Here is a 115,343-nt window from a genome sequence, read left to right as displayed (position 1 = left end):
CTGAGATTGCCACTCAAGCCGCCTTAATTACTAAAAAATTAGGGATCGCTCCCAAGGTAGCATTATTATCCTATTCTTCAGGGGATTCAGGGAAAGGTGAAAGCGTTGAAAAAGTAGCCAAGGCTCTGGAAATTGTGAGGCAATTAGAACCTGATTTGCTAGTTGAAGGCCCTATACAATACGATGCGGCGGTAGACCCTGGAGTTGCAGCAAAGAAATTGCCTAATTCAAAGTTACAAGGTGATGCTAATGTGCTCATCTTTCCTGATCTCAATACCGGTAATAATACTTATAAAGCTGTACAGAGAGAGAGTGGAGCACTGGCGATAGGCCCAGTTCTTTTAGGGTTAAACAAGCCTGTTAATGATCTCAGCAGAGGGTGTACCCCGCAGGATATTATTAATACAATTCTCGTGACAGCTATCCAGGCACAAGGGGATAAAAAATGAATGTACTAACAATTAATGCGGGTAGTTCTTCCATCAAATACAAAGCTTTAAAGGTTAATAATCAGCAAATTTTACCCTTAGTCTCTGGATTAATTGAAGGAATTGGGGAGGTTACAGGTCAATGGCATCATACAAACAATAAAGGAATCAAGGATTCTCAATCTTCAACATTTCCAAATCATGAAGAAGCGTTTAGTGCATTGGCAGCCAAACTTAAAATAGATTTGGAAAAGTATCCAATTCAAGGGGTTGGTCATCGTGTTGTTCATGGAGGAGATGAATACTTTCTACCAACAATTGTGACACCGGAAGTCTTGGAAAAAATACGTCAATTATCCCAACTCGCTCCTATTCATAACCCAGTGAACGCATTGGGGATTCAATTTGCCCAACAGCATTTTCGTCATGCGTTACATATTGCAGTGTTTGACAGTGGTTTCCACCACAGCCTGCCACCTCATATTCATCAATATGCCATTAATACAGAGGTTGCTGAAAAGTATAAAATAAAGCGCTATGGTTTTCATGGTATCAATCATGAATATGTCGCCAGAACTGCAGCGGCTTATCTTGGAAAGCCCTTGGAAAAATGTAATTTTATAAGTCTTCATTTAGGCAATGGAGCAAGTGCTTGTTTAATTAAACAAGGTCAATCGTTTGATACAACCATGGGAATGACTCCTCTTGCAGGTTTAATCATGGGAACACGCTGTGGGGATATCGACCCTGCAATACCACTCTACCTACAGTACCAGGGTATGAGTACGGAACAGGTGGATACTCTACTCAATAAGCAAAGTGGATTAAAGGGTGTTGCTAATGAAAATGACATGCGTCGTCTAATTGAGCGCGCCTTGACAGGAGATAAAGCTGCCAATCTTGCTATAGAGATGTATGTTTATTCATTGCAAAAGATAATAGGCGCTTATAACAGTCAAATAGCAAGGCTGGATGCTCTAATCTTTACTGGTGGCGTGGGCGAGAATGCGACATTGATTCGTGAAAAGATTTTACTCCCACTGAAACATTTAGGCTTTGACATCAATCTCGCCGCCAATAAGGAAAGGAGTGAAACCAACTGTCTGGATATTTCAAATGCTGGTAAACCGATATTGGTAATCCGTGGCGATGAAGAAGCGTTAATTGCTCAAAAAGTTGAGAGTATTGTCATTAACTTACTGTAGTTGGATAAGTTGGCTGTCGCTATGCGGCAACCAGCTTAAAAAGTTTAAACCATAGCTTCTATTTCATCGCGATGGCTATGGAAAGAATGAACAGGGGTTATACCATAGTGATTGGCAATAAATTCTTCTTTTATAGCTAAAACCTGCTCTTCTTTTAACCGTGCACCATATTGCCCTACAACTTCTGCCGCTGCTCTATTGGCTAGTACTGTTGCTAATTGCGGAGCATATCCATGTGTGATTGCATAGAGATAAGCCCCTGCGAACATATCCCCTGCTCCAACGCTATCTACGGCGTCCATAGGCATTGTGGGGACAGAGAGTATCTCACCATCTACAGCAACGATGGCACCAAGACTACCGCAAGTTACGATTAAATGTCTTGTTAAAGGTTGCAACAAAGCAATTGCCGCCTCCAAGTCATTTGTGTCTGTAAACAATAAGGCTTCTTCTTGATTACAAAATAGGAGATCAACATGCCCATCGATAACACTCAATAAATCATTCTTAAAATAGCGAACAATATTGGCATCAGATAAAGTTAATGCGACTTTGGTCCCGGAAGTTTTAGCATGGCGTTTAGCCACCAACAGTGCGTTACGAGCTGTTGGGGAAGTGACTAAGTAACCTTCGAGATAAAGATAGTCTGCTGCGGCTATCGCATCTAAATTCAGTACTTCAGTGCATAAACTTTCTGAAATCCCCAAATGGGTATTCATTGTACGCTGTGCATCATCAGTGACTAGAACAAGGCACTGCCCTGTGATACCTGGTGACAAGTTTTGTGAATTTAAATTGCAATCGATGCCTAAGGCGGATAACTCCTTAAGGAACAGGTGACCTTCTTCATCATCAGCGACTTTGCAGCTATAAAATCCTCGACCACCAAACTGACTTAGAGCAATCATGCTATTTGCTGCTGATCCACCGCAACCACTATGGCAAAATGTTCCGGTCAGAGCGGTTAGTAAACGTTGGTGAGTTGCTTCATCTGTTAAAGTCATCACTCCTTTTTCAATATTTAGGGCACTAAGGAGTGCCTCATCCACCTTTGCATCTCTATCCAGTAAAGCATTCCCTATTCCATAGACGTGATATTTTTTTATTTCTTTCATTAGGCATGAACCTTCATAATGGTTGCCAAAACTGATTCTGCAGCTTCCATTGTTAAACGAATTTCTTCTTGTTTGTGAGCGCTTGATACAAAACCTGCTTCATACATTGAAGGCGCAAAATAAACCCCTTTATTCAACATACCATGGAAGAATTGTTTGAATAATGGCTCATCAGAGGATGCAACGTCATGATAATCCGCAACTTGCTTTTTAGAATTAAAGCAAAAGCCGAACATACCCCCCAAAGACGCATAGCAAAAAGGAATCTTGAAAGACTCAACAACTTCAGCCAGGCCTTTGACCATAGCAGCAGTAGTCTCACTGAGTTTTTCATAAAAACCGGGTTTTTCTATTTCTGTTAGCGTTGCCAAACCCGCAGCCATGGCTAAGGGATTACCCGATAACGTTCCGGCTTGATAAACAGGTCCTTCAGGAGCCAGATGACTCATGATATCGGCTTTCCCACCAACAGCGCCAACTGGCATGCCTCCTCCGATGACTTTACCCAATGTGGTAAGATCAGGGGTTATATTAAATAAGGCCTGAGCCCCCCCTAAGGCTACTCGGAATCCAGTCATCACTTCATCAAAAATTAATAATGCGCTGTGGGCATCACACAAATCACGTAAACCTTGGAGAAACCCAGGTTGGGGCTGTACAAATCCCATATTTCCAGCCACAGGCTCTAAAATAATTGCTGCAATATCATTTGGATATTTAGCAAATAAGGCTGCTGTCTGTTCAAGGCTATTAAAATCTGCAGTTAAGGTATGTTCTGTAATGCTTGCAGGGATACCTGGTGTAGATGGAATACCTAACGTTAATAAACCTGAACCGGCTTTAACAAGGAGACTATCATTGTGGCCATGATAACAACCGTTAAATTTGATAATTTTATTTTTCCCAGTGAACCCTCGCGCTAGTCGTATAGCGGTCATCGTCGCCTCAGTACCCGAATTAACCATTCGAACTTTTTCAATGGCAGGCATAATATTGGTTATTTTTTGCGCAAGCCTTACTTCAAGCTCGGTCGGTGCACCAAAACTCATTCCACTATGCAAAACGTCACTGACAGCTTGAACTACGTGAGGGTGGCAGTGGCCGAGAATTAATGGTCCCCAGGAACCCACATAATCAATGTACGATTTATTATCAGCATCGATTAAATAAGCTCCTTTGCCCTGTTTAAAGAAGATTGGCTCACCACCAACTCCTTTAAATGCGCGTACAGGTGAATTAACGCCACCAGGAATTACTGTCTGCGCTTCTTCAAACAATTGTTGAGAATAAGTCATGACTACTCCATCGTCCTTAAATAGCCAGTATTCTACAGTTTTTTGATGACAATGACAAAAATTATGACAAGAGCAGCTTTACATTAAGAGGCGCAATCGCTAAATTAGCCCCTTTAAATTTTGAGTAAAAAAGTATGCAAGAGTATAAACGTTTTATCTGTGTTATTTGCGGTTTTATATATGATGAAGCTGAAGGCTGGCCTGAAGATGGAATTGAGCCGGGTACACGTTGGGAAGATGTGCCTGAAAATTGGTTTTGTCCTGACTGTGGCGCTGGAAAAGAAGACTTTGAAATGGTTGAAATCGACTAATTAGTCACTCCCAGAGTGATTAATTAGAAGGGCTTAACAACAACCAACAAAACGATAACTATCAGGAATAAAGTAGGTAACTCATTAAATATTCGATAGAAAGTTGCAGTTTTTGTATTTTTTCCTTTTACAAATTGTTGTCTGAAATGTCCGCAAGCAAGATGATAAATCCACAGTACAACGACCAATCCGAGTTTGGCATGCATCCATCCAGCCTTTAAATAATAGGAAGGGTTATACAAAAGCAGAGCCAAACCTAAAACAGTTGTAACTATTCCTGCAGGCCAGGTAATCCCATAATACAGCCGTCTCTCCATTATTTTAAAGCGCTCAAGGCTAATTCTATCACTCGTTTGAGCATGATAAACAAAAAGACGTGGTAGATAAAAAAGACCTGCAAACCAGGCCACCATAGCAATAATATGAAAAGCTTTTATTGTTAACATATACCAACCTAGTGTTTACGCTTATGTTGACGGGAACGTCTCAACAAATTAAGCGCCTCTACCCCTAAAGAAAAGCCCATCGCAAAATAAATATAGCCTCGCGGGATATGGAAAGAAAAACTATCTGCAACCAAAACCATACCAATCAGAATTAAAAAGCTTAATGCCAGCATTTTAATGGTGGGATGCTTATCGATAAATCGACTAACAGGCTCACTTGCATAAACCATAACCAGAATAGCGCAGGTAATCGCTGCTGCCATTACCCAGAAATGACTTGTTAAACCAACCGCAGTAAGGACACTGTCTAAGGAGAAGATAATGTCCATTAGGGCTACTTGAATTACAACCCCTTTGAACGTGATCGCTTTATTTCCATGTGGTTTGGTTAAATCTTCAATAGGACTTTCACCCACTTCATAATGAATTTCTTGAGTGGCTTTAGCAATTAAGAAAAGCCCACCTCCGAGGAGAAATAAATCACGACCTGATAAATGAAATTCCCCTATACTAAACAAGGGCGTCGTTAATTTTGCAAGCCATACCGCCGAAGCCAAAAGTATTAACCGGGTTATCCATGCAAATGCCAACCCCCACCTGCGAGCCTTCCTTCGTTGCTCTTTGGGAAGTTTTTCCGTTAAAATTGATAAAAAAACCAGATTGTCTATTCCTAAGACTATCTCTAGAATTGTCAGGGCTGAGAGACTTAAAACAATATCTAAAATATCCATTTTACTATTTTTACTTAATTCGAAAGATATATTGTCTACTGGAATTAACAAAAGGTAAATGATTCACTTTTTTTAAAATCTGAGCTATAATAATGCGGCGTTAGGAAGGCTATTTTCAGGGTGACCACAATAATTAAGTTAATCAAAAAGCTGTTACGTAAATCCAGAGCCCAGCATGAGCCTGTGGATGCTAGCTACATTATTCCGCGCACTCAACACAATGTTTCTAAAACTGACATTAGTATTAATGCACTTAAAGTTTTGAATCGTCTCAATAGTGCTGGTTTTCAAGCCTATTTAGTAGGTGGCAGCGTTCGCGATTTACTTCTAGGTAAAGCACCTAAAGATTTTGATATCGCTACGAATGCAACTCCAAATCAAATTAAAAAACTGTTTCGTAATGCACGAATTATCGGACGACGTTTTAAACTAGTTCATATTATTTTCCATCGCGACATTATTGAAGTTGCTACCTTTCGTGGAGCGAGTGAATCTGAATGTGAAACTGTTGAGGCTAATCAGTTAACTAATGAACGAGGAATGTTGGTTCGTGATAATGTCTACGGCACTCTTGATGAAGATGCCTGGCGCCGCGATTTCACCGTGAACTCTCTCTATTACAATATTGATGATTCTTCAATTGTCGACTTCACAGGTGGTGTAGCAGATGTTCAGCAACGTTTATTGCGTGTCATCGGTGATCCTGTAACGCGCTATCAGGAAGATCCTGTACGCATGTTGCGAGCTGTTCGTTTTAGTGCAAAATTGCACTTTGAATTAGCAGAAGACACTGCAGCACCCTTGCAAACGCTGAGTCATTTAATTAAACATGTTTCCGGCTCACGTTTATTTGATGAAATGACTAAGTTATATCAATGCGGTGAGGGTGAAACGGTTCAGCGTTTATTGGTAAAGCATGGTTTGTTCCCTCATCTTTTCGAGCAAACAGCAAATCTGCTGTCGAATGATGAGTACCCCGTAAATGCCTTACTTGGCATTGCTTTAGAGAATACTGATTCACGCATCCGCGACAATAAGCCAATCACACCAGCATTTCTTTTTGCAGTATTACTCTGGTTCCCTTTAAAAGCACGTACTATTTATTTGCAAGAAAAAGAAGGTATGGATCCGCTACCAGCTCTAGAAAAAGCGATGTCACAAGTCATTATGGAGCAAAATCGCGTGGTCACTATTCCAAAACGTTTCAGTCAAGTCATGCGAGAAATTTGGCTACTCCAATTCCGCTTTCCTAAACGATTTGGCGGACGAGCCTTTAATTTATTACAACACCCGCGTTTTCGAGCTGCTTATGATTTCTTGGCTTTACGGGCCTTGGCTGGCGATGAGGCTATTGAACTTGCACAATGGTGGACAACATTTCAAGAATCCGATGAAAAAGCTCAATTAGCGATGGTAAAAGCTCTTACACCTCAATCTTCATCACAAAAGCCCCGTAAACGGCGAAAACCTAAAACGACGACTACGACCTCTTCGCAATGAATCTCTGCTATTTAAGTCTTGGCAGTAACTTAAGCTCACCCGAACGTCAGCTCAGAACAGCTATTGAAACGCTGCGGCGCTTACCTGCAACCTCCTTATTGAAGGTTGCAACACTTTATCGCAGTAAAGCCTGGGGCAGAAAAAGCCAACCTGATTTTGTAAATACCGTTGTCATGCTCCAAACCACTCTTACTCCCCAACAATTATTAGCTGAATGTCAAAAGATAGAGAAACAACAGGGACGAGTAAGAAAGGTTAAATGGGGAAGCAGAACTCTAGATATAGATATTCTTTTATACGGTTCATTAACAAAGAAAACGAAACCGCTAATCCTCCCTCATCCGCGTATTCACTTAAGAGATTTTGTTTTTGTTCCATTGCTTGAAATTGCATCCCAACCAATCACACTGAATGGCAAAGAATTAACTAAACTCATTGAAAAAGATGAATATTGTTTGACCATCAAGTCAGAGCATCAAAAGTAAACTAAACTGATTATAGTTACAAATTTATTCGCTGAGGAGATGAATGCGTCTATTAGTGGATAATATTCTTCCTCCCTATGTTTTCTTAATTGTAGCAATCATTTTTTTGGCTACTAGCTGGTATATTTTTTCTTTAAAAAGAAGATTACCACCTCTACGGGATTCGCAAAGAATAAGCAGCCTTTTGGTGGGAATTCTTAGTGGTTTTTATAGTATTTTTTTAGGTTTTATTATTTACCTGCTTTGGAATGACTATCAAGATGCGCGAAAGCTTGTCGTTGAAGAAACCACTAAATTATACGTTCTTTCTGAGAGTACAAAAGACTTTCCCCCGCAAGTCTTTGCAACAATAGAAAAAGATCTTACTGATTATATTACACTTGTTAACAACGAAGAATGGTCCTCAATGAGAGATGGACGTGAACATTTAAAAGCCCAATTAGCAATTGATAAACTTTACAGTGACTTAATTAGCTATAGACCCAAAGATAGTATTACCCAACTTTATTACCAACAAGCTTTAATAGCATTAAACCAGGCAATTGAGTACCGCAATCACCGTATTAACTTGCTAAATCTAGCTATTCCTAATGCTTGGTATATGATGATTTTTATTGGTGCGTTTTCAATTTTAACCATGAGTATTTTTTTAATAAAAGATACCCTCATTAATACAATCATGCATATTTTTCTCTGTATCTTTCTTGCCTTTTATGTCACAGCGGTGACAGTGTTAAGCTATCCTTTTTCAGGTGTGGTCTCAATATCCAATGAACCCTTCGAAAAGCTGCTGCATCTTATTGAAAATCAATCCGAATCGAAGAGTAGTTATTTGCTACCTCAACAAGAAAAAATCAACTACACTTAAGCGTAATGGACTGTCGTTAAGCGAGGAAATCGTGTACACATCTATTTTGCTTGCAACCGATTTGAGCGATCAACATTTTGATATTTGTAAAAAGGCAGCTCAAATTGCACATAATTTTAATGCCAAGCTTCATTTGTTACATGTGATTGAACCACCTACAAGTTTGCAGTTAGCACAAAGCCTTGGATTTGCTGAACTTGCTAATCCAGTTAAAGATGATGCACAGACTGTGATGAGCCTACTAGGCGATGCTTTAAATATTCCGCTAGAGCAACAGCATATTGAAATAGGATCACTTAAAACACATATCCTGGAAAAAGTGAAGGCGCTGGGTTGTGGTTTAATTATTCTAGGAAGCCATACCCCTAGCGCTGTCCCCGCTTTCCTTGGTAGTACTGCTTATGCAATGCTTCATCATGCTCCCTGTGATGTATTAACTTTGAGGACATCTTCGATGGAAGAGTTATAAATTTTAGAGAACACGTGAGAACTATAGATAATCCTATTTTTTCTTCACGTGTTTCATTAATCGTCTTTTTCGTTGAATCTGTCGTTCTGTCAATTTATTTTTCTTATCTTTAAACGGATTAGTTCCACTTTTGAACTCTAATTTCAGTGGTGTACCGATAAGACCTAGTTGCTTTACAAAGGCATTATTAAGATATCGCTTGTAGCTATCAGGCAATGAATCCAATTGGTTACCATGAATAACAATAATGGGTGGATTATGTCCGCCGGCATGTGCATAACGCAATTTTATACGACGACCTTGTACTAAAGGAGGAGTATGTTGACTAACAAAATCTTGCAATAAACGAGTCAGTTTCGGGGTAGAAAATGCCTGCATTGCCGACCCGTAGGCTTGCTCAATGTCTTTGAACAATAAGCCTACTCCAGTACCGTGCAAGGCAGAAATAAATCGCATTTTGGCAAAATTTACAAAGTGAAGACGACGAGACAACTCTTGACGAACATGCTCTTTGTGTTCCTCAGTAAGGCCATCCCATTTATTCACTGCAATGACCAAGGCTTTACCTGTTTCAATAACGAAACCCAATAAATGCATATCTTGCTCAGTCAAACCTTCTTTTGCATCTAAAAGCATCATGCAAACATGCGATTCCTTAATCGATTGCAGAGTTTTGATGACAGAAAACTTTTCAATTTTTTCATCAACGCGCGCACGCCGTCTGACACCTGCGGTATCGATAAGCACATAGGGCTTCTCATCTCTTGTAAAAGGAATAGAGATACTATCGCGAGTCGTGCCGGGCATGTCATAAACAACAACACGTTCTTCACCCAGGATGCGATTAATTAATGTGGATTTTCCTACATTAGGGCGGCCCACAAAGGCAATTTTGATCGCTTTATTATCTGTTTCTTCTTCTACGGCAGGTTCAAAGGTTGCTGTTAACTGACTAAGCAACGTATGCATACCCCGACCATGGGTTGCAGAGATAGGATGTATTTCATCAAATCCCAATGATTGAAACTCAGCACAAGCTACATCTTCTTGAAGGCCATCTACCTTATTAACAATAAGGTAAACATGCTTATTAGATTTTCGAAGTTGTTGAGCAATATTCTCATCTATCCCTGTTAACCCAGCACGTCCATCAACCAAAAATAAAACATAGTCAGCCTCTTCCAAGGCAACAGTGGATTGTTTTGACATCAAGGCATCTACGGCCACATCATCGACACCTACTCCACCCGTATCAATAACAATAAATGGCTTCTCCTCGAAATGGGCTTCTCCATACTGTCTATCACGAGTGAGTCCAGGGAAATCTGCGACCAACGCGTCCTGAGTACGCGTTAGTCGATTGAATAAAGTTGATTTTCCTACATTTGGTCGACCAACAAGGGCAATAACAGGAATCATTAATTAACTCACAGAAAATCGATTTAGCTTGCCATTATTAGTCATGACATAGATATTATTACTAGATACTGAGGGGGCTGTTGTTATAGATCCACCAAGTTGTGCACGAGAAAGCAAATTACCATTATTTTTTGCGAGCACATGCAAGAGACCTGTTTTGTCCCCGACAACTAAGCGATTACCCATCAGAACAGGCTCAGTTAAACCACGAGCTTTTAAAGCCACTTGTTTCCAATTGACTTGCCCTGTTTGTCTGTTCAAAGCCCAAACAACATCGTCACTGTCTGTGATATACAATGTGGTATCATCAATCGCCATGTTTTTATAAACAGAGGCGGGTTTACGCCATAAAAATTGTCCATCAACAAGGGACAAGGCACCGACGTAGCCTTGATAGCTGGCAAGATAAACTACATTCCCACGAACTATAGGATCTGCATCGATATCAACTAGACGCTCAACATCACTTGATCCACTCGCGTAAGCAATACTGCGCTGCCAAACTAAATGGCCTGTGTCCAAATCAACAGCATCCATTTTACCGTCGGAATAGCCTACTAAAATAAGTTTATTAGCAACAATGACAGGTGACGAACTGGCTTTTAAAATTAAGCTTGGAGCACCATGTTCGGAAACCCAAAGCTGCTTTCCTGTCACGACATCGAAAGCATACAAATTACCATCGATCGTTTTTGCAATTATCTTGCTGTTGGTAATAATGGGTTTGGAAAGTACTTCACTAGAAACTTTTGCTGTCCATAATTCGCTACCATCCACTTGTTTTAGCAATACAATACTGGAGGAATCAGTACCTAGAGCAACTGAACCCGCCGATACGCTAGGACCACTTACTATTCCATTCGCTAATTTTTTAGTCCAGAGGGTTTTACCGTTTGACTTATCAACAGCCTCTATCGAACCGCTGGGATCAGCAGTATAGACAACATTACCTACGATGGCTGGCTTAAGCTTGAGATTAGCGTTAGATACTTTCGAGCTAACAGGAACTGACCATTTTTCCTGTAGAGCAACCTTCGGTTTGAGTGGTTCCAATTCAGTTGGCGTCGGTGTATTGTCTTTGCCAAGCATATAGTTATCAAGATGACTACAGGCGGGTAAAGCTATCGATAAAGCCAGAATTAATAGTTTCTTATTCATATACAATTTGACCTCTTAAGCAGCTTGGAGATTACCATCCTCTTTTCTCATAGATTGAGTCAGAGCGGCTAGTTCATTAGTTTTCATTTCTAGAAAAAGATTCCCCATTCCATTGGTGCGTGCTGCTGTAATCGCTTCCTTGTAAGAATTAAGTGCTTGCTGATATTTACCAGTAGCAGCATAAATATCACCTCTTAACTCATTAACAACAGGCATATACGTTTCATCATTCACTTGTGTTAATTCTGCTAATGCTTTGTCATAGGCTTTTTCAGCAGCAAAAAGACGAGCGATACGAATCTTTGCTACCTGCTTTAGCGACAGCATTTTTGAATGATTGGCTACATATTCTAAATTTTCTCGAGCCTTAGCATATTTATCATAGCCAACATAAAGTTTGGCTAATGTTAAACGTGCAGCATCTGCATAAACGGTTTGTCCATAATCATTAATTAATTGATTTGCATAAGCACGAACGCTCTTATTATCCTGGTTGGAAAAGGCAACCATCATATGCTCATAGGCACTTGAGGCTTGCATGCTTACTTTATATTGATGCCATGACCAATATTTATATCCCGCAACAATAAGCAACACAATAGAGAGTACTACCGTAATCACTGAGTTGTATTTCTGCCACCATTTTTTTATAGCTTCTAACTGTTCATCTTCTGTCATATATACTGACATATATCTATCTCCTACTGCCTTTCCAGAGAGCTCTGTATGTACTTGGCCAATTCCTGTTGTGGAATAGTTACTTGTTCTGCTTCTTTACGCAAGTTTTTTATACCTATTGTATGAGATTTTGCTTCATCTTCTCCAAGAATTAGCGCAAACTCGGCACCACTCTTATCTGCTTTTTTAAATTGGCTCTTGAATCCTCCACCGGCTGTATTAGTAATAACCTCCCAATCTGCACTAACATTTCTAAGCATTTCAGCAATTGCTAGAGCTTGTTGCATGGCTTCATCATTAGTTGCAATAATAAACAAAGAGGGGGATTTGGCAGCTTTTAGAGACAAATTTAATGTTTCCAGCAACAATAACAAACGTTCAATACCCATTGCAAAACCTATAGCCGGTGTTGGGTTACCACCTAATTGTTCTACAAGCACATCGTAACGTCCACCCGCACAAACGGTTGCCTGACTGCCTAATTTATCAGTAACCCACTCAAAAACAACATGGCCATAATAATCCAATCCCCTTACTAAAAAAGGATTAATCGTATATGAAATGCCTAATTTATTTAAACCCTCGCAAAGATCTGTAAAGCGCTTTTTACTATCCTCTCCCAGAGAATCAATGAGCTGAGGTGCGTCTTTGAGTAATGCCTGCATTTCTGGATTTTTACTGTCTAAAATTCTTAACGGGTTTCTATCCAAACGACGTTTACTATCTTCATCTAATTTATCAAAATGGGTTTTAAAATAATCGATAAGCTTATTACGATAATTTTGGCGTTCGCTTAGCTCTCCAAGTGTATTGATTTGCAATTGCACATGGTTTTCAATATTCAAGGCGTTCCAAATTCGACGACATAAGGCAATTAACTCAAGTTCGATTGCCACACCATTAATTCCTAAAGCTTCCACACCAAACTGGTGAAATTGTCTGTATCTACCCTTTTGTGGCTTTTCATGGCGAAACATCGCACCTATATACCAAAGTTTTTGCTGCTGGTTATGCAATAAGCCATGTTCGAGACATGCACGAAGACAACCTGCAGTTCCTTCTGGTCTTAGTGTCAGGCTATCTCCATTTAAATCAGTAAAAGTGTACATTTCCTTTTCAACTATATCAGTAACTTCACCAATTGATCGTTTGAATAGTTGAGTACTCTCTACTAACGGAAAACGAATTTCCTGATAACTATATTGCTTCATACATTGTATGAATACTGCTTCTAATGCTCTCCAAAAAGGGGTTTCCTGGGGCAACAGATCATTCATGCCCCTTACTGCCTGGATTTTTTCAGCCACCTTGATTCTCCAATGGTGTTAGCTGACCACTACTGCTTGTTGATGAAAACATCGATTGCATTTTAGAAAGATCAGTTAATCGAATATCTGGGTCACTATTTTTTGCTACAGTTTCATTTTGTGCACTTTTTGCAGTGTCTATTTGCTGAGTATCCCTAATCTTTTGCCACCATATCCCTACTGCAACTACAGCAGTAATAGCAATTAATCCTGTTAACCAACGAACAACACGCTCACCTTTATTAGACTCACGTTTGCTTTGCCATAACGCTTTTTCCAATTTCCTTTCAGAAGTATGCATACTATTAAAAGCAGCAAGTAACGGTTCAGCAGGAACACCTAATAATTTTGCATAGGCGCGTAGATATCCTTTAATAAACACAGGCTCAGGCATTTGTTGGTAATTGTCTGCTTCCAATAACTCAATAATTCTAACTCTTAGATGCAATTTACCAGCAACATATTCCTGGCTATAGCCTTTCTTCTCTCGCACTTGCGCCAACTGCACACCTGGCTTCTCATGGTTGTCCTTATGAACCTCATCCATTGCTGTTGTTGTATTCATTATTTGCTCCGGTATAGTCCGTAAAATTGCTTAACTGCTGTAAACGATTTCTATAACTTAATTCAATATTCTTCTTACCTGCCTGATGCGCAACATCGACTGCTAAAGCAAGAAGAGCTGGATCATGAGCAGAGGGCTGCGCATATTTCTGCAAATACATTAATGCTCTATTTGCATGTTTTTGTTTAAGCTCTATTGTTACTAACTGATACAGCGATTCACTACGCTTAGGATCTTGCTTTAGAGCCCTCTCAAAATACTGTTTAGCTTTCCCATAATCGGGGATAGCTTCAGCACAGAGTCCTGCATTTTCATAAGCAGCAGCGGTATGTACATAGCGAACGTCACTCACTGCTTTGAGAAAATAGCTTTCGGCCTCACGGTATTGGCCGAGACGACATAAAAAAGTGCCGTAGTTATTTAACTGTGCTCCACTTTTCGGTGCGAGCGATAAAGCTTTCTGATAATAAATTTTTGCGTCTTTGATGTCACCCGTTTTTTCCAGAAAATAGGCCATCGCAACATTAACATCCGCAGAATTTGGGGCTAAATCCAGTGCAGTTAATAATTTTCGTTTTGCTCGAGGCATATCACCCTGTTTTAAATAAGCTATACCTAACTGCGCATTATAAGCTGCGGCCTCTTGTGATTTGGCTTTATTGGAAGCAGTTTCCACTACTTTCTCTGCGACCTGGTGCTGGCATGCCGTCAAGAATAACACGATTAAAAAAGGTAAAACGCGCAATAAATTCAACACATTCTTCACATAGCGCAAAAAAGATGGACTATTATAACCGTGAACATAGAAATTTAAAAAGAATTATGTGCTTTTTCAGTGTTATTCAGTTTTTTTTGTATCGACAGTTTCGTTTGAAGGCACGAAATGCAATTTTTGCCAACGAGCTGAGCGGCTTGTCCGGTCTTTTACATCGCCTGCTAATTGTCCGCAAGCGGCATCAATGTCGTCACCGCGAGTTTTTCGCGTAATCGTATTAATGCCTTTTGCAACTAATCGATCACGGAATGCATCAATTGCTGCCTGTGAAGAACGTTCGTATTGTGTTAATGGAAAAGGATTAAATGGAATGAGGTTCACTTTAGAGGGAACGTCTCTTAGTAACTTAATGAGCTGGTCTGCATGCTCGGGCTGATCATTAACACCCTTTAACATGACATATTCAAAAGTAACCTTTCGCTTCGGTTCGTTTTTAAAGTAAGACTTACATATAGCCATCAATTCAGCTAAGGGATATTTCTTATTGATTGGTACCAGTTCATTACGCAATTTATCATTTGGGGCATGCAATGAAACGGCTAAGGCCACTGGACTTACCTCACGTAGTCGTTGCAAATCGGGCAATACACCTGAAGTGCTCAAGGTAACTCGACGTTTTGAAAGGCCGTAGGCAAAATCATCCATCATAATATCCATGGCAGCGACTACGTTGTCAAAATTAAGCAAGGGTTCTCCCATGCCCATCATGACGACATTAGTAATTCGCTTATCATGCGCACCGTGTTGTTGAGAGAGTTCTCTAGCAGCAAGCCATACTTGCCCGATAATTTCTGCTGTACTTAGGTTACGGTTAAAACCTTGCTTTGCAGTTGAACAAAAACTGCAATTTAATGCGCATCCAACTTGTGAGGAAACACATAATGTCCCTCTGTTTTTTTCAGGAATGAAAACAGTTTCGATGCAGTTACCACAATCTAGCTTAAGTAGCCATTTATGAGTTCCATCGCTAGATTTTTGGCAAGTTACAATTTCAGGCAATCGAATTTCTGACATCTGGGCAAGTTTTTCTCGAAGTGATTTGCCCAGATTGCTCATTTGTGAAAAGTCATGAAAACCAGCCTGATGAACCCATTGCATCACTTGTTGCGCACGATAAGGCTTTTCCCCCAAATCGCTAAAAAAACTGCGCATTTGCTGATAATTGAAATCCAATAGATTAATTTTCTGACTCATCACATTTTACCTCTACAACAAATTATTTTTTGCAAATTTCATGAGGCTCAAAGAAAAACGCAATTTCTTGTGCAGCAGTTTCTGCACTGTCTGAACCATGAACAGCATTTGCATCGATACTATCAGCAAAATCAGCACGGATTGTACCTGGAGCAGCTTCTTTAGGGTTAGTCGCACCCATCAATTCACGGTTTTTAGCAATGGCATTTTCACCATGTAAAACCTGAATCATCACTGGGCCAGAAATCATAAAAGATACCAAATCATTAAAGAAAGGTCGTGCTTTGTGTACTGCATAAAAACCTTCAGCTTCTTGACGTGTCAATTGCTTCATTTTAGCCGCAACAATATCCAATCCAGCATTTTCAAAACGCGAATAGATTTGTCCAATCACTGATTTAACAACCGCATCAGGTTTAATAATCGATAAAGTTAATTCTTTTGCCATAACGCCTCCAAATTACTGAGATTAAAAGCGCCATAGTATACACGATATGAGGGTTGGCTGGCTAATTAAATTAACTTTAGTGATTTAAACCCGTTACAATATGAACGAATCATTAACTTTGTTCGCCAATTGCGGTATCAAAATAAAGCGATTCGCGATTTTCTTCCGTTTGTACCGGGTCAACACGGTATTCAGGAAGTAGCCGAATTAATTCATTAGTCTTGAGAATTAAATTATAAAAATTAGTACGAAAATCTCTCAAAGAAGCGGTCATCGCGGCTATCTTATCGATAAAATCCTGCAGAGAAGTCTCAGATTCAGACATAAAGTTTCGTAAAGTTCCAATTTGTTCAATAAACACTTGCTTTGAGTCACTGGAAAGTTGTTGTTGAATGATTTTCTCAACTCGTTTCCAACCGTCAGCTTGAGTGTTTGCAACAGAAGTTTTTGAAAAATCTTGCATAATTAACAGGATATTAATGGACTGCAAAATGGCATTTTCATTAACGACAATCTGCTGTGATTGCAAAGCCGTTTTAATTTTCTTTGCAACTTGTTGCAAAATCTTATGCCATTCCTCAACCATTTTAATAAGACTTCGCTGACTGTCTGCAATTAAACGCGAGTGTGTTAATTCATGCTCATGAAACTCCTCACCCAATTTTATTAATGCCTGACGCTCTTTTTCAAGATCATCTCGAGTATATCCACCTGGAGAGTCTTCGGTTTTATTAGACTCACCTGACAACAAGTAATCAACGAACAATTTCTGTGCGTAAACCTGATAATCATGGGCTTGCTGCAAAATAATTCCATTTAAAACATTTTTTAACGGAACTCGCATTAATTGATGATAAAACGTATTGGGGCTTTTTATTGCACTGATTAAATCTTCTTGCTGTAAACGAATTTTATAACGTTCAAGGATCCGTTCAACTGTAACTAAACCATAAGTTGATAGCCATTGTGATAGCTCATTTTCTACTTCTACTTTTTCTACGCTCATTATTAGTCCAATATGATTTTTACAACAGTCTGTGATATAAACGCACTATTTTATGAGTATAGTGTAAATTATCATGCTAAGCCCAGTTGTTAGTGATTTGCAAATTTTAATTGATTTTCTTCGCATTTCTACCCCTGCGCAATGGTTAGAAGCTGCCATTCACAATTTACCTACTCTTTTAATTGATCATGCCCACTGTGAACGAAAAGCAGCCGCAACAGCAATAAACTTTATGAGCAAATACCCTGAACATGCCGACTTAGTGGCAGTCATGTCACCTCTAGCACGGGAAGAATTACTACATTTTGAGAAAGTGGTCGAATTCATGAAACAGCGCCAGATAGATTTCGGACCATTGCAATCCTGCAACTACGCGCAAAAGATCCATAAGTATGTGACTAAAGGTGGTTGTAAGGAGCGGTTAAGCGATCAGTTAATCGTTGGCGCGATTATCGAAGCGCGATCCTGCGAGCGTTTTCATTCTCTACTTTCAGTATTGCATGATCCACAGTTAGAAAAGTTCTATGCTTCCCTGGTGAAATCAGAGTCACGTCATTTTCAAGATTATTTGCGCCTTGCCAGGCTTTATGGTGGTGATATCGATAATCGAATAGATTTTTTGCTACAAATTGAAAATAAACTGATTTGTTCAGAAGATACGGTATTCCGCTTTCACAGTGGAATACCTCATGAATTTATGAATGCTTAATTTAAGGACCAGGTACTGTTGGCGTGTTTTCTTCTCGCTCTTCCAAAGCCATTGCAAAACGGTCCTTTAAGTAGCTATGAAGGCCATGCGCTTGATCTTGTTTTAAATTATCAAACACAGCTTTATCGGTCACCAAGTCCCCGGTAGTATCATTCTTTAAAGTAAAGCCTGAACTTGGATTAGCACGATCGACTTGTAAGGTATAACCTCGGTCTTTAGCCCAAGCAGATAATGCGGCATCGAAGAATTGTTTCTCTTGCGGGGTAATCGCTTGATTATCAGCAGTGATTGACGTTTTTATATGGCCAGTGTCATCCATGGCTACAGTATAATTAACCTCTGGCATATGGGCTTTATCACCTTTTATCGTCAACTTATCACTATTTGATTTATCCCAGGATATATTAGGCAACGCGTCATAGCCCATTGAAGCATGAAGATATTCAGCAAAAACTCTAAGATAAGACACTAAGCTGTTCATACCAGTAGCCCATTCCACGTATGCTTCAGATCGGCCATCAAGCATCTTTTTGATATTGTCTTCAACCTGTTCACGTAGCTTATCGCTGGCAGCCCCTTTTTGATTTTTACGCATCCCATTCAACTCATTTCTTGCTTCCTGAGTTGCTTGTGCATTTTCTTGGGCGGTTCTTTGTTCACCACGTTGTAGCATCGATTTAGTGAAAGGATCAGCCCCAGGTCCCTCCGGTTCTTTTTTTACTCGATTAAAAATATTCATTTCACTCTCCGCGGACAAATCGTACAAATTCAAAGCCGTTTGTCTTATCATAACACAGCAACTGGGGGCTGTCATCCCAATCGCTTAAGACATATTGACTATATATACTTTTATTATACTGATAATTTCTTAAGCCTGGCTTATGTGTGTGGCCATGGATTAAAATATTTATATTATGCTTTTGCATGTGCTTGAGCATAGGGGCAACAGCTACATCCATATCTTCCATTCGTTTATTTTTATTATTCTGACTGTGCTGCCGCACTTTATTCACTAATCCATTGCGTAGGTGCAACGGCAAATGCAGGAAAATTTGCGTAAACCAGCGGTTTCTCGTTAATCGTCGAAACCATTGATGCGCCCTATCTTTAGTACAATACCTGTCACCATGCACCAGCATAATATCATTACCTAATTTAATGATTGCTGGTTCTGCCAGTATTTCCATACCAGCGGCTTTAGCAAATTGCTGACCTAATAAAAAATCACGATTCCCATGCATATAGTAAATTTTTACCTGTTGCTGTGACAGCCAATGCAATCGTTCTGCAACCAGCTTACTCCAGGGCTCAAGGCCATCATCCCCAGCCCAGGCATGGAAAAAGTCTCCCAGAATATAAAGAGTTCGCGTATTGACAGCAGCCCATTCAATAAAAGTATTAAATCGAGCGGTGATTTGCTTTTCTTCTGGGTGCAAATGTAAATCGGAAATAAAAACAGCATCTAACATAAGGGTTCTATATGAATATGTTCATCCTGTAAATAAATTTGACAAGGTCCGGCATGCTGCTCAATAGCATCACTTAAGCGGTAAAAACCTGCAATGGAGACCAACTCCGCATCAAGAGAATGGCAAAATATACGGGCTTGTTTATCGCCCGAAATTCCTGCTAATGCTCGACCTCGCAAAGCACCATAAACATGAATATTACCATCAGCGAGCAATTCAGCACCATGACTAACTGATGCGGTAATGACCAAGTCCCCCCCCTTACTTACCACTTGTTGCCCGGAACGTACGGGTGTTGTTAACAATTTGCTCTTAAAAGGTTCACCTACTGTTACTTCCTGGGGTTCATCAACTAGAGGTTTATCATGTGATGAAGACGCATTTAACACAGCTAATCCCTGACATTGCGCTAATGTTGTCAAAAATGGATTCGCACCCTGGACAGCGACCGGCAACAAATGATGCTCACGCATACATTGACAAAATGATTGCAAATCAATTTCAGCATCTTCGAGTGCACTGCAATCCAGAACAACAGGCGTTCTATCAAAAAGACGCGGTGCTTTTGCAATAATTTCAATTAGTTGCTGCTCGAACAACGCACGATCACGGCTCATTAATTGTAATACAGTCAATGTATACAAGCGCCCTTTGAGCTTAAAAGCCTGTGATTTCAACAAATTATCAACCATAATCTCGATATCCATCACCTTGTTTTTTGTTTATACTACCATGAGGGGATTAATAACAGAAGGATATAAACGTGGAGAAAATTTGGTTACAACATTACCAAAAGGGCGTTCCTTATACGATTGATGTTAATGCGTACACTTCGATTGTCGCGTTATTCGAAGAATCTTGCCGCAAATATGCCTCTCAAGTTGCATATGTTAATTTGGGCAGCCCCATAACTTATGCAGAGCTCGATAAACAAAGCGCTCAGTTTGCCACTTATTTACAGCAATTAGGCTTAAAAAAAGGGGCACGTGTCGCCATTATGATGCCAAATGTGTTGCAATACCCTATTGCACTTTTTGGAGTATTAAGAGCCGGCTATATCGTTGTTAATACAAATCCACTTTACACCAGTGATGAAGTAGCTCACCAAATGGATGATTCAGGTGCAGAAGCAATCATTGTGCTGGCAAACTTTGCCAAAACAGTTGAGAAAGCCCTACCTCATACAAAAATCAAACATGTGGTCATTACCCAAATAGGCGATGTATTTCCCACTGTTAAAAAAGTTATCGTCAATGCTGTCGTTAAGTACATTAAAAAAATGGTTCCCGCTTATAACATCCCTCATGCCATTAGTTTTAACGACGCATTAAAGCAAGGAGAGACAGGTCATTTAGAACCCGTAGAGATAGATCATCAATCCATCGCTTTCCTTCAATATACAGGTGGAACCACTGGAGTATCCAAAGGCGCGATTTTAACGCACGGAAATATGGTGGCGAACGTGCTGCAAGCGTCTTCGTGGATAGCACCGCTTTTAACAGAAGGCCAGGATATCATCGTTACCGCGCTCCCTCTCTATCATATTTTTTCTCTGACAGCGAACTGCCTAACCTTTATAAGAGCTGGTGCCAAAAATATTTTAATTACCAATCCAAGAGATATTCCGCATTTTATTTCTGAAATTAAAAACAGTGGCTTTACAGCAATTACTGGCGTTAATACCTTGTTTAACGCCTTGTTAAATAATGCCAAATTGCATGAAATTGATTTCTCTAAAGTAAAACTTGCCCTTTCAGGAGGTATGGCTTTACAAAAAAGCGTTGCCTTGAAATGGAAAGAGAAAACAAAAACAAGAGTACTTGAGGCATACGGGTTAACAGAAACCAGTCCCGCTGTTACGATCAATCCAATGTATTTAGATGATTATAATGGCAGTATCGGTTTGCCTCTGCCTTCCACAGATATAGCCATTCGAGACGATAAGGGGGACGATGTTGCTCCAGGCGATGCAGGCGAATTATGCGTCAAAGGTCCACAAGTTATGGCAGGCTATTGGCAACGCCCTGATGAAACTGCCCTGGTTTTCACGCAAGATGGTTTCTTGAAAACCGGCGATATCGCTCGAATGGATGAAAATGGATACATTTATCTTGTCGATCGTAAGAAAGACATGATTGATGTGTCCGGCTTTAATGTCTACCCTAATGAAGTAGAGCAAGTCATTAGTATGCATCCAGGCGTACTCGAGGTTGGTGTTGTTGGCGTATCCGATAATGAGTCTGGAGAGCGTGTTAAAGCCTGTATCGTCAAACGAGACCCCTCTTTAACAGCTGAGGATGTGATTGCTCATTGCCGTGAACACCTTACTGGCTATAAAATTCCTAAAGTTGTTGAGTTTTATAATGAGTTGCCCAAGACTAATGTTGGTAAAATTTTAAGACGTGCATTAAAAACAGAAGAAGCCGCTTAGAAATTACACACAATCCCGCGTGTCACAGCGCGGGAAATAATTTAGTTCTCGCAAAGCTGTTTCATAATACGCGCAGTTGCCCCCCATATAAAATGATTACTCACCGTAAATTTCCAGGTCTTCACCTTAATTCCCCCACGACTCACTATCATTTCCTGATAATGACTACGTTTTTTTACATCCCGTAAAGGTAAATTCAGAACATCCAAGACCTCATTGGGATCGGGGGTGTAAGGTATTAATGATTCAATCTCGGCAAACCACGGATAAATAAGAAAACCGGTTAAAGTGAGTTCCGGCTTCATCATGCGGGGTGATTTTATTCGTGATGCAGCAATGTTTAACTCTTCTTGCAACTCACGTAGCGCTGTATCAAGAAGAGAACTATCCCCTTTCTGCCAGCGTCCTCCAGGGAAACAAATTTCACCAGGATGATGTTTTAAGTGTAGGCTTCGTTGAGTTAAAATTAATGAATTATTTGATAAGTCATGAAGCACCAAAACTGATGCTGCATTTTGCAACGAGGCTTTATCAAGATTCTCTAATTCCATCCAAGATTGCCGCAATTTTTGTGAAACATTCACAGTATTCATCTTCCCAATCAGAGTCAATAACTATTCCACCGCCGGCCGCTAGATGTAAGACGTCCTGACGAGCAATTACGGTACGTATCGCGATATTGCTATCGAAACGACCATGATTGGAAAAATAAGCGATGCTTCCACAATAAACTCCACGTGAATAGGGTTCGTTTTCAGCAATGACACGCATTGATTCCAATTTTGGAGCACCTGTAATTGATCCACCAGGAAAGCACGCTTTAAATGCTTGTAATGGAGAAACACTTTCCAAACGCTGTGCTTCAATATCACTTATTAAATGATGTATTGCTGAAAAACTTTGAATTTCGCACAGGGCTTTAACTCGAACCGAACCAGGACGAGCAACTTTACCTAAATCATTTCGCAAGAGATCAACGATCATGATATTTTCTGCACGATTTTTACTGCTTTCAAGCAACTTTTTGCGCAATAATTCATCAATTAAAGCATCGGTTGATCGTTTTTCAGATCCTTTAATAGGTGATGTCAGTAATAACTCATTATCATGCAACAAAAAACGCTCAGGAGAAAAACTAAGAATATCCCCTTCATTAGTGCGCAGAAACGCAGAATAAGGTACAGGATTTTTCATCCTTACTTGTTTATACATCTGCCAGGCATCGCCTGAATACGCCGCATTAAAGGGCTGAGTGTAATTAACTTGATAACATCGACCTTCTTCTAGATTTTTGTAAATAGCATTAAATGCATCGTGATACGAAGCTTTTGAGATTAGGGGTTTGAATGTCTCTTTTAGTTTAAAGTGGTTATTGCTAATGTCATTAGCTTGCCACAGCGATAGAATTTCTTTTGTAATCGCACTCGTTTGAGCTTGAGTATTTGCTGCAAATAGTGTGACCTTTTTTAATTGATGATCTGCAATAATTGCCCAATCGTATAAGCCAACATTCATTAAAGGCATATCTTTTAAGCTGGATTGAGACGGTGAAAGAATATTGGAAAGTCTTGCACCTAAATCATAAGACCAATAACCGATAGCACCACCTTGAAAAGGTAAATCAAGGGCCGATTTACTAGCCGGCAATAATTCTTCTATCTCCTCAAACGCTGAACCTGGAGAAGTGTGATGACTTAATTTTACTTGATTGTAAGGATAAGCACTCAAAATATCATATCGACCACGGGTAATATCGCTACTTTCAAGTAATACAAAGCCAGGTAAGGCGGCCAGTTTCTGGTAATTTACCAGTAAATTCTTGGAATAGCTCAAATCAATTATTGTAAAACTTGTCATTAAAAGCCTTTTTGTACAGTTTTTTTATAAAAATAGTCTTTACACATATGGGCGGATAATTGTACAGTTAGCGTTGTTTTTTTCAATCAGGTTAATTATGAAAATTTGTTTCCCGGATATTCTCCATGGCCAACACCCTTTTATTTGGGACTACGATAAAGACTCTAATCGAGCCACCTGTACTTTCAAGTTAGCAGGATCTTCCCATATATATGATAAATCAGCTCTCATTGAAAGCCTTAAACCGTTTAAAGGCATTACATTGATTGCTGAAGGGGCTGCTGTTATTGAAGATATGTCTACTTTTGTAAAATCATACTCCATGGTGCAGATTCATGAACTGGAAGAAAATAAAAAACTCACCGGATCACCCTCTAAATCCTCTCAAAATTTTTTTGGCACGCAGTTAAAGTCCTCTGTTGTTTCATCCCAGCACAATGCTTCGGCAGTCGCTACAACAAGTTCAGCTAAAAGCCATGGTATTCAAATCGATAACTTTATAAATATCGAATACTGGCCCACTGAATGGGGCAATACGCTAAGTTATCTATCGTATTTTAGTAACAAGAATGAAATCGACTCTCGCGACCGTCGCACAGATTTAGTTCTGTCACCCTACGATCTACCTAAAAATCTTCAATATAAAAAGAATGCAGTGCTTTATCCCATTAAGCAGAAGCAAATTGCAATTATTTGTCGTCTTTTTAATGATATCTTAGCGCCTTATTATGACGACATAACCAAGGAAGAGGAGCTGCCATCAAATTTAAGTGCTTTTTTTCGCACTATGGTCGAACAAATCATGCTCAACAAGCGTTTAAATTGCGGCCCTACTCCCACAGAACAGCTCAGTATTAAAGACAGAAATGAAAAATTTAGTGATTCACTAGAGTTTGAGTTTAGCGTTCAGCAGGACTATATTTCTCGTGTGAATACAATGCTCCGGGGACTATTGTTTTTCATCTCACCTAAAATGCCTGCAAATGCTCTTACCGAAGATAAAACCATCGCGAAAAAATTAGAATCACTTAGAAGCAAATTAAGTACCAAAGATACAACCGTGTTCATCGATGCACTTGAGTCTTTAAGAGATTTGACTATTGAAGCCGGAAAAGTTGAATACCATTATGAATTACTGATGCAAAAACTAAACGAACAACTCATGGAAAAAGCTTCTTGCATCGATAATGTCTTTTCTTGCTACCATCTTGTGTTGCAAACCCTTCACAAAAAATTTCATAAGGAGAAGGATACTGTACTCATTTCCATAGCAGAATCTACCCTTGCTTTGACTGTGATTGCAATCAGAGAAACTTATCATGGTAACTCAGCTGCAAAAGGACATATTGGAATACCAGCATCCTGTCATAATGACTTTTATTTATCCGCCGCTGTTGCTCATCATTTATCAAAAGAATTTGAAGCGCAATCAACAGAGATTTGTAAAGTGAAGAAAAAGGATTTACCAGAAATATTAAAAGATATCATTATGAGCACTATCAAGACAGAATTAAACGAGATCTACTCCACTCAACATAATTCGACACATGATGATGAGACAGCAAGCACAAGCCCGTTCAATTATGGAGTTTGACGATAGATTTGATGTAGTCCCTAGTTTTTAGGAAGAATTGTGAGTATGCTATGGCGGCGTTGTTAACAAGGAGACAGCCGTGACAACAGTCGCCAGTTTTGAAATACCATTCGTCCAGTTCATTAATGAACAAGGTCAGCCTACAGACAATTTACCGTCTTTTGCAGCGGATAAAAACGTTCTGAAGGAACTTTATAGTATTATGGTTCGCACAAGAACTTTTGATAAAAAAGCTATTGCGCTTCAGCGTACAGGAAAAATGGGTACCTATGCACCAATTAATGGCCAGGAAGCCATTTCCACCGCTATTGGGCACGCAATGAGGAAGGAAGATCTATTCGTTCCTTACTATCGCGATTATGCTGCACAGTTTCAGCGTGGCGTTAAAATGTCTGAGATTTTAGCGTATTGGGGCGGCGATGAGCGTGGTAGTCAATTTGCCTGTGACTCCGAAGATCTACCAATTTGTGTTCCCATTGCTTCCCAGTGTTTGCATGCAGCCGGTGTTGCTTTTGCTTTTAAATACCGTAAACAACCTCGTGTTGCTGTTGTTTGCATTGGTGAAGGCGGGACTTCTGAAGGTGATTTTTATGAAGCCATGAACGTTGCTGGCACGTGGAAATTGCCTGTAGTTTTCATTGTTAACAATAACAAATGGGCTATTTCCGTCCCCTTGTCAAAACAAACTGCAGCTGAAACGATTGCTCAAAAAGCTATAGCAGCGGGATTTGCTGGCATTCAAATCGATGGCAATGATGTTGTAGCCTGCCGTCAAGTAATTAGTGACGCCATAGAAAAGGCACGCAGAGGTGAAGGTCCTACTTTAATTGAGGCATTAACCTACAGACTGTGTGATCACACAACCGCTGACGATGCCACACGATATCAGCCCTGTGAAGAAGTAGACAGCGCCAAACTAAAAGAACCTATCAGCCGGTTCAAACATTATTTAGAACAGCAAAATATCTGGGACGCAAAACAAGAAACAGAATTGCTGGAACAAAGCAGTAAACTCGTAGAACAAGCCGTTAATGACTATTTGAATCGTGCACCGCAACCTATTAGCAGTATCTTTGATTATCACTACGCCGAGTTGCCCGATTATTTAATCGAGCAGCGTGCAATAGCCATGGAGGAAGCGGCTCATGCCTGATATAACCCTTGTTGAAGCAGTAACACAAGCGTTGGCTTATGAATTAGCTAATGATGAAAATGTTGTTGTTTTTGGTGAAGATGTTGGTAAAAACGGTGGTGTATTTCGTGCAACCGTAGGCTTACAAGATCGCTTTGGTGAGCACCGTGTCTTCGATTCTCCTCTTGCAGAGTCAATGATTGCAGGGCTTGCAGTAGGTATGTCTGTTCAAGGATTAAAGCCTGTTGCTGAGTTCCAGTTTATGGGATTTATTTATCCAGCAATGAACCAAATCATTTCTCATGCCGCACGTATGCGTAATAGAACCCGTGGAAGATTGCATTGTCCTTTGGTATTTCGTGCTCCATTTGGAGGCGGTATTCGGGCACCTGAGCATCATTCAGAAAGTACTGAAGCATTATTTGCTCATATTCCTGGTTTACAAGTTGTTATTCCTTCTTCCCCTAAACGCGCTTATGGTCTATTACTAGCAGCCATCCGCAATCCTGATCCTGTCATTTTTTTAGAACCAAAACGAATCTATCGTCTGGTCAAGCAGCCGGTTGAAGATAACGGTCAAGCATTGCCTTTAGGTAAATGTTTTACGCTTCAGGAAGGAGATGATGTTACCTTAGTCAGTTGGGGAGCAAGTATGCATGAAACATTGCAGGCTGCGAAACAACTTAACGAGGAAGGTATCACATGTGAAGTCATTGATGTCGCGACAATTAAACCGCTGGATATTGAAACTATTATTGCATCAGTTGAGAAAACCGGCCGCTGCGTCATAGTCCATGAAGGCGCCAAAACATGTGGCGTTGGAGCTGAAATCACCGCACAGTTAATGGAAAACTCATTATCTGATTTACTAGCCCCTGTTCAACGAGTAACGGGCTACGATACTGTAATGCCCTATTTCCAGTTAGAAAAGCATTACATACCGAGTGTTTCGCGCATCAAAAACAGTGTCATGAGCATAATGGAGTAACAATGAATATATTCAACTTACCTGATTTAGGCGAAGGCTTGCCTGATGCTGAAATTCATGAGTGGTTTGTCAAAGAAGGCGATACTGTTGTCGTTGACCAACCTTTAGTGTCTATGGAAACAGCAAAAGCGGTAGTCGATGTACCTTGCCCTCAAGCTGGGAAGATTATGAAATTATTTGGCAAGCCAGGTGATGTGATTAAAACTGGTGAGCCTTTAGTAGGTTTTGAAGCTGCTGAAGCCGCAGTCCGTTCAGACAAAGGAACAGTTGTTGGTAATCTTGAAGAAAGCAGCGACATTAGTGAAGACAATTTTACTATTGGCTCAAGCCAGTCAAGTTCGCAACGTGCTCGAGCAACCCCCGCCGTTCGTCTACTTGCTAAAAAATTAGGCGTTGATCTTAAATCATTAACGGGATCAGGTGAGCACGGTGTTATTACTCGAGAAGACGTGCAAAATGCTGCCAATAAAAAGACACAGCTTCCCGAAGGATTTGAAGCATTACGGGGCGTACGCCGTGCAATGCTCAGTAGTATGGTCCAATCTCATCAAGAAGTAGTCCCTGTCAGTATTTTTGATGAGGCAGATATTCAAGGCTGGAAACCTCAAACAGATATCACTGTTCGTCTGGTTCGGGCAATTGTTGAGGCATGCAAGAAAGAACCTGCTTTAAATGCATGGTTTAATACTGAGCACGGCGCACGTAAATTATTTGATGAAGTTAATTTAGGCCTCGCAATGGATAGCGCGGATGGTTTGTTCGTCCCCGTGATTCACAATGCTGCTAAACTTAGTGACACAGAAATGAGACAGCTTATCAATGATTATAAAACAGACGTTCAAAATCGAACGGTGGCAGCTGATAATTTAAAAGGTGCAACAATAACCCTGTCAAACTTCGGTAAATTTGCCGGACGCTTTGCCAGCCCTATTATTGTTCCACCGATGGTCGCTATTTTAGCTGTAGGCCGTTTATATGAAGGTGCTGTTGTTAATCAAGATAAAATTGAAAAACATCGCCTACTTCCCTTATCTTTAAGTTTTGATCATCGTGCTGTTACTGGTGGTGAGGCAACAAGATTTTTAGGTGCGGTCATTGAGTCTTTACAGAAACCTTAATTTTCAATTAACTAATTTTGATTTCGCCCTTCGCGAAATCAAAATTAGCCAAGAAACAATTTAAGCTGCTGGAGCAGTAACTTTTGATAGAGCCTCATCTAGATTTCCAAGATGCTTGAATCGTTTAGGTTCACCAAAGAACGACGCATGTCCGGTAAGTAACTTTGAGCCAATCAATTTCACACCTACGGCAATCCCTGCAGTGAACACCGCGGCAAGGATATTTAACAAAAAGGGCTTCCAAAACGATCGATGTCTGGACATCGTATCATCTTGACTATGCAAAAGCTCAGTAAAATCATCCTTGAATTCTTTAAACGCCATTTCATCTAACTTTTCTTCACCGTGGCGTATAACAAACAGGTCCACGTTTTCTCGCAATTGAGCAGCTAATTTGGTTGCTATATCCCCATCATGGCCACCAATTTTATTGCCATGTGCTTCAAGCTGTTCGATTTGAAAATATACAGTTGTAATAGACTTTTTGAACTCACCTTGAGCATTTGTTAAAACACTCAACGCTTTCTGATGAATGTTGTCGACTTCAGTATAAGCAGGATTAGTAGTCTTATGGAATGCTTTAATATCGACGAGTAATCGGTTAATTATGGGTAGCATAGTTACTCCAAAAAACTTACCCCGCTCGCTAGAAATATAGTCGAGAACGGGTTGATAATTTCCTGAGGAAGTGGACTCAGTTAGTCTTCTTGCTATTTCCTCAAGAAATTGCTCTCTATTTAATGCATCATCACTATTGAAAGAATCTTTAAGGTGATATTTTTCAGCGCGCTTTTTAATGTAATTTATGCATTCATCACGGAATTTGTTAGCTAATTCATATCTGAACCACTGAATCTGACTTTCCTTAAATTGCTTCTCAAAACTCTGGATCTCATGTTCTACCTGAGCTAAAGTACACAAAACAGGTTCACTTCTTAGCATTTCTAATTCTTTTCTCACTACTGATAAATCAGTAATCTTATTGTGAGCAATGTATTCTGCTGCCTCAGACAATAAATGCTGTGGGTTTGAATGGTCTGCTTGTTCCTTTTTAGTTAATTTTAGCTTCTCAGTATGGTTTATAATCTCAGCTTTATAAGAACTCAATAGAGCATTTACTTTGTCTAAAAACCGTGCTTCCTTCTCTGTGAAAGTGCGAATCAATAAGGATTCCACCTCTAAATTTTCATGCTCCTTGTCTCCATTAGCTACAAACAAAGATTTCAGTTTTTGGAGGTTAGCGGGTACAGAATCCTTTAATAAAATAAGCTGTTTAAATTGTTGACATAATAACAATAACTCATGAGCAATTGGCTCGGATGAGGTTGATGGTTGAAATATTGCATCAATTTTTTTAGTAACAATTTGAGCCTTAATCTGCGCGACCTGCTGTATATTGCGTTTCAACAAAGAACTAATTATTGCTACAGTAGCTAGATAAATGTCGTTTTGACTTAAACTAAGTACCAACTCTTTTAACTCACTCAGATTATCACTAAGAACCCCAAGTCTTTCTTCTCCCTCTGCGGATTTACTATCCAGGGCTTGGGCATCAGATGTAAGAAAGTCATTTAATTTTTTATTATCATCAAACAAAGCATTAATTCTGTAAAGCACATCAATTTCAGTTTCTAATGTTTTAATGTCTTGAAGTTTGTTCTTTTCAGCCTCAATTTTTTTATCTAATTCATGTTCTTCTTGCGCACGCTGTTCGAGAGCACTACGCACGGTAACTATCTGCGTAACTGATTGACTAAGTTGAATAAGTTGCGTTTTGCATTCCTTAAACACACCTATATTCTTTTGAATCTCGCTAAAAGCGTTAAGTTCTTGAGTAGTGCTAATGAGTTGTCTTTTAATTTGTGGTATTAATACCTGTGGTTCACAGGTAAACTGTTTTTGGGATTCAACGACTGAAACTTCCCCTAATAATAGGAATAACACTCCCATCGCTGAGAGGCTTCCATATTTTTCTTTTAAGGATTCTAGTTCTTTTAGTTTTTCAATTTGTTCAACGTAAGATTTGTTAAAAAACTTTTTGGTGTCAAGGACTTTATGGGCGGCAGTAAGAGCATTATGTTTTACGAGACATTCGTCAATTTTTGAGGCAAATATAGATTCTTTTTCAACTAGTTTATCCTCGTTAAAAATTACAGATTTGATCCAGAGATCTATTATCGCTGGATCCGATTTCAGTTGATGTTCCGAAAACATAGTATCGAATTCTTCGCTTTTCATAGGTCTAAATTTAAGCAGAAGATCTTTTTGTTCAGCTATCTTTTTTTGAATCTCAACGATAGAATCGAAATGTTTTCTTTTATCCAAATCAAGTAACGATTCTCCGGAAGAATTTACTGATCGCTGTTCTCTTCTAGTTTTCTCAAGAAGAGCGAGCACTTCTTCAATTTTAGATTGGTCTTTCCTTTTTTCTTCAAGGGACGCTTCTTTAGCTTTTAATAATAATTGTCGCTCTTGAGGATTAGCAGCTTGCATTTTTTCGGCAAAAATTGCGACTTCTAAACCAGAGGATGCTTTTTGTATAGCATCTGCAACTCTGTATTGAGCATGTTTAACAGAGTTTGCTACAGCTACAGCACGCTCTTGATTGCCTCTATAAAGCGATTTTATTTTTTCTTCGGCTAAATCTAGTTGGCTGAACTCTGATTGCAAAGCGTCAAGAGTATTTTCACTTACTGAAAGTTTTTGCTGCACAAACTTTAACTTCTCTAATTGCCCACGTAAGAGTTCTGCACTATGTAATTCCTCGACGCTCATTATTAACTCGTCAATACCATCACAGTCTTTTTTTATCTCTTCAATGACTTGCTCAATATTATTATTTCTATCTAGATGGTGTTGTTGAATCAGAGCCTCTTTCGTTTGCTTAAGTTGTTGAAGATTTTCTAATATAATAGATTGTTGAGTCTCCATATTCTTCGCAAGATTATCTTGAACCTCCAGAATGTTAAAAAGCCTGTCACCCTCTATTAACAATTTCTCTTTGAGAGGTTTTTTAAGGTAATTTGCATTAGTTAAGTTAGATTCTTTTTTACACTGTGAAAGTAAGCTTGGATGGGATTCTAATAGTGTACCAAACGGTAAACTTTTGTAGTTTCTTTCTTTAAGTTCCTCAATAAGCGCGAGTAATCTTCTTTCCTTGTGCTCAAGAATACTAATCTCTTTTAATCGTGGTAAAGCATCCTTTTCAAGGATATCTTTTGTACTATCAAGCTCAGACAGACTTAAAAGAGTTGAGTCAACTTTACCTTTAAGAAACTCATTCTCAGCTTTAATAAACTGACTGACTAATTGCATCTTCGCGCGTTCACTTTTGACATGAAGCGTATCAGCATAGGTTTTAAAATAGCTTGCTAAACGTGATGAAAGAATTGAAGGTAACAAATTTACGCTTTCATTATAGAATTGCTCAGTATCAATAGGACCATTACCTATATCGTAGATATAATCTCTACCACCACTATCTTTTTTGTGAGATATTTTCAGATTATCTAGCGCAGATGGATTAAGGAAAGAAACCAAGTCCTCAAACTCTCTAGGAAATTGCTCACATAACAGGAAGATTTCAACCGCTAGTTCGTAAGAAGCAGGATGTACAACTCTAAACTCCAGGGTAAGATTATCGCCCAAAATCGATACTCTAAAATCACTTACTATATTCTCTGGTCTTAGTCCTTCTTGAAGGATGATTTCTTTATCATTATCAAATACTCTCTTGGCTAATCCTTTGGAGGTAATAGTGTACTGCTCAATAAAATTTTCAATTTCTTTGAAATAACTTTCAAAATTTCCACCGGGTATAGCGGCGTTCAGCTCCGGTAGCTTTCTTTCTATTTCATCTTTTAATTTTTGTCTAAAATGCTCACCTTTATTGCTGGCTTTCTCATGTTGGATCTGACTATAGAGCTTAGGAAATTCCTCTTTCCATAAATGATAAATTGCATAGCGTGGCGAACTTAATGCTTTTTTGATGTTTCCAATTTGGGAAACTTTGCTCCCATGTTTAATTGCTAAAGTCAACAAGTTAGGTTGAGAACCTTTAGAAAACAAAGGGCCTGCTTCTTCAAACAGAGCAATGGCTTGTTTAAATGCTTCGAACTGGTTTCTGGTAAATGTTTCGCATGAAGATTCGGGTATCTGGGAGTCTTTTTGTGTCAGTGTCGTATGAAGCTCAAGTATGAGGGGTTTAAAATGGCTTAAAATTTTTTTTAAAGCGCTTTCTTCGAATGTCGTATAATTTTTTTGTTTTACCCTGCGTCCCATCACTTCACCCATCATAGCCCAAAATGTGGGCATAGCTTACATGATTATTCTTAAGCAAATATTAAGAAATCAGACGAACATTGGTTAAAAATTGACTTATTATTTAAATAAAATTAAAGACTTAGCATTAAACACTCATAATGATTATAATTTACACATTTTACCAATGTGCTATTTGATTTAACAGTGCGGCCAAACGACAACCCGCAATAGCGATACGTTGCTCAGCAGCAGCCTTAACCAATTGTTGATAAAGTTTAGTGGGTTGTTGTCCATACTGGATTTGATAGGCTTTTTGAACAGCTAATTCATGGGATTCTTGCGCCCAAACTTGTGGATCGAGATTCATCTCTCGTAAACGGCAAGGCCAATGTTTTTCTATGATACGTGCTTTTTTACTTAACTGAGCAGCGCTGTAATGCTTACGTGTGTTCAACCATCCGCCACCTTTATCCCAATAAGCATGTAAATTAGTCGCTACCGAATTGTTTTTTAATGGAAAGAGATTACCTCCCAAATCACCCTTTGGATGCTTCGCACTGAATTGATTAGCCGCATGAAGCGGTTGATGAATGTCACCAACAACGTGAAGTAAAATACGTAATGTGAAGCCCTTTTCAAAATCATTAATAGCACTATTCTGCATTAATCGTTTAGCAGAGTTAATTGCTGTAACGGCATTGATGTGGTCCGGTTCAATTAACTCCGTCCCATCAAATGAAAATGGAATGTCTATATAATGTTTTGGACCTAGCCAAAGCTCATTTTGATAGCGCAAACTGTCTAACCATACAGCAGAATTGACTAGACTTTGAGGTCTATAAGCCTTATCCAGTGCATGGTTATATTGATTTAAAATTTGTCTGGTATGAGGATTAAGATGATGATAAGCGATTTGGGCCACCAAGCGATGACCCAATGAATTCCAACTATAACTGTTGCCAATTAACGATAAACCTAATACAACAGCTAAGAACGCTCGCTTCATCATCGACCTATTATCCTAAATAAGGAGACCAAGCTGGCTCCTGAACATCGCCTTCTCTTGCTGGAAGACGAATTTTCACACGTCCATCAATTGAAACCATTCCTAAAACACCTTGATCGTTAAAACGAGTTGCATACAGAATTAAGCGACCATTAGGTGCCACTGAAGGCGATTCATCCATTGGTGCAAACGTCACTTGAGTTACGTGTCCACTATCATCTTGTACTGCAATATTAAAGTTTTTATCCTCTCGATGCAGCATCACTATGTATTTTTGATCAGGCGTATAAGAGGCCCGAGCATTGTAATTGCCTTCATAAGTAACCCGAGTAACACTACCATCAGCTAAAGATAGGCGATATACCTGAGGTCTACCTCCTCTACCTGAGGTAAACAGCAAAGAACGTCCATCAGGGGAGTAGCGAGGCTCTGTATCAATTGCATCACCAAATGTCAGTTGCTTCATACTACCAGAGCCAAGATCAACACTATAGATTTTTGCAGAACCACTTTTTGATAGCACAACAGCTAATTGGCGTCCATCCGCAGACCAGGCAGGAGCTCCGTTAATACCAGTGAAGTCAGTCACTAGACGGCGCCGCCCTGTTGCTACATCCACTGTAAAAATTTGTGCCTTTTTCTTTTCAAAAGACACATAAGCAATTTGTCGACCATCTGGAGACCAAGCGGGTGACATAATAGGTTCTGTAGAAACTAGCAGGCTTTGTGGATTGTAACCATCTACATCAGCAACCTCCAGGAAATACTTTGCTTGCTCACCATGGCGTTGTACTAAAATATAGGCAATTCGCGTAGAAAAAATTCCACGCTCACCAGTTAATTTTTGATAAACTTCGTCACTGATATGATGTGCCAGTGGGCGCAATTCATTACTACTGATTTGATAACTCTTTGACAGTAAAACACGCCCCTGGGCAACAGCATCAACTAATTCATAATTAACTTCATAGCGATTGTAACCAACACGGCGAACACTACCTGATAAAATACTGTCAGCCCCTGCTTGACGCCAGGTTGCAACAGAAGGTTGGCCTAAACCTGAAGGGGAAGAAATAATTTTGAATTGCCCTGAAAAATGCAAATCATTATTTACAACCCCTGATAGTTGCTGTGCCGTTGTATCTAACCCGAAAGAATTGATACCAATAGGCAACGCAGAACTAATTCCTTGCGTTAATTCCAAATCCACAGCAAAAACTGTGGTCGATAATAATAAAAACAGTGGTGTTATCAAACGTTTAATAAACACTTTTACCCCCTAACGTTCTCTGGACGTACAGTCAGACTGATGTCACGAAATATATCAAAAGTTGCTGGATCAGTTGGTACTGGAAGCGGCGATGCTTTATAGATGGCGGTCTGGGCCGAGCGATCTAAAACAGGATCACCACTACTCCTTGTTAATGTAACTTCCAACACTGCCCCATCCGGTGCTAATCGAATGCGAAATTGACTGGATAAGCCATTATTTACATTCTCCGGCAAGATCCAGTGACGTCCAATTGCATTCACAATCAATGCCTTATATTTATCAACTTCCCCAGCCAGCTGTGCTCTTTTTGCATTGTCAGCAGCTTGCTGTGCTGCTGCCAATCGATTTCTTTCAGCTTGTTCCGCTTTCGCTTTTTCTGCCTGGGCTAAAGCTTCTTTAGCTTTTTCAGCCTTTTCTTTTTCAAGACGAGCTAGCTCTTTGGCCTTCTCTGCTTTTTCTTTGTCTGCCTTTTCTTTATCAGCTTTTAGCTTTTCATCAGCTTGTTTCTTTTTCAATTGTGCAAGTTTTTCAGCTTCTTCCAGCTGTTTCTTTTTTAATTGCTCTTGCTTTTCTTTAAGTTCTGCAAGTCGCTTTGCTTCCTGTTCTTTTTGTAATGCGAGCTGCTTCAAACGCTTTTGTTCTTCTTCAATCTGCTTTTTACGTGCAATTGCCACTTTTTCCGCTTCTTCCTTCAACTTGGCCAGGCGTTGCTGCTCTTGTACCCGAGCTCTGCGAGCCATTTCGGCCTCGCGTGTCAATGCTTGCTGACGAGCTTGCTCAGCTTTTAGTTGATTTGCCCGCTCTTGTTTTAAGCGATTTACTGTCTGCATGACCTCTTCATTATCAACGCTTACCGCTTTAACTACTTCTTGAGGTTTTGGATTAGCGTCAATTGGTAAGGCTTTACTAGGTTCATTTTTTGCTGCAGTTAGCACAGGGCGCTGACTCGTTGATTCCACTAAAAGCATTAACGCTAAAAAAATATGAAAACCAATCGCTATAAAAAACGATTTGCGATAACTTTGATCATTTATCATCCCTGATTCTCCTGTGGTGAATCAGAAGAATCCGTCAAGAGCCCCACTTGCTCAGCTCCAGCTTGTTTTAATAAACTCATCGCCCCTACAACTTTACCATAAGGAACACCTTGATCCCCTTTAACTAAAACGTTGATGGGCTGGTTATTTTGCTGGGCTAATTCAAGTTCAGCAGCAACACGAACCATTAGTGCTTTCGGTTCAATTGGGTTCTCTGGTGTCGTACTAATATTTAAAAAATAGTCACCCTGTTGATTGACAGAAACAATAATGGGCTCTCTTTCTGTTGGTTTTAATGTTTGACTAGCTGCCTTCGGAAGATCAACAGTAACCCCTTGCGTTAGCATGGGTGCAGTGATCATAAATATCACAAGCAATACCAGCATAACGTCGATATAAGGCACCACATTTATTTCAGCAATGGGACTTGAAGATGCCCTTTTTTTTCTTGACATGACAATTATCCTCTTATTGGCGCTGCAGTTTGTTGCTCAATAAGTGAGACTAATTCTTCCTGAAATAAGTCGTAACGATCCAGCAGACTATTAGCCCTTGTTGAATAACGGTTAAATGCAATAACTGCCGGGATAGCGGTAAAAAGACCCAATGCGGTTGCCACCAGTGCCTCAGATATACCTGGGGCAACCATCGCTATAGTCGCTTGTTGGGCATGTCCTAATGCCTGGAAGGAAGTCATAATCCCCCATACTGTACCGAACAAACCAACGTAGGGAGCAATAGAACCTACCGAAGCAAAAAAAGGAAGATGTTGTTCAAGTTGTGTGGCCTCTTTCGCATGTTTAATCTGCATAGCACGTTGGATGGGCTCAATGAGGACACTACCTAGCTTACGGGAGCGTACATATTCCTTAAAGCCTGCGTGAAAAATTGCGGCCAACCCCTGTCGGATATCCACATTGCTATCTATATCAGCATAAAGTTTACTTAAATCACTACTCGCCCAAAAACGTCTGGAGAATGCCTCACATTCCTCTTTTTTACGCTTAAAGTACCATCCTCTTTGTAAAATAAGAGTCCACGATACAATGGATGCAGCAAGCAAAATCATCATAACAGTCTTCACAACGAGACCGGCCTGCATAAAATAACCCAATACACTGGCATGGCTACCCACGTTTTCTCCTCCAACTTAATCTTTTTTAATCCAGTACAGACAATGTGACAATTGACTACATCTACAATGAAAGCAATTTTAACAATTCAAATCGCAACTTCAAATAAATTTTCTGGTATCCGTTTAGGTTTCATCCGTCCATCGATGCAGACTACTTTAATAAGTCCTTGACATAACAGCTTATTATCCTGGTTATAAATATTTTGTTCGAACACTAAGCTGCATGATGTTTTAGTATCAATTTTTGAAACAACCGTTAGCCAATCATCTAAACGGGCAGGTGCGACATAGCGCAGCTTTACCTCATTGATTGCAAAGTGGCAATCATACGTTGCCAGCGCGCTTAAAGACAAGCCAGACGCTCGTATCATCTCCGTCCGTGCACGCTCAAAAAAACGAAGATAATTGGCATGGTATACAATGCCCATCATATCTGTATCTTCTGCATATACCCTGATATCAAAACGATAATGGTCATTCACGATGATTAGCCCTGTTCAACCATGGGAATACCAAAATGCTGATAGGCCAATTGAGAAGCTATACGTCCTCGAGGGGTACGCATTAAAAATCCCTGTTGAATTAAGTAGGGCTCCAACACATCCTCAATAGTTCCTTTTTCTTCACCAATTGCCGCGGCAATACTATCAATACCCACAGGGCCACCGTCAAAACGCTCAATCACAGCCAGAATTAATTTTCTGTCCATGACATCGAATCCATGCTGATCAACATCTAACATTTCCAAGGCTTTCTTGGCAATATCAAGTGTGATTATGCCGTTGCCTTTCACTTCAGCGTAATCTCTAACACGACGCAAGAGCCTGTTAGCAATTCTTGGTGTTCCACGAGAGCGCATGGCAATTTCTTTTGCCCCCTCTTTGTCTGCTTTCACACCTAATAATTTGGCCGAACGCGAAACAATGTGGCACAGTGCATCAATTGCATAAAACTCTAAACGCTGCACAATTCCAAATCGATCACGTAAAGGAGATGTTAGTAATCCTGCACGTGTTGTTGCGCCTATAAGAGTGAATGGGGGCAATTCAAGCTTGATTGAACGTGCAGCTGGCCCCTCTCCTATCATAATATCCAGTTTGTAATCTTCCATTGCCGGATAAAGAATTTCTTCGATAACAGGACTTAAGCGATGTATTTCATCAATAAATAAAACATCATTTTCCTGAAGATTAGTTAAAATAGCCGCAATATCCCCTGCTCGTTCAAGCACGGGGCCTGATGTTTGTCGTAAATTAACTCCCATCTCATGGGCAATAATGTTAGCTAATGTCGTTTTACCTAGACCTGGGGGACCAAAAATTAGGACATGATCCAGAGCATCGCGACGATTTTTAGCAGCTTCAATAAAAATACGCATTTGCGAACAAACTGCGTCTTGGCCGATGTATTCATCCAAACTCAAAGGTCGAATAGCACGATCTAAAGCTTCTTCTGAAGCGGCTAAATTTGCACTGATCAAACGGTCACTTTCAAGCATACAAGTCAGGATTTTATTAGTTTTTATGCATTCTAACACAGGTTTTTACCATAAGCTTCCCTAACTGGCTTAGATTTTGAGTGTTGAAATGATGGATGGATTAAGAAATTGCGCTTAATCGCTCTTTTAAAAAATTGCGCAGACGATGAATGCGAGAACGGACTGTTCCCAAAGGACATTGCAAGCGTTTTGCAATCACTTTATAACTTAAGCCTTGTGTTACATATAAATGGAAACAATGCTGCAGCTCATTGGGCATTTTTAGCACCATCTCGTTGACTTTCTGTTGAAGCTCCAAGTGGGTAAGATGAAACTCAGGCGAGTTATTGATATTCTCAGGGCTTATGCAATAATCACTAAGACTTAGCTCTAGTTTGATTGCACGAAAATAATTGATAATTGTCGTTTGCGTTATCTTATACAACCAGGTACTAAAACTTGAGCGATATTTAAACGTCGGTAGATAACGAAAAACTTTTAAACACACGTCTTGTACTAAATCATTCACTATGGAATGATCATCAACTTGTGTACGGATCTGCATGAAAATTTTTTTCCGGTACTTAGCGAGCAAATGATTAGCAGCTAATGAATCGCCTGATATGGCTAAATTAATTAGGTGGTAATCCGTTAATTCCATAGATAACTCTCTCAAAGCAACTTAGTATTTATGTCGACCCAAATACAAAATGCTTTAATTTCGAACAATTTTTTCGTGCAATTTCAGAGTCTTATATATTAAAGGCTCAGTTTGATCCGAGAAAATAATTAACAATTGACTCCTTTTCTCATTTTTTAATTCCATTAGAAGAAATAAGCCTGGATCAATTATGATGCGCATCCGCTGGTAAACTAATGGGGTTGAGTAGCCCTCTTTATGCAATGACCACCTGTTATTAGCATAAGTCAACTGTGAATATTGAGAATACGGTCTTGGATCACGAAGGATCCGCAGCAATTGAATGCTTAATAAAATTTCAGTAAGTAGTTTAAGATATAACGGCCAGAAGCAGTTATAAACTATTAAAAAGGCGCAACTATAAACTAATAGAACAATACGTAAAAAATATTGAGATTTACGCAAATTTATCGTGCAATTTAATGAATTCAACAATCTCGACTAAATCCTTGTCATTGGGGGTTTCATAGCCCATTAACCAGCTGTATAGCTCTGGATCGATGCAACCCAAAAGCTTATCGAAGGCATCGAGCTGTTCGTCAGTAAGTTTTTCTAAATAATTATTAGCAAAACGAGCAAGAATTAAATCCAATTCGAGCATACCTCGTCTACATTGCCAAAGAAATTTTGCTTTTCTTAAAGGTGTAATCATTATCTTACCAGATTGTCAGCTAGGGCGATGTTACACTAAACTTCACAACTATCGCAAACTTTCACGACATGAATATGAATTTTGATCACTACTTAATTAATCATCGCCCCTATACTTTCAATCCGCCATTAGAAAAGGGTTTTGCATTGCAGCACGATAAAAATTATCTCTTTGAGTTACCTCATTTAGGGATATTAGGTCTTCAAGGTGAGCGTGCCCAAGAATTCTTGCAAGGACAATTAACCTGTGACCTTTACAAGGTTACGCCTAACTCGATGCGCCAAGGGGCACAATGCAACTTAAAGGGACGAATTCTTAGTTTAGTGGATGTGATATATTGGCAACAGTTTCAATTAATCTTGCCCAAAGACTTACTCCTTGAAACACAAAATTCCTTATCTAAAACGGCACTATTATCCAGAGTGACTATCAAACCTGATGAAACTTATAAAATTTACGGTTTTTATTCATCAAACCCTGATAATTTAGTAAATCTCCCCACTCAGCCGTATGCTGCTGTCCACGAGGAAGGATTTTATTGCTATTCCTTAAGCAAACAACTCTACATTTTTGTCGTAAAAAATGAGTCTATCAATGAATTTCATAACTTATTCACTACCACAGAACAATCACAGGGTTCACTAACCTGGCATTACTTAATGCTCACGCAAAAACAAGTTCAAATTTACCCTGAAACAAGAGGGTTGTTTTTACCTCATCGTCTTGATTTGCATTTAACCGAGCATTTAAGCTTTGATAAAGGATGTTATAAAGGGCAGGAAATTATTGCCAGAATGCATTACAAATCAAAATTAAAACATGGATTACGTTTATTCTTAATCGAATCATCACTGACCTTAATCGCGGGTCAAAAAATAGTTGATAGTGCAGGACAAGTTGAGATTGGTGAATTGATTGACTTTTGCCCACTGGGAGAGAACAACTTTCTTATTGCGACAAGCATTCTATTAGAACACCCATCGCAAGTTCGATTTGAAGATCAAGAACAGATTATCGCGCTCAAAAATTTTTAATATTTTGACGTTGCCTTGGCATTTTTGGCCGAGGCAGCATGCTTTGTAACACACTGTCTTTATCGTAAAAATGATGTTTCAATGCCCCAGCAATATGAAGAACTATCAAACCAATAAGAACCCAGGCAATAATTCCATGCACATCTTCCATAAAATGAGCCAATTGTTTATCAGGTTTTACCCAAGGCAATGGCAATGACAATAAACCAAAATAACTAGGTGTTCTTTGAGCGGCCACCGACATTATCCAACCACTCAAGGGCATAAGAATTAAAAACAGGTAAAGACTGTATTGGACCACGCGTGAAAATACTCTCTCCCAGGCAGGAACAGATTCAGGTAAAGGGATCCTACCTTTATAACTCACCCAAATTAAACGAAAAATCATGAGAAACAAAATAGTAAGTCCTATCGACTTGTGCATCATATAGGCAGTTCCCATGTATTCTTCAGGCAAATCATCCAGAAAGAAACCTGCACCTAGCATGAGGATAACTAATAGCGCGATGAACCAGTGGATAAATTTAAAGCCCTTTGTATACTCAGCAGCGGCATCTTGCATTGAAATTCCTTCTATTAGATTTAATAACCGCATTCTACCGTGCCCAGCTAGACAATCAAGTCCTACTCAAATTGTATTGCTTACAAGTCACCACAAAAACCACAAGGTGCTATAAAATAAAGTTATGTGAGCATGCTCGACTTAGCAAATGTCTTATCTTATACCTGGTAAAATATCCAGAAAATTAGTTAATGCGCTACGAGCAATTTTTTCTCTGAGCTGAAATGAGGTATAACAACCAATCTGGTATAATTATCCCAACTTTGCAATTACTATGAAGACGTATAACCCCTGAAAAAACCTTCTGAACAACCGTTAGACGACAATGGAAATAAATTAGAAATTTAATAGGAATTAATACCTTACATAGATTTTGTTATTGCGAGTGCCCCGAATTAATCCAGAAAAAATTTCTGGAATGTTCGCACACTCGCAATAATACTCATCCTTAAGCGATTTCATTGGCTGACATCTGCACAGTAGTTTGCGTTAAATCTAACAACTCTCGGATAGCGACAAAGAACATTGTATAATTGAGCGTTGTACTAGAGCGCAGATCAGACAAAACATGACGCCATCTATCAATAAGACCCATATGACTCTCTGACCAGACACCTAAGGACTGCATAAAGTCTTTCCGCTTATCCGAAAGATTAATGATCCCTGCCGTAAGTTGTCGTTGTTGCCAATCCAAATCGTCACGTAATGCTTCTCGCGATAAAGACTCCCAGTGATTTTCTGTAGTATGCGCAATTACTTGAGTGCGAATCCAAGCTAAATCCAGGAATTCGCCAATACCAAAATAAATTTCCGCTACTTTTGCAACCGCAACTCCTGTCTGGTGACTTACCTCTATTACATCTAAAACAGAGAACAAGGCACGCGTAATGGTCAACTCATGGGCTAATCCCTTAGGAATACCCAACTCCAAATATTCATTAAGATGCTTATCATATTGAGCGCGATTACCTTCACCAAGAACTTCAGGGAAAGCCTTCTTAAACTCTTTCACTCCTGGTCCGTAATGTTTAACCGCTTTACTAATATTCAAACGCATACGTTGACTGCGTAAGAGCCAACGTGTTATGCGTCTGAGTAAACGTAAATAAAGCATCATCAATTCATTTTGTTTTTCTGCTGTGATAGTGGTACCTAATGCAGCAATCTCAATCCAAATTGTTTCAAGATCAAGGACACTTCTTGCAATCATGTAAGCACGCACGATAGCAGAAACAGGTGCTCCAGTTTCATCTTGTAATCGATAAACAAACGTAAAGCCCATTTCATTCACGATGAGATTACTGAGTTTGGTGGCAATAATTTCTCGTTTTAGCGGATGGTTTTGCATCTGCTTACTGAAACGCTCCTGCAACGGCTTGGGGAAACAGTTAATCAAGAGATCCTTCAAGAAGGAGTCTTCTGGAACATTGGATGCTAATATTTGCTCTTTCAAGATGGTCTTTGTATAACACAGCAAGACAGAGATTCCTGGGCGTGTTAGACCTTGGCCCATTAGCTTACGCTCCATCAATACCTTTTCATTCGGTAAAAACTCTAAGTCTCTATCTAATTTACCACTGCGCTCTAGCTCGTTAATGTAGCGACTATGTAATTCAACAGAACTAGCAGCTTTCATTGCTGTTAAACTGATTGCTCGTGGCTGTGCAAAATTATCACGCAAGACTAAGGCAGCAACTTCATCAGTCATTTCACTCAATAATTCGTTTCGTTGTTTCTCGGTTAAATCGCCTGAATCAACAATACTATCCAGCAAGATTTTGATGTTTACTTCTTTATCTGAACAATTAACACCAGCCGAGTTATCAATAAAGTCCGTATAAATAAGTCCACCATTGATATCATATTCAACACGCGCCAATTGGGTTAAACCTAAGTTACCGCCCTCACCCACGACCTTGCAACGCAGTTGTTTAGCATTAATGCGGATAGCATCGTTAGTTCTGTCTCCGACATCACTATGACTTTCTGTATGTGCTTTTACAAATGTACCGATACCAGCGCTCCACAACAAATCTACTTTTGCTCTCAGGAGTACACGAATTAACTCATTTGGCTCAATGACAGCCTGTTTAATACCAAAGACTTCTTTCATTTCTTTAGTCACGGTGATTGATTTGGCACTGCGATTAAAGACACCACCACCTTTAGAAATTAATTTTTTGTCATAATCGGTCCAACTTGAGCGTGGTAAATTAAATAAACGCTCACGCTCTTTGAAACTTGTTTCAGGATCTGGGGAAGGATCCACAAAAATATGAACATGGTTGAATGCACCCAGTAATTTAATATGTCTTGATAACAACATACCATTACCGAACACATCTCCTGCCATATCTCCAATACCAATGACCGTAAAGTCATTTGTTTGAATATCACGATTCATCTCGTAGAAATGTCGTTTTACAGATTCCCATGCCCCTCTTGCAGTGATTCCCATCTTTTTATGGTCATAACCGACTGAACCACCTGAAGCAAACGCATCACCAAGCCAGAAACCATATTCCAGGGAAATTTCATTGGCAATGTCTGAGAAAGTAGCTGTTCCTTTATCAGCAGCGACGACCAAGTAAGGATCATCGTCGTCATAGCAGATAACATTAGTGGGTTTAACCACTGTACCTTGATTATAATTGTCAGTAATATCGAGTAATCCACGAATAAAGAGTTTATAACATCGAATACCTTCAGCGAGTATTTCCTCTCTAGTTCCATTTATTGGTAAATGTTTAGGGACAAAACCACCTTTTGCTCCACTTGGAACAATCACAGCGTTTTTAACCTGCTGCGCTTTCATAAGTCCTAAGATTTCCGTACGAAAATCTTCGCGACGATCAGACCAACGTAATCCGCCTCGAGCAACGCGTCCACCACGTAAATGAACACCCTCAAAATTGGGCGAATAAACAAAAATTTCAAACATGGGATAGGGCTTTGGCACCCCTGGAATTTCTTTGCTATTTAACTTGATAGAAATATAGCTTTTGTAATTGCCTTTTTTATCAGTTTGATAGTAGTTGGTTCTTAATGTTGATTGAATTGTCTGGACATATTGTCGAATAATTTTATCTTCATCAAGGTTAGCCACTTCATCAAGTGCTGCAAAAATCTGATTAGTAATTCTGCTGCATTCTTCTTCACGATTCCTGCTTAGAACAGGATTAAAGCGAGCTTCAAATAACTCAACCAATTTTTTGGCTATATGAGCATTGTTGTTCAATGCGGACTCAATGTACTCTTGGCTAAATGTAAAACGAATTTGCTTGAAGTATTTAGCATAAGTTCTTAAAGCTGCAACTTGTCGCCAATCTAACTCAGCAGCAAGTACTAATTGATTAAATCCGTCATTTTCTGCTTCACCAAACCAGACACTGGCAAAAGCATTCTGAAATAGATCTTTAATATCATCAATTTCAAATTGGGTCCCTCGGATATATTGAAGCGCAAAATCATTAATCCAGGTTTCTTTACCATCTTCAAATTTGAGTTGATATGGTCGCTCACTAATTGCCCGCATCCCTAATCGCTCAACAATTGGCAACACATCAGACAAAGGAATGGTATTATCATGTTGATAAATTTTTAAGCGGAAGCTGTCTGTTTTTTCGTCCATCAACTTATAAAAATTCATGACTAAAGGATTAGCTGATGAAAGTGTTTCTATGTGTTTAATGTCATAAACAGCCGTTCTAGGTGAAAAATTCGATGTATAAGCAATCGGAAATGCATTTTTATAGCGACTGTATAATCGATTTGCACTTTCTTCACCAAAGGCTTCAAAAAGAAAATGTTGTAAATCATCAGTCCATGTTCGACCAACTTCAATCAAACGTTGTTCAATTTCTTTAAAATCCCATTGCGTAGTATCTTGCGGATTGATACGGATCATAAAATGAATGCGCGCCAAAACTGACTCAGAGAACCAGGTAGAAAATGTAATCTCATGAGAATTAAAGCTCTCAGCAAGAATTTGCTGCATTGCTTGGCGTAATTCTGTATTGAAACGTTCTTTGGGTACATACACAAGACAAGAAATAAATCGACGGTAAACATCAACACGGGCAAACATGCGGATACGACGACGCTCCTGCATGTAATAAATTCCCATTGCAATCTCTAACAATTCGTCTTCCGAACCTTGAATTAAATCATCGCGTGGCAAGGTTTCCAAAATATTCAAGAGTACCTTTCCAGCATGTCCACGTGGATTTAGATTTGAATTTTGCATAATTAATGCGACTTTATGACGCAAAAAAGGAATATGCTTTGGGTTCGTGTTATAAGCTGCAGAGGTGTATAAACCTACTATGCGACGCTCACCAATGACTTGCCCTTTTTTATTAAAACGTTTAATTCCAATGTAGTCTGTGTAAGCGCGTCTGTGCACAGTAGCTTCAGTATTCGTTTTAGACATTACCAAAATGCGTGAAGATAATGTATGTTCTCTAGCTTCAGGAGTCATTGCTGAAATACTGCGCGCACTGGATTTGCTCATGCTTTGGCGAAGAACACCTAAACCAGTTTCAGGCAAAGGCTGCAAAATTGTTTCCTGACCTTTTTGAACCAGTTCATAATCGCGAACACCTAAAAAGGTAAAGTGGTGATCTTCTATCCAATTTAAGAAAGCCTTGGTTTCTTCAACTTCAGCAGGATCAATAACCGATGCAACATGATCCAGTTCCGCAATAGCCTCACGGACCTTTTTACGCATCTCTATCCAATCTTTTACAACCACACGATTATCTTCTAACACACGCTCAAAATTATTGTGCAAGTCTTCCAAAATTGAGGGATCGGTTTGTCTGTCAATTTCAATAAGGATAGCAGCCTCAGTAGAAACACCATCAATATGCGAGTCATCTTCTTTCTTACGTGAAAGAATTGCTTTTACTTGATTATCCTGATCTCGTTGTAGACGCAAGCCCCCCATATGAATAATCAAATGGGACACCAAACCAAGGCGATTGATAACCATTCTTAATGAGTCAACTAGAAATGGCATGTCTTCCGTGATAATTTCAACCACTGTATGGGTTGTTTGCCAACCATGACGTTCAAATTCAGGATTATAAATACGAATTTTTGTTTCGTCCGGACTGCGTTGTTGTATTAAAGACCAAAAATTGACTGCAGCACCATATAAATCTTCTAAATCCCATTCTCGTAAATCTTCGAGCGCTACCGTGCCGTAAAATTGACGAACGAATTCAGCGCAGTAAGACGCCTGCTCACCACCCATCTTTTCCTTTAATCGCTCAACTACCGCATCGATAATTAAATCCTTACCCTCTTCAAATTTATAAGACATTCATTTCACCTCATTTAGGCATGAAAAAATAAAATTGCCGCGCATTATATACCTCTATCCGACAACTTACACGCCAGTGTTGCATTAATTTAATCAAACTATCATTTTTTTAGCATGTGCAGCAGTATATACGAAGAATTCTTTTATTCTATGTACACTGAAGTTCCAATAGCAACCCATAAAGCTAACTCAACTACATCAACATTTCTCATACGAATGCAACCGTGTGAGGCGGGTTTTCCTAATTCTGTTGAATCAGGTGTTCCATGAATATAGATATAGCGCTGTAAACTATCAACATCACCGCCTCGATTTCTACCCTCTTCAAGACCATCAAGCTGAAGAATACGAGACAATATCCAATCACGTTGAGGATATTGTAAAGCCACCGCAGGAGTATAAATCTCCCCAGTATGCTCACGAGAAACAAAAACCGAATTGATTGGGACATCAAGACCTATACAAGAATAAATTTGATGCCACCCTCTTGGCGTACAGCCACTGCCATTCTTCTCGCCTAAGCCATTTTTTCCTGTAGAAATAGAATATACCTTATAGGCATTATCATTTTCAAAACAATGCATCATTTGTTGGCTTGCAGAAATGTAAATAAATTGTTTTATACTTTTCATCATTTATTAATTAACCGCAACCGCCTTTGTATTTACAAATTCCAAAATCCCTTCTTTAGACAACTCACGTCCAAAGCCAGATCGTTTTATGCCGCCAAAGGGAACTCTTGGATCTGAGGCAACCAAAGCATTCACAAAACAGGCTCCAGCTTCAATGTCATATTGCGCAATGTGTTCTCCCCGGGCCAAATCTTGAGTGAATACTGCAGCTCCTAAACCATAAGGAGTTTCATTTGCCAACTGGATGGCCTCTGCTTCGTCTGAAGCCATAGTGATGGCAACCACTGGGCCAAATAATTCCTCATCAAAAGCAGCCATCCCCCTTTTAACATCTAATAAAAGTGTAGGCGGATAATAAAAACCCTTTCGCTTGGGTATTTCACCACCTTCAACTAATTTCGCACCTGATTTTACACTTCTTATGACCTGGTCATGAAGGGATTTTCGCAAATCATCTCGTGCCATGGGCCCCATATTGGTCTTATCATCCAAAGGATCGCCCATTTTATAATTTGCCATTAATGCTTTAATTTTTTCCACTAGCGCATTGTAAATCGGTTCCACAGCAATTACACGTTTTGCTGCAATACAGACTTGTCCAGTATTATTCAAACGTGATGTAACAATAGCTTTAGCCGCAAGATCCAGATCTGCATCATGTAATACCAAATAAGGATCACTTCCACCAAGTTCTAGTACCGCTTTCTTTAAATGATTCGCAGCATTTGAAGCAACGGCCGCTCCAGCTCTTTCACTCCCAGTGAGTGTGACAGCCACCACTTTATCATTGGCGATTACTTTTGCTGCCAAATCATTGTCCAGGACAAAATGTTGAAACAAATGCTCAGGAAAACCTGCCTCTTCAAATAATTTAGCAATTCTGTTTCCTGTACCGGTGGATATAGGAGCATGTTTTAAAATGGCAGCATTCCCAGCCATCACCGCCGGGACAGCAAAACGAAATACTTGCCAAAATGGAAAATTCCATGGCATGATGGCAAAAACAATACCTAATGGTTGATAACAAACCATCGTTTTCTTCATCTCGGTTTGAATGATTCTTGGCTGCAAATATTTTTCAGCATTCTCAGCATAATGTTCACAAACCCAAGCGCATTTTTCGATCTCGGCCCTACCTGCCGTAATGGGTTTTCCCATTTCGTTTGCCATCAGTAACGCAAGCTCATCCTTTTGTTCTCTAAGTAATTTAGCAAGATTTAACATTCTCTGATTGCGCTGAGAAAACGGTGTATTTTTCCATGCTTTGAAACTAAGATGTCCAGCATCAATATAAGTCGCTATCTGTTTCTCATTGAGAATAGGATATTCGTGTAAAACCTCTTCCGTGGTGGGATTAACCGTTTGAATGATCATGTAATTCTCCAAGTATTTTTCTTCAGTGTAGCTTATGGCGGATTAGACGCAAATCTCTGTACCTGACATTTTAATACAGAACTACGGTAGAATAATTTGTTATCTCATAACTGCTTTATCTTTGCCATTTGTAAAATAATTGCACTTCCTTTTTAATAGCATGCATGTCTATTCTTTGAAACCAGTGGCTCATTATTGAAACAAAACGTGCAACAGATGACAACTTTGTGACGGGATCCATATAAAATTAATCAATTACACCTTTAGTTTCTTGCACACCACTTTTGATTGTTGCTACTATTTTGCTAATTTCAGAGGTATTGACTGCTGATTAAAAACAAATATAAAGCAGTACGATAGAGCCACTTTTACAAATTTAGGATAAACAATGACAAATAAAAAACTAGGCTACCATCCCGTTCATTATTTGGTTGCCTGGGCTGTACATGCCTTCACGGCGAGTGCTGCATGTTTTGGTGTTCTTACTCTTGTCAAAATTTATCAGCATGATTACGTACAAGCGTTATGGTTTATGGCTATTACGGTAGTGATCGATGCAGTTGATGGTACATTAGCAAGATTAGTACGTGTGAAATCTGTTTTACCCAACGTTGACGGGACTTTACTGGACAATATTGTTGACTATTTGAACTATGTCATTACTCCTTGCTTTTTCCTCTATGTAAAGCCTGACATGCTGCCAGCAAGTTATTTATTAATTATTATCATAGGCATAACAATAACCTCGTCCTATCAGTTCTGTCAGATTGATGCAAAGACCCCTGATCATTTTTTTAAAGGGTTCCCCTGTTACTGGAATATTGCAGTGTTTTATATGTTTATTTTTGACACATCCATGTACACCAATGCCTTGATATTAGCCATTTTGTGTGTGCTTATTTTCGTACCCATTAAATATGTTTATCCTTCACGTCTCGATTATTTAACCAAATATCGCTATTTAAAAATTGTTATGCATACCTTCTCATTAATTTACGGGCTTAGTTCAGCTCTGGTTTTATGGAATTATCCACACATGGATTATATTTGGCTGTTTTTGTCTGTAAGTTATGTAGTTATGTATTTAGCACTTAGTATGTATCGAACTTACTCACCTATGACGCCAAATAAAATTGCAGCTCATGGTGAATAAAGAAAGCTGATTCACTTTTAATGCAGTTATCATTAGAATAGCGCTTCCAATTTTTTTGAGAGGTTTTTCATGTCATTTTGTAAAGCAATCATGTCTGTAGTAATGGTTACATTTTTCATAGGCGATTCGTCAGCTGCTGCCACAGCCCCCACACCATTTCCACATGGATGTGAAGTTAGAGGCTTTGGATTTGGTGATAGTCATTTAATTGTCAATGAAAATGGTGAGCAGTCATTTTATTTAATTCAAAACCGCAGTAGTCAACCTATTGAGCTACAACGCATTGAAACACGTGAAGTATTTATGAGCCCTTCCCTTAATACAAAGCTAGATCCTCTAAATTGGGCTGCATTTGCTTCAGACATCGCTGATTTACATTTTCAATGTTTTGTTAAAGAGAATGAAACTGTTAAAACACTTGATTGTCGGGATGTATTAGACGTTTGCCAATATCCTCGTGTTAAATTTGCTTTAAGTAACATGGGGAATTATTGGGTATCAACCAATAAATCACAAAATGACGTTATTACAGATGCAACAAAGAAAGGAATCTATTTACGTTGGTGATTAGGTGAAAACAACAAGACAGGATCAACTATTTCTTTTAGTGGGTATTATCGGCTCCTTTATTTTGCTATTTGGGCTCGCCGGTGCACCTGCAGAAAAGTACTATGTCATTGGTTCGGCGCTATTGCTTCTTACTTCGATTCATTTCAAGTTGATCTATTTTATAGCCCTTGAAATGATTCTTCTGGCTGGTCACGGTGCCATACTACTGGGGATTGGCACCACCCTGCAATTGGCTTTACCAATTCTTCTTTGCATTCAGTTATTGTCGTTCTACTTTATGAGCGGCCAGTTAAATAACATCTTTCTTATTGTTGGCATTACAGGTATTGCAGTGTTGTCTGTTGGATTTTCTTATGAAAATTAGTGGGTCTTTTTTATTGGAAGTTTTTCTATAGCAGTTTATGCATTTTATACCACTTATAAAGGTAAAACTGTTACTTTGTTATGGGCCATCCTGAATTCACTTTTTGCTGTTATTGCTATTTTCAAATTGTTTTTTTTACAAGGATAAGACTTATGGCTAAAACTCCTTCTAATATGGTTCCCTTAGGGACTCCAGCTCAACAATTTTCATTAATGAATGTGGTTGATAATTCTAAAGTCAATTTTAATGATAACTGGGACAGTAAAGCCACCGTCATTATGTTTATCTGTAATCACTGCCCCTATGTTAGGCATATCAGTCATGCATTAACAAAACTCGCACAAGACTACCTTTCAAAGGGTGTAAGCTTTTTGGCTATTAATTCCAACGATGTCGAAGCGTACCCTGCTGACTCACCAGAAAACATGAAAAAAATTGCTCTTGAGCAAAATTATCCTTTTCCCTATCTATATGATGAAACTCAAGAGGTAGCCAAAGCTTATCAAGCTGCTTGCACGCCTGATTTTTATATCTTTGATTCCGATCTACTTCTAGCTTACAGAGGTCAGTTCGACGACTCCCGCCCTGGTAATGACATTGCAGTTACAGGCAGCGATATACGTCAAGCCTTAGACAACTTATTGGCTAAGAAGCCAATTTCTACCGAACAAAAGCCCAGTCTTGGCTGCAATATAAAGTGGAAAAATTGATGGATTTTAAACTTGCCTTTTATGTCCCAGAAAGTCATCTTGAACTTGTTAAACAAGCACTATTTGATGCTGGAGCAGGAAGACAAGGGGATTATGAGCACTGTTGTTGGCAATGCCAAGGCCAAGGACAATTCAAACCCTTGAGCGGTGCAAATCCAACAATCGGTACAATCAATGCGCTCACGTTTGTCTCTGAGTATAAAGTTGAGATGCTCTGCTCAGCCTCACATATTGAAAAAGTTGTAGAGGCGTTAAAAACCAGCCATCCTTACGAAGAACCAGCATTTGAGGTGATACGACTAGAACGGTATTAAAAAGAATCTGCCGAGTAGCAGATTCTTTTTATGAGCCACATTCATTATTTAGATGGGGCAATTTGAACTTGCAGATTTGCAATTACATCGCTATGAACGTGAATTTCAACTACATAATCACCGATTGAGTGAATTGGTCCTTCAGGCATAACAATTTCACGCTTGCTAACTTCAATTGATTTTTCTTTTAAAGCATCTTTAATTTCATTGGGACCAACTGAACCATAAAGCTTGCCTTCGTCACTAGCCATTGCAGAAATCACCACGGTGATATCATTCAACTTGGCAGCACGTTGTTCAGCACTAGCCAATGATTGTTGAGCTTTCTTTTCAAGCTCTGCGCGACGCTGTTCAAACCGCTCAATATTTGACTCTGTAGCAAATACAGCTTTATTTTGTGGGATAAGGTAGTTGCGACCGTAACCAGCCTTTACATTTACTTTATCGCCTAAATTTCCTAAGTTTCTAATTTTTTCTAATAAAATAACTTCCATCTTAGTAAACCCCTTATTTTGCTCCACCTGTTTTAGCAGGTAAACGTAATCTAAAATTAAACCAACTATCTAAAGCACCTAAAACCACGTAAATGGGCAACATGACAAATGGTAATAAAACTAAAGGAATCAATATTAAAAATAATGTACCAATACCCTTTTTACCTCTGGTCAATATGTTAAAGCTTATACTTATACCAGCGCCTGCATAATATATTGCGAGCACGGGCAGAACGCTTATTGCTAAAGGGTTTTCTAAATAAGTACCAATTGCCGCAATAGTAAGTACAATAACACCCCACGCACTGGCTCGAAAATTAATCATTTCTTGTCGATATCCACCCGGATAATATAAGCCGGATTGGATAGAGCGAGCCAACATAAGTGAAGCAATTGCTGACAACACAATACTTACTGCTTGAATACCAACAATATAGTTAGCAATAACGACTGAATTGACTGCATCCTGGTTGTTTAGCAAATCAGCTACAGCATTGTCGTGCTCAACTTGCTTTAAGATTGCCTGGATAAATTGATATTGCTCAGTGATAAATTCCGGAGCCAAACAATGTATCATTAAAAGGCCTACTAACCCTTGCAAAACGATAAAACCAACAGCGATACGCCAACTTGTCGTTGAGCGCAATACACCCGCGGTCAAGTAGCAAGGCAAAAAGGCCATCACAGCATTCATCACAGCCAAAGACCAGGACGAGGATAGTAGTGACAGGAATAGCATTGCCAGCATCCCCACTACTAATCCTTTGAATCCAGCACCCCACCCCTTGCGCAAAGTTATTAACGCTATTACCGCGACAGATAACCATGCAGCAAAAGGAATCAAGGCTAAAATTGCGATATAAATCAACGCATAAGTATCATTTTCCAGTAGAAAATGTCCCTGCTTTCGCAATAACTCGCCCAAACGTGCCATTTTTATCGGTGGCTATCACAGTAAGGCAACAAGCCCAAGAATCGTGCCCATTTAATCGCCTGAGCCAATTGGCGTTGTGGGCGAGTGGGTGTACCAGTAATACGACTTGGAACTATCTTACCTGTTTCAGTAATGTAATTTTTCAGCACATTGACATCTTTATAATCGATTTCACTAGCACCTTCTGCACTGAAACGCATTTTTTTACGACGGAAATATGAAGTTGACATAAATAACTACTCCTTAGGCTGCTCTTTCATCTTTTTCTTTTTTCATTAACACGGATTGACCAGTGATCGCGTGTTTGCGCTTGATAATTAAATTTCTTAAAATCGCGTCATTGAATTTGAACGAATTTTTTAATTCATCAAGTGCAGCCTGATTACATTCGATGTTCATTAATATGTAATGTGCTTTATGTACATCTTTAATGGTGTAAGCAAGTTGTCTACGACCCCAATCTTCTTTACGATGAATTTGACCACCATGTTTAGTGATAATACCTTCATAGCGCTCTACCATTGCTGGTACTTGTTCGCTTTGATCGGGATGCACTAGAAACACTACTTCATAATGTCTCACTAATTTCTCCTTATGGATTAATAGCCTTCTCCAATGAAATTAGAGTAAGGCAAGGTTAAAAAAACGCACAATCTTAACTGATTTTCTATTTGGGAGCAAATTTACCATTAGATTTACTGGAATTTTGTCAAATTGTGAAGAGAAAACGCTTATCATTGCATTATAAAAGCACAAGAAGATAAAAAATTACAGCTGATTTACTATTCTTTAACCTTTTACCGGCAAATCTAAAAATCCAGACTACAATAAACAATAATTGCTGCTTAAGGATTATTAGTATGAGTGGGGACACCTTTAATGCATTAATTAAAGCACAAAGTATTCGTGCCATGCAGCATTTGATGTTACATGAGAAAATGAACTATCGTAAGGAGGTTAATGAGTTGGCAGAAACATGCTCTAATGTATTACAACAACACACAAATTCAGTAGATGTCATAGTCCAACTTATGGAAACATCTATGACCTCAAATTATTTGCAAACCTTGAAAACTGTGCAAAATGTACTTGAGCTATGTCAAGAAGAAAGAGGTAAAACTGTAGCGAATAGTTTCTATGGCGGAAGAGAGTCAGATAGGCTAGCTAAACGCATTACTGCCCTTGAGAAATCCAAAACAATGTCACCTTTGGATATTATGGATCAAATTGTGAACGATGTTTTAATAGAAGCATCGATCAAATACGACAGCGCTAACCCCTAATAATCAACTTTCGTATAGCTACTTCACCGCGGTGCAATGACGAAATTTTATTCGCAGAAAAACGTCTTTGTGAGCAATGCGAAGCAATAGTTAAGAGAGCCATTTTTATGGTCAAGCAAGACGATTAAAACATTGCATTTACTTGGGTCATGCGATATAACGTATTAAAAAGTAAAGAGGTTTTTATGAATATCGTGACTATTCCCTTTGAAGAACCACTCACTGTGAATATTAAAGGCACTACTGTTCAAATTGTTGCATTTAAAACGTTGGAGCATGGTAATATTAAATTTGGTGTCAATGCGCCACGTTCAGTCGAGGTTCATCGCGAAGAAATTTACCGGGCAATAAAACAGAAACAAAACAATGATGGTTCAGAATAATTCTTGCTAATGTCGCGCAATTCCAATCACTGCTCTATTATCGCTGCTTTTGCCCTTAGTCTATTGGCAACAATAGCCCTGGTTATCAACCATTTGTTCTACAAATTTCCTGGCAATAACTATTTCCCTCCAAATATCTTATTAATTGCTTTAATTCTTTTTCTTGGTTTTTTAGGTAGTTATCTACAATTTGGCCGCTCAAATATGGTTGTTAAAATGACTAGGGAATTGATTTATTATTTTCTGGTGATGTCAGTTATTGCATTTGCCACTAACGCGATTCAATACACACCCTTTACTCCAATCGATGACAAATTATTCGCCTTGGAAGCAGCTGCAAATATTAATTTAGTCAAAATTGTTGCCTGGACTCAACGCTCTGCGTTATTCACACAATTGCTTGTTTATATTTATGACAGCTTGCCTTATCAAATGAGTATTTTACCTCTCGTGGCCATTATCATGCGAAAATTCTCTTATTTACGTGAGTATTATTGCTTATTACTAATTAGTTCATTGATAGGGTTCACCATTTATTATTTTTATCCCACGGTGGCACCAGCAACTTTCTTTAAGAGTGAACTTTTTAGTCCCGAACAATACGCAACAGGTATTAAATTTAGTGAGATTCATCAGCACATCCCGCCATCAACCATTGATGGTGGAATGATTGCCTTTCCTTCGTTCCATGCAATTTGGGCCTGGCTTTGTCTTTATTTAATGCGTTGGTCGCGTTTCATTTTTTTCCTACTGCTACCTATTAACCTATTACTTATTGCATCCTGCGTATTATTAGGATGGCATTACCCAATCGATCTGATTGCAAGTGGTTTAATTTTGGCAGTTACCCATTATTTATGTTTTTTTTGTGCAAAAAAATAACTAGCTTATTTTTTTTGGAATCCCGCTTGGAAAATTTAACTCGCTTTGAAGCAGTTTCTGGTTAATCTTGGCAGACATGCTAATCTCTCTTAGTTTGGCATCTGCCAGAGCATTTAGACTTTGTCTTTTTTGCTCCACTAAAAGAGGATGCACCTGCATATATAACGCACCATCAGAGTAACCAAATTTAACAGGATTATTCAGTACTCGTACGGGCGTCCCCGTTTTCACCATGCTATAGAGGTATTCAATATCATCAGGCATCATTCTTAAGCAACCAGCACTTACCCTGGCTCCCACTCCATCACGTCGATTTGTTCCATGAATAAGATAAGTAGGCCAGCCCAGACGTAAAACATGCCTGCCCAGTGGGTTATCCTCGCCAGGAGGGAATTCATTCGGAATAGGAGCACCATGCTTTGCCGCTTCAGCAATGACATTGGCTGTTGGTCGCCACACAGGATTTCTTTCCTTGCTCACTACTTTTGTTAGTCCTAAAGGTGTAGTCCACCCTTCACGCCCAATACCTACAGGCATTGTTACAACAATATTCTCATCTGGAGGAAAATAATACAGGCGATATTCTGCCAGATTGATTACAATTCCCTCACGAGGTACATTAGGTAGAATAAACTGCGAAGGAATGAGCACTGTGGTTCGTTCATCTAATAGACTCGTCGGACTGATTTGTGGATTAGCCCTAATCATCTCGTAATAACCAATATCGTAACGCATCCCTACTTCACTTAATGACTCTCCCATTTCTGGATTCACATATTGAATCTCACCAATGACATCGCCTTGGGTTGGTAGCACGAAAGTAAGAGCCCATAACGGTTTTAAGGCAATTAGGCTTAAGCCTAGAACAAGTCTCTGCAAGATATTAATTCGTTTCATGCTTATTACTCTTCCAAAAGAAAAACGGCAAGGAAATACCTTGCCGTCACAAGAAAGATTACTACTAAATTATAAACTTACATCCGCTTTGAATCGATCACCATATTGCGCTTCTAGTTTTGCAAAAAGCTCATTGAGCTTGTCATGACCAAAGTGCTTGGCATAATTCATTGGACCACCACGGAAAGGAGCAAAGCCTGTCGCAAAAATCATTCCGCCATCGAGCAAATCGCTATCGGCAACAACACCTTCACGTAGACAAGTTGCAGCCTCATTAACCATTCGCAAAATTAAGCGATTAGAAATGTCTTTGCTGGGTTTGGTACTAGTTACCTTTTGCTTAATAGGTTTACCATTTTTATAGCGATAGAACCCTTCATCAGTTTTACGTCCCAGCTTTCCTTTCTTAACCATATCACGTAATCGTTGAGGAACGGTTCCACCGAAGTGCGAGGTTAAATTCTCAGCCACAGCCAAACAAACATCCATTCCGACAGTATCAGCCAATTCAACAGGCCCCATTACCATACCAAAGTCTTTCGCGGCTTTATCAATTTCTTCCCCACTATAACCTTCTTCAAGTAATTGCACACATTCCATGAGATAAGGCATCAATACGCGGTTGATTAAAAATCCTGGGCTTGATTTTACCGGCAATGGCAAACGTCCAATTTGATTTACAAAGGCGCATGCATCTTCACCCACATCTTTAGAAGTTTTCGAGCTGCTTACAACTTCTACAAGCTCCATTCTGGCGACTGGATTAAAGAAGTGAATTCCTACCAGACGTTTCGGATTAGTCATTGCAGTACTAATTTCATCCAAAGGAATGCTGGAAGTATTTGTAGCAATAATGGCAGTCTTTTTAGCTTTCGCCTCAACCTGCTTCATAATTGCTTGCTTAACTTCGAGATTTTCAAATACCGCTTCGATAAATACATCGGCACGCGCAATCCCATGTCCTTGTGGATCAGGTATCAATCTGTCCATAGCAGCCTGAATGAGACGTGGCTTACGTAATTTCTTTTTAAATAAAGCGTGCGCTCTTCCAATGGCAGGAGCGATTTGCAAATGTGATTTATCTTGTAAGGTTACGTGTAGTCCACGTAAAGCACACCAGGCAGCAATATCACCACCCATTACACCAGCCCCGATAACATGAACATGCTCTGCATTAAAATCGCTATCTTTTGCAAAAGCTTTCATCCGCTCACGCAATAAAAATGCACGAATGAGATTGCGTGCTGTATCACTTCCACTGACTAATTGCTCAACAGAATCAGCTTCCTTTAAATAAGCTCGCTCTCCCATGCCCCCTTCTTTTTCCCAAAGGTCAATCACCGCAAAAGGTGCAGGGTAATGTTTTTTAGATACGCGCTTGGCAACTTGACTGCGCAAAAGTGGAGCCAAGAGCTTGCGAACCCAAGCGGAATTCGTTAATCCCTGGAGAAATCCTGGCTTATGCTTAGGTGGCTTATTTTTTATAAAATAAACCGCGGCGCGCTTTAATTGTCTTAGTGGAACAACATCATCCACAATACCTAAATGCTTAGCTTTTTCTGCACTCAATGGTGCGCCAGTCAGAATGACTTTAGACAGTGCATCAAATCCGCCAATTAGTCGTGGTAAACGGGCAGTGCCACCCCAGCCAGGATGAATGCCTAACATGACTTCTGGCAAGCCGATACGAGTATCTTTATCGTCACTGGCGATACGATAATTGCAAGCTAGTGCTAACTCCAAGCCACCGCCCATACAAAAACCATCAATCATGGCTACAGTGGGTATTGATAAAGCTTCCAATCGAGAAAAAACAGTTTGTCCTTTTCTAAGAAAATCAACTGCTTCTGCGGGAGTTGTGAATTGAGAAAACGCATTCACATCAGCTCCGGCAATAAAACCTTTCTCTTTTGCTGAATAAATGATCAAACCTTTTAATTTTGCGCGCTGGCCAATTTCTTGTAGAAGCCCATTTAATTCATCCAACACTTCGTTATTAATCGCATTGACGGCTGTATCTTGACGATTAATTGCCAACCAAGCAATGTGATCAGCATCCGTTTGTAATTCCCAATGTTTATAGTTACTCATGTCCTTTTACCTCTGTCACACGTTCCAGATACATTGCTCCCCCTTGTCCTCCACCGATGCAGATAGCGGCCATACCGCGTGCTCCATTGTGGTGTTTTAGAGATTGCAGCACATGCAATACTATACGAGCGCCGCTAGCACCAATTGGATGACCCGCTGCTATCGCACCACCATCCATATTTAATCGACCTAATGAAGGTGCCCCCATTGCTTGTTTTAAACCTAACTGAGTACGGCAATATTCTTCATCATCCCATGCTGCCAAACAACCTAAAACCTGGGCGGCAAATGCTTCATTAATTTCCCAGCAATCAAAATCAACAGGTTTTAAGTTGTGACGCTCCATAATCGGTGTTGCTGCATGAACAGGCCCTAATCCCATCTGTGATGGATCAAGTGCTGCCCATTGGGAGTCAACTATGCGTCCTATAACAGGCAAATTATATTTTTTAACGGCATCACCACTTGCCAGGAGGAGCAAACAAGCACCATCGGTTACTTGTGAGCTGTTACCTGGCGTCACCATTCCATATTTTTTATCAAAATAGGGTTTTAGTTTCGCAAGTTTTTCAACGCTAGAATCTGCACGAACGCCATCATCCTGAGGATAAACTCGCCCTCTACTATCAATAATCGGCGTTACTTCCTCCATGCGCCCTTCTGCAAATGCTAACGCTAAACGTCGATGACTTTCACAAGCAAAAGCATCCATCTGTTCGCGAGTAATGTTGAAGCGATAAGCGACTTTTTCAGCGGTTTGTCCCATGTTTAAACCGACAATGGGATCAGTTAGTCCACGTAATAATGCGATTACAGGAGCAAGAAATGAGGGTCTAAATTTAGTCATTAACACTGCACGCTGTCCCATGCTTTTGGCAGCAAACCAGCTCGCAAGCCATGACGCCATTTTTTGGTTAAATAATAAAGGCGCATGACTCATTGCTTCGGTACCACCAGCAAGAACAAGATTACTTCTGCCATTGGCAATTTGCATCGCTGCATTATCAAGAGCCTGCATACCAGAAGCGCAGTTTCGCATAACAGTAAACCCTGGAACTTTTTCTCCACAACCAAGACGCAGTGCTATTACTCTGGCAATATTTGCTTCGTCAGGACCTGGCATGGCAGAACCGATGATTACCTCGTCCAAATCAGAGGGTAGAAAAGGCTGACGATTTAACAATGGCATACCTGCCGCAACCGCCAAATCTGAGCCAGTAAAAGGACCTATATTTTTGGCTTTAAGAAATGGTGTTCGACTACCATCAACTACATATACATCTCTGCCGCTTAAATTCGATTTGAGCTTCATTACTCCTCCTGATAGTTGCCAATGCAGCTGACAATCGTGAAAAATCATCCTATAAAAGATAGCAGTAATCCTGTGGTTTTGTAAGCTTTTAGAGACTTGATATAAAAAACATTTTTAAATAGAGTTGACGTCGCATAAATACCTGTTATACTTCGCCTCCATTGAACGGAGAGATGGCCGAGTGGTCGAAGGCGCTCCCCTGCTAAGGGAGTATGGGAGAAATCCCATCGAGGGTTCGAATCCCTCTCTCTCCGCCACGTACACGCGCCCGTAGCTCAGTTGGATAGAGTATCTGGCTACGAACCAGGGGGTCGGAGGTTCGAATCCTTCCGGGCGCGCCATATAAGTCAGAACTTACGTGAATTTTGAGTCGGAGTAAAAAAAGTGATGTAGAAATTTATAACACTTTTTTTACCCTTTCACGTTACTACCTTCTGAATTACTTTTTTGTCATCTAATCGCGATGCTCTCTATCAACAAAGATTACTAAAAACTTATCAGGCGAATCCGGTACTCATGGAGGAAGCATTAATTACTGTCTTAGCATCCGATAAAATGCCGCCCCTCTCAGAAGAACAAATCGAATTAAACAAATCACCTAAAGCAATGGAGATGTTAACCGATTTAAGTCAAGCAGCTCCTCAACTGAAGTCATTTTTACTTCATGCCTATCGTAGGCAGAAAAATATGCGCAACCAGCTTAATGGCACTAGTACTTTACATGCTGAAATCGCAGAGATTATAAGCAATAACTTGCAACCCAATACAAAAGCTGAGCTAGTTCTATGATAATGGTCATCCCTGCTTCCAAAAGAAACAGGGATTTCTGAAGGTACAAAAAGAATTAGTAGTGCCATCTAAATCAGCAGAATGGGAGTTTGAGTCTGATGGCTCCATACCCTGGTAAAGGAAAAAACTTTGAGGGTTTGTTGATGCTGCATAGGGATTTAATTGAGATTGTCCGGAAAGCACAGGAAATTGTTGCTGTGATGGCGAAGATTGCACTGTAGATATTTCCTTACTACTGATCGGGTCCAGACGCTCAACATAGCTTTCTAAAAACATATCTTTTCTCAAACAGTTTAAAACATACTTCTTGTCTTTTAAAAAAACCTCATACTGTATTGGGCCATTTTCAGACGCTATACCATTTGGGTTCCACTGTGTATCAGCGTGATTTGTTTTTTGGGCCAGTAGCTCTTTAATAACAGGATGTATCATCAAGGTTCTGAAACACACAAGCGTAACTCATTTTGATTTGGACTCGAATCCACTCGATACTAAAACAGTACCCGAATGTGCGGCTATAGTTGAAGCGCTGAATGATTCAAACATTACACATCTTAATTTGGGTGGGATTTTTCTCCTGGATCATGCAGTAACGCAACTGTTAGCCGTTATGAGTTCACTTAAATATCCAGGCCTTGGCCATCTTGATTTAACCGATAATAAGCTTTATGAATAAAGGCTAAGGATTTAGAGCTTGTTTTAAGACCCTGCCTCAATCGATTGAATCCGTATTGTTGACACTTGAAGAGATAGAAATGATGACTCCGGAACAACGTCAAGCCATTCAAGTCCGTTTTCCCAAGGCGGGGCAATTAGGAAACCAGGCCTTAAATTCTGCTGTAAACAGAGCTGATGCCATATCTATGCTCGGCTCGGCTTTAAAACATCTGCTCCTAGTTTATTCAATTCATTGGGCTTTTATATCGCAAACAATAAGGCCAAATCTACACCTCTCTTGCAAATGCTTGAGGAGAATACAAAGACTCAGGTAGATCAACTTGTCAGTGAATTTGAGCCCAAGATCCTCTAGCGAAGTTTACATAGACGCTAAGCAAAGAACTATTCTGCTTATTGGATTACATTAGCATTTGCTTTAGGCTCCAAGAAGTTTAACAAGAAGGAGTCCCCACGTTTGGATTTAAAAAAAGAATGATTACTTTCCGCCACACTATAAGTGGTTGCTTTCTGATATTGCTTAAACAGTTCACTATCACTAAGCACCGTATCTTTTGGAAGCTTGCAAATACCCTTCATATCTGCGCGTAACTCTTCTTTATCTTCTGACGATAAATATTTAAGAGTTAGTGTGAAGTCGACAAAGCTTTGCAATAGCTCAGGAAGTATTGGCCTTAAAATAGTAAAGCAGAGGTGTCTTTTTTCAGGTTGCAAAGGAAATAACATATTGCAAAACTCATAACCACTACTTATCACTTGAGTTTTTGCATTAATCTGACTTGTACAAAGTTTTTCACATTGAGTCATATCAAGATATTTCAATACGTTACCCAGCTGCCTGCCATCTTTACTAATACCTGGTAGGAATTCAAAAAAGTATTCAAGAAAAATTATTCTTTTCTCGACTGAAAGCACGCTACAAAGGGAATCGAATTGTGCGCCATTACTGATCAGATGGGGCAGTGCGGCATGTACAGTTTTACAGATTTCCCTGGCCGTTTCATTTGAAAGATAAATTAGCCCTACAGTAAAAGCCACATTGGAAGAAGAGAACAGCTGCTTAACATTGTTTCCTAGTATTTTAAACAAACTCTCTCTACTACTTTCCGAGAGGTAACGTAAAAGTCTGGCCAGCAGTGCAGCATCTTCTGTACTGACAGAAATCTGCATGTTTAAATAATTAAATACTGCATCACGCTGTGGCGTTGTTAACTGTTCGAGCAAGAAACCTAAAGACTCAAGATTATTGAAAAATAAACTTTGCCACTCTTTCAAATTAGCAAAAATAAAAGGATAACACTCAGGATCTGAAGCAACTAATAAACGCTGTAAATCATCAGCGTTTACAACATATTTTTCTATTAAAGCTATTAAATCCGTTTGTAATTCTTTAAACTGCGATGGTTTTAACATCTCTAACAGGTCAATTAAATCGCAGAGTGAGTGAACTTCTTCTAAGCCCTCTAATTCAAGTAGCAATTCAGTGCTAATTGTTTTTAATGGGTCTGAACCACTAGGAGAGTCTTTCAAATTGGTTATCAAAATATCAAATTTTTTATACAATTCAGAAAGATAAAGCCAATCTGCAGACGTTTCCTGAAATAAAGCCTTTCCATGTTCTCTAAGTGTTTTTTCTAACACAAAAGAAATCGATTCGACACAATCAAATGACTTACTATCCGATTTATTTAGAATGGCGATTAATTGATCAAGGTTTTGTTGTTCGGATGAACTTTTCAATCCACCCAGTTTGATACGAATATCTTCAGGTATGAGTTGCCAATAATCCATGAAACTCATGATACCATTTAAGGCTTCGATGCTCGCTTCATTTTCTTTTCCACCATGACCACCATGCTCCCCGCCTTCTCGCAAGCTGAAAATTAATTTTTGTAACTTACCACCAACGCTGGAATTTCCGAGCTTGGTTTCCTGGATCAAGTTAAAAACTTCAAACAATTCCTTGGTTTGTGGGCTGAACTCTCGTAATCGTTTCAATTCATTTTCTGATAATTTTTTACCAGTGTAAGGATTGATTAAATCTTTAGGAGCAACGCTACCGTGATGGCTAAGGCATGATAAAACGCTTACTGGAATCAATGAACAATTATCCTCCGAAAGCATGACCGCATTGAGTGGATGCATATCCACATCGTCTTTTAAATAAAGGATGTCATCTTTAATATGGGTAATCGTTGGCATTAAATACTGGTAAATCGATAAATCATCATCCTTATCATGAAGTATTGTAGCCAACTTATGACAAATGACAGTTAAAGGATGCTGACTCTGACTGGTATAAGCTAGCATAGAGCCAGCAATTTTCCCCCACCGCTTTTTTAGTAAATTACTTATTTCGGTTAGGCGGGTTTCGTCAGAACAAAGCTTATCGCTTAGAACTGAATCTAGTTGAGTAATAAATATCTTTACTTCTTTATTAATCAAGCGATTTTTATAACTGACTACAGTTGATCCTAATTGTGCCTCTAATTGGGTAATCAAGGCTAGAAAAGGTTTTGGGTCCACCATTTAACTCCTGTAGTATTAGCTCTCTACTGATTTCTCATCAAACGATTGAATCTGAGTTAGAAACTATAGTTCTATGTTTTTAAAATGTTTTTTAGTAATAAGCCTACCGGCGAGGTGTGCTTACTATAGAAATTTTGGTTCTAAATATACCAATTTATTTAACAATTGACTATAGTTCAACCAAATTAAATATAGTTCGAGCATGTTATGTATGACATTATTGTTTGTTTTGATGAAAAAAAAATGGGCTATGGCGATATCCTTTTTGCTGCAAAATTGGCCCATCAATTAAAGAATAGTCTCATTAATCAAGGAAAACTAGCAGGTAACATTTATCTGGTTTGTCATAATGATAAAAGAGGACTCGCTAAACTTGAATCATCTAAAGCAGATTGTGAATTTGGTATAAATTTCGTGCTTTTTGAGGAGATTGATAAGCTCATTTACTCAGGGAAAATTAAGCCTGCTGTGATTATTGACGCCCCAGCTCCCATGCCCATGAAAATTACTTGTCCAAATGCTTATGTCATTATTTCTTTAGAATATACCTACGGTCCATTTCTTGCTGCAAAGCTTGGCAATTCCTATCAACATGCACCGGAAGAAAAACAACTCTCTTATCAGGAAGAGTTAGAGAAGTTTGAAAATGGTATGCTAAAACAATACAAGAATAAGGATAAAGTAGTTTTAAGAACAGGATTACTCAATATTCTGGATGAACACGGAGTTATCCCCTCACCCCGATTAGTTGCTTTTGGGAACTTGCTGCATTCCAACGAAACACAACACAACGCAGCTGAAATTGATGAACAAAAGCAAACATTTTTTAGCACGCTTCCTCAAAAAACCAGAAAATGCATTTTCAGCGCTGAGGCAAAGGCCCAATGGACCCAATATGAACAAAATAATCATTTAACCTTTGGTTATGGTTACGCGGGTAGCCAAGACTTTCTTTCTATTCATCAAGCTTATGTCAAAGACAGAACCAAAAATGAAGATGTTTTTATTGTTTCCACTAACACCAATTTATCTAAGCGTCTTGAATTATTGATTGATTCTTTAAAAAATGATGGGTTTACCAAGGTCATTTATCATGACTATGACACAGGAACTGAACAAACTCTTTATGAAAGTGGTAAGCAAGGTAGGAGCTATCGCTTAATCCACTCGAAACAAGGTTTAACTCATCCCGAAGTGGAAAGTCTTTTTGCAATATCTGGGGATTTAAGCCTTGCCACAGGGGATCAGTCTTTTGTAGAAGCGATTTTAACGAATAAAAAAATCTGCTATGACTGTTTTCCTCATAAAGATATGCTTTATTCTGCCTATCAGGACTTAGGAGATACTTATAGTCCTGCAACCCAAGAGGCACTAAAACTAATGCGTCTAAGCTCCAGTATTCAAAGTGTCTGGTCCCCCGATGTGTTAGAACGACTTGCGTCTCTACTTCATAACAGGACTGTTGAGAGAGAGTTATCAGCAATCAATCAAGACATTCGCAATAGAGAATCTCTTGTTACAACCTATCTCCATGCTGTAGAAGAACATTTACCGGAAATTACTCATCCTATCGATCTGGCTATTATTAACAATGCTTTTAAAAAATCGATGCTAGCTGAAGCAAATTATCCCTATCATTTGTTCCTGGCTATTCGTTATGGACGAAAGGAAATCGTTCGTGATTTATTAAATAATCAGGTTGATTGTTTAACCGCTACAGATCTCCTGGGTAATAATGCTTTCATAATTGCCGCTCAATATCAGCACTATGACTTATTGAAATTACTAATCCAACATGCAGAAAAAAATGGGATATCTTTTACACAGATCACTAGTCCCAACAATCACTTTGCTTGCTACACTATTTTCGATTATCTTCCCAAAACCATCACAGAAAACCCTGATCGAATGGCAGATTTATTTTCCTCCTACACATCAGATGCACAACAAAGTCCAAAAAACCATTCTGCTGATACCAATAATAAACACTCTGATACTTTGATGGACATGGGAATATTCAAGGAGCAAAACAAGTGGTTGATTTTAAAAGACCATTTAGAGAAAACTTTTTGCAACATAAATGAGAATGACGGTTTGCAAAAACTTAAACCCTTTTTAATTGTCGCAAGAGAATATCTACGAGATAAACCTAAATTTCTTGCCAGTTACAAGGAGGTTCACAGCGACTGTGAAAAATTAGAATGCGATGAAAACTGGATCTATTCCCACAGAATGGATTATTTAAAGATGAGAAAAGAAGTTGAGTTTTTTATTGAAGCTCAGCCGCTTCTCTCCGAGAAGCTTGGATTGCAATGGCTTCCTCTACCCCCGCCCTCACTTTGGCAGGCTATGGAGCTACAACTCATGCTGCACAGTTGGAAAAAGGCCGACGAAAGCGAATTACCAGAATTAATGTTCCCTTACCTGGTGGTTATGCGCGAGTATTGCAAAAATCACTCAGAAGAAAGCGATTTAATTGCCATTACTAGTCTTTGCAACGAACTGAACATTCCCGAAGATTGGCCGCAACACAATAAGGAGGCCTTCGCAAATTGCTGTTCGATAGTCAGCTGCTTTATTAAAGAAAACAACGAATTAACCAAATATTCCAGTGCTGACGATGCAATTCTTAAGGAATCAAAACTATCTACAGATTCGATACATATCCGACTATTTTAGTATTTCCAAACATTATCTTTGCACATTTTTTACACATTTATAGATTTGTTCTAATATTGCGCTCAGCTTAATTTTCTATAATTAAGACAAAGTTAAGAGCAAAGAGCGAATAAAATGAACGATATTATTGTAAGCTTTGATGATGCTCAGGGAGGATTTGGCGATATTTTGTTCGCGGCGAAATTAGCTGCAGAGATAAAAAAGGATCTTATCAGCAGAGGTCAACTGATTGGTGATGTTTACCTTGTCTGTAACGGAAATAATCGCTTCCTGGGTAAAATGGAAACAAGTCGCTCCGATCTTGAGTTTGGAATAAATTTCATAACAACATCGAAAGCTACAGAAATGATGGGCAAAGGGGAACTCGATCCTTACATGATTATTGAAGCCCCTACTCCCGCCACAATTCCTATCCAACCTAAAAATAAAACAGCGCGCATAATCAGTGCCAGAGAATACAGTTATGGGCCATTTGAAACAGTAAAATTAGGAACCTCATACAAAACTCCCCCCAAAAGTAGGCAAAGGGAGGCACATCAAGTAATCCAGGAGGATTACAAAATTAAGATTGAACAAGATGAGGCCGACAGAGTAAAAAAATACAATACCACAGGAGCAAAAGAAACAATCCGCACCGGATTAATCAATGAGTTGAATGAAGAAGGTATTTTACTTACCGATGAATTAACAGAGATTGCTGAGCTCAAACGCAGAGGAGACCAGGATGAACTGAGTCAACAAAAAGAAAGCATGATGACTTATTTGCCAGAACGTATGCGCAATCTTTTGCTCCAAGGCAATGAAAATCTAAGAAAATATGAAGAGAAAACTGAACTTAGCTACGGCTATAGTCACCGAAGTAGTGCAGATTTTTTAAAAATACATAGTGGCTACATCAAATCCTCGAATAAAAATCAGGATGTATTTCTATCAGGGGCAGTCATTGTCGATCAGGTAAAAAAACAATTGGAAGATTTGAAAGAGGAATTAATAAAACAAGGCTTTACAAAGATCATTTTTCATAATTATGACAGTGGAGATGAAGAATCCCTGTATGATAGTGGAAAAGAAGGTAAGGTTTATCGTTTGATGTATACCAACGGTATCCCACACCCACAAGTGATTGCTTTAACGGCTATTTCTGGCCCCCTTTGTCTTGCATCAGGGGATCAATCTCTTGGAGAAGCAATTTCTAGCGATAAACTGATTTGCTATGAAACCTTTCCCCATAAAGTTCTTCTTTACTCAGCATACGAGGAACGCGCTGAAGCATTATCTAAAGACACACAAGACGCTTTAAAGCTGATGAGCCTTTCAACTTCTGATGACAAAACATCATCACTCGAACAATTGCAGGCTCTAGGGGAAAATCTACGTACTAATGATACGGTAAGAAGTGAGATTTCTTTGGTTAATAAATCAATAATAGATAAAGGTTCTTTAGGAAAGGCGTTTACTGCAAGAATTAATGATGGTTATCCCCCAGTCACTCATCCAATTGATAAAGCTATTATTGAGGGCACATTCGATCCGGCTAAGATGTTAGAACAGGTAGAGTATCCTAAGCATCTATTTTTAGCGATTCGTTACGGAAAAATAAACGATGTAGAAGCGATTGTTGCACATAAACCAGCTTGTCTAACACAACAAGACTCTCTAGGTAATAACGCATTCATAGTTGCAGCACAACATAATCAGTATAAAATCCTACAGCAATTAGTAGAGAGAGCCCATAAATTGGGCATTCCTTTCGCAGACACCCAAGAAACTAAGTGTATTAATGCCCAAAATAAGCATTTTGCCGGGTATACGATGTGTGATTATTTATCACCATTAATACGGCATAACGAAAAAATTCGAAATGCTATTTTTGGGGCTTACAGTTCGGATGTTGAGAAAGCGCTTGCAGCACGTACTCCTAAAGTTGAGGTGAAGAAAGCACCTCCTCTTACTGTATCTCTTGGGTTCTTTCACCATGCTCAGAAGCCCGTTAATATTTGGAAATCTTTAGAAGAAAATGTAGTGGAGAGTTTTACCCAACTGCAAGAAAATGAATTTCAAACAAAAATGACACCTTTTTTAGTGGTTGCAAGAGAATATTTGAAAGGTCAGCAACCAAAATATGAGAAAGAATATATGGAGGTTTGCGCTGCTTGTAAAGAAATGAAAATCCCTGAGAATTGGGCCTATCGACACGTTGAAGAATACCGCAAAATGCTAACCGAGGTCGAACTGTTTATTAAGCAAAATGATAAATTGATCCAGGAAATTGGGACAGAATGGCTGCCAGAACCTACAAAAACACTTTGGGCGGTTTTTGAGGATAAATTCTCACAAGAAAGTGAAGATAGTTTAAAACCTCTTCTTGCCGTGCTAAGGGATGGATTTAAAGATAGACAAGAAGAGCTTGGAGATTATGAGAGTTGCTTAGCAGCCTGTGATGAGGTTGGAGTCAAGGAAACCTGGGGTGATGATAATATTGATAAATATAATGAAGCATTAGAAGCACTCCAAGAAATTATTATTCAAGATCCTGAATTAAAAGACTATGGCACAGATTGGTTACCAGCAGCTAAACAAAGACAGGAATTACTGTTATAACTTTCTTAATAATTTAATTAGCGATAATAGAGTCAATATCTTAAATCAATTATATTTAACTTATTGATATTTATTTATATTTTTACACGATTTTTATCAACTATACTTAAACTAAAGCTCCACTGTAGAGAACAGTTATGAGTTATAAGGGAATACAGATTCTTCTCAAGGAATCAAAGGAGAATAATCCTCCTCCAGATGCATGGCTTCAATCTACTAAGAATGAAGTTGCAAATTTCAAACAAAGCTGGCGTGAAGAAAGAAAAAAACAAGTCCACTATGAGTTATACAAAGATAATACTTTAGATAAGACGTTGTTTATGAAATTAGTTAATAATTTGTCGAGTAAATTAAGCGAACGACAATCAAATAAATTAAAAAAGATTTGGAATGATAAGACGGTATCTCTTGATAATATGGTCAACAATGTTCTCGATTTTGCGACTAAAGTAGGTTACTTTGACGATCCCTTCATCAAAAATATGAATCCTTTCTTAAAAATATTCCCTAATGATCAAGAACTTTTTAATTATTTACGTTCTCCTCAACAATATATCACTGATAATAAATTAACATTTTACCAGCAACAAATTCTCGAATTGGTTACTAAAGCGCCAAGCTTTAGGTATCTAAGTATTGGTCAATACTTGAATGGTCAGGTAGAGTCAGAGCTTACGGGAATAATGAAAGAACTTCATCTTGAAAGCTATGGTTGTCGTGATGCACTAAGCTTTGAAGACCTTATTAATCCCTACGTGAAAGACAAAGTCGTACAAGACTCAAAAAAAGAACATTATGGCCCGCAGATTATGGGTATGGGAGGTGCTTTAGAGAGCTATGACCGACGTTTGATTACTAGTACAGCAAAAAAGGTCAAATCAATGAAAATGGGTGAATGCCACACCCTTGCTCAACTAGGTGCAGAGCATTTGCTAAGCAAGATTGAATCGGGTTTGCTCGCTGGTGCGAGTATAAAAATGGTCACCCATGAAGATAACCGTGGCTCGCATACATTTCTTCTCCTCAATCATACAGGGGATTTAAGCGACTTATCAAAATGCATAATCGTTGATCCTTGGGCTTATTCCATGGGTTATACTGATACTCAGGGCATATTTACCATTGATAACTATCCTTTTCCCGGCATGACTACAAAATTAAAATGCTGTTATGACTCCTGGGATGACAATGTGCATTTAAGCAGAAAATACAATCGTGAAATTGGCCCTCAATCACAAACAAATGTGGAAGAGGAAAAAATGAAAATTAATCCAGAGGATGCCAAAGGATTCATTGAGTATTTGTATGGAGCTGCTCGAAATTTAATTAAAGACGAGTCGAAGGAAACTCTTTTAAAAGAAATTCTAAGAGATCTGCATTATGATGATATTCCCCCTTCTCAAGCGGTAAAAATAGCAACAGATATCTACTTTGCTGGTTCAGTTGAAGGAGACAGTAAAGCAGGATACTCCTGGAGCAAAGGGGATAATTTTACAACCCAGGTCTTTGGTTCAAACGATGAGGCTTATCTAAAATTTTTTGAGGAAGCATTTAATCGCTATCCAACCATTAAATCCTACTGGGAAAGTCATCTTCAAAGTGTAGGAGGAGACAATGCTCCAATTGAGCATCTAGATTCAAATGCAATATTAGAAATTGGAGAGCATTTATCCAATGACAATACTCTAGAGCGAGAATATGTACCGAAAAATCCAGATGTAGTTTTTAGTCTATAGATTACTGATAATTCGAAAAATAACTATTATAAATCGACTTATAGGTCCCATCACTTTCCATTTGCATTAATATCTTGTTAATCGATTGAATTATCGCGCTATTTTGAGGAGTCGTCATAATCGCAAAGCCACTACCAATAATTTCACGGTCTCCTAATGAGGTAAACAGGCCATCACTTTGCATACACCAAAAATTGACAGCGACATCATCTAAAAATACGGCGTCTATATCTCCCCTATTCAATGCGTCCATCATACTTGTCGCCGCTGAATAGGGTACTATTTGAAATTTTAGTCCATAGGTATTTGCTAAAAATTCTTCATAATCCGATCCCCGTAGAGCGCCTACTTTTTTGGTTGCCAGATCATCAGTAGTTTGTATTGTCGTATTTTTTAATGTCAAAAATTTACCATTACTTGCCATATAAGGCAGGCTAAAAAGGTAGTGTGTTTTCCTTGCTTCAGAAATCGTAATACCACCAACAGCAATATCTATTTCTCCCTTATCCAAAGCAGCATACAATTTATGAAACAGCATAGGATAAAAAACACAGTTCTCTTTAAGGCGTGTACAAATCGTACGCATGATGGCAATGTCAAATCCTTCATCCTGATTAAGTACAAAAGGAGGATTGTAATAGGGAATGCCAACGTTGATCGTTGCATGAATCTTGGGTAAAAAAAATAAGTAACTCAACGTGAAAAAGAATACTATAAATTTCTTACTATTCATCTCGCTTCCCTTGGGCGCAAAACTTCAATCTTATTTTTATCTTAAACACATCGTTAATCGATTTTTTTAAATTATAGTTTACAAAAGTGTATCTAAATCAAAGCTAGAGCGCCTGTTTAAATCACTTCCATGTTTTATTAGAAAAGATTCGGCCATTGCTCTACCTTCATCGCGTAACATGCTGAAAAAAGACCATTCTGCATTAAGTTTTGAAGAGTACCCTAATTCCACCATCTTGTTACTAGTAATACGATGAATTCGCATCTTTGCCCAGCGCTCTCCTTCACCTTTAACAACACCGCCGACTTGTTTTAAAATTGCAATCATACGTAACTCTTTCATCAAGGAAGAATTAAAAGAAACTTCATTCAAGCGATTAAGGATTTCCCGGGCTGTTCGTGGAGTGCCAGCACGTTCAACAGGATTTATCTGAACTAAAATAGTGTCACTGGATAGACATTCCTTAACAAGCGGCGTAATGGTAGGATTTCCCGTATACCCGCCATCCCAATAAGCTTCTCCGTCGATTTCAATAGCTTGAAACAGGGTTGGCAAACACGCTGAAGCAAGTAGTACCTCTGAGGTAATTTCGTGATTTCTAAAAACTCTTCCTCGACCCGTTCTTACATTAGTCGCCGTGATGAAAAGTTTAATAGGTGTTTTAGCTAATTCATCAAAATTAATACTTTGGTTCAGGATTTCTTTTAGAGGATTAAACGCTGCGGGATTAAGATCATAGGGAGAAAAAATTCGTGAAGCCAAATCAAATCCCATAAATAAAGGTGAGTTATCCAACGTCCAATTACCCGCTAAAATATCCCAAAAACTACGATGAAAAAGACTAAATCTCCCAGCCTCAGACACACGCTGCCAAAAAGCCTCCAAGGCAGCCCTTGCCCCTTCAGGTCCCTGGCTTAAATAAGCACTCGCTAAAACAGCGGCATTCATTGAACCAGCTGATGTGCCAGAAATTCCTTCAATACGTAACTTAGGCTCTTCAAGTAACCTATCTAGGACCCCCCAAGTATAAGCACCATGCGCACCACCCCCTTGGAGGGCTAAATCTATAAGTACAGGTTTTTTATGTGAAAGGAGACTTTTCGGAGGCTTAGGCATTTAAGTTCTATATCCTTTAAGAACATTAATATTATTTTAGCAGAGTTTAATATTTGTATTAATTCACTTGTCTCCATTCTAACCAGGTGCCTTGATAGCCTTGTAATGAAGCCTTCGCAAAATGATAAAATTGCTGTAAAAACTGGAAACGCTCTATGTAAAAAGGGGTTAGATCGGGGTCGCTACGTACAATCATGGCCAGATTATAAAACGGAGGGATTGAAGCTTGACGTGAAATTATTTCTTCAAAGCTTACTTTATCTGCATTATGTAACATATCAATGATCGCCATAAAACTGGTTGTTCTACCCTTCCCACCCCTACAATGGATATGCAGCCATGTATCAGCTGGTAAATGCCTGTAAAACTCCACAAATCGGTTTACTTCAGTATCAATTGGCGCTCGATGATCACTTACATAAAACCGTTCATAATCAAAACCATGTTGCTTAACAACTTCCTTCTCCGATTGAATGGTTTGAATATTAATATTAATTGGCTGCAAATAATTGTTAGTTTCAAACTGCTGGGGAGTCAGTACAGATGCAATTAATTGATTTTTTAAAAGATTCAACCAATACCTTTCGGCTAATTTGGCTTCTTCATTAGTCTTATCCAAGTTAATCCAGTTATGTGTTGTAGATAGTGTAATTGCCATACCATTAAGATAACCATGACTTTCTTGACGCAGGTCTACGACAATGGTCTTTTTTGGATTCATTCCCAGTTGATAAATGTACTCTCGAATCTCGTCCCAACCCATAGCATTCGGCATTGCACTTGCCGTTAATTTCAAGGCGTCTAACCCTTCCACATTACCATCGTAATAGCTTTGAATTAAAGCCGGACTTCGTAGATGGGATACGGGGGTTAGTTGGCTTAATGATTCTTGTACTAAACAAGGATAGGTAAGCGACCCATCACAATAAAAAGGCATTTCTGCAGCAAAACTCTCTGCTGAAAAATTTAATACCAACCAGATAAAAAGCAGTCGAAGCTTTACGTAGCTCATAGCAACTCTTTAAAGGTGAATACAACTTTAGATTACTACTAAAAAAACAAATAAAAAAGCCTGGTTTTAACAACTGTCAGGATATACATAGACACAATTTCTTCCTGCTTGCTTCGCAGCATACATCGCTTTATCTGCTTGTTCAATTGACACTGCTGCTGGCAAAAAAGGATCGAGTAATCCTAAACCAGCCGAGACAGTAAAAGGAACTAATGTTTTATTTTTAAACTTAAAATCCATATTTTCAATGCCTTTGCATAAACGCTCCAGCATTTTTTGTCCCTCAGTTAATTCTGTAAAGGGCAAACATAGTAAAAACTCCTCCCCGCCATATCTGAATAATTTATCGTAAGGACGAGTATTTTGGATAATGTAATTCGCTATTTCAGCCAAAACCCCATCACCGGCAAGATGGCCATAATTGTCATTAATGTCTTTAAATCGATCAATGTCTATCATCGCTAAACAGCAACTCTTTCCTTGCCGTTTTATAAGTTCCTGTTGCTCAATAAGAATAGGAAGCATATTTAAACGAGTGATAGCGCCTGTAAGCATATCCCGATTGTACATTAGAAACTCTATTTCATTTTTTAAAGTAAATACTTCAAGTCGCATTTGCTCTAGCGCATTCGCAAAACGATCATAGGAGACGGGGGTTACTTTCTTACCAGAGTCAGTGATTTGTAATAGGTGAGTAGCTAATTCATGCATTCTTTTATGAGAATCACCAATACTAGCAAACCCTTGATAATTTTGAATGCCGCGTGGCAGATCACTGTAATACCATTGGCCAAAACGACAATCTTTATAAGCATTTTTTGAAAGATCAATCGCACTAGCCGGCAAATGACAAATCAGTGTGCGGATTATGGCGTTATACCATTGCTGGTGATTATAAATTGCCTGGTCAATATGACAGATCATCTGCCTGAGTTCATCATAAGATAGGGAGGGAGTTGTTAACAACATTTCTAAATCCTTTCGGAGTATTGTCTGATTTAAGCGTTATACTTACATCTTTTTGGTAATTATTAACGCTAGAATCTGGCTACACCTATAAAAGTATAATTTTAAAACGCGCTATTTCATCCCCAATAACTATAATAAAAACCACCTTTGGGCCTTTGATAAATAGGCGAAATCATTTAAATCTGCTTTTAAGTCTAGTCTGCCCAGAAATATTGTCAATTTATTACATAAAATGCATCATTGATACACAACACCATTCCGAGCAGAGCAAGGCAACAAGACTTCCACTCAAGCTCCAACGTGAATTGCTGCACTCTCTTTTTCAAGAAAACATTTAAACTCCGCAACCCATAAGGCATCAACATAATCAGGCAAGTTAGGATAATGATATGGCTTAGAGCTCTTTTTAAAATGCTCAGTCAGGTGCTGACGATAGTAATCTAAACCAGGTACGACAAGCTCCTTCTCTTTAGCTTTCTCATCATTCACTCTAACTTGCAAAATCTCTTTAAAATAAGGGTGTGATTCAAAAGCTTCGCTCTCTTCGCTTGACATTACCCCCCCTTGAAAATTCAAGGTTCCTTTGCTTGCGGGAGATAAACGCTCAAAGTAAGATGTTTTTTTTCCAGCAAGATAACGTTTCGCATCCACATGATAGCCAATAAGTAAGGCCACTTTCGCAGAGAATCCTAGATCATAAGCTAATTTTGCACCAATCCATTCATGATAGATAATACCAAGATTAGCCATAGTATTTTGCTGTGTTTGCGAAGCAAAATGTCCAATATCATGAAATAAAGAAGCAAGAATAACTTCGCTATCATGGGTTTCTTGCTCAGCAAAATAAGCACACTGCAAAGCATGCTCTAATTGAGATACAGCTTCCCCTATGTAATCAGTCTTCGCAGCGAACATTAAACAGTCAAGTGCGCTAGTAATTTGGTTTTCTAAATAATTACTCATAATTATTGCATACTTGAAGTAATAGGATTGGCTACATTGTAAATAGCAGCGCCAGCAGAATAATCTTTATTTGGGTCACGTTCACAATCAGGTGGGAATTTTTCTCGTTTATCTTGATAATAGGACATTCGCTTTAATCCCCCTTCTGAAAATTTGCTAAAAGTAACAAACAAAGCGCGACGAGAACCCTGACTATGATTCGGCTCGGAATAATGGGGTAAATAGGAATCAAACAAAACCACATCACCACTCTTACATTCAAGCGGGGACCATACTAAGGTTTCAGCAATATCTTTTTGAATAGAGCCATCAGATTCTTGAGGAAGAATAATTGGTTGATTAGCCCCTCCCTCAACCACCTGCAAGCAACCATTTTCAAGTGTGCAATCATCAATAGCAAGCATCATGGTAATATGAAATTTTTGATTGAAACTTACAAATGCAGGGGCATCCTGATGAGGTTTAAATCCACCGCCCCCGGGGAACTTATAATTAATTTTTTCTTTAAAAATTGCAGCCTGTTCATTCATTAACGCAGATACTAAAGCTAATGTACGCTCACCATTTGCAATGTCATGCATTGACTTATGATAATCAATAAAATTTTCTATACGACAAAGTTGGCGCTGTCCCTGGCTATTTGTTTCAAAATATTTCATCCATTTTCCAGGTGTTTCCGGTAATGCAGTTAACTCATCACACCAATATTTAAGGGATTCCTTGAGATCATTAGTAAAGAAATCAGTTAGCTTAATAAATCCGTGTTCTTTCCAAAATTGTTGCTGCGCTTCTTTTAATTGATAAAACATAATTTTCCTCGCTAAACAGGTAATAACAATGGTTCTTCCAATGAGAGAGTCCTTGAAGCTAATTTTCTTTGTTCTTTTTCCAGTAACCTGGTTAGTATCCACCCACTAAATAATGTAGCTGCCAGAATTCCTGTGGTAAGATAAATACCCAATTTTGCCTGGAAAATAGGTAGGAATACCGTCCCCAAAAATGCACCCAACTTCCCCGCTCCTGCGGTTAATCCATGGCCAGTTGCTTTACAGTCTGGTCTATACAATTGAGCCGGCAATAAATAAGTCGTTAAGCCTGGGCCAAAATTGATAAAAAAATTAAACAAAATAAAACCTGGGAATATGAGATTCATATTGGATGACAGATAACTAATACTGAGAAGGAACAATCCCAGAAAGGACAGCAAAAAACCAATTTTTTGTAATTTTATTAATGACACTCTGGTGACAAAGAAAATCACCGAAAAAGCACCTAAAGAAACAAATAAATTAACCAATAATGTATTTTTTAAGACCGCTGTTTGTGCAGTGACAAAATTAGCTGCGGCAGACATATTAAAGGATTGCAACACATAAGGTGTGAACAGACCTATTCCATAGTAAGAAATATCCAGCAAAAACCAACATAAACAAAGATAAAGCGTAATCTTTATCATTTGGGGAGAAAATATCTTATTGTATTGATGAAAAAAACCTCTATTTGACGTAACTTTTAGTTGCTGATGAGCTTTCCATAAAAAACTTTCAGGTAATCTCGCTCTAAAGAGTAATCCTATTACGGCGGGAATAGAGCCTGAGGCAAACATCAATCGCCATACATCCATATAGGGATACATTTTAAAAAGAATCCAGGCCACAATAACCCCAATAGGAGATGCCAAACAATTTAAAAACATGGCCGTAGCAATTAATTGACTACTTTTGTTTTCAGGGATCATTTCAGCCAAGTAAGCTGCGCAAATGGGGTAATCAGCTCCGACACCAAATCCTAAAAGAAACCGTAAGATACAAAGGGAAGTAATATTCCAGGCACAGGCACTAAATAAGGCGATTAAAACAAAAAATACCAGATTCATAATAAGCATGCTTTTCCTGCCTATCATGTCGGCTAATCGTCCAATCAAAACTGCACCAAACACAGCGCCGAGAGGGGCTGCTGCCTGAGTAAGTCCGATCATCAATGAGGAGGGATGATATAGGGCATTGATAAAGGGCTCAGCAACGGAGGTAATATACAAATCATACCCATCGATAAATAACCCTAACGCACAAACTAGCCATACTCGAATAGTTAAGTGTTTATTATTTTCATCCATGAAAATCTCTGAAGAATCAGTTAGATCTTGGCAACCATTTGTATCACAAGGATTTTTTAAAAACAAATAGTATTATCTTACCCCCAATATTCTAGGCCTTGGGAAATTTTGATTTATCCACTTCAACGACTCTTTCCTTCTCCAATTCGTTCTTCACCTCTTTAAACATTTTTTCCGTTGAAGAGAAGAAAAAAAACAATTGACTAAAAAAATTGGGGGAACGTTTTTGATAAAGTGCCCTACTACTCTTAGTCTTTTGTACCAGAATGCTATCTTTATCGAGATTACGTCCATTTATAATGGTTTTATAAGCAAGAGCGACAAAAAATGTTTTGAATGCTTGTTTTAATCCCAAAATAACTTCAAGAACCATTAATCGAAGTAGTACAACAAGTATTGTAATATGGACTTGCTGAACTCCGTTTAATAGCGATAAAAAATTCATCTTTTTTGTTTATTTTTAAGGGCTATTTTAGTAAGTCTTCGTTCACCAAATTGGGCAGGCACACTTTAATAAAAATAATAAATCATTTATAATAATTATAAATCACAATGACTTAGATTTATACATATTTTTTATATGCCAACAAAAGTGCTTTTCGCCTTTGCAGGGACGGGCGATACAGCAAAAAAAATTCAAGGGATTTATGAAAAAGAAGCATTTAATGACAATGTAATCAGAGTCTACTTTAACGGTTGTCAAGATAAAGCTATTGGTGGTCGAACTCCAGGAATTGGTTATATCAGCCCAAATCTGGATACAGTTGCTCGCAAGCTTCGCAAATGCTTTGATAATGAAGCTAAACTATCTTTAGCTTCATTAAAAAAAGAGTTTGGCACGGCAATCATTGTAGAAGGCGTTACCGGCAATGACACCCAAATTCAGGTAGCTGATATCAGTTTAACCGGTTTTAGTCGTGGTGCTGTAACTACTTTTGCAATAGCCCGCCATTTGGATGATCTAGATATCCCAATGTCCCTTTTTTCAAGGGATCCCGTGCCGGGTGAATCAAAACAAGTTATTCAGGCTGATGAGACAGAGTTTAATAAAAATTTTGATCTGAGGCATTGCCGGAATATAAAAAGTGCAACAGTGATTCTAGGTGTCTATAAAAAAAATGTTAATCCAATCCATAATAAATTTTTTAGACAAATGGTGCCGGTTTTCAACGATGCCTGTAAAACTACAATTTATACTGTCCCAAAAGAAAAACATCTAAGTTGGAGCGTGTTTGCCGCAAATCATCAGCTTGATTATTTACAAAAGCGAGGATTAACATCTGATTTAAATCCACACTCCGAAAAAAAGACATCTCTACACTTTATCCCCAAAATATTACAGCAAAAATTTCACTCTGGGGTTTATGGGCGTCCTCTGGGATTGCCTAGGCGATATAAAGATAAATTACTAGATATTCTCTCTGAGAGTCATTCAACTATCTCAGACTCAGATTCTATAAAAAAGGGGCAAGCGCTTTATGCTCTTGATGCCTCCCCCAATTTTCGCTTTAAATATAAACTTTATCAGGCAATCAAAGGAAACCTTCTCAGCTCAAAAGCCCTTAGAGAATTTTTAGTTGAATTTGAAAATATCAATGAGTATGTTTTTCGTAATTACAGTGGGAATCAGAATGATATTGATCAATTCAAAGCGTCAGTTCATCAATTATTACTTGATTATCCAATAAGCAAAGCAACTCATTCACAAAAGGAAGGATTGCGCCAGGATGTCTTGTCTGCTTTGCATAAATTAAAAGATAAGATTCCCAGGTGTTATTACTCTGACCTACATAACTTTATGACAGTTTTCCTGAAAGATAATGTTATTTTTCATCAAGATTTAGCTAACTATATCAATGAAACAGAGACATTCGCCAGCAAGCCGAATACTACGTCCAAGATGGATCCAATGATGTCTATTGATCAAATCCAAAACGCCTCAATACTTGCCGAAACCCTTTATCATATGTCAGAGCGCTCCCGAGCAAGCAGCTATGAAAAATACGCAAATAATTTACCTCAAATCATAAAAACAGTGAAACAATTAGGGAATATTCTTCGTTTTTTGTCGCCAGTTCAAATTGAGAATACGCTAGAGCATCCCAAAATTATCCAGCTGATAAATACTATCGATGACGTTAATGTTGTAATGGGAAAATTATTTACACACGAGCAACGCAAACAAGTTTTTATAGTAATGAAAGATAGGCTTCCCAAATTGTCCATGAATTTTGAGCAGCTAGGTAAGTTAATGCAGTATCTTTCTTATGATAAAAATAAACAGCTTCTCAATTTAATTTCTTTTGAAAAAATTCGGGCAAAATCGCCTTCAGATATCCTAATGCTTTTTAAGCATTTTAATTCACATCAAATTGAATATTTTTTACCTATAATAGAATCAAAACTTAAAACCTTTTTTTCTAACACTCCTAATCCAAGAGCAATATTTGGTGTGTATAAGTTCTTACAAGAACAAGTAGTAAGCCAAACAGGTAATAGAATACTGACTCAAATCTTTTCCTCCTTACCAATACATGGCCTGGCAGCTAAATCTGATGAAGAGCTGTTTACCGCAGATCCTGAATGTACCGACGAGACAGGAAGCCATATCAGCATAAGAGTTAAATAATACCCCATTAGTTCAGCTTGTTTTTGAGCACTGCAGGTAAGGGTATGAGGTACAGTGTTGAGTATTCTTTTTTAAAAGTAGCCTTGCCTGTTTTTTGGATTAAAGTCCCGGTCAAAGCAAAATCATTATCTGTTATTATTGCTATATGATTTAGTCCAACCAAAGTGATTCCCTCAATTTTATCTTCTTTAACGCCTAAATTATGCAAATTTACAATCAATTGTTTACTAACTATTTTATTTTTATTGGTATTCAACAAGTTTATCAAAAAGATTTTCTTATTTTTTTTAGTTTGCTCTATCACCAGGAAATGATAGGTATCCAAAGCAACCATATCTCCTATTCGCGCCGATTGCTCATCGGGTTTATAGAAATATACTTTTGTCGTCTGACGCTTTTTTATATCAAACTCAATGATTGGTAAGACTTTTTCGTTGCTTATAGGACTTTGTAAAATGGCAAAAGCAGTTTGACCATGCAATGCGATTCCTTCAAAACCTCGATTAAGCTTTCTCTTTTTTATTAGTTCTGGCAATCCTTTTCCAGGTTGAAACCAGTCCACTAATTTTCCTTGAGAAGAAAAATGAATTATAGAGGGACCATACTCATCAACCATCCAATAACCACCATCCCCTGCAATATCAATCCCTTCAAGATCCATTCCTAATTTATCAAATGCCAATGGTTGACCATAGAGATTAACTGGATTTTCCTGCGATTTTTGTCGTGGCAACCCCGTGAGTAACTTCCCTGCAAAATCCTTCAATTTAATTTGTCGTACAATTGTCATAGTTTTTGTGGTCAGGTTAGCCTCCAGAACGACTAAACGAGGAGTAAATTTTGGTAGCATGAAGGGTCGGATAACCACCCCGTTTTTCTTAAATGATTCAGTATTTGGTCCTCTGTCAGTATGCGTTAGAAAAAGTAATTTTCCGTCTGTAGTACTTTTTAAAAAACGAAGGCCAGAAAATCCCCCAATTGCCAATGACTGCTGGGCCGCCGTAGTTCCAAGGCTGTCTGGACTTTTTAATGTAAATTTCACAATGCCATTGGGTAATGCCACATTGATGGCATTTGCACTGAAAGGCAGCCAAATAACAAATAATAAAAACCAGTACACAGTTCTCATTGGATGCCTGCCTAATTTATTTTTTATTTAAACTTACTCAATTTATACCATTATTTCTGAGAAAAACTCAGCCTCTAGGCGAAGAATGCATTACAATTTACAAACAACTTTCAACATGGATTGCTTCACTGCGTTCGCAATTACATTAAATGCTATTAATTTATTTCCTTATCAATGCCTTATAGCTTGATTTAAACCTTTCCGGTAAGATGTGGGCTCTTTAATAGGAAGAAAGCTTTAAGGAGTTTGAATGAAACGGATTTTTGCCTTATCAATCTATTTTTTTATTGCCACTACTCATTCGGCTGTTTTCTCACCGGCTGAAATTAAAACTTTACGACAAAATTTTATTGTCAATATCATGGATACAGGAGCAGTTATTGCCTCGCCTTCCCGATATTATCCCGATTATTATTATGATTGGACACGTGATGCAGCGATCACGATGGATTTAGTAGAAACCTGGTATGAAAAAGAAAAGAAGCCAGAAGATAAAGCACGACTTTTTAACTATGTGCACTGGGTAGAACAGGCACAACACCAAGTCGATACCCTTCCAGGACAAGATATTTTAGGTGAACCCAAATTTTATTTAGATGGACGTGCATTTGATGGACCTTGGGGACGTCCACAAAATGACGGCCCAGCACTTAGAGCATTAACATTAATTCGTTTTGCGCATGCTCTAATTAAGAACAAAGAAATGGATTACGTTCGTACTCATCTGTACAACGGTGGATTAAACCCCAAAACAATGGGAGCGATTAAGATGGATTTAGAATATATCGCCCATCATTGGCAAGAGAAAAACTATGACCTATGGGAAGAAGTTTATGGCGATCATTTTTTTACAGCCATGGTTCAAAGAAAAGCATTACTCGAGGGTGCCAAATTAGCTCGGGAACTCAAAGAAGAAACAACCGCTGCTTTTTATGAAAGTAAGGCTCGTCTCATTGAAGAAAGGCTCCTGAAGCATATTGATAAAGAAAATCTCATTATTCAAGCAAGTCTTGCCCCTCATCCTGGGCCTCAAAAAACGTATGAACTAGATTCAGCGGTCATGCTTGCCGTGTTACTAGGTCATACCGATGACAATCCCTTTCTCCCTGATAATTTTTATGTAAAAAATACTGTTGCAGCCTTGAAAGATCAATTTAAAATGCTTTACCCCATTAATGATAATCATACCGACGCTTTACTGTTTGGTCGTTATCCAGGTGACACTTATGATGGTTATCGCAATGATGGCTTAGGGAATCCCTGGTTTATTTTGACTGCAACAATAGCAGAGTATCATTACAAATTGGCAACCATGCTTCCCAATGACGAGGAACACCGATCCTTGATCGAAGCGAATAGAAATCAAGGTGACAATTATTTAAAACTTATCAAACATTATGCACCGAACTTGCTGATGAGCGAACAAATCAATCTCAACACCGGTATTCAGCAAGGCGCTATTTCCTTAACCTGGAGCTATGTAGCAGTACTTCGAGCAATTGATTTGCGTGAGAAAATTAAGTTGCATTAATTTGAAACATTGTAAGCAATTCACTACTTCGTTGGATTGCTTCATTGCATTCGCGATGACAGAACCACCTTATTACGTAGAACTTCACAAGACTCAGGTGATTTCCATTCCGATTAAACATCAAAAGCCAATGCATTGGACCACTTAACATCTTTTGTTGAGCGCAAGTCATCTGTATTAATCTGCACATGACATTGATCAACTGCGAAGTAATGGCCAACCTCGTTAACCATTATTTTAATTTTTAAATTAAATTCACAAAGAGGAACCACGTTTCCCTCCGTTTCACCGACTACTTCTAATTGATTTTGGCTAATCGCTTTCTCAAGTTCTAAATTATGAGACAAATGATAAAGAGAACAGCCATCGCTACTCATTGTTAAGAATTGCTGTCCAGCATCATCACTATAAGTACAGCTATATATCTTAACTTGAACAGTAGCATAAGGCTCCTCATTGTGCTTGGACCAATTTATATGTCCTTTAACCGAGCCTCGTTCTAATCGTACATTTTCGTTGTCTCTTAAGACAATTGAGTTTGAAAATTCTTCCAGACAAATTGCCTCAAGAAATTGCCCACTAAAATTAAAAATTTTACCGGCTTTAGACTTTGGCTCATCAACACTTCCACCCGCAAATCCTTCGATAGCCTTTTCAATAGCGGTATCTCTATCTAATGAATTTGATTTTGGATATATCGTGGCCCCATAGATTGTCACTCCTTTTCGCCTAAAGTCCTTAATCGCGTTACCATCGGGGAGCTTGTCTTGTTGAGTGGTGGTTTCTAAATCCATAAAGACTTGTGTTTCTTGAAGCTGATCGTGGGTGTAATCAATTTTGCTTACGGGAATCTGTCCTTCAATATGAAGTTTCGCCAACTCATAGTGACTTAATAAGATACTATGCACATTAGTAAAAAAACGGCAAAGGCCTGAGTTTGCAGATATAGAAAATACAGTTGGATTTCCAGATGAGGGAATATGTAGATCGCCTAAAACGCGATAGCGATTATTATCTAGCCATTCACTAAAAGGATAACGAGTACTATGATGAACAATCGAGGTATTTTCTATCTTTTGTAAAGCAAGGATAATTTCATCGATGGTCATGATATTATTTAATTTTAATTGCTCAATGAATTTGTTTACTTCTACAAAATTCTTCGCATCTTTAAAAAAACCATTACTCTTTTTATTAGATTTAATTGTTTCCCATTGTTTGAGGAGATTGTCGATTGCAGTAGTCATAGTAATGAAATTGTGAGTGTCATTACCCCAATAATATGTTATAAAAATTAACATATTATTAAATTATTAATCATTACAGGGAGGCAGCATGTTTTTTAAGCCAGATAAAAAAACCAAAAAATCAGAGACGGAGTATCCCTATGACCTTTTTATTCCTATAGTTGAACAAATTAGAGATTATAAAAATATAAGAACCTGGTGCCTGGCAATGCAATCTAATGTTGCACGCAAATTTTATCCATCCATCGAATTATTAGAACAATGTGAGTCATCACGACTAAGAAGTAATCAACAGCTATCATGCTACATAATTTCTTTAAATACCACTGAATATTCTCAATTGCAAGTTACACCCTCTAATGCACACATACGAGTAGGTTTTTTATCCTTTGAAGCCGAGAGAATTCAAAGCCTAGTCACAATTAATAAAGAAAATAATTTGGAACATGTTAACCCTTTTTATTCAGGGATAAACCAAGCAAGAGCGATAACCTGTGCTGCTTAGACGGCTTTGATATAAGTTGTGTTGTGTCAATCAACCAACACAACTTAGCTATTATTTAACCTGCTACTCGTACACCAAATCGGTTTTTGTAATTGAGCTAACCTCATCTTGATTTCGACCCAAATCACGTAATGCATGCTCCTTCATTAAATGGTCCTCAATCGCCTCTAGACTAAGATTTTTCGTCTCAGGCATGTAATAGTAGGTATAAAAAAGACCTAATAAACAGATTAAAGCGTAGAGCGCGAAGGTAAATTCAATACCAAAGTGATAATGCAAAATTGGGAAACTAAATACGGTCAGTGTATTAAATCCCCAGTTGCTAATTGAAGAAAATCCCATTCCAATGCCGCGCACGTGCAATGGAAAGATTTCTGACATCGCGATATGCGGAACAGGCCCTATGCTAATCGCAAAAGAGAAAATATAAATAGTCAGGCAAGTTACTGAAAGGTAAGCCAATAGAGAAGCCTGATAAAAAGAAAACAGACTTAGAGCTGCCAGACTAACGCAAGCCCCGGTAAAGCCAATCAGTAATAATTTACGCCGTCCAACTTTATCCACGTAGACCATAGCAATGATAGTCACCAGTAAGTTCACTAATCCAATGCCCATTGTTGCTAAAATTTGCCCTACTGTATTCGTGAACCCTAAGTTTTTAAAAATTTCTGGGGCAAAATAAATAATGACATTAATACCACTAAGTTGTTGAAGACAAAATAATGTCATACCTAGTAACAGCACAGACAACAATGGTCTTTTGAATAGAGTTTTCCAGCTACTTCCTTGAGGCTCTTTAGCCAGCGTAGTTTGAATTTCCGCTAATTCATTATGAATTGATTGGTCATTTCGTAAACGCTTCAATGCTTTAGCCGCTTCATCTTTTTTGCCTGCGCTAATTAACCACCGCGGTGATTCTGGTAAAAAGAAAATACCCAGAACAAGAATTAATGCAGGAACCGCACTAGAAGCAAACATCGCCCGCCATGCCTGATGTTCAATCAATACATAGTTGACTGAATAAGCACACACAATTCCAATAGTAATAGCTAACTGATAAACCGCGACAATTGCTCCCCTTAAGTGCATGGGAGCAGTCTCTGCAAGATACAGTGGTGTCGTAACTGCCGCTGTTCCAATGGCAATACCTAACATAAAGCGCGCAAAAATTAGTATCCATTCTTCTGCGGCAATTGCAGTACCTAAAGCACCAACCAAGAAAAGAAGCCCTGCGAAAAAAAGAGTCGAGCGTCGGCCAAAACGTTTAGAAAAACGCGATGCCAACACTAGTCCTATTAACATTGAACCTATTAATGCTCCAAATGGCAATGCAGATGTCATAATCCCAACATCGGTATGTGTCAGGCTAAAATAATTTCTTACTAAATTCAAAGAACCGGCAATAATACCTTCATCATAACCAAACAAAAAACCAGTCACGGATCCAATAATTGCTACTAACCATGCCATGTTTTCATCCTTAAAAAATGTTAAGTCCTTTCAACTCAGAGTTTACGCGTAGCCTGTTGTACTGCATTTGCAGCTAATTCCGTAATACGATGCCAATTTTTTTGTTGAATTGCATCAGCGGGTACAATCCAACTTCCGCCAACACACTCTACATTAGGTAAACTTAGATAGTCCAGATAGTTTTTTTCATTGATTCCTCCTGTTGCACAAAACCGCAACTGAGGAAGTGGTCCATAAATCGCTTTTAACATCGGAATCCCTCCCACCACTTCAGCAGGGAAAAATTTAAAGTGTGTGTATTCAAGTCGAATACCTTCCATAAGCTCGGAAACACTGGAAGCACCTGGAATATAAGGCACTTTTGTATCACGTCCAAGTTGTAGTAGTTCCAAGGTCAGTCCTGGGCTGATCACAAATTGAGCCTCCGCACTAATACAAGCCTCAAATTGTTTCACTCCTGTGACGGTCCCTGCACCTACTATGGCTTCTGGAACTTCACTGCGTAACAAACTAATACATTCAAGAGCTACAGGTGTTCTTAACGTAACTTCCAATACCTTAATTCCTCCGGCTAATAATGCCTTTGCTATAGGAATAGCATCATCAAGTTCATCCAGGACAATCACAGGTATCACCGGACTTAAAGAAAACAGTTTCTTTTCGTCCAGGAAATGATTAAATGTCATAAGTATCCTTTTCCATCACTTGTTTTAAATAAGCCGCAGCGCCTACTAAACCAGGGTATTCAGCAACAATGACATGAGTCGAAATCTTGCGGTTAAATGTGCTTGCTCGCCCTTTATTCTCAAAGCGCATCCTAAAATCACTCTCCTTCATTAAAGGCAGCAATTTAGGGACAATACCTCCGGCAATATAAACGCCCCCCAAAGTTCCCAATGTTAACGCTAAATCCCCCGCATAACATCCAAGGCTGGCAAAAAACTGCATTACTGTTGCGTGTGCTAATTCACACTCATTGTTTAAAGCCAGGGATGCAATTTGCGCTGCGGTCAAGGGCGTTACGTCTTTTTGTTGATACGCGGCCAGAGCCAAATAAAGACTCTCCAAACCTGTACCGGATAACAACCGCTCACAAGAAACATGTCCATATTTTGTAGATAAATGTCGCTGAATAAACCATTCCTGTTCTGTTTGAGCAGCCCAAGTTGCATGCCCTCCCTCACCTGCTAATGGGATAAATTCACTAGCCGTTGGAATTAAATGAGCAACTCCAAGCCCGGTGCCCGCCCCTAAGATGACCATTGGTTTACTTAAATCGGCTGTTCCAGTGCCAATTTGCACTTTTTCATCATTATTCAATAATGGCACACTCATCGCTGCAGCCGTAAAATCATTCATCACTTGCAGCTCGTTAATATTCAACGTTTCTTTCATTTCACGAATTGAAAACTGCCAATGGAAATTAGTCATTCGCACTAAGTCATCAGTCACCGGGCAAGCAATAGCAATAGCCACATATTTGATGGCATAAAGATTTTGATTTTTCTGATAATAAACTAATGCATCACTTAAACTTGGAAAATTTGCACAAGGGTAAACCTCAACTTTATCAGCAATCCAATGATTTAAATCAATACGACTAAAGCGTGCATTTGTCCCACCAATATCAGCAACAATGGCAAATTGATGGCTAGCATCAAAATGATGCTGTGAATTAATCATTGAATGTAAGCCTCAGTGGAGAATAAACAGGAAGCACCTTGTTCAGCTCCAGTTAATTTGGCGCGCAAATTGACAAACATTTCCCTACCCATACCGTAATCGTTTTCAGTGTGATCAATTTTCTCACCAGGACGTTGGGCTAATTCTTCCTCGGAAACTAGAAGTTGGAGGACACCTTTTTTGCTATCGATCAACAGCATGTCCCCAGTTTTAATCTTGGCTATCACTCCTCCCTCTGCTGCTTCAGGAGTAACATGAATTGCAGCAGGGACTTTTCCTGAGGCACCTGACATGCGGCCATCTGTTACTAACGCCACTCTAAAACCTCTATCTTGTAATACACCAAGTGGTGGAGTCAGCTTATGAAGCTCCGGCATGCCGCAGGCTTTTGGACCTTGAAAACGCACTACAACCACGCAATCCTTATTTAATTCACCCGCTTTAAACGCAGCATCAAGTTCATGCTGACTAGAAAAAACCACTGCTGGTGCTTGTATGATTTCTGACCCAGCTTGTAATGAGGATGTTTTGATAACCCCCCGACCGATGTTCCCAGCTAATACCTGTAAGCCCCCCTCGGCTTTGAAAGGATTGGCAGGCGCTCTTAGTACTGTTAAATCCAAAGACTCTTTAGGACCCTCTCTCCAAATCAATTGCTTATTATCCAACACTGGCTCATTAATGTAATGACGTAACCCGAACCCCATGATGGTATTTACGTCTTCATGCAGTAATCCTGCATCGAGCAAACCACGCATTAAATAAGCCATACCACCTGCTTGCTGAAATTGATTGATATCAGCGTCCCCATTGGGGTAAATGCGAGCAATCAACGGTATAACACTCGATAACTGCGCAAAATCATCCCAGTTAATCTTTATCCCGGCAGCACGTGCAATTGCGACTAAATGCATGGTGTGATTCGTTGAGCCTCCTGTTGTTAGCAAGGCAATCATGCCATTCACAATGACTTTTTCATCCACTATTTTAGCAATCGGTAAATAGTTATCACCTAAATGCGTCAATTGAGTAACTTGACGACCCGCAGCCTGGGTCAGCGCATCTCGCAGGGACGTTCCTGGATTAACAAACGAAGCACCAGGAAGATGCAATCCCATCGTTTCAACAATTAATTGATTTGAATTTGCAGTTCCATAAAATGTGCAGGTACCCGGGGCATGATAGGAAGCAGCCTCAACATCCAGCAAAGCATCCTTGCCCACTTTCCCTTCGGCATAAAGTTGGCGAATGCGGGCTTTTTCTTTATTCGCAATGCCAGAGGGCATAGGGCCTGCAGGCACAAACACAAAGGGCAAATGTCCAAAAGTTAACGCAGCAATTAACAACCCGGGAACGATTTTATCGCAAATACCGAGCATTAAACCGCCATCAAACATATTATGGGACAATGCAATAGCAGCCGACATCGCTATAACATCTCGACTTATAAGACTTAACTCCATTCCAGGCTGCCCTTGAGTAACACCATCACACATTGCAGGTACTCCACCTGCAAACTGCGCTACACCCCCTGCTTCAAGAATCGCAATTTTTAGTATTGCGGGGTATTTTTCATAGGGTTGATGAGCTGAAAGCATGTCATTATAGGCGGAAATAATGGCTATATTGGGCTTGGTTGATGCACGGAGAATGGCCTTTTCATGCGCTTGACACGACGCAAAACCATGAGCCAAATTGCCGCACTGCAAAGTGGCACGATGTGGACCTCGCTCAAATGCTTTATCCATTTGATTCAGATAATGCGCACGGGATTCTTTGCTTCGAGCAATAATTTGCTCGGTGACTTTTTTGATAACTGGGTGCATCTAATACCTCGCCCTAAGGTGAATACATAATTTGAATATTTGCAGTTGGATGATGGATAAAAGCTCGAATAGGCATCTCTAACGGATTGGTATCAGCCATCGCCTTGTTGAGAACCTCTAATTTTTTCTTACCCACTAAATGTAAATAAATCATCCTACTATTTAACAACCGTGTTTTGCTGAGTGAAATCCTTCGGTATGGTGCAGTTGTTGGTTGCACCATTAACGCCGGTGTGTGCGTGTCAGCAAGACCCGCTTTAATTTCTGCACTACAGGGAAACAATGAGGCGGTGTGTCCATCCTCTCCCATCCCAAGAATCACCACATCAAAGGTAGGCATGTTTGCAAGACGAGTCATTAGCTCATCGGTTCCTTCATTTTTTTCACTGTACAAGCTAATAAAAGTGGCTTTCTCTGCTTTATTTTTTAGTAAATAGGTTCTTAACAAATGTTCGTTACTATCGCTCTCACTTGGGTTTAACCAACGTTCATCCGTTAAAACAATAGTCACACAATTCCAATTCAAATTGGTTTCAGCAAGCTTCTGGAATAGACCTACTGGTGTCTTACCTCCTGATACTGCCAAATAAGCGCTACCTCGCTCAGTGATCGCTTGTGTTAGCAGTTGCGCAATGTCTTGTGCAAACTGTTGATTAAGCTGGTCGGTATCAACAAAATGGTGGAGTTGCATCATTATTCGTCCCAATTACGCCCGCCTCGAGCTAACAGTGATGTAGCAGCAACAGGCCCCCAAGTCCCTGCCTGGTAAGGTGCTGGTGCTTCGTTAAAGTTACGCCAAGCGTCCAAAATACTATCGACCCAAGTCCAGGCTTGTTCTACTTCGTCACGACGCACAAACAAATATTGATTACCAAGCATTACCTCAAGCAACAAACGCTCATAGGCATCAGCAATACGTTGGGATTTAAACGTTTCATCAAAACTTAAATCCAATTTTGATTGTTGCAGCTGCATGGTTTCACCAAGCCCAGGTATTTTATTCATGATTTGAATTTCAACACCTTCATCCGGTTGTAAACGAATAATTAATTTATTAGGTGTTAAGTGCTTATAGATTTTTTGAAATATATTATGCGGTTGTGGTTTAAAACAAATGACAACTTCACTATGCTTCTTAGGCATGCGCTTGCCAGTCCGCAAATAAAATGGAACGCCTGCCCAACGCCAATTATCAATATCCACTTTAAGGGCTACGAAAGTTTCCGTTTTACTGTTTTGCCTCGCATCCGCTTCTTCAAGATAACCTGGTACAGCCTTACCATTCACGAAACCACGAACATATTGTCCCCGCACCGTATTTTCTTGAACGTTAGCAAGATTGATAGGCCGCAGTGCTTTTAATACTTTCAGTTTTTCATCACGAATGCTATCCGCATCAAGATTCTGCGGAGGCTCCATGGCTATGAGTGATAGAATTTGCAAAAGATGGTTTTGTACCATATCACGGGTTTGGCCAGCATCGTCGTAATATCCCCACCGCCCTTCAACACCAACTTCTTCTGCCACAGTAATTTGCACATGATCAATAGCAGTATTGTCCCAATGCGACGAGAAAATAGCATTTGCAAAACGCAAGACCAGTAAATTTAATACTGTTTCTTTACCCAAATAGTGATCGATTCGATAAATCTGACTTTCATTAAAATATTTCGAAACTTCATCATTAATCACTATCGAAGATGCTAAATTATGACCAATCGGCTTTTCTAGAACTACACGTGCAGGCTCTTTCGCAAGTCCAACCAACGATAAGCCTTGGCAAATTTGGCCAAACAGAGAAGGAGGTGTCGCAAAATAGCTAACAGGTACACGAGAGCAAGGTTGAGTAACCGAGAGAAGACTTTCATAATCCGCGGCTTGTGTTAAATCAATTTTTACATAATTTAACCTCTGCTGCAGGCGCATCCATACTTGGCTCTCTATTGTTCCGCCTAAAAATTTTTGCAGTTTAGTTTCCACAAGATTGATATAGCTTTGAGTAGTCAAATCATCTCGGGCTACACCTGTAATTTGCGTATCAGGATGCAGTAAATCTGCTTTTTCGAGTTGATAAAGTGCGGGTAATAACTTGCGAGTCGCTAAATCACCTAAAGTCCCAAATAAAATTAAATCACAGGCTTGTTTATTACCTAAAGTTCTTGTCATTGTTTAATCCTTGACTTAATGCCTTCTATAAGCGATGACTCAAGCATCTTTGCCGCTTGAGTTAGCTACAGAAAGTGGAATTAATTCTACAGCACTCAACGTTAGCGTCAACCTCTTAATTTTTCTAATTTTTGCCATTAAAAATTCCCCTCCCACATATCTAATTGCATCGGTGAGGTTGTTTTTTTATTTTTCCTGAATTTCTCTGAATTGAGTTCAGGAAGTGAATGAGTATTTAAATTAAATCGTTTACAGGCCAAACGGAAACGAGTTTCTATTAAATTGGCAAACTCCCCCTCGCCTCGCATTCTTTTGCCAAAGGTAGCATCATATTCTTTGCCACCTCGCATCTGGCGAATAAGACTCATGATGTGTTCAGCACGCTGGGGAAAATGAGTGGCTAACCATTCTTTAAACAAATCCTTAACTTCATAAGGTAATCTAATTAATACATAACTTGCATGCCGAGCACCCGCTTCGCTTGCTCCCTGCAATATTTTTTCAATTTCCACATCATTAATCATGGGAATAACAGGAGCAACCATGACGCGTACAGGGATATTTTTTTCAGCGAGATGTTTTACAACCTTAAGCCTTGCTGAAGGTGTTGACGTTCGTGGCTCCATAATATACTTGAGTTTAGGGGAAAGCGACGTGATGCTCACAGCTACTCTAATCAAGTTATCTTTAGCCATATCCTCTAAAATATCGCTATCACGTTCAACCAATGAATTTTTCGTAATGATAATCACAGGATGTCTATACTCGCTAAGAACTTCAAGAATACTTCGCGTAATCTTTAACTTGGATTCAGCCGGTTGATAGGGGTCTGTATTCGCCCCTAATACAATGGGTTTGCAAGTATATCTTGGTTTGCTAAGTTCTTCTCTTAGTAATGCAGCCGCATTCACTTTGTAAAAAATCTTTGTTTCAAAATCGAGGCCAGGCGATAAATTCATATAGGCATGGCTAGGTCTGGCATAACAATAAATACAACCATGCTCACAACCTCGATAAGGATTTATTGATTGCTCAAAGCCAAGATCGGGAGAGTCATTACGGGTAATAACGGATTTAGATGCCTCGGGCAATAGAAATGTTTCCAATGGCGGAAGGTCGTCTTCTTCCAACTCCCAGCCATCATCAAAATTTTCATAAGACAGCGTTTCAAATCGTCCCTCAGAATTACTGAGGGCGCCGCGATTTTTTGTTGGCGCTTTATTTTTCATGACCAGGCAACCAGAGAATCACCGTGATCATAAGATAACATGATTTTGTCGTTTTGAGAGTAAAATTCAATCATTACGAAAACTTTTTGATTCCTGTCGCAAAAATCTTCAGTTTCTTACAATTTAGCCTACCCCACGTGCCTCGGCTTGTCCGAGGCACCCAGGAAGAAAAACCCAAAATTTTTGTAAATGATTATTATTCTTATCTATCTATGCAACTCTATTCTTTTAATCAAGAAGAGAGAAATGAAGGGACTTTTCAAGTTAGCCGTAGGATGCCTAATTCTTGGTGCCTCAGCAGTTGGTTTTGCGGCCACTAAAACTGACATGACTAAAAATTGAACTTGCACGACCAATGCCAGCAGGAGTTCTGTTGAATCTTAAAAAGCAGCTGATGAAAAATTGGCGGAAACAAAAGCATCAGCAAGCAATGCCTTTACTGCTGCTGCAGACAATTGTCGCGATTGCACAAAAATTACCTGTGAGGTAGACGATTAATCCTAGGGGCATACTCACTATGCCCTTTCATTCATGATTAAGGAATAAGCATGAATTTAATTACCCTATTGATTGTAATCATCATTTTGTTAGCTGTACTTCCAGCATGGCCCTACAGTAGAGGATGGGGATATCGCCCGTCTGGCCTGGTTGGTCTTTTACTGATTATTCTTATAGTTTTATTATTGCTTGGAAAAATTTAATCGTTTAATCCTTCTCCTGCGTTTCCATTACACATGGATCAAGTAAAAAAGCCCTCGTATTAAGAGGGCTTTTCGATTAAAGAACACTTCGGCTGCAATATTTCCTTATGAATTGATTTTCCTTGAAGACACTGTGGTTTTAAAGGAGCTTTTATTGTCTAGTCTTGGGCATTTAGCTTTGACATTACCCTGTCTACAAAGAAAATTTCCTTGTAAAAATGCTTTCGCTAGCGGACAAGCACGTATTTTCCCTGGTGGATGGTATAAGAATAACCGTCACGATAAACCACACCAGTACGACGGAAAGTCATTGTGTCTTGATAACTGGCTCTTTGACCGTTTAAAACCGTGACACCTCTAACAACCGTGGTTCCTACAGTGTGGGTAGTGTTCCCAACATAGCCTACACCTGTACTGACTAAATTATGGCTTGTTGTTCCTACCTGATTAAAAGTGCCACAACTCATAAGGCCAATGGACAAGATACTCAGGGACGTTATTAACGGTAATTTTCTCATTTTTCACTCCTTGAAAAATTGGTTAGCTTTCCGTTTCTAAAGAAAACATATTTAATTATAGACCAGGCGAAACACAATGCATAAAATTTATTCAATTAAATCACATGAAAAGGCTTTTCCCAAAGTTGCTAAACCAATTCTGCAATTAAATTTTGATAAAGATTTTATTACGATAAAGCAATGTCATTATGAGCAACCAAAATAAGGTGTAACTCAGAGCATACAACAAGGCCGCGTTTTGCAAGGAAGCCCAGCCAAAAAGCTGCCCAGTGATGAATGCACGCAAATTACCGGGAGGTATTTTGATCATAAATTGAACTTTTAAAAAAAACACATGCAAAATATACGCAGCCAGTGCGTTAACACCAAAAATTTCAAATGGCTTTGACCAAGTTTTCCAGTGTTTTATATCAATCAACCAATAGCATAAACCTAACGTGAAAAGAGCTAATCCACCAGTAAATAACACATAGGAGCTTGTCCAAAGGGCTTTATTAATTGGAAACCACAAACCCCATATCCAGCCTACTATTACACTTAATATTCCAGCAATAAGTAATCCAGTACATTTCTGGGCAGCGTTGCGAGTGGAAACTAGCCAATATCCCACTAAATTCCCTAGTATACCCGTTGCAATAGCTGGGAGCGTGCTCAATAGCCCTTCAGGATCAAAAACTTTACCGTACAAATGGGGAGCAGAAAAAAACATACGATCCAAAGCTGCGGCCAAATTTCCTTCTGGAGTAAGGTTACCTGGGCCATAACCTTTAACAGGAATCAGAGTCATTAATAACCAATAACCAACTAGTATAAGCGTGAACAAAATGATCTGAGTTGTAATACGGGTCGTTAAAAATAATAAAGCACAAACAAAATAGCAAATAGCAATCCGTTGTAATACACCGTATACACGCAAGGTTGCTAAATCAAAATGGTAAGGAAACGCATTAAGCAATAAGCCTAGAAAGAAGATAATTAAACTGCGTCGAATAATTTTAGGTAGCAATTCTCGCGATGTTAAACCATACGTTTTCGCTTTTGTTAATGAAAAAACTAGCGAGACACCTACAATGAAAATAAAAAAAGGAAAAACCACATCAGCCAGGGTGCAGCCATTCCAGGCAGAATGTTCTAGCCAGAAATATGAACTATCATTCCCCGGGCTATTCACAAGAATCATTAATGCAATAGTTAATCCACGGAATACATCAAGTGCTAGCAAGCGAGGGGATTTTTTTTCGGAATTAGTCATAACTACTGAACAACATTGCCCACTCAAGAATCTAGCAAGCATAACGAATTCGTTTAATTTTATAAACTAATTCTTAATCATTGCAGGATATTCCCAGTAGATTTAATCCTCTTTCAATATCATCAGGCATTGTAGGTCTTGCCAAGAGGTACTCCCCTGTATGATTTGTCCACTCTTCTCTTGCAGTACGATAGGCATCTTCCCATTCTTTTTCACTGTAATCCCCCCTGCCGACATACATGAGGGCCACTAAGGTTACTTGTTGGTCAGGACGCAAATCATTAATCGCTTGAGTAACCTCTTGATAAACAAGATCATCACTGTAATCTGCAAGCACATAGGATGCATCCATATCATCAGTTACGTCAGGGAAACTCACGTTTTCCTTTGCTTGAAACTGTCGTGCTTTAAGGAGCAAGTCACAAATTATTCCTGAATTAAGATTTAACATAAATCACTCCTTAATTTATGTCCTCTCCTTATAAATTTATTCCATCCGATATAAAAACACAATGTTCATGATATTGACAACCGAAAATCAGATGAATAAATTAATGACTTAATTGTTCAATTTGTTGTAAATGATCAATTATGTCTTGCATTTTTCTGATCATTATGAGATCATTTTGACCTTCTTTAAATCATTTCCATTAAAGTAGTAACCTATGAAACCTGAAGATTTACAGCAACTTCTTTCTACACATGACAGCTTGTTACAAGGCCATAGAAATGTTCTCGGTAAACATTCGAGATGGAATATTAATGATCTAATTCATAGACCACCTTCTAAGGAACTAAAACCCTTTGAGGCAACATGGCAGACAACTGCTCAGACAGCAGATTCTCAGACATTAAAGTCAATAGAACAATTGCAATTACTTATCGAGAAACATGCGACAAAGGGAAGATATAATGACTCTCTTTTAGTAGTAAATAAATTACTTAAAAGTCTAAAAGGAGAGAAAGAGCTCTTGGAAAATGCATTCTCATCAGATGTTTTGACGAAAAAACCAAAACACATTCCTACCCAGGCGGAGTTTCTTGAAACACTTCATAAGCTCTACAATGAGGAATTGAGTCTACGGTTAAATATCAGCACCTATTATGCTATTTTAGGCGCTGTAATTAATGGATTAAAACACTTTCTTCCTATTCCAAAGGATATCGATGCTTCAGCATTAGATTCAATCTGCGAGCAAGTATCAAGCGCCCAAACACAATTAAAGCAAGCCTTGGTTGATTATGCTGAAATTAAAGTTATCGTTCGTAATCATCTCGCTGATATAGAGCCACAGCTTGCTACACAAGATAAAACTGCAAGCACTTCTGAAGCAAGTGAGTCAGTACGCTCGGAAAATTCTGAGTCCGGAGCAAATGATTCAAATAAGGGGCCTCATGCATCATATAAAGCCTTTGCTAAAAAGAATTCTCGCCCTCGTAATTCATTATCTTTATTAAAAAGTGAATTGGATATTGCTTCCAGTGAGGGGAGTTTATCGTCAGTGAAAGAAGTAGAAGCATTGGATACTGAGGAAGACACCTATACTCAAGCTACCGGCTCAACTATTACAGACTCTACTTCGACCAAAGAAACAAAAGCGCAAAAGACAGAAGGGCAAATTCGATTTGAGGTAGCGCTTGCAGCCCTGGCAGTCAAGGTTGCTGATTTGCATAGAAGAGCAGAAACTAACAGCCATTATAAGGATGCCAAGGAAAAATCATGGATACTTTATCAAACTTTGGTTGAAGCGCATAGAGATTTTCATATTGAGAAAACGCTCACTGTCGATGCATTTAAGAAACAATGTAATGATGCAATTGTTAATGCTCGTCCTGTATTAGCAAAGCATCGGGGATGGACTGAAACATTGCTTAATATGGCATATATTGTCTTGTCCGTTGCAAGTTTTGGTACTGCGAATGTTATTAGTTATTTGGCAACTGACAAATGGCGTTTCTTACCTACAGCCAAAAATACGGACTCTGAAACTAAGCTCGACCAGTTTGCTGCTGTTCTGCAAACACTTTCTTGATTTAAATAACCCACAGACTCCTATGTCTGTGGGTTATTTTCTATACCCTTTGTACTTCTTAACCCTCTAACCGGAATATCAATCTCATAGATATAGTGTTGAATAATTTGCTTGGCCTGTTCACTCGTTAAGGGTTTTGTAAGCGCCCCTTCCATAAAATAATCAACACAATCATATTTCACGATATCCGCTTCAAAGCCAGTTAAAGCAATAATCGGTACACGATATCCTGTTTTATCTTCCATTTTACGAATCTGTTTGGAAACTACATAACCGGAAGTACCCTCAAGGCCAATATCCATGAAGACCAAGTCATATTTCCCGGGTTTAAACAGACTAATCGCCTTTTCCCCAGAGTCAGCTACATCAACATGACAATCTAATTGCATCAGTAGCGCTTGTGCAGCTTTTTGAGCAATCGAGTTATCTTCCACCATAAGAATTTTAGGTATCTTTTTTGAAAATTCCGCCTTGGAATGCCTCATCACGGGAACTGTGTGAGACTTGACATTATCTTCCTGTAACTGGTTTTTAATTTTAGCTAATTGCTCTTCCATGCGTTTATAGGCTGTGACATCTGATAAAATGACAACTAATCCGATTACATTTTTCCCCTCATCAAAGATAGGTACTCTTGTTGATTCAAAGTAAACAACATCATCTTTGGATCGAAGAATAGGTGCTTCATTTGGATTGTTCACCGTCTCACTCGAGAGCAACGCATTAATATCATCCCGTTTAAACATTTGGGTACGCTCTTCAGACCAGGGTAAACGCTCAGTCATCTCTTTATAAGTTTTACCCACCAAGTCTTCCATCTTATCCATTCCCACAAGATGCAAAAAGTTAGCATTAGCACCAACGAATGTGCAATTTTTATCCAACACGTACACGAGATTTGGCATTGCCGCTAGGATATCTTTGCTATATTGATGGATAATTTCAGACTCGTCCTTGCGTTTAATATGAGACATGACAACCATTCTCCCAAGATTATGATTATGCTTGTAAAAGTATAGTACATAGATAATTAATCGTGGGGGCTTGTACACATCTTTAAAATGTCTTTGACAATATTATTTATTGTATTAACAAATTATAATCATTCTTTTTAATATCCAAGACTTAAATGATACTTTTTAAACAACTTTCCAATAGCGATATACCAACCCTCCATGGATGGCTTCAACTTCCTCATGTTCGTGAATTTTGGGATGACGGCCATCGAAAACAGCGTCAGGTTAAGCAATATTATTTAAAATATGACGGTGTCTTGCGGTTTATGGTCATGATAGGCGGCGAACCTGTTGGCTATATACAGCGCTACTCTATTGATAAAAAACACCCCTTTTGGAAATATACCCAAAGCTATCCTAGTGCAGGAATAGACTTATTTATAGGGAATACCCAATTTCTCGGCAAAGGGTGGGCAGTAAAAATTCTTGCCAGTTTTATTAAACACTATTGTTCTACTGCTGCAGAAATCATTGTCGATCCAGAAAAGACTAATCATAAAGCAATTCGTAGTTATTCGAGACTTGGTTTTCAAAATCTTGCTGAATTTACTGTGAATAAAAAGAAATACCAAATTATGGCCATGGAGAGCCAGGTTCAAGCGCCTAAACGCATTATGATTATTGGCAAACCGGGAAGTGGAAAATCGACTTTTGCAGTATCTCTAAAACGAAAACTCGCCTTGCCCTTGTTTCACCTCGACAAATTTTTCTTTGAGGCCAACTGGGTTGAGCGCAAGAGTAATGAATTTCTTTCAATTCAAGAAGAAATTGTTAATCAAAATTCCTGGATCATTGATGGAAACTCAATAAAATCGCTTGAGTTACGGTACAGTAAAACAGATATTTGCCTTTATTTTAATTTTCCCCGCAGATTATGTTATTGGCGTCTCTTAAAACGATTCGTAAAACCTAACTCAATCCTTGATGATAGGGCTCCGGGCTGTAAAAATACTATCCGCTGGGCATTATTGAAATACTTATGGAGTTATGAAGACAAGGTAAGCGGACAATTGCTGGAGTTACGAGAACGGTATTCACACGTGAATTTTATTGAAATTCGATCCAGTCGAGATTTAGCAGCACTGGAAAAATATGTACTCATGTTAGGATCTGTTGATAATTAACAAGATTGAGGTCTCGCGATTCATCCACAGCATTCGATGTATCCCGCGGACAAGCCGCGGGACGTGGGGTGTAAATGAGGTCAATTAAGTTTCATCAGGGGCTGTTGACGATTTACCCCAAAGCGCCTAAGTGCCGTGGTTTATCCACGGCATCCATGGATCCGCAACGAGTCGCGGGAAGAGAACTTTAAGAGGAAATGTCAATACAACCTAGAAAAATGAACAGTCATGCTCTATATCATTAAAAACCGGAATTAAAATCTTTGTTAAAGGTCTGATAAAAAACCTATGGAAACACCAGAAACTTTTACACGTTTTCTCACTGACGTTGATAGAAACTATCGAGAGCAAATAGAACAGATTCCTCTATTTGATAAAACACAAACCATCCATTGGACCAAAAAGCAGAAAACGTATTTTGCTGCCGTTTTCTATCATCTTCGCGGTCATTTTATTAACTTCATGTGGTATGTGGCTAATTTTTCAAATGATCCTTATACAAAAAAAATAATTCTTGAAAATATTCAGGAAGAACTTGGGATAAAAAATCATTTCTCCCATGAAAAACTCTATGAAATTTTTGCAAAAGAATGCGACCTTGATATTCAGGATGAAATTGTAAATGAAACTCATTATTTACCTTTTGCAAAAGAGTTTAACAAAGGGCATTTACGATGGCTTGCTGCTCACAACACCAATGAGCGCCTCGCAGCTTTCGCGGCCTACGAAAGATTGGATAATATCGATTATGCTTATTTAACAGAGCTTGCCAAATCTCTAAAGCTGTCTAAAGTCGGCAGAGCATTTTTCAATGTGCATATGCATGTCGAGCATTTTGAACCTGTAGTAGGAAAATTAATTCCTGTTTGGTTGGAATCCGAAGAAACCATTAAGGAGGCATTTAATTTTATTTACACTCATCAGCTACAAATGTGGACAGAACTATCCGCAATACTACTTTAGCATCTAGTCTACTTTTGGAAATTTGAGAATAAAATGTGCCTCTCCAGGTTGTCCTTCGCACACAATGTCTCCTCCTGAGGCCAACATCAGCGATTTACAATACGCTAATCCTACACCAGTCCCACCTTTTCGTGTTGAATAAAAGGTATCAAAAATTTTTTCCGGATTTGCTATCCCTTTAGCGGTATCTTTAAAATGCAGATAATTAAAATCATCCTTTTCGGCACCCGTTACAAGCCAAATGGTTATTTCCCCTTGTTTCATTTCCTCAATAAAATCCACACTATTTTTTAATAAATTCCATAAGAGATTTTTAAACGCTACTTCTCCCATCCAAATCGAAAAATTGGTTTCTAAATTGACATGGATTAAATTTCTTTGCCCTTTCTTTAAAGGATATTCTTCAATAGCCTTAGTTAGCAGCGGTTTAATTGGCATGATTGTAAAATGGCGCGTATCCAATTTATCGCATTGAATATTACTTAATTGCATGCTGATTAATTGATTACTCAATTCAATGCCGCGTGTGATTTTATTGAGACTTTCTTTTAAATCCTTTCTTACCTCATGATTTTTAAGTCGAGCAATGAGCATTTCTTGTAGTTCAGCCTGGAGATGAATACTGGCCAGGGGTGTGCGCAAGTCATGCGCTATACTGCCAGCAAGCAAGCGCATTCCTGAAATTTTTCCCTCGTAAAGCAACTCCCTGTCTCGAGCAAACAAGGCACCAATAATAATTGCTGCAGTAAATGTGATAATTAAGCTATAAAGTGACACGTTTCCTGGAATATATTGGGCAACATTTCCCGCAATATAGAAGTAGCCAATCAATGCGAACCCCACTCCCAAAAATAAAAGAGCGAGTGCACCTATCACACTGGTTACCAAGAGAAGAAAGAAAATAGCTGAGACACAATTCATTAGCCAAAGCGTAGAACCATGGTTGAGCAAGGTAAGGTAAGAAAAAAAGAAAGGAAGACAAAATAATAAAGTGACATACCACAACACTGGTAGCACTTTTAGCCAGGAGGATCGCCAAAACTGATTGGTAGCTAACAGCGCACATAGTGCCGTTGCAATCATTCGTAATATAAATTCTTCAGTTAATTGAAATACCTCAAATTTCCACAAAACACCAAATAGTGGAAAATTAATCATCATAACAATTGCAAATAATGTAATTTGATGACTTGCTTCTTCAGTTTGCCTAGCCAAATATAGATAAATAAAAAGAAGCGTTTTTTTAAATGCCCTCATAGCGGCCTGAATTTATCCTTTAAAAAATACATCTTACATCAGGCTTGGGATTAGCTCTATTGTTTTAGAGTATTCTATACAGATTGTCCACTATACCATTTATGCGTTTCTGATCTAGATAGTGCTTCCACGCCGTGTGCTTCAATGAAAGCTACAATTGCCCATCTCGCGAAAGGTTTGCCCACGAAGGTTTCATCCAATTGAATGACATCATGCCAGCCAGGGAAAAGGTCATCAGTCTTCATGATCTGTTTATAGTTGCTCGAAAGCATAAAAATAGCATGGCCTTCTTTATGTTCAACAAGCTTCAAATTTTCAGGACAACTACCAATTCTTAAACCCGGAGAGCTTTCTGCAATTGCAAGAGTAAAGGAACCTGCATCAAAATGAGGTTTCGCAAGATATTTTCCAGACTCCTGCCAATCGTATTTTAAAAATCTCAACAATAAATGAACATGTTCTGTACCAAAAACTTTTTTGACAACACCAGGAAACCTCTTATCTAATGACTGTAAAATGTCATACACCGTTTTGTAAGCCAAATCCCATATCGGTTTTGCTTTGGATACAAAATCAAAGACTATCGGATTCGTTTTTAGAAAAGCCTCATATTTTTCAAACAAAGCCGGATGGAAATGAAAAAAATCCTTTGAATCATTATAGACATGATCCCCTGCATCACGATGTTTATATCCCACATCCCCTCGTCGATGAAGTGGCGCTATCGTAAAATCAATGTGATTTTTGATTGAATCAGGTTCCTCTAAAAACCTGAAAAAAGCATGAATTGCCTCTTCAAAAATCGCTAAATTCATGGAAAATGGAACTTGCGCGTAGTATTGTTTTTGCAGTGCCTGAAACACTAACTCATCTGGGAACATGGAAGGCTCAATTTAAGATAAATGGCATACCTTTGCTAATGATAGCAAAGAAAAGAATGATGCACAGCAGCATTCTTTATGACCATTTATCAAATTCCAACTTCTTATTTGATTAACTCAAATAGCTACTGTTAACAATCCATGCGCGCTACACCTAGGCTCACAGTTTTCAAATCAAGAGAATTTAACAGTTGAATTTCAGTCTTCAAACTTCCAGCTAATTCTTTACCAATAAATTCCTGATGCTGTAAATAAATTTCATGAGCTTTTTCAATAAGTATTTTATCGCTACTACTGGAATTTTTTTCAACTAAACCTTTTAAAAGATTAAAAATGATCTTTTTCTTGGTTTCGACCGCAAACTGCTCCTTGCTATTTAAAAAATTCTCAGCAAGAGGTATAGCTTGAGAAATGCTATTTAAATTGCGATGAAGGAGAATGATGTTGGCTGCCAAACTTGCTTCTGCATCAACGTTTCTAATTTTAGAGAAACGTTGAACTAATAATCCATCCTCGTAGGTAGCCAAGCTAAGCTCGGGCTTTGCTTGAGAATAATATAGTCTCGCAAACTCTCTTAAGTCCTCTACAGACCCTAAAACAGAAGTGACTATATCTAGTGCGTCTGCGGCCTCTGAAGAACACTGCTCGCGAAATTCTTTCTTTTCAACATAAAAAGCAGCCACTTTGCGAATGAAACATTTGTCAATATCCTTATTCTTTGAAATGATTGCCTCACTAATCGCTTTTAAACAATTAAATAGTATCTTCTTCTTAATTTCCGAGGATAAAGTTGGCGATGTCTCAAAAACCTCTATTGCCGCTGAAAATGCTTCTTTCGGCTGAGACAGCTTACGATGCACTAACACAATATTCGATTGCAATAATGCTTCAATGTCATGATCTCGGGGGGCTTGCTGTTGAGTTAACGTTAATGCCGTCTTAAAGGATTCTAATGCTTCTGAAAATTTTTGTTCTGCAAACTGTTTCTTACCGAGCTCTTGAAATCTGGCGCTTTTATTAATAAATCGTTGGATCAATATCAACTCCTCTTTAACTTCAGGAATCTGAGCACTAATAAATACTTTATTTTGATCGCACAATTGATTCAATTGATGCATTTTTACTAATTCGGGAACTGGTTTAGAATCACCATCCTGAATATTTGCAGCTACTTGAGTGATCACATTATAAAGAATTTTTTTCCGAATAGTCTCTGGGACTTTATCAGGAACTTGAAGAGCTTTAGTCGCTGTCATAATCAACTCAGGCAATTGATTAAGCTTTCGATAGGTCAGAATTATATTTGAATAAAGTGTAAATATTTCTTCTTCATTGACTTTGCTCGCCTGATTTTGATAAAGCTCTAAACTTTGTTCATAAGACTGTAGTGCCAAATCAAATTTGCCTGTCTTATATAACTGATTTCCAACATCTTTAAAGAGGAATGCTAATTGCTCCAGTTTTTCTTTAGCATCATTCACTTCATGCTCAAAAAGTTCATGCGATAATTCAGTGATTGCCTTAATTAATCCCTCTTTAGCCTGAGTCAGCTCAGAAAGTAATTCAACAGGATTAAAATGGCTAACAGGTATTTGGCTCACTCCTTTGAATAAAACAGTTTTTGTCTCAAAAGTTTTGATAGCATCGTAATAAGCAATACGGGCTTGAATTTCTATTAGACGTTCTTGAAAGAGGGGTTTCGGTTCTGCTTTATTTGCTTCTTCATAGTATTTTTTCGCATCGTACAACCATTTTTCAAAGAACTCTTTTCTCTCTTTATAATGCTTGATGATATTTGTTTGATGACGAACTAAAGCTTCTTTAACCTCTTGCTCATAGTCATACCCGTCAAAATAATGAATGACACCCCCGATAACAATTAGCCCTTTAACCATAGCATCAATTCGCTCAAAGGATTCTACAATACCGTGGGCCAGATAATAATTTGGCTCTATCTGTGCATCTCCTTGCGTAATTGTGCAAGGTAATCCCTTTTCCTGATAAGAAAATCGATTGATTTGTTTTGGATCGACAGTAAAGGTAGTTAGACGAGGTTTGGACTCATATTTTTTTGGAGCAGGCAATAGTTTATAGCTAATCGTTGAATCCCCAGTCGTAGATTCAAGTACTGCCTGAAACCAGGCCTCTTTCTGGCTATCTGGAAGATTGTCTGGTGCCTCAACGTAAAAACATACTTTGTCTTTACCAAAGGTCATGTTGTAACAACGAGGAAATGCCATTTCGCGCCATCCGAATTGACGCAATCGCTCCATAGCATTTGCATACTCTAAGGGTGATTTGCCGTGTAATCCATATTCATTGGTTCTAGGACCGTTATCGGCAGCTCTAACATCTTTGGCACTCATTTTCACATAAGCTAACATGTGATTTTTGACCAAAACATCTTTTGAAACTGGTGATATTTCGAAGGGTTTTTCAGTCTTTCTCTCTTCCGCTCGTTTATTTAACGCATGCACCAAAACTCTTCTTGGACCTGTACAATCCAACACAAAATCACAAATTTCAACATGTAGCAGTCCATCAACGCTAACAACAATTCCCTTCTCCTTGTCAGAGTACTGAACAAAACTTCCCTTTATTATGGGAATCCCCATCCAATTCACTTCTTTATAAAGGGCACGCTCGATATCTTTTATGTGGGCGGTTTCGGTGCTTGAACGTAATCTTTTACCAATACCCTTTTCAGCCCTATAAAAAACTGACTGATTGATATGGCCAGGTCTAACATACTTACCTTCTCTTGGACCTATAATTTTAACATCCTTTACACCTGCTTTCTTCAATTGAATGGCAGCATAAAGACCGCTTGGACCATCACCTACAATTATCACACCCATATTAGCTCAATTGATTAAATGTTTAATGCCTGCCATTTTAATAAAACGAGCTTAAGAAAATATTAATACAATTGGATTAATATTTATCTTTTATGGTAAATATTTACTGAATTGAATTTTTATCACCTCCGCTGTCTTGATAAAGCACATTAATCAACCCAATCTGTTTTTATAGAGTTGCAAGGACTCTTCTAATACAATACCCTCTTGATTTGTATTTTTGCTTTCGTTAAGATCTCAGATGTTGCTTAAAAAAAGAACATTTAATGGAAAGCACATTTGGGCATGAGTTAACTTCAACTCAAAGCAATAACGAGGATGTTTCTATGTCTCTAAATGAGATTGCGGTAAGTATACCCGAAGCAGAAAATCAGGTTTCAATATGGCGTAAACAAGATACTGTATGGATGCTTAGTCTCTATGGAACGGCAATTGGTGCCGGAACACTTTTTTTACCCATCAACGCAGGATTAAATGGAATTTGGCCTTTAATTATTATGGTTTTACTTGCGTTTCCTATGACTTATTTCTCTCATCAAGCGTTATGCCGCTTCGTGCTTTCCGGCTCATCCGCTAAAGATGATATAACGGCGGTTGTTGACGAACATTTTGGTCATCTTGCAGGTAAAATATTAACGTTCCTTTATTTCTTCGCTATTTATCCTATTTTATTAATGTATAGCGTTGCAATTACAAACACGACCGAGAGTTTTATTGTCAACCAGATTGGAATGCAGGCCCCTCCACGCCCATTGTTAGCCATCATCCTTATTCTTGCTCTAATGGCGATTGTACGCTTTGGTCAACAAATTATTGTGAAATCAATGAGCTTGCTGGTCTACCCTTTTGTTAGCATATTACTCATGCTTTCTCTTTATTTAATTCCTCATTGGAACGATGCTATTTTCCAACAAAGTAACGCAATTAATGGCGGTGGTGCTCATGGTTTACTCATCACCCTTTGGCTTGTTATTCCAGTAATGGTCTTTTCTTTCAACCACTCTCCCATTATCTCGTCGTTTGCAGTCGCTCAAAAGCAACAATATGGGAAGGATGCCGATGAGAAATGCTCCTGGATTTTGAAATATAGCCACATTCTCATGGTAACCACAGTAATGTTTTTCGTTTTCAGCTGCGTTCTAAGCCTCTCTCCTAAGGATTTAGCGCTGGCTAAACAACAAAACATCTCTATCCTGTCTTATCTGGCAAACCATTTCCAAACGCCTTTAATGGCTTATATTGCGCCTTTAATTGCCTTCATCGCGATTTCAAAATCTTTCCTGGGCCATTACCTGGGCGCCAGTGAAGGTTTGCAGGGGCTAATTACCAAGGGATTTGCTAATCGTGGTAAAAATTTAGAGCTTAAGAAAGTCCAGCGTTTCATTGAAGGGTTTATGATCATAACTTGCTGGATTGTGGCCACCTTAAATCCAAGTATTTTAGGAATGATTGAAACCTTAGGCGGTCCCGTTATTGCGATTATTTTATTTCTCATGCCAATGTATGCCATTGCTAAAATTCCTGCCATGCAGAAATTTAAAAATTCTATAATCACTATTTTTATTAGTTTTATGGGATTAGTCGCTATCTCTGCGATTCTCTACGGCTTATTTAACTCCTAATCTCCAAGACTTGCGGCTGCTTAACAGCCGCAATCGCTCCTTATCCATGCTAAAATTATAGTTATAACCTTATGCAATTTTTCCATCTCAACAGAAACAACATCTACTTTGACAATGGAAAGGCTGCAAAGAAAAATTGGGAGTAGAATTTCAACATTACTTGAGTGGATTCAAACCGAAGCACGAAGAAGTTTTAGCGGCATCCATGGTGAAATAATTAATATTTAATTTCTTCGAATAATAAAAAATTTTCAGTACAGTCCGCTCAATATAATTTAGGTTAAGAGGAATGTATTTATGGAAAAATTTATTAATCGGCATGAAGCGGGGCGAATTTTAGCAGATCAGCTGCGATCGTATGCAAAGCAACCTGATGTGATTGTGTTGGCTTTGCCACGAGGTGGTGTTCCTGTGGGTTACGAAATAGCGAAAGCCCTATCGGTACCTCTCGATGTTTTTATAGTCAGAAAATTAGGTGTGCCAGGACATGAAGAACTTGCTATGGGGGCAATTGCTTCAGGTGATACGACTATTTTCAATGAGGATATAGTCGAAGCACTCCATGTTAGTAAAGAAGCCATCGATGAAGTTATTCATTCTGAAGAAGAGGAGTTAAAGCGACGTGAGATTCTCTATCGTCATGATGAACCCTTTCCTAAACTACAGGATAAAATTGTAATTTTGGTAGATGACGGTGTTGCAACCGGTGCCACTATGCGTGCAGCAATAAAAGCTATACGCCAGAACAATCCAGCTCGTCTTGTAATGGCTATTCCAGTTGCAGCCTTTTCAACCTATCAAGAAATGTCAAAGTTGGTTGATGAAATTGTATGTCCTCTACAGCCTCTGCACTTTTATGCAGTGGGTCTATGGTATGAAGATTTTGCGCAAACTACCGATGATGAAGTATCAGAGTTACTGGCAAACAAGCCTGACAACCCGCTGAAGAATATCTCGCCTGTTTTATAAATTGCGCCTGGGGAGGTAATATGAATTATTCCCTGAATGCAGCACACAACATCACAATAACAAAGGATGATGTTTCTTTAAGCGGATTCCTATTGATTCCCCAAGATGCCTTAGGTTTGGTTTTATTTGCCCACGGTAGTGGCAGCAGCCGTTTCAGCATTCGAAATCACTTTGTAGCAAAAATTTTAAATAAAGCAAAACTTGCTACCCTTTTATTTGATTTGCTCATGCCTGAAGAAGAAGCCCTTGATCTTCGGACACGTGAGTTTCGCTTTAATATTTCGTTATTAGCGCAACGATTACTAGAAGCTACCGATTGGTGTCAGCGAGAAAAACTTAACTTGCCGCTGGGATATTTTGGAGCTAGTACCGGCGCAGCAGCTGCATTGATTGCTTCAACATTAAAGACTGAGTCTATTAAAGCTGTCGTTTCGCGAGGCGGTCGACCTGATTTAGCAAAAGAATTTTTATCGCGGGTTACCGCACCTACACTGCTAATAGTAGGAGGTAATGACGAGGTCGTTATTACTATGAACGAAGATGCATTCTCACAAATGGAATGTGTTAAGCAATTAGAAATAGTTTCAGGAGCTACCCATTTATTTGAGGAATCAGGGACCCTTAATCAAGCTGCTCAGCTCGCAAAAAACTGGTTTGTTCGTTATTTATCAGCTGAGCAATAAGGAGACGGTATGTTAAATCAAAACCACCAGACATTGATTAATACCTTAAATGATAAGATAGAGCCCTTAGATTTATTGGATGAGAATTATAATAATCTCTTGAATAAAATTGGCGATGCACGCTTTGTGTTGTTAGGCGAAGCAACGCATGGCACAGAAGAATTTTATCAAGCAAGAATAGAGATTAGTCGTCGTTTAATTGAAGACAAAGGATTTATGGCCGTCACTATTGAGGGAGATTGGCCTGATGCTTACACTGTCCATCGTTACGTCCAGAATACCAGTAATCAACTTTCCGATGTTGAACGGTCTCTTCATGATTTTAAACGCTTTCCTACATGGATGTGGCGAAACACGACAATCCCTCCATTTGTCCAATGGCTCCAAGAATATAATAGTCACTTACCTCCAGGTGAAAGGATAGGATTTTATGGTCTTGATTTATATAGTCTTAATGCCTCAATGCAAGCAGTTATCGCCTATTTAATGCAAATTGATCCTGAAGCCGCACAACGGGCTCGAAAGCGATATGCATGCTTTGATCATACAAACATTGACTCACAAACGTATGGTTATTTAACCAATATTGGCTTAAAAAAATCTTGTATCAATGAGGCGGTTGCAGTGTTAGTGGAGTTACAGCATCACGCATTTAAATATATCCGCGAAGATGGTATCAGAACCGAGGATGAATATTTTTTTGCAACTCAAAATGCCCGAGTCATTAAAGATGCTGAAATTTATTACCGAGCCATGTTCGAAGGAAGAGCCTCATCCTGGAATATTCGCGATAGGCATATGGCTGAAACATTAACTATCCTTGCGGATCATCTTGAAAATCGTTTTAACAAACCTGCCAAAATAATTGTTTGGGCGCATAACTCGCATGTAGGTGATGCTCGTGCTACAGAAATGAGTGAGCAAGGTGAAATAAATATCGGCCAATTAATGCGTGAGCAACACGATAGAGACAGTTACTTGTTAGGTTTTTCAACTTATGAAGGCTTTGTAACCGCTGCTGACGAATGGGGAGCCTCGCCCTTTCGCCATAAAATTGTTCCAGGTTTTGAAAGTAGTTATGAAGAATTACTTCATCAATTAAAGTATAAAAATTTTCTTCTGGATTTAACGCAACAGGATCTTGAGCATTTTTTAAAAATCCCCCGTTTACAACGAGCAATCGGAGTTATTTACCGCCCTGAAGCAGAACGTTTCAGTCATTATTTTTTCACCCACCTTACCTATCAATTTGATTCAATTATTCATTTTGATAAAACGAATGCTGTTACCCCGCTTGATATAACACCGGAGTGGGACAATTATTGATTTCTTCAATCCATTGTTTTTTTATACTATGCTGAAAGGAGTCTTAAAAAGAAGAGAGCAATAATGAACTTGAGTTATGTCATGTGCGCTTCACAGGAAGGATTTCACAAGGTAGCCTACTCTGAATGGGGCTCACCTAAAACCGACGGCTCTACAATCATTTGTGTACACGGCCTTACACGCAATCGCTGCGATTTCGATCCTTTGGCGCACTTTTTAAGTTCTCAAGGTCATCATGTTTTTTGTCCTGATATTGTAGGCCGCGGTGACAGTAGCTGGTTTAGAAATTCAAAACACTATAACTATCAGCAGTATATCGTTGATATGACAACATTTATCGCGCGAACTGGCGCCCACACGGTAGATTGGATTGGTACCTCCATGGGCGGGTTAATCGGTATGGCACTTGCTGCTTTGCCTAATTCCCCAATTCGCTCATTAATCCTAAATGATATAGGACCACAAATTCCTGCACACGCCCTTTGGCGATTAGGCCAATATGTAGGAAAACATCCAGAATTTGCTAGCGAAGAAGAAGCTAAGCAGTATTTTAAAACAATCTATGGGAGTTTTGGCAAACTAAGCGAGGAACAATGGAATTATTTAACCACTCACAGCATCAAAGAACGTGCTCCTGGGCTTTTTGTTGCTAAACTAGATCCACATATTAAAGAATCAAAATCAAGTGGGCAGTTGTTAAAAGAGTTTTTCGTTAACCCTCATAGAGCGTTAGAGGGTATCTTTTTTGATATTGACTTGTGGTATCTATGGGAGAAAGTGACCTGCCCTGTGTTGGTCATTCGTGGTAAAGACTCCGATATGCTGCTGCCTGAGCATATTAAAAGAATGCAAAGAGGTCATTCTAATGTAAGTCTGATTGAAATAGATAATGCAGGCCATGCCCCTATCCTATTTGAACTACCTGAACATGAAAAAATTGCTCACTGGCTAAATAGCAATGATATTAAAGGTACACACAGCTCAGCATGGCACACAAAGTAATTTCACGGTGTAGAAATAAAATTTTTGACCTTTTGCGAGTTTACTCTAATATCTTAGAGATATCGTAATTTGGGTAAATAATAATGAGTACAAAGCAGCACAATATCGTCATCGTTGGTGGAGGCGCTGGTGGACTCGAATTAGTGACTAAATTAGGTCACACTCTGGGCAAAAAAGGGAAGGCGATTATTACCTTGGTAGATGAGCAAGCTGTTCACATATGGAAACCTTTATTACATGAAGTTGCTGCAGGCTCTATGGACTCAAATATTGATCAAATCAATTATTATGCCCATGCTTCAGACAATTATTACCACTATCAACCTGGAAGGATGGAAGGCCTAAACAGGAACAAAAAACAAATCCTATTGGCTCCATTATTCGATGAACAAGGCCAGGAACTCATTCCAAGTCGAACATTAGCCTATGATACTTTAGTGCTCTCTGTTGGCAGCTTAAGTAACAATTTTAATACAACAGGTGCAAAGGAACATTGCTTGTCTTTAGATAATCTCGAGCAAGCCAACCTGTTTCAAAGAAAATATCTGAATAAATTACTCACTACACAGTATGGAACAGCATCGCACGTCCCTACTTTTAATATTGTTATCGTTGGAGGTGGAGCCACTGGAGTAGAGTTAGCGGCAGAACTTCATTACAGTTTACGGCAGGCAAGTCACTATGGTCTCGATCACTCAAACATTAAACTTGCTCAAATTACTCTTGTAGAGGCTTCTCCAAGAATTTTACCTCCTCTGCCTGAAATTCTGGCTGCAAACGTGACAGAGCGTTTAAAATCACTGAATATTGCTGTTCATACCAATGAGATGGTTTCTAGAGTCGACGAGCATGGTATTTATACAAAAAACGGAAATTTTTTCCCTGCTGATTTATGCGTTTGGGCAGCTGGAATTAAAGCTCCGGATTTTTTAGCGGGCCTGGATGGTTTAGAAACTGATGCAATTAATCGATTAGTTATTACTCCCACATTGCAAACCACCAAAGATGAGAATATTTTTGCTTTTGGCGATTGTGCTAACCTCATCGATCCCAGTCTTGGTACAACAGTACCTCCACGTGCCCAATCAGCCCATCAACAGGCCCATATTTTAGCAAAATCGCTAAAAAATAAACTAGATAACAAACCTCTCCTCCATTTTAAATATCATGATAAGGGCTCATTAGTAACATTAAGCTGCTATGATACTTTTGGCAGTCTGAGAAGTTTTCACAAAATGCAATATTACATTGGCGGTAAAGTTGCACAATATGTTTATCGCTCTCTGTATTTTATGCATTTGACAGCGCTATATGGATTCTGGGACGCATTAGCAATAAGAAGGGCAAAAAAATTGCTTATAAAAACGAGACCAAGATTAAAGTTACACTTTAGTAAATATTGAGTAAAAACAGTCCATTACTCAAATTTTATCAAGTTAAAAAGGAGAAACTATGAAAAAGGAACCGCTCATTAATCCAACCTGGGATCGAATCGCTTTTATATTTCAGGGAGGTGGTGCCTTAGGAGCGTTCCAGGTAGGAATATATGAAGCCATTCATAACGCCGGCTATAATTTGGACTGGGTAAGTGGAATCTCAATTGGCGCAATTAACGCTGCCATAATTGCAGGTAATAAACCTGAAAACCGCGTAGAAAAACTTAAAGAATTTTGGCAAATTATTACTACTCCCACTCATTTTTCATGGTGGGATGCTTACATTGACAGCATGGATATGAGACGCTTTTATAATCAGTTTCATGCACAGACCACACTTCTTTACGGACAGCCAGGATTCTTCCAACCTCGATTATTCAATCCACATTTTATTACCAATGCCACACCTGATGAAATTAGTTTTTATGACACCTCCCTGCTGAGAGAAACTCTTGATCACGTTATCGATTTTGATGTTCTTAATAATGGTAAAATTCGACTAACGCTTTCAGCTGTTCGACTAGATAATGGTCAACACGTTCTTTTCGACACAAAATATCAAAAGCTTTATCCAGAGCATATTATGGCCAGTGGTGCCCTCCCCCCCGGATTCCCAGCGGTCAAAATTGATGGCACCTATTATTGGGACGGAGGCATTGTCAACAATACTCCCATTGAAGTTATTCTAAATGATTTACCTCGTATTAGCACTTTATGTTTTATGGTGCAGCTCTTCGATCCGGAATCCAAAATACCAACAACATTGGATGAGATTTTGCTAAAGCAAAAAGATCTGACCTATGCAAGCCACTATAAACGAGTCATTAAATCCTTCTGTGAAGCCCATGATCTGCGCCATGCCATTGCGGAGCTCTATGATTTATTACCAGCGAATCTTAAAGAGAATCCTCAAATAAAAGAGATTCGTTCTGTGGGCTGTCACACAGTGATGAGCCTGGTCAGATTTCATCGACACGGTCTCAATACTGATTTATCCTCAAAAGATTATGCGTTTTCATCCTTATCAATTAATGAAAGTATTCGATTAGGCCATGAACAAGCGACTGAAGCGTTAAAAAAATCCTTATGGTTACAACCAATTCCCAAAAATGTGGGAGCAATTCTTTATGATATGTGCCCACATGACGAGACTGAAACAATTTTTGAGCATGGGAAAAAGAAAAAAAAGAAATCACCTCAATAAAACTATAAATAATAAAAGGAGTTTGTTATGTGTAAATCCAGATGCATTATTCATGGAGTGATTGCCGGTATTATTGCCGGGATAGTTTTTGCCATTTTCCTATTTATGGGGGGCATGTTTGAAACGCTGGGTGCAATGATCAACATGCCCACCAAACTAGGTGGATTAGTTGTTCACGCTGGTGTTAGTATTATTGCTGGTATTGCTTTTGCAATAATATTAGGATGGCTGATTCATTCTTGGACAGCGGCGATTATTTGGGGATTGCTATTTGGTTTTGGCATGTGGTTAGCCGGTCCAATGACACTCTTACCCTATTTTGTAGCAAATACCCCTTTATTTTCAAAATGGACACTTGTGGATGTAAAAGCAAATATACCTCCTTTAGTCGGTCATTTAATTTATGGCTTCGTATTAGGTGTGGTTTTCTATGCATTAAAAAGAAAAGCATAGAACAAAGCAGTTTAAAAGACTTCGTTGGCTGGTAAAATGAGAACTTCAGGTTGAAATCAAAGTAACCAGCTGATTTTTAAGGATTTTAATTTTTCCTACATTGGGATAGCTTATCAAAATGACGTCCACTCCTAAACGTATTTATTATTTAAT

General features: G+C 38.9%; 109 protein-coding genes and 2 tRNA genes (2 of these 111 only partly in view). 45 read left to right on the top strand and 66 right to left on the bottom strand.

The features are described from left to right. Together pta and LHA_RS07470 are read left to right on the top strand one after the other, a co-directional pair. Positions 1 to 449: the final stretch of a phosphate acetyltransferase gene (gene pta, locus LHA_RS07475; protein ID WP_045105986.1), read on the top strand. 1,618 nt of this gene lie to the left of the window's left edge; 449 of the gene's 2,067 nt are visible here — the last part of the coding sequence; its start codon lies beyond the left edge, outside the window; the stop codon is at positions 447 to 449. Continuing rightward, positions 446 to 1,633, top strand: a complete 1,188-nt coding sequence (locus LHA_RS07470) for an acetate/propionate family kinase (RefSeq protein WP_045105985.1) — start codon at positions 446 to 448, stop codon at positions 1,631 to 1,633. Before pta ends, LHA_RS07470 begins: the two co-directional genes overlap by 4 nt. A gap of 44 nt (positions 1,634 to 1,677) precedes the next feature. Here LHA_RS07470 and LHA_RS07465 read toward each other — a convergent pair whose 3' ends face one another. Together LHA_RS07465 and hemL are read right to left on the bottom strand one after the other, a co-directional pair. Further along, positions 1,678 to 2,748 (bottom strand): adenosine kinase, encoded by a 1,071-nt coding sequence (locus LHA_RS07465; protein WP_065238329.1) that lies wholly within the window; start codon positions 2,746 to 2,748, stop codon positions 1,678 to 1,680. Beyond that, positions 2,748 to 4,043 (bottom strand): glutamate-1-semialdehyde 2,1-aminomutase, encoded by a 1,296-nt coding sequence (gene hemL, locus LHA_RS07460; RefSeq protein ID WP_045105984.1) that lies wholly within the window; start codon positions 4,041 to 4,043, stop codon positions 2,748 to 2,750. The genes LHA_RS07465 and hemL overlap by 1 nt, the downstream gene beginning before the upstream one ends. A 134-nt stretch (positions 4,044 to 4,177) precedes the next feature. Between hemL and LHA_RS07455 the strand changes: the two genes are divergently transcribed. Beyond that, entirely contained in the window at positions 4,178 to 4,354 is a 177-nt protein-coding gene (locus tag LHA_RS07455) for a rubredoxin (protein ID WP_045105983.1), read from the top strand. Between the two features lie 23 nt (positions 4,355 to 4,377). On the opposite strand, the gene hemJ is transcribed toward LHA_RS07455, so the two are convergent. Further along, positions 4,378 to 4,800, bottom strand: a complete 423-nt coding sequence (gene hemJ / locus LHA_RS07450) for a protoporphyrinogen oxidase HemJ (protein WP_045105982.1) — start codon at positions 4,798 to 4,800, stop codon at positions 4,378 to 4,380. 8 nt (positions 4,801 to 4,808) lie between these two features. After that, entirely contained in the window at positions 4,809 to 5,531 is a 723-nt protein-coding gene (locus LHA_RS07445) for a TerC family protein (RefSeq protein ID WP_045107462.1), read from the bottom strand. Between the two features lie 150 nt (positions 5,532 to 5,681). Between LHA_RS07445 and pcnB the strand changes: the two genes are divergently transcribed. Genes pcnB through LHA_RS07425 form a run of 4 tightly spaced genes read left to right on the top strand, consistent with a single transcriptional unit; the run spans position 5,682 to position 8,853 of the window. Then, positions 5,682 to 7,031, top strand: coding sequence for a polynucleotide adenylyltransferase PcnB (gene pcnB, locus LHA_RS07440; protein ID WP_045107461.1), 1,350 nt, complete (start codon positions 5,682 to 5,684; stop codon positions 7,029 to 7,031). Further along, positions 7,028 to 7,516 (top strand): 2-amino-4-hydroxy-6-hydroxymethyldihydropteridine diphosphokinase, encoded by a 489-nt coding sequence (gene folK, locus LHA_RS07435; protein ID WP_045105981.1) that lies wholly within the window; start codon positions 7,028 to 7,030, stop codon positions 7,514 to 7,516. Before pcnB ends, folK begins: the two co-directional genes overlap by 4 nt. A 43-nt stretch (positions 7,517 to 7,559) precedes the next feature. Further along, positions 7,560 to 8,384, top strand: coding sequence for a bestrophin-like domain (locus LHA_RS07430; RefSeq protein WP_045105980.1), 825 nt, complete (start codon positions 7,560 to 7,562; stop codon positions 8,382 to 8,384). Positions 8,385 to 8,415: 31 nt separating this feature from the next. Continuing rightward, positions 8,416 to 8,853: a universal stress protein gene (locus LHA_RS07425; protein WP_045105979.1), complete on the top strand. Its 438-nt coding sequence runs from the start codon at positions 8,416 to 8,418 to the stop codon at positions 8,851 to 8,853. A 33-nt stretch (positions 8,854 to 8,886) separates the two neighbouring features. Here LHA_RS07425 and der read toward each other — a convergent pair whose 3' ends face one another. The 9 genes from der to LHA_RS07380 form a co-directional block, all read right to left on the bottom strand. Beyond that, positions 8,887 to 10,272 (bottom strand): ribosome biogenesis GTPase Der, encoded by a 1,386-nt coding sequence (gene der, locus LHA_RS07420; protein ID WP_045105978.1) that lies wholly within the window; start codon positions 10,270 to 10,272, stop codon positions 8,887 to 8,889. Between the two features lie 3 nt (positions 10,273 to 10,275). Next, positions 10,276 to 11,430, bottom strand: coding sequence for an outer membrane protein assembly factor BamB (gene bamB / locus LHA_RS07415; protein WP_045105977.1), 1,155 nt, complete (start codon positions 11,428 to 11,430; stop codon positions 10,276 to 10,278). 15 nt (positions 11,431 to 11,445) lie between these two features. Then, positions 11,446 to 12,120, bottom strand: coding sequence for a YfgM family protein (locus LHA_RS07410; RefSeq protein WP_045105976.1), 675 nt, complete (start codon positions 12,118 to 12,120; stop codon positions 11,446 to 11,448). An 11-nt stretch (positions 12,121 to 12,131) separates the two neighbouring features. After that, a complete protein-coding gene (gene hisS, locus LHA_RS07405; RefSeq protein ID WP_045105975.1) occupies positions 12,132 to 13,415 on the bottom strand; it encodes a histidine--tRNA ligase in 1,284 nt (427 codons plus the stop codon). Further along, the gene (locus tag LHA_RS07400; protein ID WP_045105974.1) at positions 13,408 to 13,980 is read right to left on the bottom strand and encodes a helix-turn-helix domain-containing protein; all 573 of its coding nucleotides are present in this window, start codon (positions 13,978 to 13,980) and stop codon (positions 13,408 to 13,410) included. Before LHA_RS07400 ends, hisS begins: the two co-directional genes overlap by 8 nt. Next, positions 13,955 to 14,737 (bottom strand): type IV pilus biogenesis/stability protein PilW, encoded by a 783-nt coding sequence (gene pilW / locus LHA_RS07395; protein WP_045105973.1) that lies wholly within the window; start codon positions 14,735 to 14,737, stop codon positions 13,955 to 13,957. Before pilW ends, LHA_RS07400 begins: the two co-directional genes overlap by 26 nt. Before the next feature lie 81 nt (positions 14,738 to 14,818). Continuing rightward, entirely contained in the window at positions 14,819 to 15,949 is a 1,131-nt protein-coding gene (gene rlmN / locus LHA_RS07390) for a 23S rRNA (adenine(2503)-C(2))-methyltransferase RlmN (protein WP_045105972.1), read from the bottom strand. A 22-nt stretch (positions 15,950 to 15,971) separates the two neighbouring features. Then, positions 15,972 to 16,397: a nucleoside-diphosphate kinase gene (gene ndk, locus LHA_RS07385; RefSeq protein WP_045105971.1), complete on the bottom strand. Its 426-nt coding sequence runs from the start codon at positions 16,395 to 16,397 to the stop codon at positions 15,972 to 15,974. Positions 16,398 to 16,509: 112 nt separating this feature from the next. Then, entirely contained in the window at positions 16,510 to 17,403 is an 894-nt protein-coding gene (locus LHA_RS07380) for a hypothetical protein (RefSeq protein WP_045105970.1), read from the bottom strand. Between the two features lie 73 nt (positions 17,404 to 17,476). Between LHA_RS07380 and miaE the strand changes: the two genes are divergently transcribed. Continuing rightward, positions 17,477 to 18,112 (top strand): tRNA-(ms[2]io[6]A)-hydroxylase, encoded by a 636-nt coding sequence (gene miaE, locus LHA_RS07375; protein ID WP_045105969.1) that lies wholly within the window; start codon positions 17,477 to 17,479, stop codon positions 18,110 to 18,112. Position 18,113: 1 nt separating this feature from the next. On the opposite strand, the gene LHA_RS07370 is transcribed toward miaE, so the two are convergent. Genes LHA_RS07370 through minC form a run of 3 tightly spaced genes read right to left on the bottom strand, consistent with a single transcriptional unit; the run spans position 18,114 to position 20,273 of the window. Beyond that, complete coding sequence (locus tag LHA_RS07370) at positions 18,114 to 18,851, bottom strand: hypothetical protein (RefSeq protein WP_045105968.1); 738 nt, start codon at positions 18,849 to 18,851, stop codon at positions 18,114 to 18,116. Position 18,852: 1 nt separating this feature from the next. Further along, a complete protein-coding gene (locus LHA_RS07365) occupies positions 18,853 to 19,581 on the bottom strand; it encodes a UDP-2,3-diacylglucosamine diphosphatase (RefSeq protein ID WP_045105967.1) in 729 nt (242 codons plus the stop codon). Further along, on the bottom strand, positions 19,575 to 20,273 hold the full coding sequence (minC, locus tag LHA_RS07360) for a septum site-determining protein MinC (protein WP_045105966.1): 699 nt from the start codon (positions 20,271 to 20,273) through the stop codon (positions 19,575 to 19,577). The genes LHA_RS07365 and minC overlap by 7 nt, the downstream gene beginning before the upstream one ends. Positions 20,274 to 20,344: 71 nt before the next feature. On the opposite strand from minC, the gene LHA_RS07355 reads away from it, so the two are divergent. Beyond that, positions 20,345 to 22,012 (top strand): AMP-binding protein, encoded by a 1,668-nt coding sequence (locus LHA_RS07355; protein WP_045105965.1) that lies wholly within the window; start codon positions 20,345 to 20,347, stop codon positions 22,010 to 22,012. Between the two features lie 41 nt (positions 22,013 to 22,053). Here LHA_RS07355 and LHA_RS07350 read toward each other — a convergent pair whose 3' ends face one another. Together LHA_RS07350 and pabB are read right to left on the bottom strand one after the other, a co-directional pair. After that, on the bottom strand, positions 22,054 to 22,563 hold the full coding sequence (locus LHA_RS07350) for an NUDIX hydrolase (RefSeq protein WP_045105964.1): 510 nt from the start codon (positions 22,561 to 22,563) through the stop codon (positions 22,054 to 22,056). Beyond that, positions 22,544 to 23,869, bottom strand: coding sequence for an aminodeoxychorismate synthase component I (pabB, locus tag LHA_RS07345; protein WP_045105963.1), 1,326 nt, complete (start codon positions 23,867 to 23,869; stop codon positions 22,544 to 22,546). The genes LHA_RS07350 and pabB overlap by 20 nt, the downstream gene beginning before the upstream one ends. Positions 23,870 to 23,966: 97 nt before the next feature. Here pabB and LHA_RS07340 point away from each other — a divergent pair, with 97 nt between their 5' ends. The 4 genes from LHA_RS07340 (at position 23,967) to LHA_RS07325 (ending at position 28,701) form a co-directional block, all read left to right on the top strand. Beyond that, positions 23,967 to 25,463 carry a hypothetical protein gene (locus tag LHA_RS07340; RefSeq protein WP_045105962.1) on the top strand — a complete coding sequence of 499 codons (1,497 nt, stop codon included), beginning with the start codon at positions 23,967 to 23,969 and terminating at the stop codon, positions 25,461 to 25,463. Positions 25,464 to 25,542: 79 nt separating this feature from the next. Then, positions 25,543 to 26,616 (top strand): pyruvate dehydrogenase (acetyl-transferring) E1 component subunit alpha, encoded by a 1,074-nt coding sequence (gene pdhA / locus LHA_RS07335; RefSeq protein WP_045105961.1) that lies wholly within the window; start codon positions 25,543 to 25,545, stop codon positions 26,614 to 26,616. Next, positions 26,609 to 27,583, top strand: coding sequence for an alpha-ketoacid dehydrogenase subunit beta (locus LHA_RS07330; RefSeq protein WP_045105960.1), 975 nt, complete (start codon positions 26,609 to 26,611; stop codon positions 27,581 to 27,583). The genes pdhA and LHA_RS07330 overlap by 8 nt, the downstream gene beginning before the upstream one ends. Before the next feature lie 2 nt (positions 27,584 to 27,585). Continuing rightward, complete coding sequence (locus tag LHA_RS07325) at positions 27,586 to 28,701, top strand: dihydrolipoamide acetyltransferase family protein (RefSeq protein WP_045105959.1); 1,116 nt, start codon at positions 27,586 to 27,588, stop codon at positions 28,699 to 28,701. Positions 28,702 to 28,761: 60 nt separating this feature from the next. On the opposite strand, the gene LHA_RS07320 is transcribed toward LHA_RS07325, so the two are convergent. The 11 genes from LHA_RS07320 to LHA_RS07275 form a co-directional block, all read right to left on the bottom strand. Continuing rightward, positions 28,762 to 33,015: a coiled-coil domain-containing protein gene (locus LHA_RS07320; RefSeq protein ID WP_058393145.1), complete on the bottom strand. Its 4,254-nt coding sequence runs from the start codon at positions 33,013 to 33,015 to the stop codon at positions 28,762 to 28,764. Positions 33,016 to 33,142: 127 nt separating this feature from the next. Next, positions 33,143 to 33,973 carry a S1/P1 nuclease gene (locus LHA_RS07315; RefSeq protein WP_052673633.1) on the bottom strand — a complete coding sequence of 277 codons (831 nt, stop codon included), beginning with the start codon at positions 33,971 to 33,973 and terminating at the stop codon, positions 33,143 to 33,145. A gap of 7 nt (positions 33,974 to 33,980) precedes the next feature. Continuing rightward, complete coding sequence (gene tolB, locus LHA_RS07310; protein ID WP_045107459.1) at positions 33,981 to 35,234, bottom strand: Tol-Pal system beta propeller repeat protein TolB; 1,254 nt, start codon at positions 35,232 to 35,234, stop codon at positions 33,981 to 33,983. A gap of 8 nt (positions 35,235 to 35,242) precedes the next feature. After that, positions 35,243 to 36,280, bottom strand: a complete 1,038-nt coding sequence (tolA, locus tag LHA_RS07305; RefSeq protein ID WP_045105957.1) for a cell envelope integrity protein TolA — start codon at positions 36,278 to 36,280, stop codon at positions 35,243 to 35,245. Further along, positions 36,277 to 36,735 (bottom strand): protein TolR, encoded by a 459-nt coding sequence (tolR, locus tag LHA_RS07300; protein ID WP_045105956.1) that lies wholly within the window; start codon positions 36,733 to 36,735, stop codon positions 36,277 to 36,279. Before tolR ends, tolA begins: the two co-directional genes overlap by 4 nt. Before the next feature lie 5 nt (positions 36,736 to 36,740). After that, complete coding sequence (gene tolQ, locus LHA_RS07295; RefSeq protein ID WP_045105955.1) at positions 36,741 to 37,415, bottom strand: protein TolQ; 675 nt, start codon at positions 37,413 to 37,415, stop codon at positions 36,741 to 36,743. Between the two features lie 86 nt (positions 37,416 to 37,501). Beyond that, positions 37,502 to 37,897 (bottom strand): tol-pal system-associated acyl-CoA thioesterase, encoded by a 396-nt coding sequence (gene ybgC / locus LHA_RS07290; protein ID WP_256597136.1) that lies wholly within the window; start codon positions 37,895 to 37,897, stop codon positions 37,502 to 37,504. 5 nt (positions 37,898 to 37,902) lie between these two features. Further along, the gene (ruvB, locus tag LHA_RS07285; RefSeq protein ID WP_045105954.1) at positions 37,903 to 38,913 is read right to left on the bottom strand and encodes a Holliday junction branch migration DNA helicase RuvB; all 1,011 of its coding nucleotides are present in this window, start codon (positions 38,911 to 38,913) and stop codon (positions 37,903 to 37,905) included. Positions 38,914 to 39,013: 100 nt separating this feature from the next. After that, positions 39,014 to 39,553 carry an RNA polymerase sigma factor gene (locus tag LHA_RS07280; protein ID WP_045105953.1) on the bottom strand — a complete coding sequence of 180 codons (540 nt, stop codon included), beginning with the start codon at positions 39,551 to 39,553 and terminating at the stop codon, positions 39,014 to 39,016. Between the two features lie 54 nt (positions 39,554 to 39,607). Next, positions 39,608 to 39,997, bottom strand: coding sequence for a protein YgfX (locus LHA_RS17650; protein WP_370447923.1), 390 nt, complete (start codon positions 39,995 to 39,997; stop codon positions 39,608 to 39,610). Further along, positions 39,990 to 40,244, bottom strand: coding sequence for an FAD assembly factor SdhE (locus LHA_RS07275; RefSeq protein ID WP_045105952.1), 255 nt, complete (start codon positions 40,242 to 40,244; stop codon positions 39,990 to 39,992). The genes LHA_RS17650 and LHA_RS07275 overlap by 8 nt, the downstream gene beginning before the upstream one ends. 68 nt (positions 40,245 to 40,312) lie before the next feature. Here LHA_RS07275 and ygfZ point away from each other — a divergent pair, with 68 nt between their 5' ends. Continuing rightward, entirely contained in the window at positions 40,313 to 41,278 is a 966-nt protein-coding gene (gene ygfZ / locus LHA_RS07270; RefSeq protein WP_045105951.1) for a CAF17-like 4Fe-4S cluster assembly/insertion protein YgfZ, read from the top strand. Here ygfZ and LHA_RS07265 read toward each other — a convergent pair. From LHA_RS07265 to LHA_RS07250, 4 genes are all read right to left on the bottom strand, one after another. Beyond that, complete coding sequence (locus LHA_RS07265) at positions 41,265 to 41,840, bottom strand: cytochrome b (RefSeq protein WP_045105950.1); 576 nt, start codon at positions 41,838 to 41,840, stop codon at positions 41,265 to 41,267. The two genes, ygfZ and LHA_RS07265, sit on opposite strands and share 14 nt — an antisense overlap. A 448-nt stretch (positions 41,841 to 42,288) precedes the next feature. Further along, the gene (locus LHA_RS07260; protein WP_045105949.1) at positions 42,289 to 47,166 is read right to left on the bottom strand and encodes an NAD-glutamate dehydrogenase; all 4,878 of its coding nucleotides are present in this window, start codon (positions 47,164 to 47,166) and stop codon (positions 42,289 to 42,291) included. Between the two features lie 143 nt (positions 47,167 to 47,309). Further along, positions 47,310 to 47,801: a L,D-transpeptidase gene (locus tag LHA_RS07255; RefSeq protein ID WP_045105948.1), complete on the bottom strand. Its 492-nt coding sequence runs from the start codon at positions 47,799 to 47,801 to the stop codon at positions 47,310 to 47,312. 3 nt (positions 47,802 to 47,804) lie between these two features. Next, positions 47,805 to 49,172 (bottom strand): NAD-dependent succinate-semialdehyde dehydrogenase, encoded by a 1,368-nt coding sequence (locus LHA_RS07250; RefSeq protein ID WP_045105947.1) that lies wholly within the window; start codon positions 49,170 to 49,172, stop codon positions 47,805 to 47,807. 388 nt (positions 49,173 to 49,560) lie between these two features. On the opposite strand from LHA_RS07250, the gene pcsA reads away from it, so the two are divergent. From pcsA to LHA_RS07225, 5 genes are all read left to right on the top strand, one after another. Next, complete coding sequence (gene pcsA, locus LHA_RS07245) at positions 49,561 to 50,325, top strand: phosphatidylcholine synthase (RefSeq protein ID WP_045105946.1); 765 nt, start codon at positions 49,561 to 49,563, stop codon at positions 50,323 to 50,325. A 69-nt stretch (positions 50,326 to 50,394) separates the two neighbouring features. After that, positions 50,395 to 50,892, top strand: a complete 498-nt coding sequence (locus tag LHA_RS07240) for a hypothetical protein (protein WP_045105945.1) — start codon at positions 50,395 to 50,397, stop codon at positions 50,890 to 50,892. A gap of 4 nt (positions 50,893 to 50,896) precedes the next feature. Next, positions 50,897 to 51,259, top strand: coding sequence for a hypothetical protein (locus tag LHA_RS07235; RefSeq protein WP_231861993.1), 363 nt, complete (start codon positions 50,897 to 50,899; stop codon positions 51,257 to 51,259). A gap of 152 nt (positions 51,260 to 51,411) precedes the next feature. Continuing rightward, positions 51,412 to 51,969, top strand: a complete 558-nt coding sequence (locus LHA_RS07230; RefSeq protein WP_045105944.1) for a thioredoxin family protein — start codon at positions 51,412 to 51,414, stop codon at positions 51,967 to 51,969. Continuing rightward, the gene (locus LHA_RS07225; RefSeq protein WP_045105943.1) at positions 51,969 to 52,283 is read left to right on the top strand and encodes a Nif3-like dinuclear metal center hexameric protein; all 315 of its coding nucleotides are present in this window, start codon (positions 51,969 to 51,971) and stop codon (positions 52,281 to 52,283) included. Before LHA_RS07230 ends, LHA_RS07225 begins: the two co-directional genes overlap by 1 nt. A 44-nt stretch (positions 52,284 to 52,327) precedes the next feature. Here the strand turns inward: LHA_RS07225 and rplI are convergent, their stop codons facing one another. Genes rplI through rpsF form a run of 4 tightly spaced genes read right to left on the bottom strand, consistent with a single transcriptional unit; the run spans position 52,328 to position 54,293 of the window. After that, positions 52,328 to 52,777 (bottom strand): 50S ribosomal protein L9, encoded by a 450-nt coding sequence (gene rplI, locus LHA_RS07220; protein ID WP_045105942.1) that lies wholly within the window; start codon positions 52,775 to 52,777, stop codon positions 52,328 to 52,330. A 13-nt stretch (positions 52,778 to 52,790) separates the two neighbouring features. Then, positions 52,791 to 53,711: a hypothetical protein gene (locus LHA_RS07215; RefSeq protein ID WP_045105941.1), complete on the bottom strand. Its 921-nt coding sequence runs from the start codon at positions 53,709 to 53,711 to the stop codon at positions 52,791 to 52,793. A 2-nt stretch (positions 53,712 to 53,713) separates the two neighbouring features. Continuing rightward, positions 53,714 to 53,941 carry a 30S ribosomal protein S18 gene (gene rpsR, locus LHA_RS07210; protein WP_045105940.1) on the bottom strand — a complete coding sequence of 76 codons (228 nt, stop codon included), beginning with the start codon at positions 53,939 to 53,941 and terminating at the stop codon, positions 53,714 to 53,716. Between the two features lie 13 nt (positions 53,942 to 53,954). Further along, positions 53,955 to 54,293, bottom strand: a complete 339-nt coding sequence (rpsF, locus tag LHA_RS07205) for a 30S ribosomal protein S6 (RefSeq protein WP_045105939.1) — start codon at positions 54,291 to 54,293, stop codon at positions 53,955 to 53,957. A gap of 278 nt (positions 54,294 to 54,571) precedes the next feature. Between rpsF and LHA_RS07200 the strand changes: the two genes are divergently transcribed. From LHA_RS07200 to LHA_RS07190, 3 genes are all read left to right on the top strand, one after another. Continuing rightward, a complete protein-coding gene (locus LHA_RS07200; RefSeq protein WP_045105938.1) occupies positions 54,572 to 54,994 on the top strand; it encodes a hypothetical protein in 423 nt (140 codons plus the stop codon). Between the two features lie 185 nt (positions 54,995 to 55,179). Then, positions 55,180 to 55,377 carry a carbon storage regulator gene (locus LHA_RS07195; protein ID WP_045105937.1) on the top strand — a complete coding sequence of 66 codons (198 nt, stop codon included), beginning with the start codon at positions 55,180 to 55,182 and terminating at the stop codon, positions 55,375 to 55,377. A gap of 9 nt (positions 55,378 to 55,386) precedes the next feature. After that, complete coding sequence (locus LHA_RS07190; RefSeq protein WP_045105936.1) at positions 55,387 to 56,259, top strand: phosphatase PAP2 family protein; 873 nt, start codon at positions 55,387 to 55,389, stop codon at positions 56,257 to 56,259. Here LHA_RS07190 and LHA_RS07185 read toward each other — a convergent pair whose 3' ends face one another. The 3 genes from LHA_RS07185 to LHA_RS07175 form a co-directional block, all read right to left on the bottom strand. Next, positions 56,260 to 57,156, bottom strand: a complete 897-nt coding sequence (locus LHA_RS07185; RefSeq protein ID WP_045105935.1) for a L,D-transpeptidase family protein — start codon at positions 57,154 to 57,156, stop codon at positions 56,260 to 56,262. Between the two features lie 69 nt (positions 57,157 to 57,225). Beyond that, positions 57,226 to 59,247, bottom strand: a complete 2,022-nt coding sequence (locus LHA_RS07180) for a 3-hydroxyacyl-CoA dehydrogenase NAD-binding domain-containing protein (RefSeq protein ID WP_045105934.1) — start codon at positions 59,245 to 59,247, stop codon at positions 57,226 to 57,228. After that, entirely contained in the window at positions 59,240 to 60,559 is a 1,320-nt protein-coding gene (locus LHA_RS07175; RefSeq protein ID WP_045105933.1) for an acetyl-CoA C-acetyltransferase, read from the bottom strand. The genes LHA_RS07180 and LHA_RS07175 overlap by 8 nt, the downstream gene beginning before the upstream one ends. Positions 60,560 to 60,726: 167 nt before the next feature. Here LHA_RS07175 and LHA_RS07170 point away from each other — a divergent pair. The 3 genes from LHA_RS07170 (at position 60,727) to LHA_RS07160 (ending at position 61,348) form a co-directional block, all read left to right on the top strand. Next, positions 60,727 to 60,816, top strand: a tRNA-Ser gene (locus tag LHA_RS07170). 7 nt (positions 60,817 to 60,823) lie between these two features. Then, positions 60,824 to 60,900, top strand: a tRNA-Arg gene (locus LHA_RS07165). A gap of 106 nt (positions 60,901 to 61,006) precedes the next feature. Next, the gene (locus LHA_RS07160) at positions 61,007 to 61,348 is read left to right on the top strand and encodes a hypothetical protein (protein ID WP_147292325.1); all 342 of its coding nucleotides are present in this window, start codon (positions 61,007 to 61,009) and stop codon (positions 61,346 to 61,348) included. Positions 61,349 to 61,354: 6 nt separating this feature from the next. Here LHA_RS07160 and LHA_RS07155 read toward each other — a convergent pair whose 3' ends face one another. Then, positions 61,355 to 61,780 carry a hypothetical protein gene (locus LHA_RS07155; protein WP_045105931.1) on the bottom strand — a complete coding sequence of 142 codons (426 nt, stop codon included), beginning with the start codon at positions 61,778 to 61,780 and terminating at the stop codon, positions 61,355 to 61,357. A gap of 37 nt (positions 61,781 to 61,817) precedes the next feature. Between LHA_RS07155 and LHA_RS07150 the strand changes: the two genes are divergently transcribed. Continuing rightward, a complete protein-coding gene (locus LHA_RS07150) occupies positions 61,818 to 62,024 on the top strand; it encodes a hypothetical protein (RefSeq protein ID WP_045105930.1) in 207 nt (68 codons plus the stop codon). Positions 62,025 to 62,416: 392 nt separating this feature from the next. On the opposite strand, the gene LHA_RS07140 is transcribed toward LHA_RS07150, so the two are convergent. Beyond that, complete coding sequence (locus LHA_RS07140; RefSeq protein WP_045105928.1) at positions 62,417 to 64,552, bottom strand: hypothetical protein; 2,136 nt, start codon at positions 64,550 to 64,552, stop codon at positions 62,417 to 62,419. A gap of 207 nt (positions 64,553 to 64,759) precedes the next feature. Here LHA_RS07140 and LHA_RS07135 point away from each other — a divergent pair, with 207 nt between their 5' ends. The 3 genes from LHA_RS07135 to LHA_RS07125 all read left to right on the top strand — a co-directional run bounded on the left by LHA_RS07135 (position 64,760) and on the right by LHA_RS07125 (position 71,568). Next, positions 64,760 to 67,231 (top strand): ankyrin repeat domain-containing protein, encoded by a 2,472-nt coding sequence (locus LHA_RS07135; protein WP_045105927.1) that lies wholly within the window; start codon positions 64,760 to 64,762, stop codon positions 67,229 to 67,231. A gap of 114 nt (positions 67,232 to 67,345) precedes the next feature. Beyond that, entirely contained in the window at positions 67,346 to 69,832 is a 2,487-nt protein-coding gene (locus LHA_RS07130; RefSeq protein ID WP_045105926.1) for an ankyrin repeat domain-containing protein, read from the top strand. 137 nt (positions 69,833 to 69,969) lie between these two features. Continuing rightward, on the top strand, positions 69,970 to 71,568 hold the full coding sequence (locus LHA_RS07125) for a hypothetical protein (RefSeq protein ID WP_045105925.1): 1,599 nt from the start codon (positions 69,970 to 69,972) through the stop codon (positions 71,566 to 71,568). Between the two features lies 1 nt (position 71,569). On the opposite strand, the gene LHA_RS07120 is transcribed toward LHA_RS07125, so the two are convergent. From LHA_RS07120 to LHA_RS07085, 8 genes are all read right to left on the bottom strand, one after another. Continuing rightward, on the bottom strand, positions 71,570 to 72,301 hold the full coding sequence (locus LHA_RS07120; RefSeq protein WP_045105924.1) for a transporter substrate-binding domain-containing protein: 732 nt from the start codon (positions 72,299 to 72,301) through the stop codon (positions 71,570 to 71,572). Between the two features lie 78 nt (positions 72,302 to 72,379). After that, the gene (locus LHA_RS07115; protein ID WP_045105923.1) at positions 72,380 to 73,417 is read right to left on the bottom strand and encodes a patatin-like phospholipase family protein; all 1,038 of its coding nucleotides are present in this window, start codon (positions 73,415 to 73,417) and stop codon (positions 72,380 to 72,382) included. A 58-nt stretch (positions 73,418 to 73,475) separates the two neighbouring features. Continuing rightward, complete coding sequence (locus tag LHA_RS07110; RefSeq protein ID WP_045105922.1) at positions 73,476 to 74,429, bottom strand: phosphatase domain-containing putative toxin; 954 nt, start codon at positions 74,427 to 74,429, stop codon at positions 73,476 to 73,478. Positions 74,430 to 74,495: 66 nt separating this feature from the next. Then, positions 74,496 to 75,398 (bottom strand): diguanylate cyclase, encoded by a 903-nt coding sequence (locus tag LHA_RS16355; RefSeq protein ID WP_045105921.1) that lies wholly within the window; start codon positions 75,396 to 75,398, stop codon positions 74,496 to 74,498. Between the two features lie 288 nt (positions 75,399 to 75,686). Beyond that, complete coding sequence (locus LHA_RS07100; protein ID WP_065238328.1) at positions 75,687 to 76,361, bottom strand: HD domain-containing protein; 675 nt, start codon at positions 76,359 to 76,361, stop codon at positions 75,687 to 75,689. Between the two features lie 2 nt (positions 76,362 to 76,363). Beyond that, positions 76,364 to 77,170 (bottom strand): phytanoyl-CoA dioxygenase family protein, encoded by an 807-nt coding sequence (locus LHA_RS07095; protein WP_045105920.1) that lies wholly within the window; start codon positions 77,168 to 77,170, stop codon positions 76,364 to 76,366. An 11-nt stretch (positions 77,171 to 77,181) separates the two neighbouring features. Then, entirely contained in the window at positions 77,182 to 78,477 is a 1,296-nt protein-coding gene (locus LHA_RS07090) for an MFS transporter (protein WP_045107456.1), read from the bottom strand. 91 nt (positions 78,478 to 78,568) lie between these two features. Then, the gene (locus tag LHA_RS07085; RefSeq protein WP_045105919.1) at positions 78,569 to 78,922 is read right to left on the bottom strand and encodes a hypothetical protein; all 354 of its coding nucleotides are present in this window, start codon (positions 78,920 to 78,922) and stop codon (positions 78,569 to 78,571) included. 135 nt (positions 78,923 to 79,057) lie between these two features. Between LHA_RS07085 and LHA_RS07080 the strand changes: the two genes are divergently transcribed. Further along, positions 79,058 to 81,106: a hypothetical protein gene (locus LHA_RS07080; protein ID WP_045105918.1), complete on the top strand. Its 2,049-nt coding sequence runs from the start codon at positions 79,058 to 79,060 to the stop codon at positions 81,104 to 81,106. Positions 81,107 to 81,113: 7 nt separating this feature from the next. On the opposite strand, the gene LHA_RS07075 is transcribed toward LHA_RS07080, so the two are convergent. Continuing rightward, a complete protein-coding gene (locus LHA_RS07075; RefSeq protein ID WP_082060313.1) occupies positions 81,114 to 82,235 on the bottom strand; it encodes an esterase-like activity of phytase family protein in 1,122 nt (373 codons plus the stop codon). Between the two features lie 250 nt (positions 82,236 to 82,485). Here LHA_RS07075 and LHA_RS07070 point away from each other — a divergent pair, with 250 nt between their 5' ends. After that, positions 82,486 to 83,766 (top strand): glycoside hydrolase family 15 protein, encoded by a 1,281-nt coding sequence (locus LHA_RS07070; RefSeq protein WP_102046639.1) that lies wholly within the window; start codon positions 82,486 to 82,488, stop codon positions 83,764 to 83,766. Between the two features lie 113 nt (positions 83,767 to 83,879). Here LHA_RS07070 and LHA_RS16025 read toward each other — a convergent pair whose 3' ends face one another. After that, complete coding sequence (locus tag LHA_RS16025; protein WP_147292324.1) at positions 83,880 to 85,013, bottom strand: hypothetical protein; 1,134 nt, start codon at positions 85,011 to 85,013, stop codon at positions 83,880 to 83,882. Between the two features lie 88 nt (positions 85,014 to 85,101). Here LHA_RS16025 and LHA_RS07060 point away from each other — a divergent pair, with 88 nt between their 5' ends. Continuing rightward, positions 85,102 to 85,518: a hypothetical protein gene (locus LHA_RS07060; protein ID WP_045105916.1), complete on the top strand. Its 417-nt coding sequence runs from the start codon at positions 85,102 to 85,104 to the stop codon at positions 85,516 to 85,518. 63 nt (positions 85,519 to 85,581) lie between these two features. Here LHA_RS07060 and LHA_RS07055 read toward each other — a convergent pair whose 3' ends face one another. The 7 genes from LHA_RS07055 to LHA_RS07025 all read right to left on the bottom strand — a co-directional run bounded on the left by LHA_RS07055 (position 85,582) and on the right by LHA_RS07025 (position 93,892). Continuing rightward, complete coding sequence (locus tag LHA_RS07055; RefSeq protein WP_045105915.1) at positions 85,582 to 86,988, bottom strand: sugar porter family MFS transporter; 1,407 nt, start codon at positions 86,986 to 86,988, stop codon at positions 85,582 to 85,584. A gap of 35 nt (positions 86,989 to 87,023) precedes the next feature. Beyond that, complete coding sequence (locus LHA_RS07050; RefSeq protein WP_045105914.1) at positions 87,024 to 87,674, bottom strand: bifunctional 4-hydroxy-2-oxoglutarate aldolase/2-dehydro-3-deoxy-phosphogluconate aldolase; 651 nt, start codon at positions 87,672 to 87,674, stop codon at positions 87,024 to 87,026. Next, positions 87,664 to 88,671, bottom strand: a complete 1,008-nt coding sequence (gene glk, locus LHA_RS07045) for a glucokinase (protein WP_045105913.1) — start codon at positions 88,669 to 88,671, stop codon at positions 87,664 to 87,666. The genes LHA_RS07050 and glk overlap by 11 nt, the downstream gene beginning before the upstream one ends. Beyond that, positions 88,668 to 90,497, bottom strand: a complete 1,830-nt coding sequence (edd, locus tag LHA_RS07040) for a phosphogluconate dehydratase (RefSeq protein WP_045105912.1) — start codon at positions 90,495 to 90,497, stop codon at positions 88,668 to 88,670. The genes glk and edd overlap by 4 nt, the downstream gene beginning before the upstream one ends. Positions 90,498 to 90,510: 13 nt before the next feature. Beyond that, entirely contained in the window at positions 90,511 to 91,191 is a 681-nt protein-coding gene (pgl, locus tag LHA_RS07035; RefSeq protein ID WP_331709230.1) for a 6-phosphogluconolactonase, read from the bottom strand. Next, on the bottom strand, positions 91,191 to 92,663 hold the full coding sequence (gene zwf, locus LHA_RS07030; RefSeq protein WP_045105911.1) for a glucose-6-phosphate dehydrogenase: 1,473 nt from the start codon (positions 92,661 to 92,663) through the stop codon (positions 91,191 to 91,193). Before zwf ends, pgl begins: the two co-directional genes overlap by 1 nt. A 137-nt stretch (positions 92,664 to 92,800) precedes the next feature. Next, entirely contained in the window at positions 92,801 to 93,892 is a 1,092-nt protein-coding gene (locus tag LHA_RS07025) for a PA0069 family radical SAM protein (protein ID WP_045105910.1), read from the bottom strand. A 548-nt stretch (positions 93,893 to 94,440) separates the two neighbouring features. Here LHA_RS07025 and LHA_RS16540 point away from each other — a divergent pair. Then, positions 94,441 to 94,593: a DUF3309 family protein gene (locus LHA_RS16540; RefSeq protein ID WP_082060312.1), complete on the top strand. Its 153-nt coding sequence runs from the start codon at positions 94,441 to 94,443 to the stop codon at positions 94,591 to 94,593. A gap of 227 nt (positions 94,594 to 94,820) precedes the next feature. On the opposite strand, the gene LHA_RS07020 is transcribed toward LHA_RS16540, so the two are convergent. The 3 genes from LHA_RS07020 to LHA_RS07010 form a co-directional block, all read right to left on the bottom strand. Beyond that, positions 94,821 to 95,111: a hypothetical protein gene (locus LHA_RS07020; RefSeq protein ID WP_045105909.1), complete on the bottom strand. Its 291-nt coding sequence runs from the start codon at positions 95,109 to 95,111 to the stop codon at positions 94,821 to 94,823. Positions 95,112 to 95,256: 145 nt separating this feature from the next. Beyond that, positions 95,257 to 96,363 (bottom strand): acyltransferase family protein, encoded by a 1,107-nt coding sequence (locus LHA_RS07015; RefSeq protein WP_045105908.1) that lies wholly within the window; start codon positions 96,361 to 96,363, stop codon positions 95,257 to 95,259. Positions 96,364 to 96,436: 73 nt separating this feature from the next. Then, positions 96,437 to 96,814 (bottom strand): DUF3775 domain-containing protein, encoded by a 378-nt coding sequence (locus LHA_RS07010; RefSeq protein ID WP_045105907.1) that lies wholly within the window; start codon positions 96,812 to 96,814, stop codon positions 96,437 to 96,439. Positions 96,815 to 97,028: 214 nt separating this feature from the next. Between LHA_RS07010 and LHA_RS07005 the strand changes: the two genes are divergently transcribed. Then, positions 97,029 to 98,396 (top strand): hypothetical protein, encoded by a 1,368-nt coding sequence (locus LHA_RS07005; protein ID WP_045105906.1) that lies wholly within the window; start codon positions 97,029 to 97,031, stop codon positions 98,394 to 98,396. 20 nt (positions 98,397 to 98,416) lie between these two features. Here LHA_RS07005 and LHA_RS07000 read toward each other — a convergent pair whose 3' ends face one another. After that, entirely contained in the window at positions 98,417 to 99,370 is a 954-nt protein-coding gene (locus LHA_RS07000) for a response regulator (protein ID WP_052673630.1), read from the bottom strand. A gap of 155 nt (positions 99,371 to 99,525) precedes the next feature. Here LHA_RS07000 and LHA_RS16535 point away from each other — a divergent pair, with 155 nt between their 5' ends. Both LHA_RS16535 and LHA_RS06990 read left to right on the top strand, forming a co-directional pair. After that, positions 99,526 to 100,536, top strand: a complete 1,011-nt coding sequence (locus LHA_RS16535) for a GNAT family N-acetyltransferase (protein ID WP_082060311.1) — start codon at positions 99,526 to 99,528, stop codon at positions 100,534 to 100,536. A 288-nt stretch (positions 100,537 to 100,824) separates the two neighbouring features. Further along, on the top strand, positions 100,825 to 101,499 hold the full coding sequence (locus tag LHA_RS06990; RefSeq protein WP_045105904.1) for an iron-containing redox enzyme family protein: 675 nt from the start codon (positions 100,825 to 100,827) through the stop codon (positions 101,497 to 101,499). A gap of 3 nt (positions 101,500 to 101,502) precedes the next feature. On the opposite strand, the gene LHA_RS06985 is transcribed toward LHA_RS06990, so the two are convergent. From LHA_RS06985 to LHA_RS06975, 3 genes are all read right to left on the bottom strand, one after another. After that, the gene (locus tag LHA_RS06985) at positions 101,503 to 102,714 is read right to left on the bottom strand and encodes a sensor histidine kinase (protein ID WP_231861992.1); all 1,212 of its coding nucleotides are present in this window, start codon (positions 102,712 to 102,714) and stop codon (positions 101,503 to 101,505) included. Between the two features lie 116 nt (positions 102,715 to 102,830). After that, positions 102,831 to 103,637 (bottom strand): hypothetical protein, encoded by an 807-nt coding sequence (locus tag LHA_RS06980; RefSeq protein ID WP_045105902.1) that lies wholly within the window; start codon positions 103,635 to 103,637, stop codon positions 102,831 to 102,833. Positions 103,638 to 103,768: 131 nt separating this feature from the next. Further along, positions 103,769 to 106,495, bottom strand: a complete 2,727-nt coding sequence (locus tag LHA_RS06975; RefSeq protein WP_045105901.1) for a tetratricopeptide repeat protein — start codon at positions 106,493 to 106,495, stop codon at positions 103,769 to 103,771. A gap of 326 nt (positions 106,496 to 106,821) precedes the next feature. On the opposite strand from LHA_RS06975, the gene LHA_RS06970 reads away from it, so the two are divergent. The 9 genes from LHA_RS06970 to LHA_RS06930 form a co-directional block, all read left to right on the top strand. Further along, positions 106,822 to 108,117 carry a serine/threonine transporter gene (locus LHA_RS06970; protein ID WP_045107451.1) on the top strand — a complete coding sequence of 432 codons (1,296 nt, stop codon included), beginning with the start codon at positions 106,822 to 106,824 and terminating at the stop codon, positions 108,115 to 108,117. Between the two features lie 297 nt (positions 108,118 to 108,414). Then, entirely contained in the window at positions 108,415 to 109,086 is a 672-nt protein-coding gene (locus LHA_RS06965) for a phosphoribosyltransferase (protein ID WP_045105900.1), read from the top strand. A 20-nt stretch (positions 109,087 to 109,106) separates the two neighbouring features. Further along, positions 109,107 to 109,769 (top strand): dienelactone hydrolase family protein, encoded by a 663-nt coding sequence (locus tag LHA_RS06960; RefSeq protein ID WP_045105899.1) that lies wholly within the window; start codon positions 109,107 to 109,109, stop codon positions 109,767 to 109,769. Between the two features lie 9 nt (positions 109,770 to 109,778). Continuing rightward, positions 109,779 to 111,095 carry an erythromycin esterase family protein gene (locus LHA_RS06955; protein WP_045105898.1) on the top strand — a complete coding sequence of 439 codons (1,317 nt, stop codon included), beginning with the start codon at positions 109,779 to 109,781 and terminating at the stop codon, positions 111,093 to 111,095. A 63-nt stretch (positions 111,096 to 111,158) separates the two neighbouring features. Continuing rightward, a complete protein-coding gene (locus tag LHA_RS06950; protein WP_045105897.1) occupies positions 111,159 to 112,097 on the top strand; it encodes an alpha/beta fold hydrolase in 939 nt (312 codons plus the stop codon). Positions 112,098 to 112,180: 83 nt separating this feature from the next. Next, entirely contained in the window at positions 112,181 to 113,500 is a 1,320-nt protein-coding gene (locus LHA_RS06945; protein ID WP_045105896.1) for an NAD(P)/FAD-dependent oxidoreductase, read from the top strand. 49 nt (positions 113,501 to 113,549) lie between these two features. Continuing rightward, positions 113,550 to 114,737, top strand: coding sequence for a patatin-like phospholipase family protein (locus LHA_RS06940; protein WP_045105895.1), 1,188 nt, complete (start codon positions 113,550 to 113,552; stop codon positions 114,735 to 114,737). A 27-nt stretch (positions 114,738 to 114,764) separates the two neighbouring features. Continuing rightward, on the top strand, positions 114,765 to 115,190 hold the full coding sequence (locus tag LHA_RS06935) for a hypothetical protein (protein WP_045105894.1): 426 nt from the start codon (positions 114,765 to 114,767) through the stop codon (positions 115,188 to 115,190). Positions 115,191 to 115,308: 118 nt separating this feature from the next. Continuing rightward, a protein-coding gene (locus LHA_RS06930) for a hypothetical protein (RefSeq protein WP_045105893.1) crosses the window boundary here: on the top strand, positions 115,309 to 115,343 show its beginning. It continues 1,510 nt past the right edge of the window; only the first 35 of its 1,545 coding nucleotides appear in the window; its start codon is at positions 115,309 to 115,311; its stop codon lies beyond the right edge, outside the window.

The sequence above is a fragment of the Legionella hackeliae genome, from assembly GCF_000953655.1.
Lineage (GTDB): Bacteria > Pseudomonadota > Gammaproteobacteria > Legionellales > Legionellaceae > Tatlockia > Tatlockia hackeliae.
Note: the sequence above shows the minus strand (reverse complement) of the source record. Positions and strands in the feature narration are given on the sequence as shown.

What these genes read in the sequence shown, in the direction of transcription:
- LHA_RS07175 (WP_045105933.1), bottom strand. Translation starts at nt 60,559, where the DNA reads ATGAAGCTCAAATCGAATTTAAGCGGCAGAGATGTATATGTAGTTGAT.
- LHA_RS07325 (WP_045105959.1), top strand. Translation starts at nt 27,586, where the DNA reads ATGAATATATTCAACTTACCTGATTTAGGCGAAGGCTTGCCTGATGCT.
- LHA_RS07060 (WP_045105916.1), top strand. Translation starts at nt 85,102, where the DNA reads ATGTTTTTTAAGCCAGATAAAAAAACCAAAAAATCAGAGACGGAGTAT.
- LHA_RS07340 (WP_045105962.1), top strand. Translation starts at nt 23,967, where the DNA reads ATGAAAATTTGTTTCCCGGATATTCTCCATGGCCAACACCCTTTTATT.
- LHA_RS07090 (WP_045107456.1), bottom strand. Translation starts at nt 78,477, where the DNA reads ATGGATGAAAATAATAAACACTTAACTATTCGAGTATGGCTAGTTTGT.
- LHA_RS07430 (WP_045105980.1), top strand. Translation starts at nt 7,560, where the DNA reads ATGCGTCTATTAGTGGATAATATTCTTCCTCCCTATGTTTTCTTAATT.
- LHA_RS07080 (WP_045105918.1), top strand. Translation starts at nt 79,058, where the DNA reads ATGCCAACAAAAGTGCTTTTCGCCTTTGCAGGGACGGGCGATACAGCA.
- LHA_RS07155 (WP_045105931.1), bottom strand. Translation starts at nt 61,780, where the DNA reads ATGATACATCCTGTTATTAAAGAGCTACTGGCCCAAAAAACAAATCAC.
- LHA_RS06935 (WP_045105894.1), top strand. Translation starts at nt 114,765, where the DNA reads ATGTGTAAATCCAGATGCATTATTCATGGAGTGATTGCCGGTATTATT.
- LHA_RS07050 (WP_045105914.1), bottom strand. Translation starts at nt 87,674, where the DNA reads ATGACATTTAATCATTTCCTGGACGAAAAGAAACTGTTTTCTTTAAGT.
- LHA_RS07190 (WP_045105936.1), top strand. Translation starts at nt 55,387, where the DNA reads ATGTCGCGCAATTCCAATCACTGCTCTATTATCGCTGCTTTTGCCCTT.
- LHA_RS07095 (WP_045105920.1), bottom strand. Translation starts at nt 77,170, where the DNA reads ATGTTTTATCAATTAAAAGAAGCGCAGCAACAATTTTGGAAAGAACAC.
- LHA_RS07100 (WP_065238328.1), bottom strand. Translation starts at nt 76,361, where the DNA reads ATGAGTAATTATTTAGAAAACCAAATTACTAGCGCACTTGACTGTTTA.
- LHA_RS06945 (WP_045105896.1), top strand. Translation starts at nt 112,181, where the DNA reads ATGAGTACAAAGCAGCACAATATCGTCATCGTTGGTGGAGGCGCTGGT.
- LHA_RS07320 (WP_058393145.1), bottom strand. Translation starts at nt 33,015, where the DNA reads ATGCCCACATTTTGGGCTATGATGGGTGAAGTGATGGGACGCAGGGTA.
- LHA_RS07265 (WP_045105950.1), bottom strand. Translation starts at nt 41,840, where the DNA reads ATGCAAGATGCCGCTGCTGAGTATACAAAGGGCTTTAAATTTATCCAC.
- LHA_RS07215 (WP_045105941.1), bottom strand. Translation starts at nt 53,711, where the DNA reads ATGGCACGTTTGGGCGAGTTATTGCGAAAGCAGGGACATTTTCTACTG.
- LHA_RS07000 (WP_052673630.1), bottom strand. Translation starts at nt 99,370, where the DNA reads ATGTCTCATATTAAACGCAAGGACGAGTCTGAAATTATCCATCAATAT.
- pcsA (WP_045105946.1), top strand. Translation starts at nt 49,561, where the DNA reads ATGACAAATAAAAAACTAGGCTACCATCCCGTTCATTATTTGGTTGCC.
- bamB (WP_045105977.1), bottom strand. Translation starts at nt 11,430, where the DNA reads ATGAATAAGAAACTATTAATTCTGGCTTTATCGATAGCTTTACCCGCC.
- LHA_RS07225 (WP_045105943.1), top strand. Translation starts at nt 51,969, where the DNA reads ATGGATTTTAAACTTGCCTTTTATGTCCCAGAAAGTCATCTTGAACTT.
- LHA_RS07185 (WP_045105935.1), bottom strand. Translation starts at nt 57,156, where the DNA reads ATGAAACGAATTAATATCTTGCAGAGACTTGTTCTAGGCTTAAGCCTA.
- LHA_RS07120 (WP_045105924.1), bottom strand. Translation starts at nt 72,301, where the DNA reads ATGAATAGTAAGAAATTTATAGTATTCTTTTTCACGTTGAGTTACTTA.
- LHA_RS07180 (WP_045105934.1), bottom strand. Translation starts at nt 59,247, where the DNA reads ATGAGTAACTATAAACATTGGGAATTACAAACGGATGCTGATCACATT.
- LHA_RS06955 (WP_045105898.1), top strand. Translation starts at nt 109,779, where the DNA reads ATGTTAAATCAAAACCACCAGACATTGATTAATACCTTAAATGATAAG.
- LHA_RS07400 (WP_045105974.1), bottom strand. Translation starts at nt 13,980, where the DNA reads ATGAATACAACAACAGCAATGGATGAGGTTCATAAGGACAACCATGAG.
- LHA_RS06965 (WP_045105900.1), top strand. Translation starts at nt 108,415, where the DNA reads ATGGAAAAATTTATTAATCGGCATGAAGCGGGGCGAATTTTAGCAGAT.
- LHA_RS07010 (WP_045105907.1), bottom strand. Translation starts at nt 96,814, where the DNA reads ATGTTAAATCTTAATTCAGGAATAATTTGTGACTTGCTCCTTAAAGCA.
- glk (WP_045105913.1), bottom strand. Translation starts at nt 88,671, where the DNA reads ATGATTAATTCACAGCATCATTTTGATGCTAGCCATCAATTTGCCATT.
- LHA_RS07020 (WP_045105909.1), bottom strand. Translation starts at nt 95,111, where the DNA reads ATGAGAAAATTACCGTTAATAACGTCCCTGAGTATCTTGTCCATTGGC.
- edd (WP_045105912.1), bottom strand. Translation starts at nt 90,497, where the DNA reads ATGCACCCAGTTATCAAAAAAGTCACCGAGCAAATTATTGCTCGAAGC.
- LHA_RS07455 (WP_045105983.1), top strand. Translation starts at nt 4,178, where the DNA reads ATGCAAGAGTATAAACGTTTTATCTGTGTTATTTGCGGTTTTATATAT.
- LHA_RS07015 (WP_045105908.1), bottom strand. Translation starts at nt 96,363, where the DNA reads ATGACTAATTCCGAAAAAAAATCCCCTCGCTTGCTAGCACTTGATGTA.
- rlmN (WP_045105972.1), bottom strand. Translation starts at nt 15,949, where the DNA reads ATGAGTCAGAAAATTAATCTATTGGATTTCAATTATCAGCAAATGCGC.
- LHA_RS07315 (WP_052673633.1), bottom strand. Translation starts at nt 33,973, where the DNA reads ATGATGAAGCGAGCGTTCTTAGCTGTTGTATTAGGTTTATCGTTAATT.
- LHA_RS07410 (WP_045105976.1), bottom strand. Translation starts at nt 12,120, where the DNA reads ATGTCAGTATATATGACAGAAGATGAACAGTTAGAAGCTATAAAAAAA.
- miaE (WP_045105969.1), top strand. Translation starts at nt 17,477, where the DNA reads ATGCTAAGCCCAGTTGTTAGTGATTTGCAAATTTTAATTGATTTTCTT.
- LHA_RS07200 (WP_045105938.1), top strand. Translation starts at nt 54,572, where the DNA reads ATGAGTGGGGACACCTTTAATGCATTAATTAAAGCACAAAGTATTCGT.
- LHA_RS06960 (WP_045105899.1), top strand. Translation starts at nt 109,107, where the DNA reads ATGAATTATTCCCTGAATGCAGCACACAACATCACAATAACAAAGGAT.
- ygfZ (WP_045105951.1), top strand. Translation starts at nt 40,313, where the DNA reads ATGAATATGAATTTTGATCACTACTTAATTAATCATCGCCCCTATACT.
- LHA_RS07195 (WP_045105937.1), top strand. Translation starts at nt 55,180, where the DNA reads ATGAATATCGTGACTATTCCCTTTGAAGAACCACTCACTGTGAATATT.
- rplI (WP_045105942.1), bottom strand. Translation starts at nt 52,777, where the DNA reads ATGGAAGTTATTTTATTAGAAAAAATTAGAAACTTAGGAAATTTAGGC.
- LHA_RS16355 (WP_045105921.1), bottom strand. Translation starts at nt 75,398, where the DNA reads ATGTTGTTAACAACTCCCTCCCTATCTTATGATGAACTCAGGCAGATG.
- LHA_RS06950 (WP_045105897.1), top strand. Translation starts at nt 111,159, where the DNA reads ATGAACTTGAGTTATGTCATGTGCGCTTCACAGGAAGGATTTCACAAG.
- LHA_RS06980 (WP_045105902.1), bottom strand. Translation starts at nt 103,637, where the DNA reads ATGTTCCCAGATGAGTTAGTGTTTCAGGCACTGCAAAAACAATACTAC.
- minC (WP_045105966.1), bottom strand. Translation starts at nt 20,273, where the DNA reads ATGGTTGATAATTTGTTGAAATCACAGGCTTTTAAGCTCAAAGGGCGC.
- LHA_RS07250 (WP_045105947.1), bottom strand. Translation starts at nt 49,172, where the DNA reads ATGATCATTCAAACGGTTAATCCCACCACGGAAGAGGTTTTACACGAA.
- zwf (WP_045105911.1), bottom strand. Translation starts at nt 92,663, where the DNA reads ATGACAAGAACTTTAGGTAATAAACAAGCCTGTGATTTAATTTTATTT.
- LHA_RS07125 (WP_045105925.1), top strand. Translation starts at nt 69,970, where the DNA reads ATGAGTTATAAGGGAATACAGATTCTTCTCAAGGAATCAAAGGAGAAT.
- LHA_RS07110 (WP_045105922.1), bottom strand. Translation starts at nt 74,429, where the DNA reads ATGAGCTACGTAAAGCTTCGACTGCTTTTTATCTGGTTGGTATTAAAT.
- LHA_RS07470 (WP_045105985.1), top strand. Translation starts at nt 446, where the DNA reads ATGAATGTACTAACAATTAATGCGGGTAGTTCTTCCATCAAATACAAA.
- LHA_RS07255 (WP_045105948.1), bottom strand. Translation starts at nt 47,801, where the DNA reads ATGATGAAAAGTATAAAACAATTTATTTACATTTCTGCAAGCCAACAA.
- LHA_RS07230 (WP_045105944.1), top strand. Translation starts at nt 51,412, where the DNA reads ATGGCTAAAACTCCTTCTAATATGGTTCCCTTAGGGACTCCAGCTCAA.
- LHA_RS07280 (WP_045105953.1), bottom strand. Translation starts at nt 39,553, where the DNA reads ATGGAATTAACGGATTACCACCTAATTAATTTAGCCATATCAGGCGAT.
- hemL (WP_045105984.1), bottom strand. Translation starts at nt 4,043, where the DNA reads ATGACTTATTCTCAACAATTGTTTGAAGAAGCGCAGACAGTAATTCCT.
- rpsR (WP_045105940.1), bottom strand. Translation starts at nt 53,941, where the DNA reads ATGTCAACTTCATATTTCCGTCGTAAAAAAATGCGTTTCAGTGCAGAA.
- LHA_RS07025 (WP_045105910.1), bottom strand. Translation starts at nt 93,892, where the DNA reads ATGAAAAATAAAGCGCCAACAAAAAATCGCGGCGCCCTCAGTAATTCT.
- LHA_RS07275 (WP_045105952.1), bottom strand. Translation starts at nt 40,244, where the DNA reads ATGATTACACCTTTAAGAAAAGCAAAATTTCTTTGGCAATGTAGACGA.
- LHA_RS07055 (WP_045105915.1), bottom strand. Translation starts at nt 86,988, where the DNA reads ATGGCATGGTTAGTAGCAATTATTGGATCCGTGACTGGTTTTTTGTTT.
- LHA_RS06940 (WP_045105895.1), top strand. Translation starts at nt 113,550, where the DNA reads ATGAAAAAGGAACCGCTCATTAATCCAACCTGGGATCGAATCGCTTTT.
- LHA_RS07380 (WP_045105970.1), bottom strand. Translation starts at nt 17,403, where the DNA reads ATGAGCGTAGAAAAAGTAGAAGTAGAAAATGAGCTATCACAATGGCTA.
- LHA_RS07260 (WP_045105949.1), bottom strand. Translation starts at nt 47,166, where the DNA reads ATGTCTTATAAATTTGAAGAGGGTAAGGATTTAATTATCGATGCGGTA.
- tolA (WP_045105957.1), bottom strand. Translation starts at nt 36,280, where the DNA reads ATGATAAATGATCAAAGTTATCGCAAATCGTTTTTTATAGCGATTGGT.
- LHA_RS16535 (WP_082060311.1), top strand. Translation starts at nt 99,526, where the DNA reads ATGATACTTTTTAAACAACTTTCCAATAGCGATATACCAACCCTCCAT.
- LHA_RS07445 (WP_045107462.1), bottom strand. Translation starts at nt 5,531, where the DNA reads ATGGATATTTTAGATATTGTTTTAAGTCTCTCAGCCCTGACAATTCTA.
- LHA_RS07135 (WP_045105927.1), top strand. Translation starts at nt 64,760, where the DNA reads ATGTATGACATTATTGTTTGTTTTGATGAAAAAAAAATGGGCTATGGC.
- hemJ (WP_045105982.1), bottom strand. Translation starts at nt 4,800, where the DNA reads ATGTTAACAATAAAAGCTTTTCATATTATTGCTATGGTGGCCTGGTTT.
- LHA_RS07350 (WP_045105964.1), bottom strand. Translation starts at nt 22,563, where the DNA reads ATGGAATTAGAGAATCTTGATAAAGCCTCGTTGCAAAATGCAGCATCA.
- LHA_RS07130 (WP_045105926.1), top strand. Translation starts at nt 67,346, where the DNA reads ATGAACGATATTATTGTAAGCTTTGATGATGCTCAGGGAGGATTTGGC.
- tolR (WP_045105956.1), bottom strand. Translation starts at nt 36,735, where the DNA reads ATGTCAAGAAAAAAAAGGGCATCTTCAAGTCCCATTGCTGAAATAAAT.
- der (WP_045105978.1), bottom strand. Translation starts at nt 10,272, where the DNA reads ATGATTCCTGTTATTGCCCTTGTTGGTCGACCAAATGTAGGAAAATCA.
- ruvB (WP_045105954.1), bottom strand. Translation starts at nt 38,913, where the DNA reads ATGCTTGAAAGTGACCGTTTGATCAGTGCAAATTTAGCCGCTTCAGAA.
- ndk (WP_045105971.1), bottom strand. Translation starts at nt 16,397, where the DNA reads ATGGCAAAAGAATTAACTTTATCGATTATTAAACCTGATGCGGTTGTT.
- LHA_RS16025 (WP_147292324.1), bottom strand. Translation starts at nt 85,013, where the DNA reads ATGACTACTGCAATCGACAATCTCCTCAAACAATGGGAAACAATTAAA.
- LHA_RS07140 (WP_045105928.1), bottom strand. Translation starts at nt 64,552, where the DNA reads ATGGTGGACCCAAAACCTTTTCTAGCCTTGATTACCCAATTAGAGGCA.
- LHA_RS16540 (WP_082060312.1), top strand. Translation starts at nt 94,441, where the DNA reads ATGAATTTAATTACCCTATTGATTGTAATCATCATTTTGTTAGCTGTA.
- LHA_RS07070 (WP_102046639.1), top strand. Translation starts at nt 82,486, where the DNA reads ATGAAACGGATTTTTGCCTTATCAATCTATTTTTTTATTGCCACTACT.
- pabB (WP_045105963.1), bottom strand. Translation starts at nt 23,869, where the DNA reads ATGACAAGTTTTACAATAATTGATTTGAGCTATTCCAAGAATTTACTG.
- LHA_RS06990 (WP_045105904.1), top strand. Translation starts at nt 100,825, where the DNA reads ATGGAAACACCAGAAACTTTTACACGTTTTCTCACTGACGTTGATAGA.
- pgl (WP_331709230.1), bottom strand. Translation starts at nt 91,191, where the DNA reads ATGATGCAACTCCACCATTTTGTTGATACCGACCAGCTTAATCAACAG.
- LHA_RS07085 (WP_045105919.1), bottom strand. Translation starts at nt 78,922, where the DNA reads ATGAATTTTTTATCGCTATTAAACGGAGTTCAGCAAGTCCATATTACA.
- LHA_RS07005 (WP_045105906.1), top strand. Translation starts at nt 97,029, where the DNA reads ATGAAACCTGAAGATTTACAGCAACTTCTTTCTACACATGACAGCTTG.
- LHA_RS06975 (WP_045105901.1), bottom strand. Translation starts at nt 106,495, where the DNA reads ATGGGTGTGATAATTGTAGGTGATGGTCCAAGCGGTCTTTATGCTGCC.
- LHA_RS07465 (WP_065238329.1), bottom strand. Translation starts at nt 2,748, where the DNA reads ATGAAAGAAATAAAAAAATATCACGTCTATGGAATAGGGAATGCTTTA.
- folK (WP_045105981.1), top strand. Translation starts at nt 7,028, where the DNA reads ATGAATCTCTGCTATTTAAGTCTTGGCAGTAACTTAAGCTCACCCGAA.
- LHA_RS07115 (WP_045105923.1), bottom strand. Translation starts at nt 73,417, where the DNA reads ATGCCTAAGCCTCCGAAAAGTCTCCTTTCACATAAAAAACCTGTACTT.
- LHA_RS07075 (WP_082060313.1), bottom strand. Translation starts at nt 82,235, where the DNA reads ATGAGAACTGTGTACTGGTTTTTATTATTTGTTATTTGGCTGCCTTTC.
- LHA_RS07370 (WP_045105968.1), bottom strand. Translation starts at nt 18,851, where the DNA reads ATGAATATTTTTAATCGAGTAAAAAAAGAACCGGAGGGACCTGGGGCT.
- LHA_RS07330 (WP_045105960.1), top strand. Translation starts at nt 26,609, where the DNA reads ATGCCTGATATAACCCTTGTTGAAGCAGTAACACAAGCGTTGGCTTAT.
- LHA_RS07240 (WP_045105945.1), top strand. Translation starts at nt 50,395, where the DNA reads ATGTCATTTTGTAAAGCAATCATGTCTGTAGTAATGGTTACATTTTTC.
- LHA_RS06970 (WP_045107451.1), top strand. Translation starts at nt 106,822, where the DNA reads ATGTCTCTAAATGAGATTGCGGTAAGTATACCCGAAGCAGAAAATCAG.
- LHA_RS07365 (WP_045105967.1), bottom strand. Translation starts at nt 19,581, where the DNA reads ATGTTAGATGCTGTTTTTATTTCCGATTTACATTTGCACCCAGAAGAA.